Here is a 104,283-nt window from a genome sequence, read left to right as displayed (position 1 = left end):
TTGTTGAACGAGAGGAACTGTTTTTGTGAGGACAGAGACAGGAGAATCCCCCACCTCAAGCTCTTGTAGAGGTAGGTAGGGGTAGTTCAATAGTAGTTAGATTCCATAGTTAACAAGCAATGAATCAAAAAGTTCTGCTTTCATAAATCTAGAAAGCAGAACTAAAGCTTTCGTATTATTGATATTCGCTAAAAAGAAGAGAAGCTACTTACTCTTGTTATAATCAGATCTTGTTAAACCATAAACAACAGTATCTTCATACACTCCCCAATACAAACAACTTTGTTTAAATGTTCCCTCAAGTTTCAATCCTAATTTTTGCATGACTTTAGAAGAGGCTGGGTTTTTAGTAAAAGCATCGGCGTAAATACGATTTAGCTGTAATTCTTCAAATGCATATGTAACGATGACCTGACCGGCTTCTGTACAGTATCCTTTACCCCAATATGATTTACCCAGCCAGTATCCTAGTTCTCCTTTATTGTGTTTTTTGTTAATAAAAAGGTAAATACAACCGATGAGCATATTTTGCTCATTAACCATTGCAAAGTGAAAACTGTCCCCCTTATCCATAGCTGTATGAGTAGAGGTAATCCACTCTTCTGCCCAGCCATTTGGATAAGGGTGAGGAATAATTGTAGTAGTTTTCGCAACCTCTTTATCGCCTGCTAATTCTTGAACTCTCGGAGCATCATCTAATTCAAATGGGCGTATTGTTAATCTTTTAGATAAGAACATTGGATATTGCATTTCTTCTCATCCTTTCTAACTATACAAGTCTTTACTAAGTCTATAATACATAATTTTAAAATAAAACCTTATTAAAAAGTTGAATCTTCTGTTTAATTAATGAGTCAGATGTATAATATAGTTATGCTACAAGGAAGTGAAATTTTCATGTTTGGAAAAGGGGAGTTCTATATGCGTATTCTAGTACTAGGAGCTGGAGGAGTCGGAGGGTATTTTGGAGGCCGTTTAGTAGAAAAAGGGGAAGACGTTACTTTTCTCGTTCGTAGTGGACGAAAACAACAGCTTGAGAAAAATGGTCTTGTTATTCGTAGCATAAATGGAGATTTCTCCTTTATACCACAATTAATCACAAAAACTGAATCCGCAGATCCATTCGATTTAATTTTATTTTCAACAAAAACTTATCATTTAGAAGAAGCAATAAACGATTTGAAGCCATTTGTTGGTGAGAACACAATTATTATACCACTACTAGATGGTATAGCCCATCTATCTGTATTACAACGGGTATTTGGTGAGGATAAAGTTATTGGAGGTTTGTGTTTTATTGAAACAACATTAAACGGTGAGGGAGATGTTGTTCAAACTAGCTCTGCTGACCGACTTGTATTTAGGGAAATTAAACATCTACATGCAGAGCGAATATATGGGATTGCCGATGCATTAAAGGGTACAAAAGCAAGTTTTGTTTTGAGTAATCATATCGTGCAAGATATGTGGCATAAATATTTATTTATTACTGTTATGTCAGGTGTGACTACGCTAATGCGCGCACCAATAGGACCAATCCGTGAAAGTGATGGGGGACGGGACTTGATTCGGAATTTATTTGAAGAAGCAGCACAGATTATGAAAGCAACTGGAGCCCCAATTCAGGATAATATTGTTGACGAACATATGAAGACGATCGATAAGATTTCATATGATATGAAATCTTCTATGCAGCGGGATATGGAGAAAGATTCACCTATCGAGGGGGAGTACTTACAAGGATATTTGTTAAAATTAGCAAAACAATTTCATATAGATGCGCCATTGTTAAAAATTGTTTATCAAAATTTAAAAGTTTATGAAGAGATGCTGTAAGCGAACATTCCAACAGTCTATAGAGAGATTCGTAGACCTGCTGGTGTGACGGGTTTTCGAGGAGACATTTCCAAGTGAGTTACTGTAAATGAGATATAATTGGCTTGTTGTCTCTTGAAACAAGCTACAGCATAAGGAGAGGTGATTGCATTGATTAAATTTGTCCAAGTTATGTTCGGTAAACCTTGCAAAAAAGGTGATACGTTCCAAATTAAATTTGCACGTTTTGTTTATTGGAGTGCAATTGTAGGCTACTTTTTTGCGGTGATTCTTTTTGGGATCGCTTCACTTTTTAATAAAATATTCATTCCATCCCTTGTAGGCTCTTTGTTGTTTCCGTTTATATTTAGATTGGTTTATTATGTGAATTTAAAAATGAATGGTCTCGAAAAAGAAGGTGGATATAAAAAAGTACAAATCAGGTAATTGTATACGAACATTCAATATTTTATCCCGCTATTCGCCGATAGTAAGACTCTCACCTTAAAGTTCAACGAAAGGTTGGTTTATAAAAGCGGCTGTGTCACAAGACTCTGCTGATAAATGGCGTGCTGAGGTAACACCAGTAACAGGAAAACGCTTAATAGAAGCGCAACGTATTACAGATGGATATATCCATTTATGGTTTGATACGTACGTGAATCAATAAGAATTGAACTACCCCCACCTTCACTTTGTTTAGAGGAGGGAGTCTTCTCGGTTAAAATGATAAACTTACACATGACACAACTTAATAGAAAGAGAGGAGCTCTTACCAGAAAGGCCCTCTCTTTCTATTAAGTTCATTCGATCAATCTGTGTATTACAATCATGTTTGGTATACCAATTGTCTGTGCAACAAGGATGTCTTTATTAAGATACGGCAACGATTCTAGGAATAATCCACCATATCTAAAAATTTTCCCATTTATGTTTCGAATTTGCTGGTATTTTTACACTATCATCAGCTTCTAATAGATATTGTTCTTCATTTTTTAAAATTAAATTATCCATAATATTTAAAAGTAAAAAATTTCTTCTTCTAAACTATAGAAAAGAAACTTTTTACTTTTGAGATGTTTTTATTTTTAAATTTCTGGTGATACGGTGGTACCTAAAAAGATAAATAAGAATATTAGTTTTCGAGAGTAGATATAGGAAGATTTACATTGATTGTCGTTCCTTTACCTACCTCACTTTCAATAAGTATCTTTCCTTGGTGCTTTTCGATCATTTTATAACAGATCATTAATCCTAAACCGATACCATCTTCTTTAATACTATAAAATGGCTCTCCTAGGTAAGGTATACGATCTTTTTCAATTCCACATCCGTAATCAGTAAATCGAATGTTTACCTGGTTTTTATCAGGTATATATTCGATTTGAATCAAGACTTCCCCTCCCATTGCTGTCGCTTCAATCGCATTTTTTAAGATATTTATAAAAACTTGCTTTAATTGATTTCCTTCACAAAGGATGAATGAAGTATCAGATGTAAACTCAGTTGTAATTTGTATGTTGTTCATCATTGCTTGAGGCTGAAGTATCATTACAACTTGTTTCATTAATACATTAAGATCATTTGTTTTAATTTCTAACGCCTGAGGCTTTGCTAGTGCCATAAATTCATTTGTAATACTTTCTATTCGCTCAATCTCTGATAACACGATATCTATATAATGTTCATTTTTCTTATTTTCCGATGATTTTAGTAAATGCATGAATCCTTTCATTGCTGTTAAAGGATTGTTAATTTCATGGGCAATTGCAGTGGCTAATTGACCAACTACAGCAAGTTTCTCTGATTTTCGTAATAATTCCTCTGTTTTTAACCGCTCAGTGATATCTCGAGAGATACTCAAGAAAACGTTTTTGCCATTCAAGTTAAAAACACGGACACCAAACTCAGTTGTTATTGTTTTTCCTGTTGGAAAAACAAATTCATCTTGCAAAGTGAAAGAAGTTTGCCCTTCTCTAATTTTTTTTATTACTCTTTTGACCATTGGAGAATCTGGCGGAACGGTACTAGGAAATGGCATTGAGAGAAGCTTCTCTCTACTATATCCAAATCTTTTACACCCAACAGGATTTACCTCTATAAATCCTGTTGGAAATTGATCCTCATTCAGCTCTACTACATATACTGCGTCAGTTGCTTGTTCGATTAGTGCACGGTATTTCATTTCACTGTCTTTTAATTGTTGATGTAATCGATGGAGTTCTCTTTCTGCTTGTTTCCTTTCAGAAATGTCTCTACAAATTCCTGATAAAGCAATTACATTGCCCCTTAAATCTAGAATGGGTGAAACCGTCAAGCTTACATCAATTAGAGTTTTATCTTTTCTTTGTCTAACTGTTTCTAACCTAGTAATAACAGGGTCTTGTATATTGGTATTTTTAATATTTTTTATAAATTCTAAAGTTTCATTCATTAAAAAATCAGGTATGCAAGGTAATTTTTTTCCCAAGATTTCTTTTTCTGACCATCCAAATATCTTTTCATAAGCTTTATTGGCTTGTATCATATGTCCATCTAAATCAAATATAGTGATAGCATCTACGTTATGATTAATAAATGATTCCAGCCGATCTTTCGTCACCTTTAGTTCATCTTCCGCATTTTTTCTTTTCGTTATATCAACAGTAGAACCAACTACCTCAATAACTGTTCCTTCTCGTTTAACAGGCCTAAGAGAGAAAAGTATAATAGTCTCATCATTGGGCCATGGCAGTTCGAAACTGACTTCTTCACCATCCCATGCCTGTTGATAATATTTTAGTAGTCGAGGAAGTAAATGAAATGAAATAATGGAAGAATCTATGGTAAGTAAACTTCTTCCTACCACTTGTTCTGAGTGAAACCCATGTTGATAAAATAACTGCCCATCACACATAGTATGAATAAAATTTCCATTTACTTTTTTAAATTTAAAAATACCTCCTTGCAATTCATGTACGGTATCCCTTAATTCTTGCTTGGATTCTAGTAATGTTTCATTCGCTTTAGTTAAATTTTGTGTTAAACAATATAATTTTTGATAGGACTCCATAAGAAAAATACAGATCAATAGTCCAGAAGATATAAATAATGTACCTTGAATGTCAAAAAGTATAAGAGGTATAGAAGGAAAAAAGAATCCGAATACCAAATGGATCATAGCTATATAAACAGCTAGATAGAGAAAGACTCTCTTAAAGGGATGAAGCTTCTTGAGATAAGTTTCAAAAATAGTATATATAGTAGCTATTCCTAAAGAAACAATCAAAGATGGTCCCCAATTACCACCAAGATAGAAAATGCGCATAATTATAATAAATGTTATTGTAATCCAACCGGCCGTACGACCAAAATAAATGTACGAAATTATAAGAGGAGCCATTCGGAGATCATAAAACAATCCCATGTGCTTAAAATTAAAGACCATCAGAATAGCAGCTATGATACCGGCAACTACTCCTCCGTATAGCCGGTTTAATTTAGAATTAATATTCAAAATCAACACTCGAATGAATATAGCTGAGCTAACTAGGAAAGCAAAAATAGATAGATTAATGAAGAATCCTTTGAAAATCATGTAATATTCCTCCTCCCATTGAATATATTCGACAAAAAGTAAGGAAATCCTACAAATAAAACGGGTTTTAGATTTAATATTTCGAACAATAAGAGTATTAATAGGGGAACTGATAGAAGTAATCGATGGGTCTAGATATATGTATACTGTAGTTGAAAAAAGGTGAAGTCTATTCATTAATAGATAGCGTATATATAAATAATTTGATTGTGGTGCAAAAACTTCAAAAGCTAATTTTATATGATGCATTATATTCATTCACGAAGTAATACCCTATATAATCATCACAATTTTTCTATTTCTAAAAATTTAAGCCATTGTTTAAAAGTTTTTGTTTACTTTTTCTAAATAAGGGAGTATGATAATCGACAGTTTCGAATTTCTAAATCGCTGAAACCTGATGGTACGGGGGAACCGTTTTTATGGATTGATACATAATCCAAGGGGTGAATCCTTGCAAAAGAGGTAGGGCTACTCACAGGCCCGAATCCGACAGCTAACCTCGTAAGCGTTATATGAGAAGGAAGGTGGAGCTTGTGCGACAAAAAAATTAATGTCTACAAGTCTATTTGTTATGACTTGTAGACATTTTTTGTTTTCTGAAAAATAGCGTATTAATTTGACTAAAAGAGAAATGTACGTACAAAGTTATTGGAGAGTGGACAGCAGTGGTTTCAACTATAAAGAGGTTTTTAATTGGAAGACCCTTAAAATCAACCGAATTAGGAGAGCAAAAGCTTAATAAAACGAAAGCGTTAGCGATTCTATCTTCTGACGCATTATCATCGGTTGCCTATGGTCCGGAGCAAATATTGATTGCTCTATCTACAGTGGGGGCGTTAGCATTTTGGTATTCTATTCCAATCGCAATAGGAGTCTTAGTTTTGCTAACAGCTCTAATTTTGTCTTATAGACAAATTATTTTTGCCTATCCTCATGGCGGGGGAGCATATGTAGTATCAAAAGAAAATTTAGGTGTTAATCCAGGATTAATAGCCGGAGGTTCCTTATTAGTAGACTACATTTTAACGGTGGCAGTAAGTGTATCTGCAGGTACAGATGCTATTACATCTGCTTTTCCTAGCTTACATGCTCATAATGTAATTATTGCTATTATCTTTGTATTATTTATTACAATTTTGAACTTAAGAGGAGTAACGGAATCAGCTTCTATTTTAGCTTATCCCGTTTATTTATTTGTTTTAGCGTTATTTATATTAATCGGTGTAGGTATATACAACATTGTAACAGGTGAAGTCTCACCTAATTTGCATACACCAATTGGTACACCAGTAGCAGGGATTAGTTTGTTTTTACTTTTAAAAGCATTTGCATCAGGTAGTTCTGCTTTGACAGGTGTTGAAGCCATTTCCAATGCGATTCCAAACTTTAAAGATCCGGCTCCTAAAAATGCTGCTAAAACGTTACTTGCGATGGGCTCCTTACTTGCAGTGTTATTTTCAGGAATCGTATATTTAGCTTACTATTATGGTATTACTCCAAGTGAAGAGGTAACAGTTGTTTCACAAATTGCCGAAGAAACATTTGGACGGAACTTCATGTATTTCTTTATTCAAGGAACAACAGCGTTGATATTAATACTTGCTGCTAATACTGGTTATTCTGCTTTTCCTTTACTAGCAGTTAATCTTGCAAAAGATAAGTTTATACCTAGAATGTTTACAGTTAGAGGAGACCGATTAGGGTATTCAAATGGAATTATCATACTTGGAATTGCTTCAATTCTTTTAATTATTGCTTTCCAAGGGCAAACGGAACATCTCATTCCACTTTATGCAGTAGGCGTGTTTATTCCATTTACGTTGTCCCAGTCTGGAATGGTAGTAAAATGGATTCGTGAAAAGCCTCAAGGATGGATTTTAAAATTAACGATTAATTTAACGGGTGCTATTATTAGTTTTATAGTTATGAGCATGTTCTTTTTAACTAAGTTTTCACAAGTTTGGACAGTCTTAATTTTCTTACCTGTCATTATTATTGTTTTTCATCGAATTAGAAAGCATTATGAAGCGGTAGGTGATCAATTAAGTCTTAAAACTTGTGAACCAATTGTGCCGATTGAAGGGAATGTCATAATTGTTCCTGTTGCTGGGATGACTCATGTAGTAGAGAATTCATTAAATTATGCTAAATCCCTTTCACCAGATCAGGTCATAGCTGTTTACGTTTCTTTTGAAAGAGAAGATGAGAAGAAGTTTGAAGAAAAATGGAAGAAATGGCAGCCTGAGGTTAGACTGGTGACACTATACTCTCATTACAGAAGTATTATTCAGCCGCTAACCAAATTTATTGATACAGTTCAATATAAAGCGAGCGAATCAAATTATCGGGTTACTGTAGTAATACCGCAATTTATTCCTAAGAAAGGCTGGCACAATATTCTTCATAACCAGTCTAGCTTATTGATTCGTGCATTCTTGCTTTATAAGAGAAATGTAGTTATTACAACTGTACCGTATCATTTGAAAAAATAAAGATTATAGAACAAGCAATTTCTAAGGTAGCTTTACTTATGTAGAGCTACCTTTTTATACAAATAGGTTTTATATCTTATCTTTGTGTATCCAATCCTTATGTTAAATTTGGTATTTCGAAACTTTTTACCACTCCAAAAGTTATTCTTTCTAACCTTGTTAAAATTCCTATCCATTTACTTTCACCAATTCTTTGAACGACCCTGGTTTTTAAAATGATTATCTACATTTTATGAATATATTTACTACTATTAAGGCAATAAAGATATATAGTTTTTGATTTTTTCTTTAAGAATATTATTACAAAAGTGCATGTTCCACATCCACATTCGTCATTAAGTAGAAGGGGGGAGTTTATATCTGTTTCTCCATACCAATCTATCTTTTTAAGAAGTTGTTAAAATAGAGTGAATGATAAGACGGAAAAGGATCTGATTTACAGAAGAGCAAGGAGAGGATATATTCGTGCACAAATAATTTTAAGGATACGCTAGGAAATTTCTAATTTATCAAGAAAAATTAAATTTAGAATAAATGATATAAAGAAGCTTCTTGGGGGGAGGAATGTTAAATTTCAATACATATTTTATAGTAGGGAGTAGATTTTAGTGGGAATTGAACAATACGGTGGTCACTATACTTTCAATTAGGAAGGGAAAAACATGAAATTTTTGTCTCGTTTTGTCCGGCATTTCCGCCGCTTGCAGTGGAAACTGACTTTATTTTATGTATTAACAACCATTGGTGTTCTATTAACCCTTGAAGTGGTAGGCTTTCTTATTTCACTTAGTCTAGTGAAATATAATGCGGACCAAATGTTTGAACAACAGATAAGCATACAGGCCCAAAATATATCTTCTAATTTTAATGGACCATTGATTAATCAAAATCAACTGAAGAAGGCATTAGAAGATTGGCCCATAGAAGTAGGGACTGAATTCGATGGATTTTCTGTGGTGACTGATCCAAATGGGAAATTACTTGCAAGTGCTGGAGAGAATGTGCCTCAGTTTATTGATTTTAAAACAGAGTTCCCTGCGAAAGTTTATCGAAATATATATACAGCTCTGTCACTGAAACCATCCGAAGCACGTAAGTTAAAAACATATAGCTATCATAAAGGTGGGGTTTTATATATTGTTGCTCCGTTATCTAATGAGAAAGATGTTCTTGGGGTATTAGTAGTTAAAGCAGAAAACATACATTTTTCTTTGTTCGATTTTTGGAAGGCTACTTTTCAGTTTTTTGGATTTCTTTATTGGTGCAGCAATTGTTGGTATTACTTTTGGAATTATCACCTCTCGAAGTCTCGTTCGTCGTATTCAAAAGATATTAAACTCTACAGATCAATGGAGTCAAGGAGATTTCACAACATTTGTACATGATCCTTCAAAGGATGAATTAGGGCAGTTGGCATATAAGTTGAATCAAATGGCGAAACAATTACGTACCTTACTTAGAGTGCGGCAAGATTTAGCGACACTTGAGGAACGCAATCGATTAGCTCGTGAGCTACATGATAGTATTAAGCAGCAACTGTTTGCTATATCCATCTGGTTGAATACTAGTAAATCTCTTATTGGAAAAGATGATGATACCGCTAAAGACCATTTGTTAAAGACAGAAAACTTGTTACATCAAACGCAGCGGGAGTTAAGTGCATTAATTCGGGAATTATGTCCTGTCGCACTTGAGGGCAAGAATTTGGCACATGCATTAAAAGACTATGCGGGGATGTGGCAAGAACAAACGGGTATCATGGTTAATTTGGAGACAAGTGGACAGCAACAAGTATCCCCCATTATTGAAGAAACATTTTTTCGCATCACACAGGAGGCACTGAATAATGTTGCACGCCACAGTCAAGCAAATATGGTAATGATTCATCTAGAGTGCGAAGAAGTTGTAACTCTTTCTATTCATGATAATGGTTGTGGGTTTGATATGAAAAGGGGAGCTCGACAAGGAGTAGGTTTGTCCTCTATGCGTGAACGGATTCATGCGTTAAAAGGGAATATCGATATCCAAAGCGGGATAGAGAAAGGTGTGAAAATTACCGTTCAATGTAAACAAGCAGACATTCGGGAAGATAACAATCCGAATGCCAATGGTTATTTAGAAGAGGTGACAGAAAATGGAGAAGGAAGATCCGATTTCGATTTTAATTGTTGATGATCATGCAATTGTAAGACAAGGATTGAATACTCTGTTCACAATTCAACCTGACTTTCACGTGGTTGGAGAAGCAGAGAATGGTGAGAATGCTACGGACCTAGCTGCTGAGCTTGTGCCAGATATCGTACTCATGGATTTAGTGATGCCGGGTATCAATGGTGTAGAGGCGATACGAATGATTAAACAAGTTAGTCCTCGTTCTCAAGTGATTGTGTTGACTTCTTATCATGAGGACGAGTACATTTTTCCAGCGTTACGTGCAGGGGCAATATCATATGTGCTTAAAGACATTGAGCCTAATCAATTGGTTGAAACGGTAAGGAGAGGCGTACAAGGCGAATCCATTATGCATCCACGGGTGGCTGCACGGGTTGTTAATGAGATTCGCGCTACGAAACAGGCATCTCCCGATCCATTTTCCGAGCTAAGTGAACGAGAATTGGAAGTATTACGATTGATTGCTAGGGGGCTCACGAATGCTGAAATTGCTGAAAGTCTTTTCATTAGTGAAAAGACAGTGAAAGGCCATGTTAGTAACATTTTAAGTAAGCTTCATATGCTTGATCGTACGAAAGCTGCTGTTTTTGCATGGGAACAAGGGTTTATGCGTCCGAATCAGGAAAGCGATTATTAATTTATATCTAGAAAGTTCTCAACCTAATTCCTTTACATGGAATTGGGTTTTTGTTTTCTAGCGACATTTACAAGAAGTGGGCCTAAAGCCTTAATCATGTAAACTCCTGTTTATAAACGGATCTTTAGACCTGTTTATAAACAGGTCCGTGGATTCGTTTCAAATTGTTTCTCCTATTATAGTATGAACTTACTCATCACTATCCACTAAGGAGTTGGAGACTATGGTTTTTAAATTAAATCATATACGACAGTCGACTGAGAATAACTCAGAATACACATTGAAAGATAGGAAGAGGAATCAAAATAAACTGCTGTCAGATTGGCATAGATGGGTTGCTTATATAGCTGCAATCTGGTCTTTCTTGTATGGGATTTTGGGGCTTTATTGGGCTTTAGGAGGCGCAGGATTTCCTTTTGGTGAAAATGATTCAAGAGGGGTTATGATGGGATCATTTTTAGCAAACATACAATCAGATGTGGGAGGAGTGACAATCGCTTGCATTGGAGGGATTGGAGCAATCGCTGCATTGGCTACAATCCGAATGTGGGGGGAAATGATTCCACGTGCAGTCCTGCTCATTTTCGCATGGATAATGTGTATGACTCTAGTGTTTGTGATTCCTGATGTCCGGGTATTACAGAATTTCGCTTATTCATTCATGCTACACTTTCAACTCATTGATTGGTCTGTAATAAATCAACTTCTATGTATGGTAGGAGGATTTTTGTGGGGAGCCACAGCCTTGGCTTATCAGCGGCGGAGCCGGGAAGCATGTGTGAATTGCGGGCGCCAAAAGGAGACTCAGGATAACTCAATTGCCGGAAACAGTTTTGGGAAATATGCAACCTACATTGCTATCGTTATGGCACTTCCTTATGGCATTGTCCGCTTAGCGTGGGCTGCAGAGATTCCATTGGGAGTGAGTGATGCAGCAGCAACATTAATTAGCAATCAATCATTTACGGAACGTTTGATAGAGGTCGTACTTGGGGGATTACCAATATGCGGTGCTATTCTTACATTGGGACTTATCCAAAAATGGGGAGAAAATTTTCCTCGTTGGTGCCTTTATTTGGCTGGAAGACGTGTTCCTATTTGGTTCGCGGTGATACCAGCGACATGTGCATCTGTTCTTATCACTCTTGCGGGATTAAAAATAAGTCCGATTATCATTTTGAAAATATTGGATGGTTCCATCAATGCTGGAAATTGGGGAGAATTAGGGCCTTCACTATTTTGGCTTCCATGGGGAATAGCATTAGGAGTGGCAACTCTTGCTTATTATCAAAGAAGGAAAGGCCAGTGTGGATTTTGCGGAAAGTTTTAGCATTTGAACTTTCTAATAGAAGGGGTGGTTTTCGAGATGTTAAAGATAAAGAAAACAAGTGAAACCGGAATTCATATTGTTGAGCGGTTATCGCTATGGCCAAAATGGATTGGGTATGTTGCAGGTGCGTGGTCGTTTATGTATTTCATATTAGGTTTGTATTGGGCGTTGGGAGGAAAAGGTTTTCCACTTGGGATAGGGGATCCACATTCTGAGTACTCAATGCTAGCTGGTTTGAGGCCTGAGATCGGTGCACCTATGATGGTTGGATTTGGATTAATGGGAGTCATTGTAGCTGTCCTGATGATTCTTGGCTGGGGCAAGGGACTTTTCCGAATGATGTTGCTCACGTTTGTGTATATGTTAGTAGCAATTCTATTATTTGCAGTTATCGATTACCGTATTTTGGCGACTGCGGCGTATGGAATTGTCTTTCTGGTTGGAGCGCCATTTGATTTTCCATCTGAAGCTAATTTTTTTGAACACATGATGTATGGGACGGTTATAAATCAATATATTAGTATGCTTGGATCCTTTCTATGGATTGCTACTGCTTTAGCCTACCAACGCCAAACACGAAATGCTTGTCCGTATTGTGGCCGAAATAGTAATCCTTCTAAATGGACATCACAATCCTCAGCAGCATCTTGGGGGAAATGGTGCACTTACATTGCTATTATAATTCCCATCTGTTATTCCATAACAAGATGGTGTTGGGCGATAGGCATTCCACTAGGAACGACTAAAGAATTACTTGATTCTTTTGAACGTGATTCACCTGGAATTTGGTTAATGGGTGCGTCTTTGGCAACCGTAGCGCTTGGAGGGGCAATTCTTACGCTAGGGCTTATTCAGCGATGGGGAGAAAATTTTCCGCGTTGGTTTCCATTTGTTGCTGGTAAGCGTGTACCTCTTTCATTAGCGATTATCCCGGCTTCACTGGTTTCCATTATGGTTACTTCAGCTGGTTTGATGTACATCCGAGGTTTTATTAATAAAGGGGGCCTAGATCATAGGGGATGGGCATTGGAAGGTCCAGAGTTATTATGGCCAATTTGGGGAGTGGCTCTGTTTGGCGCTACGATAGCTTACTATTATCGGAGGCGTAATAAATGTAGACACTGTGGTAGTTTGTAGTGTACTTTGCTAATCAAAAAATAGAAATAGAATAGGATTTCTCAGTAAACTTTACCATTTAATTGGTGCTAGTGAGCGCTCGCTTTTAGATAATGAATATAGGATATAGATGGGACTTACTACCTATGAATAAAAGAGCAGAAAGGGAATGTTTTTATCAGGAGGATGATTAATTCATTTTCTTTTTTATAAAAAGAGAAAATGAATTGTTTTCTGTAAGGGAGAAAAAGTTTTAAAGTAAGGAAATCTGCTTTGTGAAAAGAGTGTATGCATAATTGCATACACTCATAATAGTTATATCGAAATAATAATTGCTATGGCGATTCTTTTAGAGATAAAGGTGCTTTTCAATGAAAAATACTCCTATTAATATTTTATAAAGTTAATGTTACTTTATATTGAAATAAAGACAAAAAGCCTATGGAATAGCGGAAGAAAAAATACACCTTTACGATAAAAAATAGCTGTGTTTAAATGAGGCTACAGTATAAAACTTGAATTTAAACACAGTTATTTGTTTCATAACCTTATTAATGAATTGTGAAAAATGAATAATATTTTTGTGTAACATATGCAATCTTCTTTCTTAGTTTTATAGGGAATTGGAAGAAGATTCATGGTAGGAAATTCATTCAGTAAATAAAAGGTATGATGAATAGCTTATATGATTTAGTTTAAGTCCAAGTGGTGCTATATTTTAAATCTAATGAATCGAAAGAGGTGGATATAGTAAAATATGATTTTATTTTCTTATTAAGATAGTAGTTCTAATTTGAATCAAAAAAGTAAGGGATGAAATCGCTAATAAGGAAATATAAAAACTAATAGAGTTCATACATATTCGAAAAAGATTGAATATGTATGGAAACGTTTCCTATATTTGTCTATTACAAAGAAATAAACAGTATTAAATCTATATAAAAAAATATAATTAGTTACTAATATATTAGGAGGAGTTAAAGTGAAAAAGACTTTACTTACAGGGCTATTGGTTACGGCAGTATCTACAAGTTGCTTAACACCTATAAGTGCTTTCGCAGAAAGTAATCAATCAGAATTTAAACAAACAAGTGTTCAAAATATTACGGCTAGAAATACATTGTCAAATTCGATAAGAACTTTAGGGGCAAACACTCCTTTAATACAAGCTTACGGATTAGTTATTTTACAACAGCCAGATATTAAAGTAAGTGCTATGAGTAGTTTGACAGATTTTCAAAAGATCGCAAAAACGAATGTCCGTGAATGGGTAGATGAGTATAATCCGAAGTTAATGGATCTAAATCAAGAAATGATGAGATATAGTACAAGATTTAATAGCTATTATAGTAAATTATATGATTTAGCTGGAAAAGTGAATGAAGATGAACAAGCAAAAAATGATTTTGTAAGCGCTTTCGGTAGACTCCATAGTCAATCACAAACAATTCAAGATGACATGGAACAAACTTTACTTGAGTTAAATCGTTTTAAAGCTTTATTGGATAAAGATAATGCAAGTCTATCTCAAAAGGCTGACACAGCAATTCAATCATTAAAGGGCTCAAATGGAGATATTGTACAAATAAGAGCGGATATTAAAAGAATTCAAGAAGAGATTCAAGCGGAACTTACAAAGATTTTAAATCGACCAAATGAAATTATTAAAGGCTCAATTAATATTGGGAAACAAGTTTTTACAATTACGAATCAAACAGCTCAGACAAAAACAGTAGATTTTGTATCGATTGGATCTCTTAGCGATGAAATCGTAAATGCTGCAGATAGTCAAACAAGAGAAGCTGCGAATAGAATTCAGCAGAAGCAAAAAGAATTACTACCACTTATTCAAAAGTTATCACAATCTGAAATTCAAGTAACTGAAATTACATTTATTGAAGATCAGGTAAAAAGTTTTACGGAGCTAATTAATAGACAAATTACAACTTTGGAGTATTTGGTGAATGATTGGAAGTCAGTGAATGAAACTATGCTTCAAATGAAAGAGAATCTTGCAACAGGTGTTTCTATTGATAGTAGTACACTCCAAAAACAATTTAGTCAACTTAAAAGATTAAATGATGAGATGGCTAAACAAACGAAGCAATTTGAAGATTACGTGACAAATGTAATGGTACATTAAATTTCTTGCAGACAATACATCATAATAATTAATGATATAGGGAGAGAAGAAAAATGACAAAAAAACCTTATAAAGTAATGGCTCTATCGGCAATCATGGCAGTAGTTGCAGCAGGTAATATCCTACCAGCACATACTTATGCAGCGGAAAGCACAACAAAACCAATTCCGATTCATGCTAGTGTATCAGATGCATCGGACAAGTACTCTGAATATTCATTAGGGCCAGACGGTCTAAGAGATGCGATGGCAAGAACAGGTTCAAATGCTTTAGTAATGGACCTATATGCTTTAACAATTATCAAACAAGCTAATGTTAATTTTAATGGTATAACGACAGTTGATGATTCTTTAAAAACAAAAGTCGTTCATCATCAAGATGTTGCTAGAGGAAATGCAAATCATTGGTTGGATACAATTAAACCGCAATTGATTTCCACGAACCAAAATATTATTAATTATAATACGAAATTCCAAAACTATTATGATACGTTAGTAACAGCGGTAGATAATAAAGACAAAGCAACACTAACAAAAGGACTTACAAGATTATCTGCTAGTATTACAGAGAACAAAGAAAAAGTAGATAAGTTAGTGGCAGACCTAAAACAATTCCGAAATAAAATGACAACAGATACGCAAAACTTTAAAGGTGATGCAAATCAATTAACGTCTATTTTAGCAAGTCAAGATGCTGGAATTCCACTTATGCAAAACCAAATCACAACGTATAATGAGGCGATTGGTAAATATAACGCAATTATTATTGGATCGTCAGTTGCAACAGCTTTAGGACCAATCGCGATTATAGGTGGTGCAGTTGTAATTGCTACTGGTGCAGGGACTCCATTAGGAATTGGACTTATTGCAGGTGGAGCAGCAGCGATAGGAGGGGGAACTGCTGGAATTGTTTTAGCGAAGAAAGAACTTGATAATGCACAGGCAGAAATCCAAAAGATAACAGGACAAATTTCGCAAGCTCAATTACAGGTAGCTGGCTTAACAAATATTAAAACTCAAACTGAATATTTAACAAATACAATCGATGTAGCCATTACTGCACTGCAAAATATTTCAAATCAATGGTATACAATGGGATCAAAATATAACTCTTTACTTCAAAACGTTGAATCTATTAGCCCTAACGATCTTGTTTTCATCAAAGAGGATCTAAATATTGCTAAAGATAGCTGGAAAAATATTAAAGATTATGCTGAAAAGATTTATGCTGAGGATATTAAAGTAGTGGATACAAAAGCGTAATAAATCACTAATGCTTTATATGGAGATACTTGATAATTTTTTCGGACATATAAAGTATGGGATGCAGGTCTCCTGTTCAATTTTGAGCAGGAGATTTTTAATCTCATTATTCGTGAACAGAGAGACACAGAGAATGGTTGAGATAAAGAGAATCTCAGCTGATAGAAGTTGTACTTTATACAAAGTAGGTGGAGATATGAATAAGAGGCTTTATAAGAAAATCATGTTGTCAATGATGGTTCTTGGGGTTACGACAAGTAATATTGTACCACTGCATCCACTTGCAGCAGAACAAAAGGGGCAAATACATTCATTACAAGAAAGTAATAAAAACTATTCTCTTGGTCCTGCAGGATTCCAGGATGTAATGGCACAAACAACATCTAGTGTATTTGCAATGGATGCATATGCGAAAACAATTCGTGATCAACAAGAAACAGATTTGAGTAAAATAAGTGCAGTAAATAGTAGTCTACGAGAAAATATGATCAAGCACCAAAAAGAGGCCAAGTTGAATGCGACATACTGGTTAGATGAAATGAAACCTCAAATTTTGAAGACGGATCAAAATATTGTGGAATTTAATGATACATTCCAAGCATATTACAACAATCTATTAGCAGCTATGGACCAAAAAGACAGTGGAAAATTGAAATCTGATTTAGAAAAATTGTACAATGTTATTTTGAACAACCAGAGTGAAGTGGATAAGCTGTTAGGAAATCTAAAAACGTTTCGAAATAGAATGGCAGAAGATACAAAAAGTTTTAAGGATGATTCCAATCAATTAACCTCAATTTTAGCAAGTACGAATGCTGGAATTCCACTTTTACAACAGCAAATCAATACTTACAATGATTCAATTAAAAAAAGTAATGATATGGTTATTGCGGGAGCAGCACTTTGTGTGGCGTTAATCACTTGTCTCGCTGGTGGGCCGATGATTGCTGTCGCTAAGAAAGATATTGCAAATGCAGAACGAGAAATCGAAAACTTAAAGGCTAGAATTTCTGGGGCACAGGCGGAAGTAGCTATTTTGACTGATGTTAAAAATAAGACAATCAATATGACGGAAACAATTGATGCAGCCATTACTTCTCTTCAAAATATATCGAATCAGTGGTATACAATTGGAGCGAAGTATAATAATTTGTTGCAAAATGTAAAAGGCATCAGTCCTGAGGAGTTTACTTTTATCAAAGAAGATCTGAATACAGCTAGAGATAGTTGGCAGGATGTCAAGAATTATACAGAAAAATTACATGAAGGTGTAGTAGAATAAAGTAAGACTCTAATCAGTGGGGCGGCCTCCGCTGATTTTTTTGTTTTGGTTGAAGTTTGAAACGAGGATAAATAGAGGTTTAAGGAACTTCATATGTGTTAATTCAAGGGACCGAAAAAAGAAACTTATTGATAGAAATTTTTTTCGCCCAATAAATAAATTTGATTGAAGTTACTCTGAAAATGTTGGCTATCAATTTAGATGGTCGAATTTCCTAGAATAAAGCGGTATAATGCTTGTAAATGATAGAAAAATGTAGGAAAGGATATATAAATAGCTACTATGGATAAAGATAAACAACAATTAAGTGTTGAAGTTGCAAGATTATACTACCAATCTGATTATAGCCAACAAGAAATTGCTAATAAACTGAATATTTCCAGACCGACCATCTCAAGGCTTTTAAAATATGCGAAAGAAAAAGGATTTGTTCAAATTAACATAGCAGATCCATTTGCTGATTTAGATAATGTAGGAAATCTACTTAGAGAAAAATATAATTTATTAGAAGCGCACGTCGTATTTTCTCCGGTACCAGAGTATGCGACTATTACGGAATATATTAGTAAATATGCTGCTGAGTATATGGAGAAGACTGTTACAAATGGTGATATCGTTGGTGTGAGCTGGGGAACCACTATGTATGAAATCGCAAGAAAAATTGTGCCGCAACATGTAAAAGGGGTAGAGGTTGTTCAATTAAAAGGGGGTATTAGTCACTCAAGTGTTAATACCTATGCGAATGAAACAATCGCTTTATTTGCAGATGCATTTCAAACGATACCACGAAATCTACCGCTTCCAGTTATATTTGATAACGCAGTTACAAAGGAATTAGTGGAACAGGATAGACATATTCACCATATTATTGAAATGGGAAAACAAGCAAATATTGCAATTTTTACGGTTGGAACTGTTAGAGACGAAGCTCTATTATTTCGATTAGGCTATTTAGATAAAGAAGAGATGAGTTTATTGAAAGAACAAGCTGTTGGTGATATTTGTTCACGTTTCTTTGATGGAGCTGGTAATATTTGCAGTGAGGAAATTAATCAGCGTACAATTGGTATTGATTTAGAGGAGTTGCGCTTAAAAAAACGCTCTGTTCTTGTTGCTGGAGGTTCTAGAAAAGTAAAAGCAATAGATGGTGCGTTAAGCGGAGGATATGCAAATGTGCTGATTATAGATCAGCATACGGCGAAAGAGCTTTTAAATTATTAAAAAGGTTAAAAAAGAAGGTTTCTCAAAAGTATAAATTTGAGAAACCTTCTTTTAGTATGTGGCTGTGCAATATATGAGTTTTTCAGTAAAAAATTCATGATGAAATAATGGTTTGTATAAGAGATTTGTGAAAGGAATTTTTTAATCCCGTAAAAGTCGGATTGGTGAGGGCTGATAATCAGTGAGGGGTGAAGCCCCTTCACTGATTAAAGTTTCACTTTATAAATGAATAAATACTGTGTTTTATGAGGGAGCTGTTAATAGGGTATCCCCTTTTTTGTGTCAATTTTAAAAACTTAGTTCGCTATCTCAAAAAAATATTGAACATAATTTCAAAAGTGTGTTTACATTTGTTCAAAGTAGAGTTAGAATGAAGTTGTTAAAAGATATGAGGAGTGAAGAAAATGAACATTGCAAAGTTAATTGATCATACAGTTTTGAAACCGGATACTAAAAAAGAAGACGTTATGAAAGTTTTAGAAGAAGCAAAAAAATACAATTTCGCTTCGGTTTGTATTAATCCTACATGGGTGAAATTAGCAGCCGAAGAATTAGCAGGACATGATGTAGATGTTTGTACAGTTATTGGTTTCCCTTTAGGTGCGAATACAACTGAAACAAAAGTATTTGAAACAAAAGATGTAATTGCAAAAGGTGCAACTGAAGTTGACATGGTAATAAACGTTGGCGCTTTAAAAGATGGCGATAATGAATTCGTTGAAAAAGATATTTACGAAGTTGTACAAGCTGCAAAAGGAAAAGCACTTGTAAAAGTTATTATTGAAACATGCTTATTAACAGATGAAGAAAAAGTACGTGCTTGTGAATTATCTGTAAAAGCTGGAGCTGACTTTGTAAAAACTTCAACTGGATTCTCAACTGGTGGAGCGACTGCTGAAGATATCGCATTAATGCGTAAAACTGTTGGAGAAAATGTTGGTGTGAAAGCATCTGGTGGTGTTCGTACAAGAGAAGATGCAGAGAAAATGATTGAAGCTGGAGCTTCTAGAATCGGAGCAAGCGCTAGTGTTGCAATCGTATTAGATGACAAAAATGGTGCTTCAGATAACTACTAATTCATAAAACGTTGTAAGTAATAGATACACAAACTGCAAGGAGCATGGTGTATCTATTACTTTAACACTTGATAAATATGTAAGCGGATACGGAAAAGGAGGGGGGATTTTATGAAATATGTAATCGGTATCATAGGCTTGATCATTGTGTTAGGCATTGCATGGCTTGCTAGTAATAATAGAAGAAAAGTGAAATATCGTCCTATTATAACGATGATTGTACTTCAGTTTATTTTAGGTTTCTTACTATTAAATACAAGCATCGGGAACGTGTTAATTGCTGGGATTGCAGATGGTTTTGGACAATTGTTAAAGTATGCTGGTGATGGTGTTAATTTTGTATTTGGTGGTTTAGCAAATCAAAAAGAATTTTCATTCTTTTTAGGGGTATTAATGCCAATTGTTTTCATATCAGCTTTAATTGGTATCCTGCAACACATTAAGGTATTACCATTTATTGTGAAATATATTGGTTTAGCTTTAAGTAAAATAAATGGAATGGGGAAACTTGAATCGTATAATGCTGTAGCTTCAGCGATTCTAGGACAATCAGAAGTATTTATTTCGGTTAAGAAACAGTTAGGTTTATTATCGGAAAGAAGATTATATACATTATGTGCATCTGCAATGTCAACGGTTTCTATGTCTATAGTTGGATCATACATGGTGTTATTAAAGCCTCAATACGTTGTAACCGCTTTAGTGCTTAACTTGTTTGGTGGTTTTATTATCGCTTCTATCATTAACCCTTACGAGGTTACTGAAGAAGAAGATATGTTAGAAGTACAAGAGGAAGAGAAAAAGACCTTTTTCGAAGTATTAGGGGAGTATATAATTGATGGCTTTAAAGTTGCTATTACAGTAGCGGCTATGTTAATTGGATTTGTTGCTTTAATTGCGTTCATTAATGCAATTTTTAAAGGGGTAATTGGTATCTCATTCCAAGAAATCCTTGGCTATGTATTTGCGCCATTTGCTTTTATTATAGGTGTCCCTTGGCATGAAGCTGTTAACGCAGGTAACATCATGGCAACGAAACTTGTATCAAATGAATTTGTAGCTATGACAAATTTAGCACAAGGGAACTTTAATTTTTCAGGCAGAACAACAGCAATCATATCAGTGTTCCTTGTTTCATTCGCAAACTTCTCTTCAATCGGAATTATCGCCGGTGCTGTTAAAAGTTTGAATGAAAAACAAGGGAATGTAGTAGCAAGATTTGGTTTGAAATTACTCTTTGGTGCAACTTTAGTAAGCTTTTTATCAGCAACAATAGTTGGTTTAATATATTAAGAATTTAAGAGCTAGACGAATAAAAAATAAAAAGGATTGGTGATTCAGATGAGAATGGTAGATATTATCGCGAAAAAACGTGATGGTAAAGAATTAACAACAGAGGAGATTCAATTCTTTATCAAAGGGTATACAGATGGATCAATACCTGATTACCAAGTAAGTGCACTGGCAATGGCTATCTTTTTCAAAGACATGTCTGACCGTGAACGTGCCGATTTAACGATGGCTATGGTGCATTCTGGAGAAACAATTGATTTATCTGAGATTGAAGGAGTTAAAGTAGATAAACATTCAACTGGTGGTGTTGGTGATACAACAACATTAGTGTTAGGACCATTAGTAGCTGCTTTGGATGTACCAGTTGCAAAAATGTCTGGTCGAGGTTTAGGTCATACGGGTGGTACAATTGATAAATTAGAAGCAGTAGAAGGCTTCCATGTTGAAATTACGAAAGAGCAATTCATCGAATTAGTGAACCGTGACAAGGTTGCAATTATTGGACAAACAGGAAATTTAACGCCTGCCGATAAAAAAATATATGCACTACGTGATGTTACTGGAACAGTGAATTCAATTCCGTTAATCGCAAGTTCGATTATGAGTAAAAAGATTGCGGCTGGTGCTGATGCGATTGTTCTTGATGTTAAGACAGGTGCTGGTGCATTCATGAAAACCGAAGAGGATGCGAAAGAATTAGCACACGCAATGGTACGAATCGGAAATAATGTTGGACGTCAAACAATGGCTGTTATTTCAGACATGTCACAACCTCTTGGCTTTGCAATTGGTAATGCTCTTGAAGTACAAGAAGCGATTGATACATTAAAAGGGGAAGGTCCAGAAGATTTAACGGAATTAGTACTTGTATTAGGTAGTCAAATGGTTGTACTTGGGAAAAAAGCGAATACGTTAGAAGAAGCACGTGAAATGCTAAAAGAAGTTATGAAAAATGGAAAAGCAATTGAGAAGTTCAAGGAGTTCTTGAGTAATCAAGGTGGAGATAGCTCAATTGTAGATCATCCAGAAAAGTTACCACAAGCTAAATATGTAATTGATGTACCTGCTAAAACTTCAGGTGTAGTCTCTAACATTGTGGCAGATGAAATAGGCATTGCTGCCATGCTTCTAGGGGCAGGGCGTGCAACAAAAGAAGATGAAATAGATTTAGCTGTTGGCTTAATGCTACGTAAAAAAGTTGGTGAAGCTGTAAAAGAAGGGGAACCACTTGTTACGATTTACGCGAATCGTGAAAACGTGGAAGATGTAAAAGCTAAAATTTATGAAAACATTTCTGTATCAGAAAAGGCTGAAACTCCTAACTTAATTCATACAATTATAACTGATTAATGGTTCATAGGATTAATTTACTCTGAGGAGGAAATAACATGGATAAAAAAAGATACATTGAAGAAGCAACGAAGATGTTAGAAAAAGCTTATATTCCATATTCTAAATTTCCTGTTGGTGCAGCGTTGGTTACGAAAGAAGGTAAGATCTATACAGGTTGTAATATAGAAAATGCTTCTTACGGTCTATGTAATTGTGCTGAAAGAACGGCTATATTTAAAGCAGTATCAGAAGGGGAACGTGATTTTAGTTATTTAGTAATTACAGGTAAAACAGATGGGCCTATTTCACCATGCGGAGCTTGTAGACAAGTCATTGCAGAGTTTTGCGATCCTAAAATGCCAGTGTTATTAACAAATCTAAAAGGCGATGAAAAAGAAGTAACGGTTGAACAATTGTTACCGGGTGCATTTTCGATTGAGGATTTAATCTAATTTCAAATGAATATAAGAAAGAAGCTGTCCTAAAATTTATATGTTGGGAGAGCTTCTTTTTTTGTGTGAAGAATATGTTTTTATTTATATAACCATTGAAATTCTGTTCATGAAAGACATTTTTCTATTTGAATGGGAATTTGCTGGGGATGGATCGACCGTTTTGCAGGATTACTCTTTCTGTCTGCTTCTTATCTATTTCAAACTCGTAAACTGTCCACAAGGTTAGGTGAAGTTCTCTCTAATGGTATTGTGCATCTATAAAGAGTTCCGTACTAAATGAGGGTGGCTACGAATAAGGTTGGTAGAAGAGTAGAAGGAAGGGAGGGCTAAAATGAAACCGTATCACATTATTGGAAAAAGTATTAAACGAAAAGAAGGTGCGGATAAAGTAACGGGTAGAGCAAAATATGTGGATGACGAGATTGAGATAGGTACTTTATACGCAAAACTCTTAACAAGTGTGTATGCGCATGCTTTTATTGAAAGTATTGATATAAGGAGAGCTGAGGAAATCCCTGGTGTTCATGCTGTAATAACAGGCGCAGATTATCCTATTCTGGTCGGTTCCAGTATTGTAGATCGTCCCCCGTTAGCCTACGAAAAAGTTCGGTATTTTGGTGAGCCTATTGCACTTGTCGTAGCGGATAGCGAAGCGATTGCTAAACACGCAACAGCACAAATACGTGTTACATATAAGAAACTGCCTGTAGTTCACGCCCCGCTGCAAGCCTATTTAGAAAGGGATATACTCGTACATGAAAATATAGAACAATATGAATTGGAAGAAGAAGTATATCCAGAAGCGCATACAAACATTGCAAATAGAACGAAAATTCGTAAGGGAGATATTCGAGAAGGGTTTGTAAATAGTGAAGTTGTTGTAGAGGAAACGTTTTCTTTTCGGCAATCTGATCATACTGCAATGGAAACTCGATGTGCGAAAGTAGAAATTAAGCCAAATGGAGAGGTTATTATTCATTCTACTTCGCAAGCCCCTTTTGAAATTAAAAGATTGCTTAGTAAGACGTTTCAAATTGATGAGGAAAAAATAATTGTACATGTGCCTTTAGTTGGAGGGGCGTATGGTGGAAAAACAACGGTACAACTTGAGTATTTAGTGTATCTTGCTTCTAAAGCAGTGGGTGGGAGGCGTGTTACCCTGCGGAATAGTAGAGAAGAAGATTTTGTAACATCGCCTGTTCATATTGGTTTACAAGCAAAAGTAAAGCTTGGATGTACAAAGAATGGGAAATTGCAAGCTGCAGAGATTTTATATTTATTTGATGGCGGTGCATATGCTGATCGGGCAGTGACCATGAGTAAAGCGGCCGGATTAGACTGTACAGGTCCATACTCAATTCAGCATGTATCGTGTGATTCGCTTTGTATGTATACGAATCATCCATATGCGACATCGTTTCGTGGATATAGTCATGCCGAGTATACATTTGTAATTGAAAGAATGATAGATATATTGGCAAAGAAAGTAAATATATGTCCGCTTGAGTTTCGTATGAAAAATACAATTGAACGAGGAGATACAACACCAACACAAGTATTAGTCACAAAAAGTAATACGGGGGATATTCAGGCGTGTTTACAAAAGTTAAAATCGCTTATTAGTTGGGAAGAAGGGAATCGTATTATTTTACCAAATGGGAGGATACGGGTAAAAGGAATTAGTTGCTTTTGGAAAAATTCGACTACACCAAATAATGCTGGAGCGGGTGCGACTATAACCTTTAATGGTGATGGGAGTGTAAATGTCAATTGTGGTGCAGTGGAAATTGGACAAGGAACGAAAACAACTTTAACACAAATGGTTGCAGAAAAAATGAATATGAATGTTAAAGATGTATCTATTATGATGGAAGTCAATACACAAATAGCGCCAAAACATTGGAAAACAGCTGCCAGTCGAACGACACATCTCGTTGGAAATGCAGTTGTAAAAGCGACGGAAGATGTAATGAAGCAGTTACTAGATACGGCGGCTAATGTACTTGGAATACCAGCAGGTGAATTAACAATTGCAAACAAGACTGTATATGTAAAAACAAATCCAGATATTTACGTACCATTTTCAAAAATTGTTTTTGGATATGTTGATTCGAGTGGGAATGTAGCAGGGGCGCAAATAATCGGAAGAGGTACATATATCTTTGAAGGAATAACAAAGATTGATTATGAAACAGGAAAAGGGCAACAAGGACCAGAGTGGGGAGTGGGAGCACAGGCAATAGAGGTTGAATTTGATCCACAATTATATACGTATAAATTAATTAAAGCAGTAACGGTTGCAGATGCTGGAAGGATTTTGAATAGAAAAGGAGCAGAAACACAAATTATAGGGGCTATGAGTATGGGATTAAGTTTTGCGACGAGAGAAACATTTCACTATGACTTGTATGGGAGAGTTCTTAATAATCAGTTTCGTTCTTATAAAGTGATGCATTATGGGCAACACCCAAAATACATTGCTGAATTTGTAGAAGTACCGCATGATCAAGCTGCATTTGGGTCTAGAGGGCTTGGTGAGCATGGAATTATCGGTATGCCAGCTGCTTTAGCGAATGCGTTATCTATTGCGGCTAGTATTTCACTTCGTCAATTACCTATTAATCCTGAATTGATTTGGAAAGTAAAACAAGCGGAGGAGAATGGTGTATATGATACCATTTGACTTTGAATATTATCGTCCAAATTGTATCGAAGAAGCAATCCGATTATTTCATCAGCTGGATAAAGAGGGAAAAAGGCCTATTTATTATGGAGGAGGCACTGAAATTATTACAATGGGGCGTTTGCAACAAATAATTGCGAAAGCGGTCATTGATTTGAAAGATATTCCCGAAGGTAATATTTGTGCATGGAATAACCAAAAGCTTATTCTTGGAGCTACATTAACATTAACACAAGTTCAAGAGGAAAAAGTATTCCCCCTTCTTGGAGAGACTGCCGGAAGAGCTGCAGATCACACAGCAAGAAATAAAATTACGCTTGGTGGCAATATTGCAGGGAAAATTATATATAGAGAAGCAGTACTCCCTTTTTTACTAGCTGATAGTACATTTGTTATTGCAGGAAAAGAAGGTGTAAAGTATATCAAGGCACAGCAAGCGTTTATTGAGAAGTTACAATTGCAAAAAGGTGAGTTTCTCATACAAATTATCACCGATCAAAAATATATAGAATCTCCCTATTACAGTGTAAAAAAAAGGCAATTAGAGAAAATTGATTACCCACTTGTAACAGTTGCTGCGTTAAAAAGTGATGAAAACATTCGAATTGCATTTAGTGGATTGTGTGCCTTTCCATTTCGGTCGCTCGCAATGGAGGCAGTGTTAAACGATTGGGATATTCCAGTAAGGAAGAGAATTGAGCGCGCCCTTCTTTATATTTCCACACCTATATTAGATGATATACGAGGTTCGCGTGCTTATCGTATGTTTGTTTTGCAACATGTGCTTTATGATGTGCTGATGAAGCTGGAAGGGGTGAAATAATGGGAAAGGGGCAATTTATTCTTCATGTGAATGGGGAAGGTAGAGAAGTGATTGTCAGAATGGCAGATACGCTATTATATACATTACGACATCAACTCGATCTAACAGGAGCTAAGCCGGGATGTGAAAACGGTGATTGCGGTGCTTGTACAGTTCTTGTTGAAGGAATACCCATTAAGTCTTGTATTATGTTAGCTGTGGAAGCGATTGGTAAGCGGATTACAACGATTGAAGGCTTACGGGAAACGCGTATTCAGCAAGCTTTTGAAGATAAATGGGCTTTTCAGTGTGGGTATTGTACGCCTGGGTTTATTATAAATTGTCATGCGCTCGTTACACAAAAAATGGATGTGGATGATTCAGTTATTGAAGAATGGTTAAGTTCTAATATTTGCCGGTGCACAAGTTATCAAGAGATTGAAGAAGCTGTGAAATCTGTCTTACAAAAACAACGGGAGCATCAATGATGACTTCTGTTCATACTGTACTAGAAGCACTACTATCTTGTGAACAACGATGTGCTTTAGCGACGATTATTCATGTAGAAGGATCTGCATATTGTAAAGAAGGAACAATCATGCTTTTTGGTGAAGATGGAACGAAAGTCGGAATGTTAAGTGCAGGTTGTTTAGAAGAAGAGGTTTCTGTTTATGCAGCTGAAGTAATAGAGAATCAAACTTGGTCTATCCATCAGTTTAATACAAAAGCAGAAGATGATTTATCTTGGGGAATGGGATGCAACGGCATCATTCGTATATTAGTTGAGCATATAGATGAGGAGTACAAAGCTTTTTTGCAAACACTATATGAATATCTTAAGAAGGGTATTTCAGTTCGAATGATAAAGAACCTTTCTTCATTACAGACTTTGTTTGTAAGTGAGAATGGTGACATGTTTGGGAATGAAGAAGCTTTATTTTCAACTCATTCCTTACATGGTTTATACGGTAAATGGTTTTATCAACACTTTGCACCAAAGCCACGACTCTTTATTTTTGGAGCGGGGGAGGATGCGAAACCTCTTGTTCGGTTTGCAAAAGAAGTAAACTTTTTTGTAACAGTTTGTGATTGGCGTGAATCGTTATGTAATTCTTTACATTTTCCGAGTGCAGATGTTTGTATGAATGGGTTTCCGAAAGAGATTGTACCACGACTTCTATTAAGAGAAGAAGATTTTGTTGTGATTATGACTCACCATTTTCAACGCGATCAGCAATTGGTTGAACTGTTATTGAAACAATGTGTTCGCTATATTGGTATTTTAGGTCCACGTCACCGCACTGCTCGTCTATTAGAAGGAAAGGCGATACCAAAAAATGTTCATTCTCCGGTAGGGCTTGCAATTGGTGGAAAAGGGCCAACTGAAATAGCGATTAGTATCATAGCTGAAATCATCCAAGAATTAAGGGGGAAGTAAAATAAAGATTGCAGGGATATATTTAGCTGCTGGAAACAGTCGAAGGATGGGGCCAGGAATAAATAAATTATACTTACCATTACAGGGGAAACCACTTGGAAACATAGCGTTACAAGCGGCATTTTCTTCAAGGCTCTCTCATATTATTGTTGTTACAAATGACCCCACGTGGATATTAAAGAGGATGTGCCGTGAAAATGTGTATATTCTTTCTTGTCCAAACGCTGATAAGGGACAGTCATATTCTCTTCAGTGTGGTGTTAAAATGGCGAAAAAAATAAATGTAGATGCAGTGGTTGTTCTTTTGGCGGATCAACCATTCGTTACAGCTGAATTTATTAATAAGATAATGGATTGCTATGAGCAAAATAAAAACATTCATTTTGTAGCAGCGAGTTATAGGGGAGTAAGGCAACCTCCTGTTTTATTTACAAAGAAAGTGTTTCCGTTTTTTAAAGCGTTGAAAGGGGATGAAGGAGCACGTGCAATTTTTATGAAGCCTACGATAAATGGAATTTCATTGTTGTCTCAAAATGACAAAATATTTTTTGATATCGATACATGGGAAAAATATCAACAGGTGAAACAAAAATATGCGGATTGATATGGTGTTTGAATTACAATGTAGTAGACATAGAACTATGTCAAAAAGAGCCGGAATTTCTCAATATAGAAATTTGGCTCTTTTTACGTTGATATTATTTTGTAAAATTGGTCGTTTGAATCGATTTTGGATCTCAATTTGTAAGGTTCATACGATTTTGTGCATGCTGTAAAGCAAGTGGAGTAACGTTCTCCCCGTTAGGATCTACAATCGTTGTATTTAATAAAATGGAATCTAAACTTCCGCGAAATTCTGTCATATAGTGTTGTCTTAACATTTGTTGTTCCTGTTTTTCAGTTTTTTTTAGTCCGGAAGCTTTTTCTTTTTTTGCTAATTCATTAATGCGAAATAATATATTTTTCATGTTGTTCACCTCTTTTAACTATAAATTAGTAACTCACTAATTTATAATGAGTTTGATATTTCTTTTTGATTATGTCAATAGTTGTAAATGAAAAAGACACTCCTTTTTTAAAAAAGGTGTCTAACTAGATTACATTAGGTTTATCCATCATTTTTATAAATGATTTCTATTAAAATAATTCATTTTATTTATTTGCATTCTAAATATATAATAGCGATTAGGTGAGTGCACAGGAACAGCTATTTAATTGTCCTTCTTTTCGGAATGCTATTTGTGCATAAACCGTTCGATTTAATAAGTCGTTTAGATAGTTAATCAATGATTTTTTAGGGAATCGCTCAAGCTCGCAGAATAGAAAATATATGAGATTGTTACTAAAACCAACTAATTTCATGAGAATGATTATTTTTATTGGTGTCTCGGTGAACAATGGACTGCATTTCTGCGTAAGAGAAAACTATGTAACCTACATATTAACTTTTTCATTATTATGAAGATATGGTTATAACAAGAAAAACATCTGGAAATTATATTTTAGCTTTATATAAAACAAAAGAATGATCGTACAACAGGAGGAGTAAGTATGGAGCTGCGCCATTTGAAAACTTTTATTATTGTAGCGGAAAGCGGTGGCTTTACACGGGCTGGAGAACAACTTGGGTATACGCAATCGACAATTACTAATCATATTCGATCATTAGAAGAAGAGATTGGAAATCCATTATTTGATCGTCTTGGAAAAAAGGTAATTTTAACTGATGTAGGGGAGCATATGCTTTCTTATGCGCATAAAATATTGGAATTATCAAATGAAGCATTGGAATCATCTCAAATGAACGGGAAATTTTCAGGGACAATACGCATTGGAGCGAATGAGTCTTTAATGATTTATCGATTACCTGCTGTTTTATATGAATTTAAAAGGAAGTATCCGCAAGTACATATCATTTTACAACCATCAGAGAGTCAAGAATTGCACAATGAGCTAAAATCAGGAAAATTTGATTTCGCTTTATTTACACATCCGGAGCAACTAGGTACAGACATTGTTACTCATTCTCTTGTTCAAGAGAAGATTGTGCTTATTGCTCCGCCCAAACATCCACTAACAAAAAAGGTGAGCGTTAGTCCTGCTGATTTAGAAGGAGAAATGTTGTTGCTTACAGAGCCAGGGAGTTACCGAGATTTGTTAGAAAGACGGATTAAAGAAGATGGTATTAATTGTTCTCATATTCATTTTTGGAGTATTGAAGCGATTAAGCAAACCGTTATGTGTGGGCTAGGGATATCTTATTTACCGTTTATAACGGTAAAGGAAGAAATCGAGCAAGGCAAGCTAAGTGTACTACCATGGACGTATAGTGAAGATTTCGTTACAACGGAATTGGCATATCATAAAAGCAAATGGTTAACTCCTGCAATGAAGAAATTAATTGAAATGATAGAAAAGCATGCAGAGAAATGGAAAGAATTCGCTTGATTCTCTGATCTGAAAGTAGGCTGGAAACTATATATTGGGGGAAAAGTAATGAATGAAAGAGTAATAAATGAAAGAGTGAAAGAAGTAGCGCTTGTCGTAATAGGATCATTATTGTTTGCGATTGGGATTAACTTTTTTGCTATTCCAAATCGGTTATCTGAAGGTGGAGTTATTGGGCTTACAGTTATTACATATTATTTGTTTGAATGGTCACCAGGTACTGTAAACCTTTTAATAAATGCAGTATTACTTGCAATTGGGTATAAGTTTTTTGATAGAAAGACAATGGTGTATACAATACTTGGTATTGTCTCTTCATCTTTCTTTTTATATATCACAGAAGATATAGCGACTCCGGTAAATCATGATACATTGTTAGCAGCTCTATTTGCGGGTGTTTTCGTTGGTGTTGGTTTAGGATTTATGTTCCGTGCAGGTGGTACATCAGGTGGATCTGCAATCATAGCACAATTAGCAAACCAATATTTAGGTTGGAGTGTTGGAAAAGGTGTATTAATTATTGATATCGTCGTTATTGCAGGTTCAGTATTTATTATTGGGCAGGAAAAAGCGATGTATACGCTGGTAGCGGTATTTATCGGTGCAAAGGTTATTGATTTTATTGTAGAAGGATTGAATACAAAGACTGCTGTAACAATTATTTCAAACTATCCAGACATGATCAGAGAATCCATTATGAAGAGTATGACACGAGGTGTAACAGTACTAGATGGGAAAGGTGGTTACACAGGAAATAACAAAGAAGTATTATATGTTGTCATCAATAAACAAGAGCTCATTCAATTAAAGAAAGTCGTGAGCCAAAAAGATGAAAATGCATTCGTTGTCATTCACGATGTACGTGATGTATTAGGTGGTGGTTTTAAAGCGAGTTAAAAAAGCTGGTCTTCAAATTTTGAGGACCAGCTTTTTGTTTAAGGAGGTAAAAAAATAATCATTAGTTTATAGTTTTAAGAAACAACGTCATAACAAATACGATAAAAAAAACGAAACACTATAATATATAAGGGTTTCGTTTTTATTTTGAGTATCGTTTGAATGCAGCATAATCTATGCTGTTGTATTCATTGGTTCAATGTCAAAAGAAATTTCTTTAGCTGCTTCTAAAGCTATTCTTTTAGCTTCTTGTTTAGAAAATGATGCTGCTAAAACGTAGCCGCACCGACCCCCCATTGATTTAGGAGGTTTTAGGATACTTCCCTTTTTAGGTTTTATATATACTTCTTCTACACCAGGATATTTAGAGCTACGCTTTTTTCCTGTAACTCGAATTAATTTCCCTCTATAAGCGACTGTTAAGTAGTGCGTATACACATATTTATAATGTTTTTTATTCAGTGAAGGTTTATTTCCTAACATTAACTGAATCGTTTCCTGTACTAAGTTGATTCCATGACCAACTTCAATCATACGATTCATAGCTCCGCCTGATATCCTTGGGTTTATCTCAATTAACTTCCAAATACCATTTACTCTGCGGAGCTCCAGATGACAAGCACCATTTTTTATATCAAAAGCATGTACAACAGAATGAATAGCGTTAAGAAGACTATAATGTAGTTTAGTGTCTAATTGTCCTAACAAAGAATAACCAGTGACGATAAAACGTTCAAAAAATGTAATTTCTTGTTCAATCACTGCAATAATATGAACCTTTTTATTGTGAACTAAAACTTCAACTAAGTACTGAGGTCCATCTACATATTCTTCAAGTAGAATTTCTTCATTAGGTCGTTTTTTTAAAAGGGTTTGCATAGATGAAATTAATTGATCTCTATCCTTTGCCAACAATACATCTTTTGATCCTGCTGATTCAGGGGATTTAACGACAAGAGGAAATTTCATCTCTACAGTTTTAAGAAAAGATGATAAGGATTCTGTTGGTTTGTAAATTAAATAATTGAGTGAAATCGGTAAATTCTTAAGCACGTTACGGGTCAATATTTTATTTTCCATATGATAAATTGCGTCAGTAGATATCATACTTTTACAGAACTTCTCAGACAAACATGCAGCGACATAAACAAAATAATCAATAAAACTAAAAATTCCTTTTATATTTTTCCCTGTTTTTTTTAGATTGTGGATTACTGTAATTAAATTATCATAATCATTTATATCGGTAAATATCATCTGATGTACATCCGGAAATTCACTTCGTTCTTCAAGAAATCTTTTTTGGTCTGTTAACAAAACCGTAAAGAAATTAAGTTTCTCTGCTGCTTTAATTGCTTCCCTACTCGATCCAGATTTATTTGTTTCAATAAAAACAATAGTATTCATAATCTTACCCCACCCTATCTTTACTTGTTTTTATAAAATAAGCTCTGTTATCTATATAAATAGAATATAAAAATGGGACAAAGGTTGTTCTTAATCTTTTGGAAATTGGTTAAATGTGGAAAGGATATGAATATATATAAGTTGAATTTGATCTGTATGTTGAAAAAGAACTTTAGAAAGAGGGGAAGGGAACCAATATGACTATAATTGGTATGCTTCATCATCGAGAAGATCCAAGAAACGTAAGGAGAGCATATGCTTGTGCCGCTGTAGCAAAAGCTGAAGGTGTCAACTTCTTTTACTTTACCCCAGGGAAAGTAAAAATAGAAAATCAAACGATTTTAGGAAAAATCTATGAAAACGGCGAGTGGATTGAAAAAGAATTTTCTTTTCCCGATGTCATTTATAATGCAAGCGCTCCTGTTAGTGATAAAACTGAGAAAATCTTTGATTATCTATACGATAGGATTCCATTCACAAGTCATTCAATTGGAGATAAATTAAGTGTATATAACAGAATTAAAAAAGCAAAAGAGTTTGAACAATATCTTATTCCTTTTTATGAATTAACTAATGCTAGGAAGTTTTTTGACATGATTAAGCGCTATAAAAAAGTTATTATCAAACCGATGTCTGGGCATCAAGGTGGGGGCATCGTTTTTATTGAAAAATATGGGGTAGAGCATTACAAAATGAATGAGGCAGGGCAAGTCTCATCTATTAATGAAAAACAATTGTTAGACTTTATATCTCATAAAATACAAGAACAAGATTACCTAGTTCAACAATTTATTTCATGTCAAATGAAAACTGGTCATGTTTATGATTTCAGGCTGCATGTTCAAAGAAACGGAGAAGGAAAATGGGTCATTACTTCAATTTTTCCAAGGATACGTCCATTGGGAAGCATTGTATCAAATATGGGTAGTGGTGGTTATAGCACGTATCTAGAAATTTTTTTAAAAACAGAGTTTGATGACAACTGGTACAATATTCAAAGGTATTTGGAGCGGTTTGCAGTAAGCTTTGTTAACCATTTTGATTCTTTATATGACAGTGTATCATTTGATGAATTAGGAATTGATGTTGGGATTGATGAGGACCAAAAATTGTGGTTGTTTGAAGTAAATTGGAGACCAGGTGCACCTAATATATTTAATCTTGAATTAGATGTAGTTAGAAATACGATTCACTATGCTAGATATTTAGCCAATAAATACAAACAAAATAGAGGATAAAAACAAGGGAAACGATAGGCAGATGCTTTTAAAAAAATCAATATTAGTGAAGAGATGATTGAGAATGTACTACATGGAAATCTATACAGTGGGATTGCAACGTATCCCAATCGTTTATTTGCTACTGGCTTTTTTGATAATATGGTATTGAACAGTATTGGAGTCCCTATTCAAAACAATGATCAACGATATACACTATTTTTTTGTTAATAACTGTATAAAATTTCTGATTAATTGTTAAAAGGTTAGGAACTTCAAGCACTATGGTAACTATTAATTGTCTTTATTATTATAAGATCAATGCAATTTTGATCATTTTTTATTTTTTTGTTTTTAAGGAAAAATATATATAAATAGGGGGCATGCAAAAACAAATTTTAGTGTAGAGTTGAAATAAAGTTAATATGCTTAAAATAAAGCCCCGGTGTTTGTAAAAAAGTTGCATGGTTTCATCCCTTTAGGTTCGAATATCTAAAGGGATGTTCTTATATCTAAGGGAAAAGGAACGGGTTCTCCGCAAAAGATGGTTTATTTGCATGGTTTTTCTTTGGATCTCCCGCACCCTATATGAATTCCATATCTTTATTAAATCTATGGTTTATATAGTCTCCTATTGTGAAGGTGTGAAGGTTAAGCGTATAATATTATAGGTCTAAAAAATATAAGATAAATTGTGAATGATAAAAATGATAGATATTTTTCATCACTTATAAAACAGAGATAAAATGAAAGTAGCATTGGAATTTAGATAGGGAGTTATAAAATGAAATTAATCATAGCCGAGAAACCAGATCAAGGTTTGGCCCTTGTTTCTCAATTTAAATATCGCCGAAAAGACGGCTATTTAGAAGTAGAAGCAAATGAGTTATTTCCAAATGGAGCTTACTGTACATGGGCAATTGGTCATTTGACGCAGTTATGTAATCCGGAACATTATCACGCTGAGTGGAAAAAGTGGTCACTCGATACATTACCAATGATTCCGGAACGTTTTCAATTTGAAGTTACAAAATCAAAGTATAAGCAATTTAATGTTGTGAAACAGCTGTTACATAATCCGCAAGTGACGGGAATTATTCATGCAGGCGATGCGGGGCGTGAAGGGGAATTAATTGTACGAAATATTATCAATCTTTGTAACGTGCAAAAACCGATGAAACGTCTATGGATCTCCTCCTTAACGAAGCAAGCGATTTATCAAGGATTTAAAAATTTACTTGATGAAGCAGATACAATCAATACGTACTATGAAGCATACACACGATCATGTGCCGACTGGGTGGTTGGGATGAATGCATCGCGTGTCTTTAGTATTTTGCTAAAGAAAAAAGGAATGAATGATGTGTTTTCGGCTGGTCGTGTACAAACGCCGACATTAGCTTTAATTGTGAAACGTGAAAAAGAAATAGAAAACTTTAAATCAGAGCCGTTTTGGGAAGTGTTTGCAACTTTTAATATAGAAGGAAAGAAATATGAAGGGAAATGGGAGAAAGATAATGAGTCCCGTTTAAAAGACCCTGATATGGCAAATAAAATTGCAGCATTTTGCCAAAATAAACCGGCTGAAGTAAAAGAAATGAAAACGGAGCGGAAGGAGTTTCAACCACCGTTTTTATTTAACTTATCATCACTGCAAGCAACAGCGAATAAAGCATTTAAGTTTTCACCAAAAAAGACTCTTGATATTACACAAGCATTGTATCAAAAAGGTATTGTGTCTTACCCACGTTCGGATTCTAACTATGTAACACAAGGAGAAGCAGCAACGTTCCCTGACATCTTACAAAAATTAAGCCAGTTTGAAGAATATAAAGAGTTATTACCAGCGCCGATTGAGTCCATTATGAATAATAAGCGATATGTGAATGAGAAAAAGGTTACAGATCACTATGCAATTATTCCAACAGAACAAGCGACAAATCCAAATAAACTATCTGGCGATGAAAAGAAAATTTACGATATGATTGTAAGGCGTCTTATTGCGGCTCATTATGAAGTTGCGATCTTTGACTATACAACAATTACAACACTTGTTGATAGCCGTGCTGAATTTATTTCAAAAGGGAAACAGCAAATTCAAGAAGGGTGGCGCAAAGTTATTTTCCAAGATGATAAAGAAGATGAAACCATTCTTCCAATCGTAGCAGAAGGCGAGCAAGGGAAAGTTGTAACGGTGAAAGTGAAAGAAGGAAAAACACAGCCACCAAAGCGTTATACAGAAGGGCAGCTTATTACGCTAATGAAGACAGCTGGGAAATATTTAGAAAATGAAGAGCTAGAGAAAGTATTAAAAAAGACAGAAGGGTTAGGGACAGAGGCAACCCGTGCAGGCATCATTACAATGCTGAAAGATCGTAAGTATATTGATGTGAAGAAAAATCAAGTGTATGCAACAGATAAAGGAAAAGTATTAATTACCGCAATTGGTGATAAAATTTTAGCTTCTCCAGAAATGACTGCGAAGTGGGAGCAGCGTCTTGCTGAAATTGGGGAAGGCATAGCTTCTCCAGCAACCTTTATGGAACAAACGAAAAAGCTATCAGCGAAAATTATTGAAGATGCGATTGAAATGTCTGAGAAGTGGGACTTTACTGGATTACATGTTGAATCGATTGAACGTAAAGAATCGAAGTTTACAACAGGTAAAAAAGTAGGGAAATGTAAAAAATGTGATGGTGATATAATCGATAAATCAACTTTTTATGGGTGCTCGAACTATAATACAACACAATGTGATTTCACGATTTCAAAAAAAATATTAGGGAAAACAATATCGCAAAAGAATATGACTAAGTTATTAAAAGGTGAACAAACAGATTTAATTAAAGGTTTTAAGAAGAATGATAAAACTTTTGATGCGAAATTAGAGTGGAAAGAGAATAAAATCAATTTTGTGTTTGAGAAGTGAGAGTTGTCAGCTAATAAAAAAGTTCTTTACTAGGTAAAAAGGTTCTGTAGCAAGATGGAGTGCTTTTTTTCGTATATCTTGCGTCAAGACAATATAAGCCATTCAGAATAAGAATAACTATACAAAGGTTTTATTTGGGGAATTAATGTTCACGAATTAAAAAGGTATTTAACAAATAATAAAGCCATTTAAAAAATAATAAAATAGCATTGCACGTTGATTCTAATATAAAACAACGTGTGATATGAAGTATAACTTTGCATAAAATGCAGATGTATGCTTTCTTTTTGTTGTACAAAGATATGTTTCATCAAAGTTTGCTAATTCAAATTATGATTATAAAAAAGCTGGAGGATTTTTTATAAGAAATCCTTTAGCTTAATAAATAACCGTGTATTTAAAATTAAGTTACATTTATTTTTTTATGTGAGCTAATACTTATTATTAAGTGAACTTTTATTGCGAGAATAACAAAAATAAATAATTAGTCCTACAGCTATCAAAGAACTGAGTTTGACTCATCTGTAATATCTTGTTCCTCTGGTACTTTGGGAAAGCAAACAAAGCACGGTGAAGGCTGGATACAGGAACACTTATCCCTATGTTGAAACGGATGGAGACTGCAAAGTTAATTCACCGAAAGCTCAGTAGCATGCGTTGAATTATGCTTGTCAATGCATGGCTTCGTGATTAAACGAATATATCCAAACAAGTCAGAGCATTGAGTGCCGTGACTTTTTTATCATTTTTATATTGTGTATTTTTGGATTAAACGCTATAATTATAGTGTTAAAGATGGAATCGTGATATGACCTGTTATGAATCTATCATTTTACTTATGAATAAATGGATTGGTATTTTAGCAAGATGTGCTAATAAACTACTCCACCATGATGATAGCGTACCTATTAATTCGGTGCGTATATTTTCGTGGTGGAGTTTTTTTTATTCTCAAAAAGGGGGAAAGACCATGAATGACAGCATGGTTCATATTACAATTGACGGCAAAGAATATAGTGCTAAGCCCGGTTCAACTATATTAGGCATCATTAATGAGAACGGGATTGAACATCCACAAATCTGTTATGTGCCTGAAGTGGATCCTATTCAAACATGTGATACTTGTATTGTAGAAGTTGATGGAAAACTTGTGCGATCCTGCTCGGCAGTAGCAACGGACGGTATGAATATTGAGTTGTCCTCTATTAGTGCAAAGGCAGCACAAACGGAGGCGATGGATCGCTTATTAGAAAACCATTTACTTTATTGTACGGTCTGTGACAACAATAACGGGAACTGCAAATTGCATAATACGGCAGAATTAATGGAAATTGAGCATCAAAAATATCCTTACGAGCCAAAAGTAGATGCAAGTGAGGTTGATATGTCTCATCCATTTTATCGCTATGATCCTAATCAGTGTATTGCGTGCGGTCAATGTGTAGAGGTGTGTCAAAACTTACAAGTAAATGAAACGTTATCTATTGATTGGGAAGCGGAACGTCCTCGTGTTATTTGGGACGATGGAGTGGATATTAACGATTCTTCATGTGTTAGCTGCGGTCAATGTGTAACTATTTGCCCTTGTAATGCTTTGATGGAAAAATCGATGCTTGGTGAAGCTGGATTTATGACTGGGCTGAAGCCGGACATACTTGAGCCTATGGTTGATCTTATAAAAGAAGTGGAACCTGGATACAGTGGTATTTTCGCTATATCAGAAGTAGAAGCTGCGATGCGTGAAACTCGTACGAAGAAAACGAAAACAGTATGTACGTTTTGTGGTGTAGGGTGCTCATTCGAAGTGTGGACGAAGGGACGTAAAATTCTTAAAGTCCAACCAACTTCTGAAGCGCCGGTTAATGCAATTTCTACTTGCGTAAAAGGAAAATTTGGTTGGGATTTTGTAAATTCTGAAGAACGACTCACTAAGCCTTTAATTCGTAAAAATGGAACATTTGTTGAATCAACTTGGGAAGAAGCACTTGAATTAGTGGCAAATAAATTAGGATCTATTAAACAAGAGTACGGCAGTGGTTCTGTAGGTTTTATTTCTTCTTCTAAAATTACGAATGAAGACAACTATGTTATTCAAAAATTAGCTCGACAAGTATTCGAAACGAACAACATTGATAACTGCTCTCGTTATTGTCAATCACCAGCAACAGATGGGTTATTCCGTACGATTGGTATGGGCGGAGATGCCGGAACGATTAAAGATATTGCACAATCAGGTCTTGTTATTATCGTTGGTTCAAATCCAACAGAAGGCCACCCAGTTTTAGCTACTCGTGTGAAACGTGCGCATAAACTTCACGGTCAAAAACTAATCGTTGCAGATCTTCGTAAAACCGAAATGGCAGAGCGTTCAGATATCTTTATTAGTCCAAAGCAAGGAACAGATCAAGTATGGTTAATGGCTGTTACGAAATATATGATTGATCAAGGTTGGCATGATCAACAGTTCATCGACGAGAATGTAAACTTCTTTGAAGACTTCAAAGATAGTCTTGCAGAATATACGCTTGAATATGCAGAAGAGATTACAGGCATTTCAAAAGAAACTCTCGTTAGAATGGCAGAAATGATTCGTGACGCAGATGGTACTTGTATTCTTTGGGGAATGGGTGTAACGCAAAATACGGGTGGTTCAGATACTTCCGCTGCGATTTCAAATTTACTTCTTGCAACAGGAAATTATCGTCGCCCAGGTGCTGGTGCATATCCGCTACGAGGTCATAACAACGTACAAGGTGCTTGTGATATGGGAACTCTCCCAGGCTGGCTTCCAGGATATCAGCACGTTACTGACGATGTAGAACGTGCGAAATTTGAAATAGCTTACGGGGTAAAAATTGATAACAAACCAGGTCTTAATAACATTGAAATGCTTCACGCAATTGAAGAAGAGAAAATGAAAGCAATGTATCTAGTTGGGGAGGATATGGCCCTTGTAGACTCTAACGCAAATCATGTACATGAAGTTTTATCAAGTCTTGAATTCTTTGTCGTTCAAGATGTTTTCCTTTCTAAAACTGCTCAATACGCCGATGTAGTGTTACCAGCAGCACCATCTCTTGAAAAAGAAGGTACTTTCACAAATACAGAGCGTCGTGTACAAAGATTATATCAAGTTCTTCCAACGCTAGGTGATGCGAAACCAGATTGGTGGATCGTACAAGCGATTGCAAATAAATTAGGCGCAAATTGGAACTATAGTCATCCAAGTGAAATCTTTGCTGAAATGGCAAGTTTATCGCCACTTTTCGCACAAGCAAACTATGAAGTACTTGAAGGCTGGAATAGTTTCCATTGGGGAAGCTTTGAAGGAACGAATACGCCGCTTCTTTTCCAAGATGGATTTAACTTCCCAGACAAAAAAGCTCGTTTTGCGCTAGCTGATTGGGTACGTCCTGCTGAATTCCCAGCGGAATATGATCTTCACATTAATAATGGTCGTATGCTTGAACATTTCCATGAAGGTAATATGACAAATAAATCAACTGGTATTCAAACGAAAGTGCCTGGTGTATTCGTTGAAGTTTCTCCAGAACTTGCAAAAGAACGTGGAGTTAAAACTGGTTCGTTAGTGCGCCTTGTTTCTCCTTTTGGAGCACTTAAATTACGTGCACTTGTAACGGATCGCGTAAAAGAAAATGAGCTTTATTTACCGATGAACTCAACTGATAAAGAATCGGCGATTAATTTCTTAACTGGTCCGGCGGTCGATCAACGTACGAATACACCTGCATATAAACAAACGAAGGTTCGTATGGAAGTGTTACAAGTAGAAGGTGAAAATCCGATGCCAAAAGCGAATCCACGTAACAAAAAGCGTCATCCTCAAAATGGGATTGAGGTAAATCGTAAGTGGGCTCGTCCAGGATACGTACATTTAACGGATAACTAGGGAGGAGAAAAGAATATGGCAGCACCTATTAAGGCGATCCAGAAGCAGGGGCTAACTGAGGAAGAACAAAAGCAACAAAAGCTAGAAGATTTAAAAGAACTTCTAGCTAATAATGAAGAAGCTTTAAATCAAATGTTTAATATTGTAGGTGAACTGAATGATATTGGGATGCTGGAAGCTGCAAATTCTATGCTTAAAGCGAAAGAACCAATTGCAAAAATTGTTTTAGGACAAGTCACTCGTGAACCAGTTACAAATTTAATTAATAATATGATGGGCGCTGCAGGAGCTTTAACAGAGCTTAATCCGGAACTTACTAAAAAGCTTGTAGGTAGTGTATTAACAGGCATGGATGAAGGTAATCAGCATCTGCAAAGTAATAAAAAAGTAGGAATACTGGACCTTATGAAGGTACTTAAGGATCCAGATATTAACCGTGCTATCGGATTCGGTCTTCATTTCTTAAAAGGTATGGGTAAAGGGTTAAAAGACGAATAGGTAAGCAACAATAATATTATTTCATATGTTGTATGCATGTTTGAAATAATTCCAAAAGATGAGCCTTTTCGTTTAATTATTTGAGTGAATAATTTAGACGAAAAGGTCATTTTGTTAAAATATTTATGATGAAGTAGTATTTGAAAAGTATTATTAATGAATCGGGGAGGAATGCAAGTATGTCAAAAATGGTGCATGAATTTAATGATATGATACGAAAACTTCGAAAAGATTTGTTCGGAAAAGGGCCGGAACGAATTCATACTGTATTTGCTGAGAATATGGCTATTGCCACACTTTATGGAAATTTGACACCTACTGAGAAATTCATTTCGGGAACTATGGATGGTGCGGAAATGGTTCATATGGCTCGAACGAAAATGATTCAGGAGGTTTATGCTGTCAATTCTCGTGAACATTTGGAGGAACTTGTTGGGGCAAAATTAGTTCATCTGTTTTCGGATATGAAAGTGGAAGAAGATATTGCAGTTTCAGTCTTTGTCTTTGATAAAAATATAACGTGAGAGAAGGATACTGATCGTGAAATCGATACAGGTGGAACGGGAAATTTTTCGTTATGAACAAGGGGAATTTAAACAAATAGAGGACAGTATTGTAACAGAGTTTCCAGTGACGGTTAAAATTAACGGACAGGAATTTGTTACAATGGTTAGTACTCCAGAGTATATTGAAGATATGGTAATAGGCTTTTTAGCCTCTGAAGGTATAATCCGAAAGTATGAAGATATTGATGAAATATGGGTACAGGAGAAAGAAGGATATGTACATGTAAAAACGACAAAAATCAATCCTTATTATCGTGACATCCAAAATAAACGTTATATTACTTCATGCTGTGGAATGAGTAGGCAAGGATTTGTTTTCGCAAACGATGCGCTGACTGCGAAGAAGATGAATGATATTCGCGTAAAGATCACTACTCAGGATTGTTTTCGATTAATGAATGATATGCAGCAATCTGCGGCTACTTTTCAACATACAGGCGGCGTTCATAATGCAGCTTTATGCGATGTGAATGGGATTATTTTAAGCCGAATGGATATAGGAAGACATAATGCTTTAGATAAAATGTACGGCTATTGTTTAAAAAATAACATTTCTATTGGTGATAAAATTATTGTTTTTAGTGGCCGTATATCTTCTGAAATTCTATTAAAAGTTGCGAAAATTGGCTGTGAAATAATATTGTCAAAATCCGCTCCAACTGAGTTAGCATTGCAGCTAGCAGAAGAATTGGGGATTACTACAATAGGTTTCATTCGGAATCAATCTTTAAATGTATATACTCATCCAGAGCGGGTTGTAAATATTAAATAAAACTTGTACGGAATTATAAAATATGTAGAAGCGAGGCAATAAACATGAAATCCGTCACATTAGACAAATTGCACCGTCCTTTAAAGGATTTACGTATTTCTGTTACCGATCGCTGTAATTTTCGCTGTCGATATTGTATGCCAGAGGAGATATTTGGTCGTGATTATTCTTTTTTGTCTAATGATAAAATTTTATCTTTTGATGAAATTGAAAGGGTAGCGCGTATTTTTGTTTCTTTAGGTGTAAGAAAGTTGCGTATTACTGGGGGAGAGCCTTTACTTCAGAAAAACCTTCCTGAACTAATCGAGCGACTTAACAAGATTGATGGAGTAGAGGATATTGGTTTAACTACAAATGGATCACTACTTAAGAAGTTTGCTCCGGATTTATATAAGGCGGGTTTATCGCGTGTGACAGTTAGTTTAGATTCTTTAGATGAAGAGCGTTTCTCTTATTTAAATGGGAATAGAAGTAAAGTAAAAACGGTTCTTGCAGGAATACAGGCTGCAGCGGAAGTCGGGATGAAAATTAAAATGAACATGGTTGTTCAAAAAGGAAAAAATGAACAAGACATCGTTCAGATGGCGCAATACTTTAAAGAGAATAAGCATATTCTTCGGTTTATTGAATATATGGATGTCGGAAATTTTAACGGCTGGGAATTAGGCGAGGTAGTCTCTAAACAAGAAATATTAGAGATGATTCATAAAGTTATGCCGCTTGAACGAATTGAAGCGAACTATCCTGGTGAAGTTGCTACTCGCTATCGTTATATCGGTAGCGATGAGGAAATAGGAATTATTTCATCTGTAACAGATTCTTTTTGTTCATCATGTACAAGAGCTCGTATTTCTGCAGAAGGAAAATTATATACTTGTTTGTTTGCTTCTAAAGGAAATGATCTTAGAGAATTACTTCGCTCTGGATATACCGATGAGGAGATTACTGATGTTATTCGTGACATTTGGAATAATCGTTCAGATCGCTATTCAGATGAACGGCTAAGTAATACAAATAAAAAAGCATTGCCGAAAATTGAAATGTCGCATATTGGTGGTTGAGAAATCACTATGAAAGAAGGCTGTTCGTAGCTTCTTTTTGTTAAAGTAAGTAGTGGAAAGTGTGCAAGTTTTGCAGATTTTCTATTTTATAGTAAAAGTGATGATTGATATCTCTGTAAGAGAAATGCAGGGAGATTAAGCAGCATTCAAAAATCCTTATTATGTTAAGGGTTTTTGAAGCTGCTTTTTTAATTGGAAAAATGGAGGAATTGGTTATGTCATTTCATAAACCGGAACAAATCGCTGAGCTTGTGATTGAATCCGGTGTTCAAAAGGTAAGGCAATCGCTATCCGCAATGCTTATTCTTGGGTTTTTAGGAGGAGCATTCATTTCGTTAGGATTTTTGCTTAATATTCGCGTTCTAGGTAATGTACCTCAGCAATGGGGAAGTTTAGTAAATTTTATAGGAGGAGCGGTTTTTCCTATAGGTCTTATGCTCGTAGTCTTAGCAGGAGGAGAATTAATTACGGGAAACATGATGTCACTGTCCATGGCACTTTATGCACGGAAAATTTCATTGAAAAATGTGTTGAATAACTGGGTTTGGATAACTTTAACTAACTTTGTTGGTGCACTTTTCGTAGCTTATTGTTTCGGCCACCTTGGCGGGCTAACAGAGGGGGCGTATTTAAATAAAACGATCGCGATAGCTCAAGATAAGTTACATGAATCGTTTGGGAGAACGTTAATTTTAGCAATTGGTTGTAACTGGCTCGTTTGCCTTGCGATTTGGTTAGCTTATGGAACGAACGATTTGATTGGAAAGATTGTTGGAATTTGGATTCCGATTATGGCCTTTGTAGTAATTGGATTTCAGCAAGTAGTAGCAAATATGTTTGTTATTTCAGCAGTTATTTTTGCTGGTCATCTTACGTGGATGGATCTTGCTAAAAACTTTGTTCCTGTCTTTATCGGAAATGTAATTGGTGGAGCTGGATTTGTTGGGTTTGCTTATTTTTCTTGTTATCAGAAACAAAGTGCTACAGAGAAAGATGTATTGAGAAAATGATCGAATATGAAGCATGTTTTTTTAATTAAATGATGAGTATGTACATGAAAGGAAGGCTATCTAATGATAGAGCGGTATTCACGTCAACAGTTGTTCACTCCTATTGGAAGTAAAGGACAAGAGAAGATTAGAAATAAGCATGTGTTGATTGTGGGGGCAGGTGCATTAGGAAGTGCAAGTGCAGAAGCGTTTGTTCGTGCAGGTATTGGAAAGTTAACGATTATTGATCGTGATTACGTAGAATGGAGTAATTTACAGCGACAACAGCTTTATGTTGAACAAGATGCGATAGAAAAATTACCAAAAGCAATTGCAGCTCAAAATCGGTTGAAACAAATCAATTCAGAGGTACAGATTAATGCTTTCGTGATGGATGCAAGAATAGAAAATATGGAAGCTTTGTTAGGCGATGTCGATATAATCATTGATGCAACAGATAATTTTGATATTCGGTTTGTGATAAATGACCTATCACAAAAATATGATATTCCGTGGATTTATGGTTCTTGTGTCGGGGGGTATGGCATGAGCTATACGATTATTCCAAAGAAAACACCGTGCTTACATTGTGTACTTAAAAGTGTTCCAGTTACAGGAGCGACGTGTGACACAGTTGGAATTATTAGTCCTGCTGTCCAAATAGTGGCAGCGTATCAAGTGGCAGAAGCAGTCAAAATTTTAGTGGAAGATTTCGCAGCAATTAGAAAAACCTTTTTAATGTTTGATATATGGAGTAATCAACACCATTCCATCAAACTAGAAAAAATAAAAACAGACAATTGTCCTTCGTGCGGAACGCATAGGATTTATCCTTATTTATCTTATGAAAATCAAACGAAGACAGTTGTTTTATGCGGAAGAAATACGATTCAAATTAGACCGATGCATAATAGTTGTTACAACTTTGACCAGTTAGAAAAACAACTAAAAAAACACGGGAAAGTAGATCGAAACCCGTATTTGCTATCTTGCCAACTAGAAGATTATCGGATGGTCATTTTTCAAGATGGTCGTGTATTTATTCATGGAACGAATGAAATTCAAAAAGCGAAACAAATATACTATCGGTTATTAGGTTAATAGAAAGGGCTGGTAATGATGGAAAGAAGAGTGCCGATTACAGTTGAAGAGGCCGTCCGTAAAGTGATGGAATATGCCAATTGTGGTTTGAAAGAACTAGTACCACTGGAATTAGCATACGGACGTACATTAGCAGAAGATTTAGTAGCGGATCATGATGTTCCGTCCTTCAATCGCTCGCCATATGATGGATTTGCTATTAGGGCAGAAGATACTGCCTGGGCAAGTTATGAGAATCCAATTTTGTTCGAAGTAATTGGCGAAATTGGGGCAGGTTCCATATTTCCTCAAGAGGTAGGTCAATTTCAAGCAGTTCGAATTATGACGGGGGCACAAATTCCAAAAGGATGTAACGCAGTTGTGATGCTAGAACTGACTCGTCAATATGAGGATGTCGGTAAAGCCTATGTGGAAGTGAAACGCTCATTCAAAAAAGGAGACAACATTTCCTTTCGAGGTGAAGATACACGTAAAGGGAAGATTCTTGCGAAGAGAGGGTCTTACATTAATCCAGGTATTTCAGCTCTCCTTGCTACATTCGGTTACAGCGAAGTGCCAGTTGCAAAAAAGCCTGTAGTTGGAGTATTGGCGACTGGGAGTGAGCTTCTTGATGTAAATGAATTACTACAACCTGGGAAAATTCGAAATAGTAATACGTACATGATATTGTTCCAAATTCGAAGAGCAGGGGGAAGAGTGAAATACTTTGGTAAGTTTAGTGACGATTTTGATACGTGCCACGCAGCCGTAAAAGAAGCGTTAAGTCAAGTGGATATGTTAATCACAACCGGTGGTGTTTCGGTAGGGGATTATGATTATTTGCCAGCTATATACGAAAAATTAGGGGCATCGGTTCTTTTTAACAAAGTTGCAATGCGACCAGGTAGCGTCACGACCGTAGCACAATTAAATAAAAAACTATTATTTGGGTTATCAGGTAATCCTTCTGCTTGTTATGTAGGCTTTGAGTTATTCGTAAGACCTAGCATTCGTACCTATATGTTTAGTGAAAAGCCACATTTAAAAAAAGAAAAAGCATTACTAGGAGAAGATTTTTTAAAACCTAATCCATTTACAAGATTTGTACGAGCAAAGCTCAAATATAACGAAGGACAAGTAATCGCCTATCCATCAGGGTTTGATAAGTCTAGTGCGGTTTCTTCATTAGCTGAATCAAACGCTTTTATCGTACTCCCAGGCGGTACAAGAGGATATAAGAAAGGGATGTTCGTAGATGTTCTCTTATTAGAAGATAATCAAGGCAGTGAATGGCCTTGGATCAATATTATTCCATCCTATAAAGTGAAACTTTAATCAGTGGGGGATGGCCCCCCACTGATTATTAGTTGAACCAATCAGGCTTTTACGGGCAGTTGATCTTCCACCTAACCTTTTTGTTTTCGCTGAGTTTTGAGGTGGAGTCTTACTGCACGCAAATAGCGGGATAAATAATAGAGCTTTAAAACAAGAGGAGGATTATGTTGATGGGACAAGTATTATTTGAAATTGTAGATACTCCTATTTTAGTCGAAGAAGTAACGAATAAGGTAGCAAGAAGAGAAGCGGGTGCTATTACAACCTTTATTGGAACAGTAAGAGAATTGACAAAGGGAAAAAGAACTTTGCATTTAGAGTATGAAGCGTATAAACCAATGGCAATAAAAATGCTTACTCAAATTGGTGAAGAAATTAAGAAGAATTGGCCGGGTGCAAAGATAGCAATTACACATCGAGTGGGACGACTAGAAATAATGGATATTGCAGTTGTAATTGCAGTGTCGTCGCCGCATCGTAAAGTTGCCTATGAAGCGAATGAATACGCAATTGAACGCATAAAACAAATCGTCCCAATTTGGAAAAAAGAATTTTGGGAAGATGGAACAAAGTGGATTGGAGATCAGCTCGAAAATACGCCGTACCCGGAAGGGGAACCAAAGAAGGAAGAGTGAGAAGATGATTACAATTTTATTGTTCGCAAATTTGCGAGAGGAAGTCGGCTCAGACCAATTAGTAATAATAGAAAAACAAAAGATTAGTGTTCATCAATTAAAAGAATGGCTTAAAGATAGTTATTATTTACAATCGTTGGATAGAGTCATGGTGGCTATCAATGAAGAATTTGTAACTGACGAACATATTGTAAAATCCGGAGATAACGTTGCGTTTATCCCACCTGTAAGTGGAGGATAATGTTGTTTGTACTAAAAATTATCAAATAAAAATGAAAAGGACTGAGATTTATGTTTACTCATGAACAAATTATGAAAGTTCTAAGCCATGTTCAGGATCCAGAGTTGCACAAAAGTATTGTGGAATTAAACATGGTAAGAAATATTCAAATTGATGGCACACATATTTACCTTGAAGTTATTTTGACGATTCAAGGTTGTCCATTAAAGGCAAAAATTCAACAAGATATTGAAGACTCTCTTCGGAACATTGGAGCCTCTAAGGTTTCTTTGACTTTCGGCTCCATGACACCGGAAGAACGAGCTGCATTAACAGAAACTTTAAAGAAAAATTCTAGAACGGAAACCGGCATGCCTAGTATATTGCGACCAGATTCAGGTGTACGTTTTATTGCTGTGACAAGTGGAAAAGGTGGAGTTGGAAAATCAACTGTGACGATTAACCTTGCTACTGCTTTAGCCCGTATGGGGAAAAAGGTTGGGATTTTAGATGCAGATATATATGGATTCAGTATCCCTGCTATGATGGAAGCTAATCAAAAGCCAACAATGATAGATCAGACAGCGATTCCCGTCGTTAGCCACGACGTTAAAATTATGTCAATGGGATTTTTTACAGAGGGTAATAACCCAGTTATGTGGCGAGGGCCAATGTTAAACAAATGGATTCAAAATTTCATTGCCAATACTCATTGGGGAGAATTAGATTATCTTCTTCTTGATTTGCCTCCTGGTACAGGAGATGTCGCGATTGATGTGGCTGCGATGATTCCTCATGCGAAGGAAATTATAGTTACTACTCCTCATAGTGTAGCTTCGTTTGTTGCTTCCAGAGTAGGGATAATGGCAAAGCATACAAAACACGATATTTTAGGTATCGTTGAGAATATGGCATATTATGAGGAACAAGATGGTTCAAGGAATTATCTCTTTGGGAAGGGTGGCGGCGAAATGTTAGCAGAACAACTGCAAACAGAAGTGATGGCACAAATACCTTTTGCAAAGCCTGAAGAAAATAAAGGTTCGTCCGTATATGACGAAGATTCGCTTGTTGGAGAGATGTTTACATCTTTAGCTCAAGATCTTATCTACAAATGGAAATTAAATATCAACATAGTAAAAGAACGGAACTTTTAAAAGAGAGGGATATAAGGAGGGATTTTAATAGAATGTGTAATATAGATCATTCTTTTGAAGATGTAATCAATAAACTTGAAACGCAGCAATGTTTTTTATCCGAATTTTTGGTTAAAGACTTACATGAATTTCTAAAAAGCAATCATTCACAGAAAATATTAAATGAAATATTTCACCTTTTAAAAAAGTACGACCTAGCAGCTAAAGAAGAACGGGAGAAAAGAAATGAAAAATTAATGTTACTTATAAGTTAATTAATAGAATTTACAGCAGTATTTAACTTGTGTTTTCTTTAGTTAGCTTTTCGGAAAGGGTGAATCTTAAGGATATCAAAAAGTAAAAGATAAAAAAATTCTTTACTAAATGAGTTATTATAAAATGCATGAAAAAAGCATGACAGCGAAATGTCATGCTTTTCTTGTTAGGCAACAAATGAGGGTAGAAGAAACGTGGCAAAGTCAAATTTGAATATATACTATCCTCATTTCAAAACTTCACATCATTAAGGATGCGAGGTTTTTTCGTTTGAAATATTTCACTCAGAGGGAATTATAAATGAGAATAGACGCAATGATTTAAAAGAAAATAATGGATAAATTGTTTGTCTCAATTCCTATCAAACTAATACTAAAAACCTTATCGAATTAAAATAAGGAACTTTGTTCTGGTACAAAAAACAGTTAGGTTTTTAAAGTTTCAAAATTTATATTGAAACTTGTAAGTTTTAGAAGTATCATATACATATTCAAACATTTGAAGATGTATATGATGGTTTTTCAAATTAAAGATAAATAACGGAGGCGTTTGAATGGGAAATGAAATGCAACAATTTAAAGCTGATTTTTTTAAAGCCTTATCACATCCTTTGCGAATAGGTATTCTTGAATTATTATCAGAGGGCGAAAAAAGCGTAAATGAAATGCAAACGATTCTTAATAAAGAAGGTTCAGCTGTTTCTCAACAACTTAGTGTACTACGCTCAAAGAACATTGTTGTTGGTACGAAAGATGGAAAACGAGTTTTATATTCCTTGCGAGATCCTATGATTGTGGATTTACTGGTAGTTGCTAAGAAAATTTTTAACAACCATTTAATCGATACAATTTCAATGTTAGAAGAGTTGGATGAAACAGAACGTGAAGTGATGAGTAAGGAGGATTAGATTGAGTATTGAAGTTAAGAAAGAGGATATTATTCAATACGGAATGGAACTATTTCGCTCAATAGGAGCTCATCACGTTTGTAAAGTTTGTATTGAAAGTGGGAATTCTTGTTGTTTTTTATGCGAACATTTGCAAGAAGGAGTAGGATGTCAAAAGAGAAATACAGCTTGCACAGCTTGGCTATGTGGGATGCAATGTTTTTTATTTGATCAAATCGGAATATTGGACGAGTGGAATCGTTTCTGGAATGAAGTTCCAGGACAAATGTTTCGTAGAGATATTACCCCAGATATAGTAAAGGTTACATCGTTTATAAGTATGAAAAAATTAAATAATAGAGATGGATTACTTTTAGCAGAAAGGTTAAAATCCTACATGCAAGAAGGTGGAGACATAGGGAAATTAGAACGACATTTAAGCAAAACGTATAGCCAATACTAGGCTGATATTTTCTTGTAACGAGATAAAGAACTCTTGTACAAAAGTATGAAACATACATTTAGGATTCAAATTTATCACAAGAAAATATTCTTTCAGAAGAAAAGAAGCAAGATTTATTAAAAATAGAAAAGAAGGTTTTGTAATGAAAGGGTTATTTACAGGAAGGTTTGAAGGATATTCATTAGGACATTTTCAAAAGGATCTTCTTTCTGGAATGATTGTCGGAGTTGTCGCGATTCCACTTGCTATGTCTTTTGCTATAGCTTCTGGCGTTAAGCCGGAGTATGGAATTTATACAACATGTATTGCCGGGATATTCGTTTCGTTATTTGGTGGTTCAAAGTATCAAATTGGAGGGCCTACAGGTGCTTTTGTTCCAATTCTTTTAGGGATTGTAATTACCTATGGGTATGAAAATTTACTACTGGCCGGTTTATTAGCCGGAATTATCTTATGCCTTATGGGAATTTTTAAACTGGGATCTTTAATTAAATTTATCCCGCGCCCTGTAACAATTGGTTTTACATCAGGTATTGCTGTTAGTATCTTTACGGGACAAATTGCTAGTTTTTTAGGTCTAACAGGTATAAAAAAGCATGAGGCATTTATAGCAAATCTAAATGAAATCTTTATCCATATTGATACCATCAATTTTTATAGTATTATAACTGCTTTGATTTGCCTTTTTGTTATATTGATAACACCAAAGATTTTTCCAAAAGTACCTGGTTCATTAGTAGGTGTTGTTATTTCAACTATAATTGCTGCTGTATTTTTCTCAGGGCATATACCTACTATTGGCACAGCGTATGGTACGATTCCAAATACACTTCCTCATTTTGCTATACCAGAAGTTACATTAGAGCGGGTACAACAGTTAATTGGTCCAGCATTTGTTATTGCAATGCTGGGTGGTATTGAATCCCTTTTATCTGCTGTCGTAGCAGATGGTATGACAAATAGTAAACACAACAGTAATAAAGAACTGTTTGGTCAGGGTATTGCTAATATTGTTACACCGTTATTTGGAGGAATTCCTGCAACTGGAGCGATTGCCCGCACAGCAACCAATATCAAAAGTGGAGCCGTATCTCCGATGTCAGGTGTGATTCATGGGGGATTTGTGTTATTTACGCTTCTATTGTTAGCTCCATATGCTTCGCATATTCCTCTTGCTAGTATGGCTCCCATTTTAATGGTAGTAGCTTGGAATATGAGTGAGCAAAAACACTTTGTTCACATACTGAAAATGAAGACAGGGGATTCCCTTGTATTACTTGTAACTTTTTTACTCACTGTATTTACTAGTTTGACAACTGCTGTGGAAATCGGTCTTATTTTAGCTATTATTTTGTTTACAAAACGTATGAGCAATATGCTCGTTATATCTAAAGTGCTTCCTGATCACACAAAAAAGAACGAAAAATTGCTACCACATGTGGTAAGTAAAGCTCATGATTGTCCGCAAATTAGTATTTATACAATAGAAGGTCCGTTATTTTTTGGTGCTGCTCAGACGTTTGAACAAAACATTTTAGCAACCATTCATTATAAACCTAAAGTTTTAATTTTACGTATGGGAAAAGTTCCTTTTATTGATACAACAGGAGAATCATACTTTAGGAATATTGTCCAGCATTTTAAAAAACAAGGTGGCGTACTTCTCATTTCGGGAGTTCAATCAGAGTTAAAAACAACTCTAGACAAGAATGGATTATACGCTGAGATTGGAGAAGAAAACTTTTTTGATCATACAGGAGAAGCGATTAACTACGCTCTAGAGCATTTAAATACGAAAAAATGTATAGGGTGTAAGCATTTCGCTTTTCGTGAATGTACCGGGCTTTCTCAGCAATCCCAGGAAGGGAATACAATAAATAATAAAGCTAATGCACTAGATTTTTAAGAAGAAATGTATTATAAATCATGGATATAAAGGAGAATAAATAATGTCTGAATTTCAAGATCAAGTATTAAACATTTTAGAAGAAGTATGTGAAAATGATATCGTAAAAGATAACCCAGATGTGCAATTATTTGAAGAAGGGATTTTAGATTCTTTTGGTACGGTATCTTTATTAGTAGAATTTCAAGAACGTTTAAACATTGAAGTGTCTATCTCTGATTTTGATCGCGATGAATGGGCGACACCAAACATGATTATTAAGAAATTGAAAGAAATTCGATAAAAATAGAAGTTTGAGAAATGGATAAGAAACAGTTTAACTTCGTAATTGTTTTTCTTATGAAGTCGTAAAAAGGAAATTGAAAATAATTCATATATATTAGAATGATAACAAGTGGAGGAAATAAAATATGTCTAATTTACCAAATTGTCCTAAATGTAATTCGGAATACACTTATGAAGATGGGAATCTTTTCGTATGCCCAGAATGTGCTCATGAGTGGACTTTAGAATCAGAAACTGAAAATAGTGAAGATACAAAGGTAATCAAAGATGCAAATGGAAATGTACTAAACGATGGTGATTCTGTAACAGTCATCAAAGATCTTAAAGTAAAAGGAACTTCATCAGTTATAAAAATCGGTACAAAAGTAAAGAGTATCCGCTTAGTTGATGGAGATCATGATATTGATTGTAAAATTGATGGTTTTGGAGCAATGAAATTAAAATCTGAATTTGTTAAAAAGATATAAATGTTGCTTTGTAATAAAAGATAAAAAATCTTTACTACTTGGAAAACATGTTGATTTCGCTATTTATTAGTAAAGAACTGTTTATATAACGATAGAGGGAAGGTGTTGTGATGATACGCAACACCTTCTTAAATATTGATGCGGAATTATATAATAACAGGAAAATTGAGTCTCTATTAATATTTGTATATCTAAAAAAAAAGAAAAGTTCGAAAATAGTATTGCAATATATTATCCTTGGGACTATAATAAATGAAAAGAATACCTAACTTTTAAGTTAAATATTCAGAATCTTCAATTAGTTAAATTTGGAAATGAGATACGTTATTTTTAATGGAGGTTTTATGATGACGAACAAAGTACCATTTTCGTTCATAGTAGTTATTGGATTAATGTTGTTTGCTCTCTTTTTTGGGGCAGGAAATTTAATTTTCCCTGCGATGCTTGGACAATCAGCGGGAACGAATGTTTGGTCAGCGAATGCAGGATTTTTAGTGACTGGAGTTGGACTACCGTTACTTGGTGTATTAGCATTTGGAATTTCAGGTAAAGAGGATTTACAATCGCTGGCAAGTCGTGTTCATCCTGTTTTCGGAGTTGTGTTTACAACAGTTTTGTATTTAGCAATTGGTCCTTTGTTTGCTATACCGAGAACGGGTAATGTTTCCTTTGAAATTGGTGTTAAACCTTTTGTACCAGAAAGTTTAGGTTCTATGCCTTTAATCATTTTTACAATTATATTCTTTAGCATTACATGTTTTTTTTCGCTCAATCCTGCGAAAATTGTCGATATTGTTGGGAAAATCTTGACGCCAATCAAATTAACGTTCATTGGAATTTTAGTAATTGTTGCTTTTATTCACCCAATAGGGGATATGCAAGCACCTGTTGAAAATTATACATCTCACGCATTCTTTAAAGGTTTTCAAGAAGGATACTTAACAATGGACACGCTTGCATCTTTCGTATTTGGCATTATTATCATTAATGCTATTAAAGAAAAAGGTGCGAAGACGAAAAAACAAATTATGGTTGTTTGTGCAAAAGCAACAATTATTGCAGCAACGACATTAGCGATTATTTATACAGCGCTTTCTTATATGGGAGCTTCAAGCGTAGCGAAGCTTGGACATTTAGATAATGGAGGAGCAGTGTTAGCGAAGGTTTCAAATTACTACTTTGGTTCATATGGCGGAATACTGTTAGGATTAATGATTACAGTAGCTTGTTTAACGACTAGTGTAGGGCTTGTCTCAGCATGTTCTTCATTTTTCCATAAATTATTTCCAAAGGTATCTTACAAAAAAATCGCGATTATGTTATCTGTGTTTAGTGCAATTGTTGCGAATGTAGGATTAACACAATTAATTGCTATTTCTGTTCCTGTATTAACAGCTATATATCCATTAGCAATTGTATTAATCTTCTTAACGTTTTTACATCCATTATTTAAAGGGAGATCAGAAGTTTATCAAGCAAGCTTACTTGTAACATTTATTATAAGTTTATTTGATGGACTTGGTGTAGCTGGAGTAAATATTCAAGTAGTTAATCAGCTGTTCACTCAAATTCTTCCGATGCATGAAGTAGGGCTCGGATGGATTTTCCCAGCTATTATTGGTGGACTTATTGGATATGGGATTAGTTATTTACGAATGAAAAGTGAAATTCATTCTAACGTAGCGAGAGCAAATAAGTAGTTATATGTACCAAAAAAAGTTATAGAATTCGTTTCTATAACTTTTTTATTATTATAGGAGATGAATAGCGAGAGTTTTTATAATAATTTAGATGTATAATAAATATAGAGATCTGGATCATTCATAGATGGCAATTTGATTAGATGTCTTTTATAAAAGAAGTAAAATGAAGCTAGGAGAAACGAAATGAATAAAAAAATTGATCATATTGGTATTGCTGTTCGTGATATAGATAGTAGTATACGTTTTTATGAAAAAGTCTTATCAGGAACATTAATAGATCGTTACATAAGTGAAGCGATAGGTGTTGAGAGTGAAGTGGCTATTCTTGAAGTGAACGGAGATAGAATTGAGTTACTTGCGCCGACGAATAATACAACTTCGCCAATTGCTAGGTTTATAAAGCAAAAAGGAAAAGGTGTACATCACATTGCTTATCGTGTAGATAATTTGAATCAAGCTTTAGAAGAATTAAAACAACAAGGAATTCGAACGTTGGAGCATACACTCCGTATAAACAAGCATGGTAGAAGATTAATTTACCTCAATCCAGCAGATACAGAGGGGACAATTATCGAATATTGTGATTACCCAGAGGAACAATAATTTGTATATGAAGTGTGATAAAAGGTGTCGCGGCAGCAAGTTTAGAAGCCTGGACAATCGCGACAACACTTACTGCAGTAACGCATCGATTAGATAGAGTAGGTTGTATAATATTGATTAAAAAACAAAAAGGTGTTACGCATTGGCGTAATACCTTTTTTGTGAGGAATTACGCTGTATGAAAGTGGATTTCACACTTTCTTCACAAATGATTCACTGTTTCTTTTCGTTTTTAAAAACTTATATTTATATATTATATGTTATAATCGTAACTAACTTTCTAAAGATAAGTGATGTTTGTATAAATAGTAGCTTTATAAGTGTAAGTTAAAGGTGGTGTGTGAACAGTTCATAATGAGAATTTATATTTTATTATTTGATATTTAATGAGGTTAATTTCTAAAAAAAGAGAGTAAAAATAGTGGTACTTTATTAACTTCCAAGTGAAATATAGTGATGCAAAAGAAAGAAGTGAAATGAATGTGAGTGTAGTAAGAAAACTAGGAATCTGGATGGTCATGGTATGTGTGTTACTGATACTGGCACCGAGCGCGGCTTCCGCTCATGCTTATATTGTTAAATCAAATCCTGCAGAAAATGAAACATTAGAAAAAGCACCTTCCGTTGTAAGGATTGAATTTGATGAAATGCTTCAATCCTCACACTTTAATACAGTATTCGTAAGGGATGCTTCAGGGAAACGAGTAGATTTAAAAAATGCTCATATTGATAAAAAGAATCCCAAATTATTAGAAGCTGGAGTGGAACAAAATATACCAAATGGTACGTATTCCATTCAGTGGAAAGCTATTTCTGCTGATGGGCATCCCATTCAAGGGGTCATTCCGTTCCGTATTGGAACAGAGGGAAAGGAAATGAGTGATATACAAGCCGAAGAAATTGGTTATGTCCCGCAGTTGGATATGTTGATAGAAAGAGGGATTTTATATACAAGTTTTTCTCTCTATATAGGTGTTCTATTTTTTAATCTTATTATATATAAGGGAAATTCGAGTAAAGTGCAATCAAGAGGTAATAAACTAATTTGGATTTCGTTGTTTGGCATATTCATTAGTTTACTATTTAGCCTCCCTTTACAAGCAAAGATAAATGCTGATGTTACGTGGATAGATGCATTCCAGCCTTCATTACTAAAAGAAACATTGCAACTATCTGTTTTTGGATATATATGGACGGCTCAGATGGTACTCGTAATAACACTGATTGCTGTTACATATGTTGCTTTAAAACGAGAAAAGCCTTCATCGTTAAAAGTATGGACAATTCCGATCTTATTTTTTATTGGGTTACTTATTATGAAAGCAATGAATAGTCATGCATATGGTCTAAAGTATAAAGAAATTGCTGTAACTATGGATTTTTTACATTTACTTGCAGCTTCATTATGGGTTGGAGGACTATCGGCAATTGTTCTTCTTTTACCTAAAGACCATGAGAATGGGAAATGGACGGTGTATTGGGATGCCATTAAACGTTTTTCACTATGGGCAATATGTGCGGTCATTCTTCTTTTTATAACCGGTCTTTTTAATACGACATTCTTTATTCCAACGATTCATTCATTATTTGATACAAGTTATGGATTAGCATTGTTAATGAAATTTATTTTATTTATTGGTATGGGGATATTGGGACTTATTCATTATGTGAAGGGAAGGATGAGAGGGCAGAAAAGATTGGGGACTACGGTGAAAGTCGAGTTTGGTATAGGGATAGCTCTTTTTATAATAGTAGCTTTTTTAACAAATATACAAACGCCACCAATGCCGCCAACTGGGCCTTTTATAGGGAGCCAAAAACTTGATAATGGATATGAGCTTACTTTACATGTAAGCCCAAATAAGGTAGGGATGAATTCGTTTCATATTGATTTAAAGGATACAAATGGACAGCCTGTTACTAATATGGAGCAAATCGTATTGACAACGAAATCTTTAGACATGGATATGGGAAAAGGCACGTTTAGAGTTTCTTCAGTTTCATCAGGGTCGTATCAAGCAGAAGGAATGTATATTAATATGACAGGGAAATGGAACATACATGTTCATGGGTTAACAAAAGAACTTGATAGCTTTGATACAGATTTTCAATTTATGGTAGGTGGTCGGTAAAGCGAAGCTTACGAACCGCTACTTATAGATAATCAAAAAGGAGTCATAGGGAAATGAAACGTATAAAAAAATTAGGAACAACAATGATGGCAATAGTAATTGCAATGGGACTTTTCTCGTTACCTGTTAGTGCACATGTAACGGTGAAACCGGCTAATTCTGGAGTGGGTTCTTGGGAAACGTATACAATAAAGGTACCTGTTGAGAAGGATATAGCAACAACCAAAATTACCCTTAAAATCCCAGAGGGAGTTGAGTTCCAGCAGTATGAACCTGTACCAGGATGGAAAGTCAATGAACAAAAAGATACATCTGGGAAGGTTAAATCTGTTATATGGGAAGCGACTGGGGAAGGTATTTTACCGGGGCAATTTCAGCAATTTACTTTTGTTGCGAAAAATCCAGATAAAGAGCAAAAAGTGGCTTGGGATGCATATCAACAGTATAAGGATGGAGATATTGCAGAATGGACAGGTGATGAGAAAGCAGATAAACCGCACTCACTTACTAACATTACAAAAGGTACAGCACTAACAGGGGAACATGGAGAATTAAAAGCACCTGATGCGAAAGAGAAAGAAAGTACAAGCCTACAAACAATCGCGATTATTTTATCCATTCTTTCTATTATCGTTTCAATAGGTGCATGTATATTTGTATCCCGTCGTAAAAAGTAATTGTCTAGATAGTGCCCAATGGAATCCTTTTTCGGTCATATGAAAGATGAATTAGACTACAAGTGTTGTCAAACGTTCCAATCTCTTCAACTGGTAATCGAGAAATATATGCAAGATTATAATTATGATCGTTATCAATGGACACTCAAAAAGATGGTTCCGGTACAATACCGGAACCATTTTTTAAGTGCCTAATTTTTAAAGGTCTTTTTATTAAACTGCCCATTTTATAGGGTACAGTTCATAGGCTCTTTCTTTTTTATCCCGCATTAACGGACAGTAACACTCCCCCCTCAAAATTCAGCGAAAGCAAAGAAGTTAGGTGGGAGATGAACTGTCCGTAAAAGCCCGATTGGTGAGGGCTAATAATCAGTGGGGGATGGAGAAAACCCCCACTGATTAAAGTTTCACTTTATATTTAATTAACATTTTTTGGGTTCGATAGACTGTTTCATGATGAGCGATTTCGGTTTTATATTTACAAAGCAAATGCTTACGACAATAAATAGAAGGCCAACAAATAAGCTAATTGTAATCGCCTCATGTAGGAAAATAGAACTTATAATAATTGCGATAAGTGGAATAAGAAATGTATAGGCACCAACTGTACTTGCTTCTCCAGCTCCGACAAGTGTAAAGTAAGCGAGCCAGCCCATTGCAATAACAAAGATTGAGATGAATAGTAGTACGATTACAAATGGTATGCTCCAAGCGATGCTGGACCAGCTTTCAAATTTTGAACCGAAGCCAATTAAGCAAAATCCACCGATAATAAGTTGAAGTGTCACCATCCAAATTGCGTTTACACGGTTTCCAGTTTTTTTGATAAACACTGTACCAAGCGCCCATCCAATTGCACATCCTAAAGCAAGTAAGATGCCGATGACAGAAATATGTCCAGTTAAGCTACTAGAGCTAATAATGGCAACCCCCGCAAATCCAAGAATAAGACCAAAAATTTTCAAGCCATACATTGTTTCTTCCAGCCAAATCCAAGAGAAAATTCCAAGTAAGACAGGCTGAAGAAATACAATAGCGGAAAAGAGTCCAGCGGGCATATACTGAAGCCCTACAGTTTGTAGTCCGTAAAATAAAATAATGTTGAGTAGAGCTGAAATAAAGTATAAATGCCAAGTTTCTTTTAGATGTAACTGTTTGTATTTTGGCAATGCAAAAATAAGTAGAATGAATCCTCCAATTATTGTTCTAATTCCTGCAAACAATACGGGCGGTGTATAATGCAGAGCGAATTTAGATAAAGGCCAATTAATCCCCCACATAAGAACGAGAAATGAAAGGATTATGACCGTTTTTGTTCGTGAAAGCTGTGTCACGATAATACCTCCTTGTTGTATATCATTTCACTATGATATGATATTGAACACGATAAATAAAATGAATCTTTTTTATAAGGAGTATAAGTAATTTGTTATGACCATTACACAACTTCAAGTTTTTATAAAAGTAGTTGAACTAGGAAGTTTTACGAAGGCAGCTCGAGTTTTAAATATGACACAACCAGCTGTGAGCCATGCTATTTCTAGTGTTGAATCGGAACTCGGTGTAACGCTTATTATACGCGATAAAAGGAAAGGTCTAATTCTGACTGATGTAGGAAATCGGATTCTTGTTCATTTTCGAGAAATTTTAAATGGCGTTGAGAAAGTAGAACAAGAGGTTGCGATGGAGAAAGGGCATGAAGTCGGGACGATTCGAATCGGAAGCTTTCCAAGTGCATCAGCATATTTCTTGCCTAGAATGATTAATATCTTTCGTGAAAAATATCCGAATTTAGAGCTAGTTCTCCATGAAGGAACACTGAAAGAAGTAGAAGAGTGGCTATTATCACGTGTAATTGATGTCGGAATTGTTATTTTGCCCAATAAAGAAATGGAGATTGTACCGTTAACGAGGGGGAAAATGGTTGTTGTCCTGCATAATGATCATCCTCTTTGTGAGAAAGAAGCTATTACAATAAATGATTTAGAGGGTGAACCAATTATTTTATTTAAGGGAGGATACGAACCACCAATTATTGATATGTTTAAACAAGCAGGTGTACCACTTAGAGTTGAGTATGCGGTGTCTACCGTTACAACATCTTTAAATATGATTCAAGAGGGGTTAGGTTTAGCGATATTAGCTGAATTATCTTTAACGAATTTACCTCCAAATGTCAAAACGAAAGAATTAGCACCTCAAGTATGGAGGGAAATTGCTTTAGCTGTTCCTTCATTAAGGGAATCTTCACTAGCTGTTCAACTATTTATTGAAGAGTTCCAAGGGCTATTCGCAGAATGATAAAGAGCGTCTCATATATGATAATGAGATGCTTATTTGTTTTTAACTATAATAATGTCCAAAAAAATCTATAAAAAGGATTGACTTATTTTTTAGTTGTAACTATAATGATTACATCGAGGTGGTGATCATGATGAAAATTAGTAGCCGCTTTTCTATAGCTGTTCATATTTTATCTATTTTGAAAAACAATTCATCTTCTATTTGTACTTCAGAATTTATCGCTGAGAGTGTAAATACAAATCCGGTTGTAATTCGAAAAATAATGTCTGACTTAAAACGGGCTGAGTTTGTTTATGTAAATCGAGGGCCAGGTGGGGCTGAACTATTAAAGGATTTAAATGAGATTACATTATTAGATGTGTATCATGCAGTAAATGTAGTTGAGGCAGATAAGTTATTTCATATTCATGAACAACCCAATCCAGATTGTCCAATTGGAGCAAATATTCAAGCTGTATTAGAAGTGGTTTTGGTTCAAGCGCAATCTGCAATGGAAGAAGTTTTAAAAAATATCACGATGGAGAATTTGTTTGAATCGTTACAAGAGAAAATAAATGCTTGAAATAAGGATTGAAACATGCAAAGTTCTATAAAAAAGAGAGTGCATATTTTTTTTATATAAATGTAACTACTTTGGTTACAACTAATGACAATTAATGAAGGTAAGGTGTAATTATATGACTGTAAAAATGAAAGTGTACTCTGATTTTATTTGTCCATTTTGTTTTTTGGCAAAGGGCCCATTGGATGAAGTAGCTAAGGAAAAAGATGTAGAAATTGAATGGATGCCATTCGAATTACGTCCAAGTCCATATGCAAAAATTGATCCATGGCAAGAACCAGATAAATTAAGTTCTTGGGATTCGTTTATTCTTCCTACTGCGAAAAAGTTAGGAGTTGAGATGAGTTTACCACGTGTTTCACCTCATCCATATACACACTTTGCGTTTGAAGGATATCAATTTGCGAAGGAACATGGTTTGGAAAATGCTTTTCATCATCGAGTGTTTACAGCATTTTTCCAGGAAGAACAAAATATTGAAGAGATAGATGTACTAACAAAGTTAGCAGGTGAAGTAGGGCTTTCTGAAGCTGAATTTAAAGAAGCTTTAATAACTCATAAATATAAAGAGAAACATCAAAAAGCAATCCAACACGCATACGATGAAGCAAATATTATGGCTGTTCCAACGGTAATGATTGGAGATGAAGTAATTCAAGGTCTTGCTAGTAAGGAAATGCTAGAAAGAGTAATTGATAAAGAAATACAAAAGGGAAAAACAAATTCATTTGATGGAATGCAATGTACAACTGATGGATATTGCTAATACTTGTCTTCAATTGAAGAATCAAATCTATTTGTTTAAATAAATTATACAACTTATATACTTGGAGGAATTAACATGTCAGTAACTAGAACAAATTTAAAAGATGCAATCGTGAACCGTCGTTCAATCCGTAAAGTAACAAAAAATGCTACGATTACAAAAGAAAGAATCCAAGATGTTTTAAAAACAGCTTTACACGCACCATCATCTTTCAACATGCAAAGTGGTCGTATGGTTGTATTAATGGATGCAGAGCATGAAAAGTTCTGGGATATTGTAAAAGAAACACTTAGAGCGCGTGTGCCAGCAGAAAATTTTGAAGCAACTGTTGAAAGACTAAAAGGTTTCCATGATGGAGTGGGGACAGTATTATTCTTTGAAAATCAAGCAACTGTAAAACAAATGCAAGAAAATGCACCTTTATATAAAGAGCAGTTCCCATATTGGTCTCACCAAGGGAGTGCAATGTTACAATATGCTGTTTGGATGTCATTATCTGCAGAGGGAATCGGAGCATCATTACAACACTACAATCCAATTGTAGATGCTGAAGTGAAAGAAACATGGGATATTCCAGCAGAATGGAGCTTAGTAGCACAAATGCCATTTGGTGAGCCAAATGAACAACCAGGAGAAAGAACGTTCTTACCTACTGAAGATGTAGTGAAATTTTATTAAAATGTACGACTGAAAGTATAAATATATATAGCAGAAAAAGAAGCTGTTTTGACAAATAGCTTCTTTTTTTATGTAAATGATTTTAAGGATTAATTGAAAAATATAAATAAAGTTGTTTAATCTTTTATGGGAAATTTGGTTTTAAAACCGAAGGCATTCTAAAAAATGACAAATTCCGTTCTGCCGACCAATACTATAACACCGTTGATGTGGGAGGATTTCATGTGTGATGTCTTGTGCACAGTCTGTATTTTACTGCGCAATAAAAGAATGAAACAACTTTATTATAAATTAAACGACTTTATTTGTAATTAAAAACCTTTTTCCCGCATTAGCGGGCAGTAAGACCCCCACCTCAAAATTTGGCAAAAGCAAAGAAGTTAGGTGGGGATGAACTGCCCGTAAAAGCCCGATTGGTTCAAATAATAATCAGTGGGGGATGAAGAAAAACCCCACTGATTAAAGTTTCACTTTATTGTTCAGGTACACTAATACTTAATTTGTTATGGTATGAGTATGAACTCTTCGTTTAGGGAAGAAATATAATAAATAATATTTGCTCGATTCAATGAAAGTTTATAAAAGGATGTGTAATTATGAATAAAGAGAAGAAATATACAGTTGTAGGCACAGATATTGATGAAGTGAAACGTTTAAATAAAAATTCTGGGTTAACGTATAATCAAGTAAAGGAGTTACTAGCAAAGCGGATGAAGCGGAAATAAGGAAATAAAATAGTAGTCATGAATCATACGTTTATCTCGCTATTTGCGGGCAGTAATCCCCCCTCAAAATTCAGTGCAAGAAAAGAAGTTAGGTGGCAGATGAAGCCCCCGCTGATGGAAGTTTCTAGTTATGGCTTATTTGTTTCTGTATTTTGAATAAAAACTCTTAAAATATCAGAAAATGATAGAATTATTTTGAATAGGTTATGTATATCAGTAGTTATCCAAAAAATGAAAAAGACTAAGATTGTGTGTTGTGATGTATATACTAATATAGTGTTACTCTTTGATATGGAATAAGAAAATAAGACAATTAAAAAGAAAAAGAGGACACTTTCAAATTAGTGAGAAAGATTGTCTTTAGAAGTTCATAAAATGTCTTAATATAGTAACAAATAAACGGTTAGTACTTTCATGAATATATGGAATTTCCATCCGTCGAAGGGGGAGAGTGAGACTTAATGATTCAAATGAAAAATTTCTTTCAAAGTAGAGGGTTTCAGAGGCTTCTTATATTAGTCATTTTAGCCCTTATATTATACGGGCTAAAAAGTATGATTAATTTAATATTGATTACCTTTATCCTTACGTTTCTAATGGATCGCTTTCAAAGATTTATTTCTGAAAAACTTAATCGTTTTGTACGGATAAATAGGAAAGTGATTATCGCCTTTTTATACATTGTTTTAGTTACGTTTATTGTTGCTACGTTATATAAATATTTGCCTGTATTAACGATACAAATTTCACAATTGATTTACCAGTTCAAATTGTTTTTTAAAAATCCCCCTGATAATGAAATGATAAGATATGTGTTTTCTGCAATTAATCAGATGGAAGTATCAAAATATATTGAACAAGGTGTGGATGTTATTTATCAATCTTTGGCGAATATTGGAAAGATAAGTTTACAAATTTTACTTTCCCTTATTTTAAGTTTATTTTTCTTATTAGAAAAAGAGCGTATCATTGTTTTTACTTCAAAATTTGAGGATAGTAAACTTAGTATTTTTTATGAGGAAATTGCATACTTTGGTCAGAAATTTGCGCGTTCATTTGGAAAAGTCATTGAGGCACAGTTTTTAATTGCCGTTGTAAACTGTATTCTTTCTGTCATTGCACTAGTATTTTTAGGTTTCCCGCAGCTACTTGTATTAGCGGTTATGATATTCTTGCTTGGTTTAATTCCTGTTGCAGGTGTTATTATTTCACTATTTCCACTTTGTATCATTGCGTATAATATTGGTGGAATTGCATATGTCGTATACATATTAATTTTTATTGCAGTTATTCATGCAATTGAAAGTTACTTCTTAAATCCGAAATTTATGTCCGCAAAAACGAATTTACCCATTTTTTATACGTTTATGGTTCTTATCTTTTCAGAGCATTTTTTAGGAATATGGGGACTCATTATTGGAATTCCAATCTTTATCTTTTTACTTGATGTGCTTGAAGTGTACGATGGAGAGAAATCGGACCTAAATACGGAATGAATTTTTAAGCTATGCAAAAAGCAATCCAAGTATTTTGGATTGCTTTTTTTGCAAGGTCATAATTAGCATGTATTTTACAGTATAGGAGCCATTGTTTCTTTTAGTACTTGAACAGAGTGATCGAACTTTAATTCTTCATCTTCACTTAATTCAACTTCTAAAATTTCACGAACACCTTGACGATTCAAGACTGCAGGAACACCGATATAAACATCTTTTTGTCCATATTGACCTTCAAGATATGCAGATACAGTTAATACGCTATTTTCATCATTTAAGATTGCTTTTGTTACACGTAAAAGGGACATACCGATTCCGTAGTATGTTGCACCTTTTCGTTCAATGATGTGATAAGCAGCATCGCGAACATTTATAAAGATTTTATCTAAATCTTGTTGATTAAGGTCATTATCTTTTTCAAGAATCGTTTGTAGTTTTTGAATTCCGATTGATACGTGGCTCCAAACTGGAAGTTCTGTATCACCATGTTCACCGATGATGTAAGCATGAATATTGTGAGAGTCAATATTGAAATATTCTCCTAACATATAGCGGAAACGGGCAGAATCTAGAGTTGTACCAGAACCAATTACACGTTCTTTTGGTAATCCAGATTCTTTCCAAGTTACGTAAGTTAAAATATCTACAGGGTTTGTAGCAATTAAGAAGATACCATCAAATCCGCTATCCATAATACTACGAACAATTTGTTTAAAGATTTTAGCATTTTTTTCAACTAAATCTAAACGTGTTTCACCTGGTTTTTGTGGTAAACCAGCAGTAATTACAACAAGATCTGCATCTTTACAATCTTCATAGCTGCCTTTCCAAACTCTTGTTGGTGCTGGAGCAAAGGGAACTGCATGACTTAAATCCATTGCTTCTCCTTCTGCTTTTGCCTCGTTTACATCAACGAGAACAAATTCTTCTGCAACCCCTTGGTTAATCATGCAGTAAGCATAACTACATCCTACTGCACCAGTTCCTACTAATACAACACGGTTAATACCTTTTTTCATATGATAATTCCTCGCTATTTCAGTAATTTTGATATGTAAGAAAGAACATGTCTTACTTCTATAGATTCTAACCTAGTTTATTACATTTCATAAAAGATATTCAAGTATTTCAAAATACATTCGTTTATATAGTTGTGAATCATAGGGAATGAAACATAAGTATCCTCTCTTGAATGTAATCTTTATTAAGAGAAGAAAATTAGGATGCTGAATCCATTAACAATAGAACAGATAATTTATATTATTCATACTATACTTATGAAGACAGAGCATCCGAAATATATATAGGAATACAAAACAACCGGAGTGTTTTGTTTACAAATTGCAGTTATTTTAATAAAATAATAAATATAAATCGTAATAATTACGCTTTAAAGTATATTAAAAGCATAGAAATGGATGGTCGGTCATATGAGTAAAGTAGAAATTCATATATTAGGTGGGTTTTTAGGAAGTGGGAAATCCACATTGCTACAAAATTTACTACTAGCAGAAAAGAAGAAAAATCGAAAAGTTGCTGTTTTAATGAATGAAATAGGAGAATACTCGGTAGATACAGATATTATAGGGAAAGAGAATATTTTAAGAGAACTTTTAAAAGGTTGTATTTGTTGCACCTTAAAAGATGAACTTGAGATTCAGTTACATTCTTTATATCAACAAGAGAGACCAGATGTAATTTATATAGAAACAACAGGAGTTGCTCACCCAATTGAAGTATTAGATGCATGCCTGTCACCTATTTTAGCTCCTTATCTTGACGTGAAATCCATCGTTGTTGTATTAGATGCAATGAGATGGTTAAATCGTGATACACTAAGTAAAAATATTCAACAACTTTTAAATGAACAAATCAAATACGGAAGTCATATCCTCATTAATAAATCAGATTTATTAAAAGATGAGGAGAAGAAAAAAGTTTTAGAAGAAGTAGCAGCAATTAATAAACATGCGAAATTGTATGAAACACAGTATTGTAATATATCTTTAGAGGATATAGAAGTTGTGGAACTTACAGAAAATGAAGAACATGAAACATTACATATGAAGCAGCATTTACATATACAAACGATGACATATCAATTTACAAAATCAATCGATCAAGATCAATTATATGAATGGCTTTCCAATTTATCGCAGGAAATTTATCGTGTAAAAGGATTTGTAAAATTTCATGGAGATAAATATCCGCACTTATTACAATACTCATTTGGTGTACCAATTTTATTGGAACAGGACTTTGGGTTTCCCACAAACTTGGTGATTATTGGTGAGAGTTTAGATAAGAAACAATTGGCAGAAGGATTAGGTGGTTTAGAGAGTAACTCGATTTCATAATTTTTGTTGATATAGAAAAGCAGCGTAGAATTATAGATTCTACGCTGCTTTTGCATGTATAAAAATGATAGTGATTGGAAAGTTAATATTATTTAAAGGAAGCGTAACCTTCATATGCTATAACAACTCTACTATTAATTAAACTTGCTTCTTCCAATGAAATAAGATAAACAGTATCTGCGATCTGCTCAGGTTGAGTTAATTTATTTCCTGTTACTTTTGTTTTCATTACATCAATTAACCCTGAATCGTTATAGCCTTGAATGATGGGTGTATCGACAATGACACCCGATTGCTACTGCAACCACGCCAATACCGTACCGAGCCAATTCTAAAGAAGCTAAGAGCTTTGTGAATAGATTCATACATGAAATGTAAATCGCACTGCATACTTTGGGTTTTTGAAGTGGATTATATTAGAATTAACTAGGGAGTAATCTTTCTGTGTTGTTCATAATTGACATTATTAGGGTGAATATGAGTTTTTTAAGTATAGGTTAAGAAGGTTGAAAGTAATATGCTTTGATCCAAGGAGAATAAGATGAATAAGAAATATAGTTTTAAAAGAACTATTATGATTCCAGCTTCAATAGCCGTTGGTTTAAATAATTTACTAAATTTAAGGAATAAGAATACTACAAATAAGAAGCGTTTTGTGGATTTTCATATACTATTTGATAAGAAAAAAACAATTGAAAACTTCCGTAATCTTTCTGAAGTATACCCAGCCCAAAAGGTGAAACGTAAAGGACATATTTCTCGATTTGATTATGATTTGAAGGATATGAATGTTACGTACAGCTATAATGGGAAACAATCAACTCTTGATGAGTTTCTTAAAAACACGACGGCGACAGGCTTTTTCATTATGAAAGATCATAAAGTTGTAAATGAGCGATACTTTCATGGAAATACGTGCAAATCTCTTAATACTTCATGGTCTGTAGCAAAATCTTTTTTATCTGCTTTAGTAGGTATAGCGATTGATGAAGGGGATATTAAATCAGTAAAGGATCCAATCATTGCTTATTTGCCAGAGTTAAAGGACTCCGGATATAAAAATGTTTCTATTAAGGAATGTCTACAGATGTGCTCTGGTATTTATTTCAATGAAGATTATCATAATTTGTCATCAGATTTTTATATGCTGATGCAAGCGTCATTGACTGCAAGTAAGAGTGTAAATGAGTATATAAATCAATTTAAGTATAAAGAATTTTCTGGGAAATTTTCTTATAAAAGTATAGATGCGCAAGTGTTAGGCATGTTGATTGCAAAAGCAACTGGACGGAACTTAGCACAATATTTGCAAGAGAAAATATGGGAACCGCTTGGAATGGAGTCCCATGCATTTTGGAATATAGGTAGTGATGGGAGCATGGTATCTTATTCTTTCTTGAATGCTACGTTGAGAGATTTTGCTAGATTTGGATTACTCTACTTACATAATGGAAATTGGAAGGGGAAACAGATTATTTCTCAAGAGTGGATTCGAGAATCAACCATACCTGAAAGATATAATCTACTGAAAGATAATCAATCTCATTTCACTGATAATTATCAGTATCAATGGTGGACTCCTGGACCAGATTATATAGTTGGAGAATTTCTTGCTATAGGAATTTGGGGGCAGAATATTTATATAAACCAACCAGAAAACCTTGTTATTGTGAGAACAAGTGCTGATCCTAGTTTTGAAAAACATCACTACGAAATGTATGCTGTTTATCGTGCAATAGTAGACTTTTTACGTAAAGAGTCTTAAGAGTAGTGCGATTGGGGGAAAAGATTAACTCATTTTGGAAGTTAGTCTTTTTTGTAGGGCTAATATATTAGAGGAAGAGAACAGTTATTTTAATGTATTTGTTCAAGGGATGATATGTATAATGCGAATAATTGTATGAATATTTACAAATGTATTGGAAGGGATTTGGAAATGTCTGGCGAATGTAGAGGTACTTCGAGAAATTTCTATTGACAACATAGTTCACATTGTTAAAAACAAGAAGTCATGATTACGGATGGTTACTTTGGCGTATTTGATTCTATAAGAAAGTAAAGTATGGGGAGGATCACAATGTCAGCAAAAAAACGTAAGTGGCTAAAAATGGTGTTTACGGGATGTATTCTTGGTTCATTATTAGTAACAGCAGGATGTTCAGGGAAAAAAGCAAGTACAGATGATGAGAAGACGATTAAGGTAGGTGTTCTTGCTTCGTTAACAGGACCGCTTGAATCATATGGGAAACAAACGGTAAACGGGTTTGAACTAGGGCTAGATTACGCAACAGGCGGAACAGGGAAAGTGGATGGGAAGAAGATTAAGTTTGTTGTAGAAGATACGGAAACAAAAGCGGATGTAGCAGTTAAAAAAGCTACGAAACTATTAGAGGAAGACAAGGTTGATTTTCTTGTTGGATCTTCGAGTTCAAGTGATACATTAGCAGTGTTACCACTAGCGGAAGAATATGAAAAAATAATGGTTGTTGAACCTGCAGTTGCAGATAGTATTACGGGGAAGAACTGGAATAAATATATTTTTAGAACAGGCAGAAATTCATCTCAAGATGCAATTGCTGGTGCTGCATCCATCGCTAAGAAAGATGTAAAGATTGCAACACTTGCTCCAGATAACGCCTTTGGTCATGAAGGAATTGCTGCATTTAAAGCGGGAGCGAAGAAGCTAGGGGCGAATATTGTAAATGAACAATATGCTGATACGAATTCTACTGATTTTACTGCAAATATTCAAAACATCATTAGTTCAAAACCAGATTATTTATTTGTTGTTTGGGCTGGTGCGAATTCACCATGGAAGCAATTAAAAGATATGAATGTAGAAGCGCAAGGGATTAAGATTTCAACGGGGGCACCGGATATACCAGCATTAAAGACGATGGATGCATTAGTGGGCATGCAAGGATTTTCAGTATATTATCATACACTTCCGAAAAATAAAGTGAACGAGTGGCTAGTGGAAGAACATAAGAAACGTTTCAATGGAACAGTTCCAGATTTGTTTACAGCTGGAGGAATGTCAGCAGCAATTTCCATCGTTGAAGGATTAAAGAAAACAAAAGGCGATACAGATGTTGATACGCTTATTAAGAAAATGGAAGGAATGGAATTTGAAACACCAAAAGGAAAAATGAAATTTAGAGAGAAAGACCACCAAGCTTTGCAAGCGCTTTATTCTGTAACGCTACAAAAACAAGAGGGTGTTGATTATCCAGTACCTGTTCTAGAGCGAGAATTAACAATGAAAGAAACAGAGCCACCAATTCAAAATAAATAGATTGAATATTGGGTAATAAAAAGATGTAAAGAGAGGAGGTTATCTCTCTTTACATCAACTTCTCTTTTTCACCCTGAAAATATGAATTCTTTGAGGAGGGTATAGAGTGAAGAACTTGTTAGAGACTAGAAATCTTTGTGTCTCATTTGGAGAACATCATGTCATTAAAGACGTAAATTTGATGATACCAAAAGGAAAACTTATTTCTATTATTGGACCCAACGGAGCAGGGAAGACAACTCTATTTAACTTGTTAAGTGGACAGATTTCTCCAACAAAAGGTGAGATTTATTTTAAAGAACGTGACATTACAAAGTTATCGATTCCAGAGCGAACCCGCCTTGGTATGGGACGCTCTTTCCAGCTTACAAATATTTTTCCGGAATTAACAGTGATTGAAAATGTACGCTTAAGTGTACAGTCGTTTGTTCAAGATTATTATAGTTTTTTTCCAAACTTCTCACGATTCAGGCAGCAGATGGGAGAGGCGAGACGTCTTTTGAAGACAGTATTGCTTCACGAAAAAGAAGAAGTGCCAGCGAAAGATTTAGCACATGGGGAAAAGAGAAAATTAGAACTGGCCATGCTGCTAGCGCTCAGAACAGATGTATTGCTACTTGATGAACCAACAGCGGGTATCTCTGTTGAGGAAGTCCCAGCTATTCTTCAAGTGATAGAGAATATAAAGAAAAATCGTGAGAATACAATTGTACTTATTGAACACAAAATGGATATGGTTCTACATGTATCAGATCATTTAATTGTACTATTTCATGGCGAGTTATTGGCCGAAGGGTTACCAGAAGAGATTATGAAGGATGAACGTGTACAAACGGCATACTTAGGGGGATTATACGGTGACACTATTAAAAGTGGATAATATAGAAACGTATTTGGATCAGTTTCATATTTTGCAAGGCGTTTCTTTTATGGTTGAGAAAGGAACAATCACCGTATTGTTCGGAAGAAATGGGGCTGGAAAAACAACGACTTTACGTTCAATTATGGGGTTTAATCGGATTTCTAATGGAGAAATTTATTATTGTGATGAGAAAGTAAATGGTTTATCTACTCATCTGATTTCGCGAAAAGGAATGGGCTATGTGCCAGAAAATCAAGGGATCTTTCATGATTTAACGGTAGAAGAAACATTTGCTCTCGCTGGAGTAAAGAAAGGGATAGAATATGCAGAAAAGGTAGAATGGATGCTCGATTTATTTCCAGATTTAAAACAATATTGGAATAAAAAAAGTGGGCTGTTGAGCGGAGGACAAAAGCAAATGCTGGCGATTTCAAGAGCGTTCATTAATAGTGATGGATTGCTATTAATTGATGAGCCAAGTAAAGGATTAGCGCCGATTATGATTGAAAAGTTAATGTCGGCTATTTTGAAAATGAAAGAGAAAACGACTGTTTTGCTTGTAGAACAAAACTTTATGATGGCAAGCCAGATAGGTGATTATTTTTACATTATGGACAATGGAAAAATCGTGCATAACGGTCCAATGAATGAACTGAAAGAAGATAAGGAAACATGTCATAAGTATCTGGGGATTTCTTAACATTGATACGGAGGAGGTATGGAACGTGGATGTGTTAGTTAACTTATTTGTAAATGGCGTTTCGACAGGTATGCTTATTTTCTTATTAGCATCGGGACTTTCACTTATTTTTGGTTTAATGAGTGTACTCAATTTTGCCCATGGTGGATTGTTTGCCTGGGGAGCTTTTACAGGGGTTTGGTTATTCAATATGACTGGTAGCTATGTACTTGCATTAATAGGTGCGATTTTGATGGGAATGTTTCTTGGTTTCGTTTTAGAAAGATTCCTTATTCGTCCTGTTTATGGAAATCATGTTCGACAACTTCTCGTTACACTTGGTGGAATGCTTGTACTTAGTGAATGTATAAAAGTATTTTGGGGACCGAATCCAATTAGTGCTAAATTACCAACATGGTTACAAGGAAGCTTGACATTTGATGGAATTATATTAATAAAGTATCGATTGTTTGTTATTATTGTTGGGGTACTTATTTATATTGGCCTGATGTTGTTACTACGTAAAACAAAAATTGGTCTTATGATTCGTGCGGGTGTAATAGATAAGGAGATGGTTCAAGCTCTTGGTATTAACATAAAGGCGATATTTTCATTTGTCTTTTTATTAGGGGCTGGAATGGCCGCGTTAGGGGGATTTCTCCTTGCTCCATATTCAGGAGTTATTTTCGCTGAAATGGGTATGCAGTATGCAATTTTAGCTTTTATTGTTGTCATTATCGGAGGATTGGGAAGCGTGCAAGGTTCAGCGATTGCGTCTTTAATTGTTGGATTGGCTGGAGCGTTTACGGCTTATTATTTACCTGATTTATCACTCGCAATAAATATGTTAATGTTGTTGTTTTTCTTGGTAGTCAAGCCAACGGGGCTCGTTGGTGAAAAGGGGTGAAAAGGTGAATAATACATTTAATCGGGCCGGGATATATTTTGGGCTAGTTGTATTGATTTGTTTAAGTGTATTCCCTTTCGTAAATGATTCACGGAGCTTACTCATTTTGTTTACACAAGTTTTCATCTTTGCTATATTTGCAATGAGTTTTGATATTCTTCTTGGATATACAGGAATTGTTTCATTCGGTCATTGTATGTTTTTTGGAATAGGTGCTTATTGTGTTGCACTCTTACTAGATCGACAAGAGGTTTCTATAGCAAGCTTTTTAATCGGTATTGGGATAGCTGTTGTACTATCAACGATAATCAGTTATATAATCGGTATGCTTTCTTTACGATTAAAAAGTCATTTTTATGCAATGTTAACACTTGCGATTTCCCAACTATTCTTTGTACTTGCTGAAAAATGGCGGTCTTTCACACATGGAGGAGATGGCTTTACATTCCGTGTACCTGATATGTTTCGTGACCGTTTCACATTTTACTATATTACACTCATATGTCTAGTCGTCATCTTTCTATTGCTTCGCTTATTTACACAATCTTCTATTGGAAAAGTGTTAAAGGCAATTTCGCAAAATGAGCAACGTGTAGAAGCACTTGGATATAAAATTCTCCACTATAAAATTATTGCGAGCATAGTTGCGGGAGTAGTAGCAGCGCTTAGCGGTGGTTTATTTGTTATCACATTACGCTTTGTAAATACAACTGTTTTTTCAATTGAAATGACTTTAAATGCTCTGTTAATGACAATGATTGGGGGAGTTGGCACATTAGTTGGAGCAATCGCTGGCGCAGGGATTATTGAATTTTTAAAGTATTATTTATCAGAACTTGCAGCGCAGTATCCAATCTTTGAGAGATGGACGATCTTTCTTGGGTTACTATATATTATTGTGTTATTAGGTTTCCCAACAGGGTTAACTGGTACGGTTAAAAGAATAAGAAGTATAACAAAAAAGAAGGGGGCAGAGAAAAGTAAGGAAGTTGAGCATAGTACATGAAACTCCGCCCTTGAGATTTAGAGAGAAATGTGGAAGATAGGTGAAAGTTAGCCATCAGCGGTGGAACCTTCCGTTGATGAAGATATCACCTTATGAGATGGATAAAGGAATGTGAAATCGTATGTGATAAAAGTACAAATTCTTGATGTGTCAAGGTTTGTGCTTTTTATTTTGGAGATTTTTAGATGAGTGATTAGTATGACTATGGGAAATGGGCGTTTTATCGAATGAAGAGTATCGTACTATTTGTAAATGGGTTTAGAACTCAGCAGGTAAAGGCAATACTGAGCCATATTAGGAATGTATGTGAAAGGATGATTGTATGTTTGAGGAAGAAGGCATAGTTTTAATTATGGAACCTGTGGATGAAAGAGATCTTAGGAAATTCATTTTGACTATACCTCAGTCAGTTTATAAGAAAAAAGAAATTTCCTTACAATATGGAGCGGCTATAGGGGAAGGATACACAAATATTATTGAGGAAATTATCGGTGTACATATAGAGTCGGAACTTGTAACAGTTATAGGATATGTAGGGAAGTAAACGTTAGTATAAAGGAATCGGCATACTTAATTGTATCTTAAGTATGTCTTTTTTCGGATGTATACAAATTTGAAATAGGCACTGCGACAAGTAAAGAAATGAAGGAGTTTTTGAAAAACTATGTACTAACGGTAGGTAGCATGAAAGAGTGTGATGTAGTAGAAGGTACGATTTCTGAATCGTTAACAGGTTATACCGTATTACTAATAGATGGAATGGGAGAAATACTACTATTAGAAACACAATTATGGAAATCAAGGAGTGTTAACAGCTAGAGAAAAATCAACAAATGAGCTTGTTGTATATGAAATTCGTTCCATGAAAACCCCCGTATGTTTTTCAAAATTGATTATGAAAAGGAAATTGAAAAGTCCAGCTAGAATATATAAGTTGAGGTAATGAAAATGGAAATGAAGTAGCTAGTATTCTAGAATGACAGTATAACGAAAGGGATAAGTGTTTATAAATATAGTAGAAGAAACAATAGGTTAGTATTCAGCTAGGAGGTAAAAAATGAAGTTGAAAAAGACGATATTACTTGTGTTTTTAATTACAATCGGTTTAATGGGCTGTTCTATGATTGAAGAGGGTAAGAATTCAATTGATTATGCTCAAAAGGCGACAGACTATGTTAATAAAGTGAGTGCGTTTGCAAATGAAGCGCCGGGGTTAGTAGAAAAAGCAATCAATGATAGTGCTGCTCGAAAAGAATTAGAGACTAAGCTCGGAGATATTCAAAAGGATATCCCAGCTTTTAATGAATTGACACCCCCGGATGTAGCGAAGGACATCCATCAGCAAATTGTTGGATATAACGAAAAATTAAATGCATTAATTGATACAACTATGAAAAAGATAGAAGAAGGGAAAATAGATGTAGAACAATTTAAAAACTCAGAGCTTATGAAGACAGTGCAACAAGTTCAAGATTTAAAAGATAAAGTTCAAAATTTAGGGCAGTAGAGAGGATATGAAAAAAGTCCGTTATTTATAACGGACTTTTTTAACGCGAGAATATTATAATAAGGCGTGTACTTGTTATTGGATAGAAAAAACGACGATCCCAATTATAATAATAATGTTACCAATGACTTTTCTTTTTGTTATTTTCTCTCCTAAGAAATACCAACCGAATACTAAAATAATGACATAGCTAAGAGATTCTAATACAGGAGCCTGTTTTAATGGAACACCTTTTAGTGCAATAACGTTTAGCCCAGCATTAATTACAAATAAAGAATAGCCGATAATAACATAAGGGTTGACATATTCTCTTAATTTGGAATCATATTCTTGTAGAGTTGCTTTTTTGAGTAAAATTTGTGAGTAATTTGCTAAAATAATACCGAAAATATATAACAATATATAATTATTCATCTTTCGTCACCACCACAATTCCAATCATAATGATAGCTGCACCGAGTAAATTGTTCCATTTTATCGTCTCACCTAAAAAGATAACGGACCATAACATGGACCATAATATGATGATCCCTCGGTGGGAATATGCTTTAGAAATTTCAAAATGTTTAATTACCTGTTGCCAAAGAATAGCATAGCCAAATAAAATTACAACAAGTCCAAAATAGGCGATGAAAAACGAAATGGATGAAACAGGGAATTTAGCTGCCCATTTCATATAAAGCAGGATGATAGAATATAGCAAGAAAGCTACATGTAAAAATACATAATTCTTCATAGTCGGTTTCATATATTCACTCTCTTTTAGATGTAAATACATTAATTTGAAAAGAATGCATTTCATCTATGTTTTCTTATTACATGGAATGTGGTTTGAAATGGTTTTTTGTTTTATAATGTGTATACTTTGTCTATCTCTTCACATTCCAAGGTATATAATACCATGAGTGATGTTGTAAAACAATATAAGGAAACGAGTGGCTTTTTAATATAGAAGTCACTCGTTTCCTTATATTCATTATGTAATTTCTATTTCATTATTAAAGTAAAGATATTCATAGAATCGTTAAACTTCATATTTGTTTTTTCCATTGCTCAATGATTCTTACTCTTTTATTGGTTGCATCCATCTCCACTTGTACACCAATTGGCATCGTCATCATCGGATGGGTATGGCAACAATCAAAGTCTGCTAGAAATGGAATGTTACGATTTTGGAGTACTTCTAATAATATTTCATAAGGTTTCCGATGTGTACCACAATCATCAAATTGCTCATGCTTTCCAAGAATGATTCCTGAAACTTTATCAAATACACCGTTAATTTTAAGTAATGAAAAACTTCTTTCAATGGTAGCTGCATCTTTGGAGCTATCTTCAATAAAGAGAATATCTCCTTCTTTAATACCAGGCATAAATGGGCTACCCCATATACCTTGTATTGTATTTAAGTTGCCACCAATTAGTCTTCCAGTTGTTTTTCCGCCATTTACACAAATCCACTCGTTTTTTCTTAGTTCTTTGTCCTTTGTTTTTTCTTCCCAGTTTATAAAGTCATCTGTCCAAAATAAAGGTTGCTTTACCTTGTAAGGAATTTCTTGTTCTTCCATTAAAGCTTCTGCAAAGTATGTATAAGTGGAATCCACAAAAGGCTCAAATTCACCAAAAGAAGGAACAAGTGCTGGTCCATAAAATGTAGTAATGCCTGTTTGTGCATAGATTCCAAGTAGTAAAGCTGTAGTGTCTGAATACCCAATCATAATTTTTGGATTTTCTTTCAATGCTTTGTAATCAATATAAGGTAAAAGAGAATTTGAATTCATCCCGCCAATTGTTGACATGATGCATGTAACATTCAGATTTCTAATTAATGCATTTAGTTCTTCAGCACGTTCTTGAATGCTTCCTGAACGATAAAAATCCTGCTTACCTGTAAGGTTACCTTCCAATATATGGAGCCCTTTATCTTGTAAATATTTTTTAGCTCGATTAAATCTTTTGGGAGATGTATATGTTACAGGTGAAGAAGGAGAGTAAATGCCAATAGTATCTCCTTTTTTTAAGGGATTAAGTAGTATCATTGTATCAAACCTTTCTTGTTTCGATTAGGAATTTAAGTAGTTTCAGGATTTAATATTTGAAAATTTATATTATTAATTTTTTGGTAGTATAACATATTCTTAACAAATAATCTTGAAAAAATAGTTATCGTAGATTATTTACTGTTTGACCTTGACGGTTTAAAGACATTGTTGTTATGGTTAAATTTGAAATTATAATAGGTAGAGTAAAAGGAGTTTTATTGATGAAAAGGTTAGGATGGGGAAGCGTAACAATACTCTGTGCTATTATTTTAGGTTCATGTTGGTTCTTTTTCCAAGGGAGTATTCTAGAGAAGAATGGTATTAATGTTTCCAAAGCAAAAGAAAAAATGACAATAGATGGTCCGCCCCTACAAGTAGCAGAGTTACCAAAAACAGGATTAACTGAAAAGATGATCCCACAAAAATATGTACCAGTAGTTGAAGCGAAAGCAGCAATGATCATTGATGCAAGTAATGGGCAAGTCATGTATAAAAACAATGAAGAAGAGCTACTTGCCCCGGCGAGTATGTCAAAGATGATGACAGCATATATTCTTTTAGAAAACATACATAAAGGAAAGGTCCATTGGGAAGATCAAGTGACAATAAGTGCGAAATCGGCACAAGCAGAAGGTGCGAGAATTCCGGTACAAACGGGGGATGTATTAACGGTTAAAGACCTATACCATGCGTTAATGATCCAATCGGCCAACAATTCTGCAGTTGCTTTAGCGGAACATATAGCAAAAACTGAGCAAGATTTTGCCCATCTTATGAATCAAACAGCGAAACAACTGGAGTTATCAGAAGCAACCAAGTTTGTAAATGCTTCTGGATTGCAAGAGCCTGATGGAAGTGAAACGAAGATGACTGTAGCTGATGTAGCGAAGTTAGCGTATCACCTTGTAACAGATTACCCGGAGATATTAGATGTTACACATTTACGTCAAAGTCAGTTAGCATTTAAAAGCACGATGGTTACGAGTACGAATGAAATGTTGAATCCGGCCAACCAAGGACTTTACTTAGAAGGAATGGATGGACTGAAAACAGGCTTCACTGATAGTGCGGGTTATTGCTTTACTGGGACTGCCAAACAAGGTGATAAGCGACTTGTAACAGTTGTTATGGGTACGAAGAGCCAAATGAAACGTTTTACAGAAACGCATAAACTAATGTCCTATGGTTTCGAGAGTGTTAAGTAGGTGAAGGATCTATTATGAAAGAAGACGGCTTGTTTAAAACTCGGATTGAGTGGAAAATAAGCTGTTTTTTTATTTTAAGGGAATATAAAAGGTATCAAAAACAAAAACTAAAAAGTATGAGTGCTATTGTTTGAAAATGTTTTTCTATGTAGATATAATAAAGTTATAAACTTATTATTAATAAGTTTGGGACGGGATATACCATAATACAGATTAGTAAGCCTCAAAATAAAAATTGGAGGGAATTAGTATGGCAAAAGATTTTTATTCAGCAATTGAAGACAGAAGATCAATTTATGCAATTAGTAAAGAGCAAGTTGTTTCTGATGAGAAAATTCAAGAAGTAGTGAATCATGCCGTAAAGTATACACCTTCATCTTTTAATTCTCAGAGTGCAAGGGTTGTTGTGTTATTAGAAGAACAACATGATAAACTATGGGATATTACGAAAGAAACATTACGAAAAATTGTACCAGAAAATAATTTTGCACCAACCGAAGAAAAAATGAACGCATTTAAAAGTGGCTATGGAACAGTTTTATATTTTGAAGACAGAAAAGTAATAGAAGATCTTCAAGAAAAGTTTGCATTATATAAAGACAATTTCCCGACTTGGTCCCAGCAATCATCAGGAATGCTACAGTTTGTGATTTGGACAGCATTAGAAATTGAAGGGTTTGGTGCAACGCTGCAACATTATAACCCATTAATTGATGAAGAAGTAAGAAAAGAATGGGATATTCCAGAGACTTGGAAGCTGATCGCTCAAATGCCATTTGGTAAGCCAGTTGCGCCAGTAGGTGAAAAAGAATTTCAGCCGTTAGAAACTCGTGTGAAATTTCATAAATAAAATGGGAAAAGGATTGCCTATATAGGTAATCCTTTTTTGTTTTGTACGAGACCAATAAAAGATTTTTAAAATCTTGTGACTTCTAGTCATTAGAAGTTCAATGTAAGGTATCATTATGGGCATGGAATGACAGATAGCGAAATCCATCATGTGACGCAGTGGTTTCAAAATAAATGAAACAGACAAACAGGGAATGCGGTTATTAGCAATTCCCTGTTTGTGCGATAAATTATTAAAAAATAATTATAATTTATAAGGATTCTTATGATTTAAAGTATTACTTTGATTTTCAATAGTAACTTTTAATTCGGATTTTTTTGTTTCAATGGTTGGGATTTTTCTGAACGTTACCAAGGATAGCGTACGAACCAATGCATAGTGAAAATCGATATAATGCTTCGAACCATTATCAATAATTTGTTCCATGGATAATACTCCTCCTCCTAATTATTTGAACTATATTGGTTATTTTAACAATATAAGCATAAAGATTCCAAATAATCAGGTCTTCAATCAAAAAAGCCTAAATAATCTAAAATATTTTTGCTGATAAGGAGTAACGTTACAATGATAAATAAAATTCGTACGTAAGATACTCCTTTTTTTATAGCGAAATTTGAGCCTACGAAAGCCCCGAAAATCATTGCAACTCCCATTGGAAGTCCATATGCAAAATTAACAACATCTAAATAAAGAAAAATGATAAGTGCAGCGATGTTACTACCAAAATTTAAAACTTTGGCATTTCCAGCTGATTGCACAAAATCAAATCCAATGATCAAAAATGTAAATAACAAAAATGATCCTGTTCCTGCCCCGAAAAATCCATCATAAAATCCAATGATAAAAATAACAGAAGAGAAGATAACTCTTTTTTTTACACTCATTCCATTATAACTTGCATCTTTTCCCCACTCTTTTTTCATAATCGTATAAATCGCAACGGCAATTAATAGAACAAGTACTAATGGTTTTAATATTTCAGATGAAATGTGTTTGACTACAAAGGCGCCAAGTATAGCCCCGATAAAAGTTAAAGGGAATAGCTTAGAGACCAATTTGAAATTCACATTTCCAGATCGAATAAATGAAATGGTACTCATAAGTGATCCCATTGAGCTTGCCAGTTTATTAGTTGCAATAGCTGTTGAAGGTGGGAGGCCGGTGAATAATAAAGCTGGTATAGAAATTAATCCACCGCCACCTACAACAGAATCGATAAAGACAGCTAAAAAACCTGAAGCAATTAAAAAAAACATTGTATAAAGATTGATGTCCTCCATATGTATTTCCCCCATCCTAGAATAGTCACTACTAAGATAGTATCTGTTTAATTGCTTTGTGTAAATGAAAATTTGATAATGCCTCTTTAATATTTACTCCAACCACTTTTGTGTTTACTATTAAAGTAATAATTACTGTCAATGTTGCGGCAAGTACAAAATATGCGGGAGGCTTACAATGGAAGATTTACTACAAAAAATTCAAATGCTTGGCTTAAATCAATATGAAACAAAAGCCTATATTTCATTAGTTCAACAAGGAGCTTCTAGTGCTTATCAAGTTAGCAAAAATTCTGGAGTCCCTCGTGCACGTATATATGAAATATTGAATACCCTTGAACAAAAAGGCATTGTAATGAAGGAAGAAATAAATGAAGCAGTACAATATTCTCCTTTACCTGTAGATGTGTTTTTAGAGGCAGTAAGAGAGAAATGGGAAGAGACATACACGTATGTAGAAAAAGAATTAAAAGTATTTGAAAAAAAAGAACCTGAGGTGGATCCGAGAGTAACCACTTTGAAAGGTGAAGAAAATATACTAGCTTTCTGCAGAATATTAATTCGAAGGGCAAAAAAAAAGATTATTTTGTCAATTTGGGATACTATGTATAAAAAACTATTAGTAGACTTAAAAGAAAAAGAAAGAGAATGTAGTTTAAAGGGTATTGTCTTTGAAGTTGACGATCCGTTGCAAGGATTAGAAATTCATAGAAAAACAAGTTACGTTAATAATATTGGAAGTCATAAATGGTTTATCTTATCAATTGATGGAAAAGAAATGGTATATGGTCACTCGATAGAACAAAAAGGAAATGCTTTTTATACAGATGATCCTGTTCATATATATTTACTAGAAAATTATATATGGCATGATATATTAGTAAATCGTTTAGTAAGGGATAGCGATCAAAACATGGATTCTTGGATTGCTCCAGAACGAGAAAAGTTCTTTTTCATATAAATATAATTTTTTAGGATACTATATAGTTGATAAATGGCGGAATTTTTGTAATGATAAGAAGGTGACTCATGAAAAGAACTATTTTGTAAGACCAGTAGAAAAACCAATTGTTTACTTAGATATCATGATTTTATTAGTGGAGTAAGTAAAGAATGGATACTACTAGAAGCTTTGATTCGTTTTGTAATAGAAAAAATTAAATGTTTTATTACGAAAACGCTGTATATGAAGCTGGAATTCACATGAAGTTCACATGAAGTTCACATTGGTAATTTAAAATAGTTGACGTGTGAAAAAGAAAGCCCTTGTATAAAAATGGAATTTAACATGAAACCATTTCCAATGTTTTGGTAGGATATTAAAATCATTTTTTTAAGAGGGTAGTAGGGAAAGGGAGTTAATACAACTTATGAAAAAAGTACTAGCAGGTTTAGCGGCAGCTTCTGTAGCCGGCGCAGTAGTTCCTGGAATGGATGCTGCTCACGCACAAGTTTCAACAGACGCGCTAAAAGAAATCGATGGACAAACACAAAAACAAACACAAACAGTTGATCCGAAAGTAACTGAAACACAAACAGTAGAGAAAAAATCTGACATTAAATACACAGTAACAGCTGATGTATTGAATGTACGTACAGGTCCTGGTACAGGAAATGATATTATTTCTAAAGTACAAGAAGGACAAGTTCTACAAGTAACTGGTGAAGAAAATGGTTGGTTTAAAGTAAATGTAAACGGTAAAACTGGCTATGTAAGCAGTGATTTTGTAACAACTGGTGAGAAAACAGGAACTGCTGTTCAACAAGGAACAGGTAACTATACGGTAAACGTTTCTTCACTTAATGTACGTACAGGTCCTAGTGCTTCTCATACAGTTGTAGGTACTGTAGGCAAAGGACAAACTGTACAAGTTGTCGGTGAAGTACAAGACTGGTTTAAAATTAACCACAACGGCGGAACTGGCTATGTAAGTAAAGACTTTGTAACAAAAGGCGGTACAACTACAAATGTAAGTACGGAAACAGAAAAGCCAAACAACAATGAAATGACAATCCGAAAAGACGGCTCATATGTTGTTGATACAGGAGCTTTACGTGTACGTACAGGCCCGGCTACATATAATGCTGTAATTGGTGGCGTAGTACAAGGCCAAACATTACAAGTTATTGGTGGAGAAAACGGTTGGTATAAAATTAACCACCAAGGAAGAACTGGCTATGTAAGTGCAGACCATGTTAAGTTTGTAAAAGGTGGTACAGCAAATGTAACTACGCCTTCTCGTCCAGCTACTGGCGGTGAGCAAGGAAATACACAAACAGAAAAACCACAAACAGAAAAACCGACAACACCATCTGCTAATGGCTCATCAATTGTGTCTATTGCACAATCGCTAAATGGTTCACCATATGTATATGGTGGTACAACACCATCTGGTTTTGACTGCAGTGGCTACGTTTACTACGTATTAAATAAAGCAGGTCATTCTGGTGGACGTCAAACTGTTGCTGGCTACTGGAGCAGCAAGACGCATACTAGTAATCCACAACCAGGTGATTTAGTATACTTTAAAGATACTACTGGTGCTGGTGCAGGTATGACTCATATGGGTATTTACTTAGGAAATGGTCAGTTCATCAGTGCAGAAACTGAAAAAACTGGTGTAAGAATTAGCTCGGTAAATAACTCTTACTGGAGTAAGCATCTAGCAGGTTACACAAAAGCATAATAAGAACCGTATTCTTACATATTATAAGAAAAAGCTTTCTAGGAAACTAGAAAGCTTTTTCTGTTTTAGATGTCTTTATGCGTCCAGTAAAAATTTGGAATATAAATCATGGAAGTAGCTAGGACGGAATAAGTTTGCTGCATGGCCGGCTAGTGGGATTTCTTTATATAAAACGTTTGGAAGAATGGATTTTAAATCAAATAAACAGGATTTATAGAGATGATCGTGTTCACCCATTACCCATAGAATAGGTTGTGATAGTTCTCGTAGTCGAGATTTTAAATCGAATTCTAGACGGTGTTTGAGCGATTCGACAATAATCGATGAATGCAATTGTAATCCAAACCGATAATAAATGTTTTTTGAAATAACCGCAAAAGGACTTGCTTTTAGTATACCACTTGGGAAAATTGTACTCGCATATTGATAAAGCCAAGTGGAATATTCATTTTCACGGTTGTCCCAAAACTTTCGAAAGACGTTATATAAAAGGGAGGGATTATTGTAATGACCTCCAATATGACAAAGACTTAATACTTTCTCTGGATATTTGTGAGCGAATATAGTGGCAATGTAACAGCCATAGCTTAGGGCACAAATATGAGCTTGCTGAATACCTTCTTTCTCATACAGGTCTGATAATTGCTGTACTAATCGATCTAAAGAAAAGTCTATTGCTTGCCCTTTGTCTTCACCATGACCTAGTAAATCATACGTTATAATATTGTAAGAAGGAGAAAATCGTTTATATTCTTTTTTGAAGGCACGACGATTTCCGACTAATCCATGAATGAATATAATGGTCTTCTTTTCAGAATTCTTTTTTGCTTGCACGGTATACCCCTTTCGGTGAATGAAGATTAGTGAGATGCGTATGCTATGAAAATATATATTTTTATAGTTATATATGGGTAATCATTCTAAATTCTTTTTGCGTAGACTATAGAATGGTAATTTTTTATTTTTTATTAAGTACCAGGTAATAATATCAGATGATTATATCTGTTGTAAAGATAAGATTAGATGTGTTTTATTACCAAATCAGTAGATTAATCGTTTGACTGTTTACATTCATATCGTATTCTAATTTTAGAAATAACCGTTTGGTTTGAAAGAAGGCAAGGTTCAAGCTTTAATTACGCCAGTTATGTCATTTGTTTTAATGGCGTTACTTGTCATTATTGTAGGATATGGTGGAATGCGAGTTTCTAGTGGAGCATTAACAATTGGAGAACTTGTGACATTTATTTTATATTTAATGCAAATTGTTATGCCAATGAGTCAACTTTCTATGTTCTTTACACAATTCCAAAAGGCAATTGGCGCAACGGAACGCATTAATACAATTTTAGAATATGAAGTGGAACATCATATAGAAGGTAAAAATGTGGATTTTGAATATAAAGAGGAAGAGAAAGTACTACAAAATATTCAATTTACGATTGAATCAAGAAAAGTGACTGCAATTGTAGGTCCAAGTGGTAGTGGGAAAACGACATTGTTTTCTTTATTAGAACGTTTTTATAAAGCTGATTCATCACGAAATCGTGCACATGGAGGTAGTGGTTTAGGATTGGCAATTGTGAAGAAAGTGATTGATCTTCATAAGGGAGAGACCCGGATAGAGAGTGTAGTTGGAAAGGGAACGGAATTTATCGTTTTGATTCCTGGGAGTAAACATAGCACTTGAAAATAGAGAAGTGGGGGCAGAGGAAACTGTCTTTTACTTCTCTATTTGTTTAGTAAGAAATAAAAAAATTTTATAGGTTACCTAGAAGTAACCTACGCACATCAAAGTGCATAATTGCATTTAGGATGATATACATATAGAATTCATGGTATGAAAAAGCAACTTAGAATGATTGAGGAGTGTTATATTTGGCAGAATTATTACAAGGAAAAAATGCATTAATTACAGGAGCAGGAAGAGGAATTGGCCGTGCTGTGGCAATTGCTTTAGCAAAAGAAGGTGTGAACGTTGGTCTTTTAGCACGCTCAGAAGAAAACTTAAAAGCAGTTGCGAAGGAAGTAGAAGCAGAAGGTGTAAAAGCTGTTATTGCTACTGCTGATGTATCTTCATATGAAGAAGTTACTACTGCTATTGAAACATTAAAAAAAGGATTAGGTTCTATTGATATTTTAATTAATAATGCGGGTATTTCTAAGTTTGGCAAATTCTTAGAATTAGATGTTGCTGATTGGGAAAAAATCATCCAAGTAAACTTAATGGGTGTATATTACGCAACTCGCGCAGCGCTACCAAGCATGATTGAACAACAGTCTGGTGACATTATTAATATTTCATCAACAGCAGGACAAAAAGGTGCACCAGTAACAAGTGCATACAGTGCTTCTAAATTTGGTGTTCTTGGTTTAACAGAATCGTTAGCAATGGAAGTACGTAAACACAACATTCGTGTAACAGCTTTAACACCAAGTACTGTTGCAACTGATATGGCGGTAGAATTAGGATTAACAGATGGTAACCCTGAGAAAGTCATGCAAGCAGAAGATATCGCTGAGTTTATCGTAGCGCAGCTGAAATTAAATAAACGTACATTTATTAAATCTGCAGGACTTTGGTCTACTAATCCGTAAGAAGTTGTATATGAATAAAAAAGATTTGTTTTAAAGCCAAATCCTTTTTATTTATTTCTTTTTAATTCTGAATTTTACGAATTGTAATGAGGGATGAAAGTTATTGAAGGATTATCCTATACAATTCGAAGGGAATTTACGTGAATAATATTGATAAATGGAAAGCTGTTGATCATTTTATTACGGATTTACTTATACCAACTGATTCTATTCTTGAAGAGGTACTTCTGTATAATTACAACAAAGTCGTGGATTATACAAGAAGGTTGTAGAATATACAACATAGTTATGGACTTTACAACAAAGTTGTAAATTGAAGAATACAATTGATAAATTATATAGATAAAAAGCATGGCTATTTTTAAGTCATGCTTTTATCTTGTTAATGAGTTACTTGCAATGTATACTACCTGTAATTAATCAGAAAGAGATTTGGTTCGTACTGCTTTATAATTTGGTGATGATTTTGAAGTTCTTCTCAGTCAAGCTAGGGATGTTGAATCAATGTTGTATCAGAAACAACCAACATACCCAATTATTTCGAAAATGAATAAAGATAGTGAAAATGCTACTATTGAGTTAAGAAAATTTAAAAAGACAGGACTGGAACTTATTCAAACATATCAAATTAAAAATGTAATTAATCCGCTATTAGCTGATCATGTGACAAGGGAAGCGGAGCACTTTCTCTTTATGATTCATGTTTTGGAACAACGATTAAAACAAAAACAAATCGAAAGATTTTTGAGTCTACATAGTTGTAAAGAAGGAGTGTCCATAATAAAAATCTGTATAAACATAGGATATGAATTTTTAAAATTTTATTTTAAAGCTAATGTACCATTTTCTTGTAATGCAACACCAAACCAGACTTACTAATATCCTTTTTATTAGACTATATGTGGGAAAATTATTACTTAAAGAAAGAAACATTTGATTACTAAACTAAACAGCTATCGGTATATCGATAGCTGTTTAGTTTAGTAATAGATATTGTTATAGTGTAGACATTATGCACTTGGCATAGGAGTTGGAGTTGGTTTTGCATATCCTTCTTTATATTGGTTGTCAATGTATTGACGAATTTCAAGTGTAGACATTCCATTTTTCTTTAGTGAGACAGATTGCAGAGCAATGTCTAAACAATTGGCACATGTTGTCGCATGAGAGTCCCAGACGATTTCACCACTTTCTTTCACTTCACGAACAAAGCAATTTTTGTTGCTCTTATGACCAACGCTTTCTCCACATCCACAATAACAAGGAATCCATTCTAATAATTCATGATCTTCTCCTGCCATTTGATAAATTTTTTGCATCTGTTCAGGCTTCGTAGATAGGAATGAAGGGAGAGTATCAGCTCCCTTTGTTGTTTCTGTAATATCAGTTACGGTATGGTCATCTCCCATGGTATGTTCCTGAGTACTTTTTTGTGTTTCTTTTGGTTCAGAGGAAGATTTTTTCTCTTCATTTGAACTGCATCCTGCTAAAGCAATTAGAATAGACAAGCAGATTAATAGTAGGATAGAAAAAAGTGGTCTTTTCATATTTGTTCGCTCCTTAATTTTTATTTTGTAAATTAACGAATGGTTTTAATATCCTGAATAATTTCTTTATATGGTGTGTTTGTAAGAGCTGAGTAGCTCTTTACGACAATTCCATTCTTATCTACAAGATAAAGTTTTGTCCCATGAATGACTTGTGTTGTGCTTGCTGGTTTATCTACAAATGCTTGGAAGCTATTTTTAGCAAAAGAGGTGATTTCTTCTTGTGTATAATTGGTTAGAAAGTGCCATTTGGAAACATCGGTATCATAGCGTTCCATAAATTCTTTTAGTTTTTCTGGTTTGTCCACAGTAGGGTCTACACTGAATGAAACAAATTCTACATCATTGATTCCTTCTTCTTTCAACATGTTTTTAAGTTTTGTCATATTGGCTGTCATAGGTGGACAAACGGTTTCACAACTTGTGAAAATAAAGTCTGCGACCCATACTTTCCCTTTTAGGTCCGATAGCCCAAAAGGTTTTCCGTTTTGATCGGTATACGAAAACTTCTCTACTTTCCAGTCCAATGAGTCCTTCAATTTTGGTTCACCACATGCACTTAAAAATACAATCATGCTGACAATCATCAGTAATCTTATAGTACGAACTTTTTTCATATGTATCCCCTTTCATTTCTTTATTATGTATAAGGAGGCTATGTGATAGCCTCCTAACAGATTACTTGTTTTGTAATAAGCGCATACTATTTAAGATAACAAGAAGTGCGGCCCCTGTATCGCTAAGTACAGCAATCCAAAGTGTGAGCCAACCTGGGAAGATAAAAGCAAGTGCAATAAATTTAATAATCAATGAGAACCAGATGTTCTGTTTGATTATGTGTAGTGCTTTACGGCTTAGTTTCATTGTATAAGGAAGCTTTTCAAGGTTATCTGCCATAAGTACAATATCTGCTGTTTCCATTGCTGTATCAGTTCCAGCACCACCCATGGCAATCCCAAGGTTCGCTGTAGCAAGAGCAGGAGCATCATTGATGCCATCTCCAATCATAGCCACAGTTTTCCCTTCAGATTGGAGATGTTTTACAGAGCGAACTTTATCTTCTGGAAGTAAATTAGCAAAGTAACGATCCACTTTTGCTTTCTGGGCAATGTGATTAGCTGTTCCTTCATTGTCTCCCGTTAACATAACAGTTTCTCGAATGCCTGTTCGTTTTAATTCTTGGATTGTTTGATAAGTTGTCGAGCGGATGGAATCAGCTACAGAAATCATTCCAAGAATCGTATGATTTGTTCCGATAAGTACTACCGTTTGACCAATTCGTTGCATTTCTTGAATCGGTTCTTTCCAAACTTGAAGAGAGGTACCTAAATCATCAAATAGAGCAGCATTTCCAGCATAATAGGTTTCTCTATTGATATTTACTTGCGCACCTTTTCCTACAATTGCACGGAATTCCTTTCCTTCTTGAACGGAAATTTGTTGTTCCTTTGCGTATGTTGTGATTGCTCTTGCGATTGGGTGATTAGAATATTCCTCAATCGTTGTCGCAATTGATAATAATTCATTTTCAGGGCAATCTAGGCTTCTTACATGCATTACCTGTGGTTTCCCTTCAGTCAATGTTCCTGTTTTATCAAATGCGATAGCATTTAATGAGCCTGCTATTTCTAAAGCTGTACCACCTTTGATGAGGACACCGTTTCTCGCAGCATTTCCAATAGCAGATACAATTGCGACAGGGGTAGAGATGACTAAAGCACAAGGGCATGCAACAACAAGAAGTTCTAGTCCTCTATAAATCCAATCCATCCATGTACCCATGCCAAGGAGAGGAGGGAGTATCATTACGCTAATCGCTAATAGAAAGACGATTGGTGTATAGATTTTTGCGAAACGATCAACAAATGCTTCTGTAGGTGCTTTCTTTTCTTGTGCTTCCTCGACAAGGTGAATAATTCGTGACAGTGTAGTATCCTCAACGAGTTTTGTTACCGTAATCTCAAGAGAGCCTTCTTCATTAATCGTTCCTGCATACACGGAATCACCAATTTGTTTATCAATAGGGATGGATTCACCAGTAATAGGTGCTTGGTTTACAGTAGAATTTCCTCCTATAACGGTCCCATCCAATGGGATTTTTTCACCTGGTTTCACTACAATTGTTGTGCCTACTGTAATATCTTCTACGGATGTTTTGACAAGTTCCGTTTCAACTTTTACCCATGCTTCAGAGGGAGCTAAATCAATCAATCCACGAATTGATTCGCGCGTACGTTCAATAGATTTATTTTGTAGTGTTGCTCCTAATGCGAATAGCCAAACAACCGTTGCACCTTCTAACCATTGTCCAATTAGAGCAGCACCAATAGCAGCAGATATCATGAGAACATTCATATCTAGTGCCTTACTTCTTAAGGCATAAAAAGCACTTTTTGCAGGTTTATATCCTCCAATTAGGGTACTAGCTGCATAAAGAAGTGTAATGAGAAGGGGGGATGTATTTGCAAAACCACTGAAAAATCCTAAAGCTAAAAATAGTCCTGAGAGAATCAAAGTTGTATCTTTAGATTTTGAATTTGGTGTCGCTCCCCTACGACTTCCTGCTAAGGATGCCTCAAACCCTGCGTTAGAAATTTCTTTTATAATGTCATCTGTACTTCGGTCATGACGAATATGCATTTTTCCAGTAGCAAAGTTTACGTGGACTTCTTGAACGCCTGAAACATTTTGTAGATGTTTTTCGATTGTTAAAGCACACGCACCACAATCCATCCCTCCGACCAGATATGTTTGTACGCCATCACCTGTTACTTTCGGTGTATCACGAGGTAGTGTGTCTTCACATGAACTATCACTACAACAAGAAGAAGCTTTTGGTGTCACTTCTTCTTTTGGTGTGGCAAATGAAGAGCAGCATAAAGATACCTTTTCTGGTTTGGGCCCACAACAAGAATCAGAAGAGTCATTTTCTGTTTTCGCAGTATCGGTGCTATTACTACAACAGGAAGCCTTTTTAACAGTGAGTACAATTGGACTCTGATTTTGAGAAGAGCAACATGATGATATTTCCTTTGTTACTTCTTTTTTGATGGGAGTTAGTGAAGAATCACTATACGAAGAAGTTTGACAACAACTCGTTTGTTTCTCTTTCTTATCAGTCATGACAACTCGCGCCCTTTTGAGATAAGCATGCATCGTTTTTATCACATGATGCTACCTCGTTCTGCACTTCATGAAATACAACATCAAACATTGTAAGTAATTGTTTGATTTGTGTATTTCGTAAAGAATAGTAGACATACTTTCCTTCTTGTCTTCCCAGGATAATACCGCATCCTTTTAAACAGTTTAGGTGTTGAGATATATTCGACTGATTTCCTTTGATAATCTCTACAATTTCAGAAACCGTTTTTTCCCCATCCATCATACATTGAAGAATCTGAAGTCTTGTTTTATCAGCAAAGCCACGAATAAACTTGGCTTTTATATCTAAATCATTTATATTGCACAATTGTATTCACTCCAATCGTATTAGTCATTACTAATATGTTTATTCTTCATTCATATTAGCATTGACTAATATGTGTGTCAAAATATTTTTAAAAAGTCTGAAAAATATATATTTGCTCTATTTTTAACTATGAAGATTTAAGGATAAACTGGATAAAAATCCCTTGACGTGCAAAAAGGGAATACTATAATGAATGAAAATATATGAACATATGAACGATTGTTCATATAAAAAACTTGAAAAGTAAGTAATAGAGGTGGACTCATGTTAGATGTTATTATAATTGGTGCTGGGCAAGCTGGTTTAAGCATGGGTTACTACTTGAAGAAAGAAGGCTATTATTTTGTAATATTTGAGGGAGAAAAAAGAATTGGAGATTCGTGGAGAAACAGGTATGACTCTTTGGTTCTATTTACACCTAAGTCATATAGTTCACTGCCAGGGATGAAGTTAGAGGGAGATAAAAATGCGTTTCCTACAAAAGATGAAATTGCAGATTATCTTGAAATGTATGCTGTTCGTTTTTCGTTACCAGTATAGTTGGAAACGACTGTACATAAAGTACAAAAAATAGAAAGTACATTTGAAGTATCTACCGATAGGGGAGTATTTCTTTCTAAACATGTCATTATCGCATATGGTTCCTTTCAGAAACCATATATTCCTTCAATTTCTCAAAACCTCTCACAAGGGGTGTTTCAGATTTATTCTTCTCAATATCAATTACCAAAGAAAATTCCAGATGGCCCTGTCCTTGTAATAGGAGGAGGAAACTTTGGTACGCTAATTGCGACTGAACTTGCAGAAAGTCAAGATGTAACGATTGCTATTAGCTATCCATTTAAATTTTTACCACTCAAAATCATGAACAAAAGCATCTTTCATTGGTTAGAAAAGATTGGTCTCTTATATGCAGGAACTAATACAAAGCGCGGATTATGGTTTCGAAAACAAAGTGATCTATTTTTGGTTTTGACTTAAAAAATTAATTCGCGGAGGAAATATTGAGGTCAAACCAAGGATTATATTATATTGGATTGCCGTGGCAACATCAAAGGGGCTTAGCACTTATTTGCGGAGTAGGGAAAGGTGCTAAGTTCTTACATTTAGTTATAAAAGAAAAGAATGGAGAATGGGTTGGTTTTCCTGCTGTGCATTCACATACTTCTTTATTTCTTTTATACTTAAATCGAATCATATAAGATATATCGAAAATAGGATGAGTAAAAATGAGTGACTATGAAAATAAAGCATTGTTAAAAATTCTAGGGCCTTTGGAGCTTGAAGTAATGAAAGTTATTTGGATTAGAAAAGAAGCAACAGTTCAAAATGTGTTAACAGAATTAAATAAGCAAAATGATTATGCTTATACAACTATTATGACAGTAATGAATCGATTGGATAAAAAAGGGGTTCTTACGCGTAGTAAGTTGGGAAAGGGATATGTATATAAACCACAGTACACCCCTAATGAACTCATCCAACAAAATTCTTCTGAACAAGTGGAACATCTTCTCCATCATTACGGAGATATAGCTATTACGCAATTTGTGGATGCTGTTGGACATAACCCTGATCAACTTCATAAGTTAAAGGAACTTATTCAAAAATTAGAGCAGGTTGAAAAATAATGTATCGATTATTTCCAACTTTAAATATATACGTTTTATGGTTAGTTGATGTTACGACTGTGTTTATAAGTTCTTGTTTTGTTTTACATTATCAAACAATGCCAGGTTGTATGGGGATGGGCAGTATATTGGACTGTTGCAACATTCAATTGAATCATTGGCTTACCTTTATACCGATTATTGTAGGAGTTCTTTTTATATGTTTAGCTGGGACCTTTTTGTTTTTGTTTAAAAAGACGAAAAAATTTATTGCTGAGTTAGCTTTATATCAAATAGATTGTTATGAATCAATTGTAATCGAAGCTTTTCAACGAAAACATTCTGTAAAAGTTCAAATAGTAGAAGTTGCATATCCATTAGCATTTACACATGGATTTATTCGCCCTCATATTTTGGTTAGTACTGGTTTAATTGACTTATTGCAAACCTATGAATTAGAAGCTGTATTAGAACATGAGTATTATCATTATCAAAACAGAGATCCATTTAAATTATCAATAGGGTACAGTTTGGCACGTGTTTTTTCATTTTTACCAATCTCTCAAAAGTTTTATACACGCTATCTGATGGAAAAAGAAATCAACGCAGATACTTTTGCTATCCGAGAGGTAGGAATGAAGCCTGTTGCATCAGCACTATATAAGTTAATGACAAATGTACCTCTTTCTTCATTTGCAATGGCTCATTTTCAAAATCATTCTTTTCAGGATACTAATACTAGAATTGAGGTTCTTCTGACAGGGAAATATAAGCGGCCATCTATTGCATTAGTAGATTGGATGGAATCTAGTATTCACATTCTCTTAATTGTTTTACTTATAGCATGTGTGTCATTTTTGTGACAAATTCTCTTTTCTATAACAATTATCTACTACGAAATCGTAGTAGATGGTGGTTTTATCATCTGGATTATAAGATGTTGGGAGAGGAAAATAATGAAAAAGCTTATTTTAGGCGCTTCATTTATTTCATTAATGGCATTTGGCGGAACGGCTTTGGCTGCTAGTCCAACGCCACACAAAACAACGAATCAAGAAGATTGTATGACAATGAGTATGAAGGACTGTATGACAATGATGAAAGATTGTATGTCTAAAGATGACTGTAATACAATGGGCATGGAAGACTGCATGGAAATGATGAAGAATATGCAAAAATAAATGTCTATATACGGACTGTAACGATACCATCCATGATATAGACTGTGAGTAAGACGCATACTAGATAAAAGTAAAGCATAAATAAGAGCTGGTAAAGGAATAACCAGCTCTTATTTATGCTTGTTCCTATAGAACGGGAATAGTTAGATACAATTATGCATGTAGAGACAAACAGTGCCATCGTGTGAATTATTTCCTATTACAAATGGTTATAACAATAGTATGACACTATAAACACATAAAGAAGGGAAAAATTCGTATGAAAAGCTTTCGTATTATTAGTTTTTTTGTTCTTATTAGCGTAATTCTTCTATTAACAGCATGTGGATCTAAACTAAGAGACCAGTTAAACTGGAAATTAGATAATTTTTCATATACTGATCAGAACGGAAAAACATTTGGACGGGATGATTTAAAGGGGAAGGTTTGGGTAGCAGATTTTATTTTTACAAGTTGTAAAACAGTATGCCCACCTTTAATAGCTAACATGGAAAGGCTTCAAAGAATGTTAAAAGATGAAGGAGTTCAAAATGTTGAGTTTGTATCATTTAGCGTAGATCCAACTGTAGATACTCCTTCGAAACTCAAAGGATTTATGAGCCGTTATGATATGGATGAATCCAAGTGGCATTTTCTTACTGGTTATTCGCAAGAAGAGGTTACCGAGTTTGCTAAGAAAAACTTTCAAACACTTGTAGATAAACCACAAGATTCTGATCAAGTCACTCATGGAACAAGCTTTTATCTTGTAGATCAGACTGGAACTGTTGTAAAAAAGTATTCAGGTCTCTCAAACCCTCCTTATAAAGACATAGTCAGAGATATAAAGAGAATTCAATAAAAGTACTTTAGTAATTATTGATAATAAAAAACATATAAAGCGAAAAAGAGCTGGTGGTATGCCAGCTCTTTTTTTTTTAAGTAATGTCGCACACATTTGTTCACACATCATGGCACAGTCTTGAAGAGATTTCATAGTTTTACATGCATTTGTACGGTATCTACTCTATATTCCATCCATATACCCCGTTATTTAGATAGTCATTAATTAAGGTATGTTTACCGTAGTATAGTTATGCCTTTGTGTAAGGAACTAATAAAGATGAACCATAATTCGATACAAGAGCCATCTTCTGAGTACATGGGTTTTTCAACAATCTTTTTAATCAACTGTAAAGATGAATTGTTTTCAGTTGATTATATAAGCAGTTAGTTATATACTTATTTCGAAGTAGAGGAAATTAAAATAAATCCTTTTAACGAATATTACGTTTAATTTTCGCTCAATATATAAGTATATGCTTATTTAACTATAAAAGGGTAGGTGTGGTATGGAAAAAACAGTTATAGAATTAACAAGAGCATCGCAGTTATTAAAACTATTAGGAGACAAAACAAGACTAACAATTGTATCTATTCTCAAACAACGTGAGTGTTGTGTCTGTGAACTTCTTGAAGTATTTGATATGAGTCAACCTTCTATCAGTCAGCATCTTCGAAAGTTAAAGGATTTAGGCTTAGTGCAAGAAGAGCGTAGAGGTCAATGGATTTATTATTCTTTAAATCAGGCAAGTGATTTATATACGCTTTTAGAAGATATTTTAGGCCATGTACCAGATCAAATAGAGAAAATCAAACAAATTGAGAAGAGCAATCCTACACTCCGGTGTGGTTGTTAATAAATAGTTAGAAAGGGAAGTGAGAAGGATGAGCAACACGGGGAAAAAACGTCTATCTTTCCTAGATCGATATCTAACCCTTTGGATTTTTCTTGCGATGGCAGTAGGGATTGGAGTTGGATATCTATTCCCTGGGTTCGTTGATGGAATGAATAGTCTACAGGTAGGAACAACTTCTATCCCACTTGCGATTGGCTTAATTTTAATGATGTACCCGCCGCTTGCTAAAGTACGCTACGAAGAGATGGGGCGCGTTTTTAAAGATGTAAAAGTATTAGTATTATCACTCGTGCAAAACTGGATTATTGGTCCGGTTTTAATGTTTACTTTAGCAATTATATTTTTACAAGATAAACCAGAATATATGGTTGGATTAATCATGATTGGTCTAGCACGTTGTATCGCGATGGTGATTGTATGGAATGACCTTGCGAAAGGTGATACAGAATATGCAGCAGGGTTAGTTGCTTTTAACTCTGTATTCCAAATGTTATTTTTCTCAGTATACGCGTATGTGTTTGTAACAGTCATTCCAGAATGGTTAGGAATTGAAGGAGCTGTTGTAGATATTACAATGGCAGAGGTTGCAAAATCAGTCTTTATTTATTTAGGAATTCCTTTCATCGCAGGAATGTTAACACGTTTTATCTTTGTAAAAACAAAAGGGCGAGAATGGTATGAAAAAGTATTCATACCAAAGATTAGCCCCATTACATTAGTCGCATTATTATTTACAATCATTGTGATGTTCTCATTAAAAGGAGAAGTGATTGTTAGCGTACCATTTGATGTTGTACGTATTGCGATTCCATTACTTATTTATTTTGTAGTGATGTTCTTTGTTTCTTTCTTTATGGGCAAAAAAATCGGTGCAAGTTATGGGGTATCAACAACATTAGCATTTACAGCTGGAAGTAACAACTTTGAATTAGCAATCGCTGTAGCTGTAGGGGTATTTGGAATCCAGTCTGGTGCAGCGTTTGCAGCAGTTATCGGTCCTTTAGTAGAGGTTCCAGTTATGATAGCTCTTGTAAATGTAGCACTGTGGTTCCAACGTAAATACTTTCAAACACAACCAAAATAATTATTGATATAAAGGTGGAATTAACATGGAAAACAAGAAAACAATTTACTTCTTATGCACAGGAAACTCTTGTCGTAGCCAAATGGCAGAAGCTTGGGGTGAAAAATATTTAGGTGACAAATGGAATGTACTTTCTGCTGGTATTGAGGCGCACGGAGTAAATCCGAATGCAATTAAAGCAATGAAAGAAGTAGACATTGATATTACGGACCAAACATCTGATATCATTGACCGTGACATTTTAGATAAAGCAGATCTTGTTGTAACACTTTGTGGTCATGCAAATGATGTATGTCCAACAACACCACCCCATGTAAAACGAGTTCACTGGGGATTTGATGATCCAGCTGGTCAAGATTGGTCTGTATTCCAAAAAGTTCGTGATGAGATTGGCGAACGTATTAAAAAATTCGCTGAAACAGGAGAATAATTGAAAACAAAATAAGCCGAGAATTCTTTTTCGGCTTATTTTGTAAAGAAGGGGAGAAATCAGAGATGAAAAAAATTGAAATTTTTGATCCTGCTATGTGTTGTTCTACGGGGGTTTGTGGACCAAGTGTTGATCCAGAATTAATTCGTATTTCAGTAGCTGTTAATAATTTGAAGAATAAAGGAATTGATGTGACACGCTATAATCTTGCGAGTGAGCCGGATGCTTTTGCAAATAACAATGTTATTAGTCAATTATTAATGGATAAAGGACCAGACGTGTTGCCTGTAACTTTGGTAGATGGAAAAGTAGTAAAAGAAAAAGGTCATCTTACAAATGAAGAACTTGTACAGTTAACGGATATAACGGAAAAAGAGTTGAGTCAAAAGCCAGTCGTACGTTTAAAGATAAACGTGAAAAAATAGAGAAAGAAGTGAAAGGCAATGACAAACTTATACAATCCAAACACAATAACATTCACACCATTTTTATTCTTTACTGGTAAAGGCGGAGTAGGAAAAACATCTACTGCATGTGCAACAGCAATTACTTTAGCTGATATGGGGAAACGCGTTTTGTTAATTAGTACTGACCCAGCTTCTAATTTACAAGATGTGTTTGAAATCGAACTAACCAACAAGCCGAAAGTAATTCTTAATGTTCCGAACTTACAAGTAGCTAACCTGGATCCAGAAACAGCGGCTTATGAATATAAGGAACGTGTTGTTGGCCCATATCGCGGGAAATTACCTGACACAGTAATTGCGACGATGGAAGAACAATTATCTGGGGCTTGTACTGTAGAAATTGCAGCATTTGATGAGTTCTCTACGTTACTTACAAATAAAGAGTTAACATCGAAATTCGATCACATTATCTTCGATACAGCACCAACAGGTCATACGTTACGTCTTCTTCAGCTCCCAACGGCATGGAGTGGTTTCCTAGAAGAAAGTACACATGGAGCTTCTTGTTTAGGACCATTAGCAGGTCTTGGAGATAAAAAAGAGTTATATAGTCAAACAGTTCAAGCATTATCTAATCCGAAACAAACAACATTATTGCTTGTTACACGTCCTGATAGTTCTCCGTTACAAGAAGCGCAACGAGCAGCTAAAGAATTAAAAGAAATTGGTGTAAGCAACCAATATCTACTTGTAAATGGCATCTTGAAAGACTATGTGCAAGATGATGGTGTTTCAAAAGCATTGTTTACGAGACAATTACGTGCGTTAGAAAACATGGCAGAAGAATTAAAAGGTCTTCCGATTTATGAAATTCCATTAGTACCGTTTAATGTTACTGGCATAGAGAATATGAGAAATTTGGTGCGACCAATAGAGAATCTTTCAATTTTAGATGAAGAACAACAAGAGGTTGCTGTACCTTCTCTTCAAAATTTGATTGCGGATCTTTCTGAGACTGGAAAAAGAGTTATTTTTACAATGGGAAAAGGTGGAGTAGGAAAAACAACTGTAGCCTCTGCAATTGCAGTTGGTCTTGCTGAAAAAGGCCATCATGTACATTTAACTACAACTGATCCAGCAGCCCACATTGATTATGTCATGCATGGAGAACAAGGGAATATTACGATTAGTCGAATTGATCCGAAGGTAGAAGTAGAAAATTATCGTAAGGAAGTCATTGAGAAAGCAAAAGAAACGGTAGATGAAGAAGGTTTAGCTTATTTAGAAGAAGATTTACGTTCCCCTTGTACAGAGGAAATTGCAGTCTTCCGTGCTTTAGCCGACATTGTTGAGAAAGCAAATGATGAAATTGTGGTAATTGATACAGCGCCAACAGGTCATACATTATTGTTACTGGATGCGGCACAAACGTATCATAAGGAAATTGTACGCTCTTCCGGTGAAGTACCACAGTCTGTGAAAAACTTATTACCTCGTCTTCGCAATCCAGAGGAAACAAGTGTTGTCATCGTAACATTAGCGGAGGCTACGCCAGTACATGAAGCAAGTCGTCTACAAGGAGACTTAAAACGTGCAGATATTAATCCAAAATGGTGGGTTATCAATCAAAGTTTTTATGCAACACATACAAGTGATCCAGTGTTAAGAGGAAGGGCGCAGTCTGAAGTACAGTGGATTCAAGCGGTTCAAAAGGAATCACAAAATAACTGTGTTATCATCCCGTGGCAATCGGAAGATATTGTGGGATATGAGAAGCTTAAATCTTTAGTAAAATAAAAAATTTGAATAGTTATTGTGAAGGGGAGAAATGAAAATGAATATTACAGATAAAGCAAAAGAGTTTATTGAAAGTGCTATGAAAGAAAACGGTGTTTCAACACTACGTTTTACATTTGAGGGTGCTGGATGCTGTGGACCAAGCTACGGTATTAATTTAGGAGAAGCGCAAGAAAATGATGTAACAGAAACAGTAAATGGTATTGAAGTTGCCATGGATCCAAAGGTCGTTGAAATTGTAAATACATTGACACTAGACTATGTAGAAGATCAACAAGGTGCAGGTCTTGTGATAAGTGGCGGATCGAATTGCTGCTGAACCGCGTGTTACTGCTACTGTGATCCAAACTGTAGGGAGTAAGGGGTATGATGGATTTGTAATTGCGCTTGTAACAGAAGAATGAGGTCTAGATGCCAATTATAGATCTACTAGACTAGGAGGGGGAAACAAAAAATGTTTGATATGTTATAACATGGATGGAAAACAGGGAACTCTTCTCGTGCTCCTCCAAAATGAATGCAGTACAATACACTAATAAAATTTGGAGGTTATAAAAATATGAGAAGTGAAAAAGAAATGATGGGTTTAATATTAAATGCAGCAAGAGAAGATGAGCGTATTCGCGCAGTGATTATGAATGGTTCTCGTGTGAATCCGAATGTGAAGAGAGATTGTTTTCAAGATTACGATATTGTATATGTTGTGAAAGATATACAGTCATTCACATCTGATCACAGTTGGATAAATAGATTTGGAAAAATAATGATTGTACAAATGCCAGAAGAAAGCACTTTAGTTCCACCCGAAGAGGATGGAAGCTTTCCTTATTTGATGCAGTTTATAGACGGGAATCGAATCGATTTGACTTTAGTTTCAGTAGAATTAATAGATGAAATTCTTGGTGGAGATAGTTTGAGTGTACTTCTTTTTGATAAAGATGGTGCTATTGAGCCATTTCCACCAGCAAATGATTCGGATTACTGTATAAAAAGGCCAACAGCAAAAGAATTTGCAGATTGCTGTAATGAGTTTTGGTGGTGTAGTACAAATGTAGCAAAAGGGTTGTGGAGAGAAGAACTTCCTTATGTAAAAGGAATGCTTGAAGGTCCTGTTCGAAATATGCTGATGCAAATGCTAGAATGGCATATTGGGATAAAAACAAATTTTACAGTAAACGCCGGAAAGTTTGGGAAGTATTTTGAACAATATCTTGAGGATGATTTGTGGAAACAATATATAGAGACATTTTCAAATGCAGATTATGACAATATTTGGAAGTCGTTCTTTGTAATGGGGGATTTATTTAGGGAAACTGCAATCGGAATTGCTAGCTATTTTAGTTTTGAATATCCACAAGGAGACGATGCTAGAGTAACAAGCTATCTAAAACATGTGAGATCTTTACCAAAAGATAGTCAAACAATTTATTAAGTGTATGATAGATAGAAATAAGACCGTTCCAAAATGGGACGGTCTTATTTCTGTTCAGGAACATGAATCATCCTGACAAAATAAGAATGAACTGCATATAAAATTTTAGGGAGGTTTTATTAATTATGTATTATTTTTATCCATCAGAGATACTAACTCCTTTTCAAGGGGTTTCAGAACGTAATACGCCTTTATATAATATGTATTCTTATTTGCCATACTCGAATGTATTTTATTATCAAAACTATTTGAGTGTAACGCCTGATTTGCTAAATGCTGGTTTGAAGAATGAGGTTCAAGGTGCAGAAGAAGATAGAGGCTCGTGGACACCTTTTTCTTGGGTTGAAAAATATGCTTATGCATTTTCTGGTCCATATAATAAAGCGGAAGTTGCCCTTACATTTGATGATGGACCAGACTTTGTATTTACTCCGCAAATACTAGATAAGTTAAAAAATTATGGTGTGAAAGCTACTTTTTTTCTTCTTGGTGAAAATGCAGAAAGATATCCTGATGTAGTAAAACGAATTGCAAATGAGGGTCATACTGTTGGGAATCATACGTATAACCACCCAAATTTAGTTAAAGTAAGTGATGAAGAATATCGTAATCAAATTGTAAGAACGGAAGAGATATTGCGGAAGTTGATAGGGTATGCACCAAAGTTTATACGTCCGCCTTATGGTGAAATACGTGAAAAACAATTAGAGTGGGCGACAGAACAGAATTTTATGATCGTACAATGGAGTGTAGATACAGTTGATTGGAAAGGAGTAAGTGCAGAGCAGGTTACAAATACTGTGTTAGGGAATGCGTTTCCAGGAAGTGTTATACTCCAGCATTCTACACCGGGAGGACATTTGCAAGGATCTGTGGATGCGCTAGATCGAATCATTCCTGAACTGAAAGTGAAAGGGTCACGTTTCGTGACGCTTCCTAACATGTTTCATACGTCGAAACAGAGAAAGTAAATGACCGATAAGGTGGACCTATAAATATAAAATACTGTATTCAGCTTGTACATCATTTAAACAAGAGTGGTGTATTTTTGTTTTTGGAAAATATAGGTTTTCGGTTGGTTTTTGTTGTATAATAAAACTATAAACTGACAAATAAGTTTGAAAATATGTGTGTGGATATGGAGGGAATAAGATGACATATGCGCTTGCAAATATAGGAGTGAGCTTGTTAATCGGTATTATATTTATACTATCCGCACTCATATTGCAAAAAAATCCACCAACAGATATTAACGCAGTATACGGATATCGAACAAAGCGATCAATGAAAAATAAAGATTTGTGGGATGTTGGAAATCAATATAGCGCTGAAGTTATGAAACAAAATGGACTTTTAATGATTTTAATAGGAAGTTTAATCGGATTGCTATTTTGGTACCCACATACAATGATTGCTATTTTAATCCTTATGATAGTATTAATCATTCGTTTGTTTATACGGGTGGAGAAGAAATTAAAGGTACTGGAGAAACAATAAACTTTACTTGTGAAATTTTCAAGCTTTTCTATTAAGGAAGTACAAATAGTTTTGACCCCTGCACTATTTAAGTGGGGGTCAATTAAATTTTAGAAGTTATTGATTTTTAGCATATCTCGTCCTTTTTCTACGACAAATTCATAATATTCAAGCTCATATGGATAAATATCTTCAAATGTTATTGTAATAGATTTAGCGCTTTTGTTTAAAACTGGAATGCCTGTTGTAGATGAGATTTCTCCTTTTAAAAGCTGTAAAAAAGAAGTCGCATTTACTTTCATTACATCTTCAACTTCATCACCTGGAGCAAATGGAAGTGGTTTTGTAACAGCATGAAAATACATATGACACATTTCACGGTCAATGAAATGCGGGATTTCATGGTTGATTTTAAAAATGCCTTTGTACTCTAAATCAGTAGCTTGAAAGGAAAGTCCTAATTCCTCTTTTACTTCACGAAGACCCCCTATTCGTACATCTTCATCATGCATAATATGTCCCGCTGATGTAATATCCCATTTTCCTGGGAAATCTTTTTTGTTTTTAGCACGTAATTGGAAGTGTAGAAAGATGTCTTCATTATCTTTTTCTACAAACCAACAATGGAATGTTTCGTGCCAATCACCGTCACGATGTACATCATCACGTAGTTTTTTTCCAATTTTGTTTCCTTCTGTATCAAATATCGTTAACCATTCTGCCATTGATATTCCCCTTTCTGCACAGTTTATTATACAATGAATGTATGTAATTTTGGGAAAATAACGATAATTAAGTAGGGAGTGTATATGGAATGGGACTAGGCGAGAAAAAAATAAATTCGCTCATTTCAACAGAAGAAGAATTACGTCTTATTTTAGGATATCCAAGTGAACGCGCGGTGAAAAAAGTGATCCCATCACTCGATTATCATTGTCGTGAATTTCTATCTAAGTCTCCTTTTCTAGTAATATCTACTTCAGATGAATTTGGTCATTGTGATGCATCACCAAGAGGGGATGCACCTGGATTTGTATATGTTTTAAATGAAAATCAAATTGTAATTCCAGAAAGACCGGGGAATCGGAGAGTGGATTCTATCCTTAATATTTTATCTAACTCACGGGTGGGACTTATCTTTTTTATTCCAGGGCTTGGAGAATCATTACGGATAAATGGGCGTGCAACTATCACAAAAGACGAAGAGATTTTAGAGAAAATGCAAGTAAGGGGTCGCAATCCACTTCTCGGAATCGTTGTAAAAATAGAGGAGTGTTTCATCCATTGTGCAAAAGCATTTATACGTTCTGAATTATGGAATCCAGATTCTTGGTTAGAAAAAGAAGCATTACCATCAGCAGCAAAAATGCTTGCTGATCATGCCAAAGTAAATGCAAATGAAGAAGAAGTCGCACGTTCTTTAGAAGAAAGTTATACAAAAAGATTATATTGAAAATATTGCATAGTACATTGATTGATAAAATATATAAATATAATTAATGATTTAGGAATCTAAAGAGCATTCATTCTATTGGTAATCAGTATTTAAAATCAAAAGCATAATTGTTTTACTTGATATTTTTATCCCGCATTAACGGGCAGTAAGACCCCCACCTCAAAATTTGGAAAAGCAAAGAAGTTAGAAGGGGGATGAGCTGCCCGTAAAAGCCCGATTGGTGAGGGCTAATAATCAGTGGGGGATGAAGAAAACCCCCACTGATTAAAGTTTCAC

101 protein-coding genes, 5 pseudogenes and 1 riboswitch are annotated in these 104,283 nt (G+C 34.9%); of the genes and pseudogenes, 88 read left to right on the top strand and 18 right to left on the bottom strand.

Annotated features, from left to right (window positions below; translation table 11 throughout):
- Window positions 1–204: 204 nt before the first annotated feature.
- Window positions 205–750, bottom strand: a complete 546-nt coding sequence (locus tag JDS96_RS11370) for a GNAT family N-acetyltransferase (protein ID WP_199666816.1) — start codon at window positions 748–750, stop codon at window positions 205–207.
- Window positions 751–921: 171 nt separating this feature from the next.
- Here JDS96_RS11370 and JDS96_RS11365 point away from each other — a divergent pair, with 171 nt between their 5' ends.
- The 3 genes and pseudogenes from JDS96_RS11365 to JDS96_RS11355 all read left to right on the top strand — a co-directional run.
- Entirely contained in the window at window positions 922–1,836 is a 915-nt protein-coding gene (locus tag JDS96_RS11365; protein ID WP_199666815.1) for a ketopantoate reductase family protein, read from the top strand.
- A 150-nt stretch (window positions 1,837–1,986) separates the two neighbouring features.
- A complete protein-coding gene (locus JDS96_RS11360; protein WP_018765378.1) occupies window positions 1,987–2,262 on the top strand; it encodes a hypothetical protein in 276 nt (91 codons plus the stop codon).
- A 64-nt stretch (window positions 2,263–2,326) separates the two neighbouring features.
- Window positions 2,327–2,485 (top strand): annotated as a pseudogene (locus JDS96_RS11355) (phospholipase); the annotation flags it as partial.
- A 465-nt stretch (window positions 2,486–2,950) separates the two neighbouring features.
- Here the strand turns inward: JDS96_RS11355 and JDS96_RS11350 are convergent.
- Window positions 2,951–5,392: a PAS domain S-box protein gene (locus JDS96_RS11350; RefSeq protein WP_018781408.1), complete on the bottom strand. Its 2,442-nt coding sequence runs from the start codon at window positions 5,390–5,392 to the stop codon at window positions 2,951–2,953.
- 378 nt (window positions 5,393–5,770) lie between these two features.
- A riboswitch (cyclic di-AMP (ydaO/yuaA leader) is annotated at window positions 5,771–5,919 on the top strand.
- 141 nt (window positions 5,920–6,060) lie between these two features.
- Between JDS96_RS11350 and JDS96_RS11345 the strand changes: the two genes are divergently transcribed.
- The 19 genes from JDS96_RS11345 to JDS96_RS11260 all read left to right on the top strand — a co-directional run bounded on the left by JDS96_RS11345 (window position 6,061) and on the right by JDS96_RS11260 (window position 28,733).
- Complete coding sequence (locus JDS96_RS11345; RefSeq protein ID WP_199666813.1) at window positions 6,061–7,887, top strand: APC family permease; 1,827 nt, start codon at window positions 6,061–6,063, stop codon at window positions 7,885–7,887.
- A gap of 662 nt (window positions 7,888–8,549) precedes the next feature.
- A complete protein-coding gene (locus JDS96_RS33015; RefSeq protein WP_307838174.1) occupies window positions 8,550–9,272 on the top strand; it encodes a hypothetical protein in 723 nt (240 codons plus the stop codon).
- The gene (locus tag JDS96_RS32005) at window positions 9,157–10,059 is read left to right on the top strand and encodes a sensor histidine kinase (protein ID WP_307838175.1); all 903 of its coding nucleotides are present in this window, start codon (window positions 9,157–9,159) and stop codon (window positions 10,057–10,059) included. Before JDS96_RS33015 ends, JDS96_RS32005 begins: the two co-directional genes overlap by 116 nt.
- On the top strand, window positions 10,022–10,696 hold the full coding sequence (locus tag JDS96_RS11335; protein ID WP_040119411.1) for a response regulator: 675 nt from the start codon (window positions 10,022–10,024) through the stop codon (window positions 10,694–10,696). The genes JDS96_RS32005 and JDS96_RS11335 overlap by 38 nt, the downstream gene beginning before the upstream one ends.
- Before the next feature lie 223 nt (window positions 10,697–10,919).
- Window positions 10,920–12,026, top strand: a complete 1,107-nt coding sequence (locus JDS96_RS11330; protein WP_199666812.1) for a hypothetical protein — start codon at window positions 10,920–10,922, stop codon at window positions 12,024–12,026.
- Window positions 12,027–12,062: 36 nt separating this feature from the next.
- Window positions 12,063–13,163, top strand: a complete 1,101-nt coding sequence (locus tag JDS96_RS11325; protein WP_097787397.1) for a hypothetical protein — start codon at window positions 12,063–12,065, stop codon at window positions 13,161–13,163.
- A gap of 961 nt (window positions 13,164–14,124) precedes the next feature.
- Entirely contained in the window at window positions 14,125–15,285 is a 1,161-nt protein-coding gene (gene nheA / locus JDS96_RS11320) for a non-hemolytic enterotoxin subunit A (RefSeq protein ID WP_003196831.1), read from the top strand.
- 53 nt (window positions 15,286–15,338) lie between these two features.
- Window positions 15,339–16,547: a non-hemolytic enterotoxin subunit B gene (gene nheB, locus JDS96_RS11315; protein ID WP_006094514.1), complete on the top strand. Its 1,209-nt coding sequence runs from the start codon at window positions 15,339–15,341 to the stop codon at window positions 16,545–16,547.
- 196 nt (window positions 16,548–16,743) lie between these two features.
- Window positions 16,744–17,829, top strand: a complete 1,086-nt coding sequence (gene nheC, locus JDS96_RS11310; RefSeq protein ID WP_033797946.1) for a non-hemolytic enterotoxin subunit C — start codon at window positions 16,744–16,746, stop codon at window positions 17,827–17,829.
- A 282-nt stretch (window positions 17,830–18,111) separates the two neighbouring features.
- On the top strand, window positions 18,112–19,050 hold the full coding sequence (locus JDS96_RS11305) for a sugar-binding transcriptional regulator (protein ID WP_199666811.1): 939 nt from the start codon (window positions 18,112–18,114) through the stop codon (window positions 19,048–19,050).
- Between the two features lie 404 nt (window positions 19,051–19,454).
- Entirely contained in the window at window positions 19,455–20,126 is a 672-nt protein-coding gene (deoC, locus tag JDS96_RS11300; RefSeq protein WP_018765387.1) for a deoxyribose-phosphate aldolase, read from the top strand.
- 111 nt (window positions 20,127–20,237) lie between these two features.
- Complete coding sequence (locus tag JDS96_RS11295) at window positions 20,238–21,419, top strand: NupC/NupG family nucleoside CNT transporter (RefSeq protein WP_003196842.1); 1,182 nt, start codon at window positions 20,238–20,240, stop codon at window positions 21,417–21,419.
- Window positions 21,420–21,467: 48 nt separating this feature from the next.
- The gene (locus tag JDS96_RS11290) at window positions 21,468–22,769 is read left to right on the top strand and encodes a pyrimidine-nucleoside phosphorylase (RefSeq protein WP_006094518.1); all 1,302 of its coding nucleotides are present in this window, start codon (window positions 21,468–21,470) and stop codon (window positions 22,767–22,769) included.
- A gap of 38 nt (window positions 22,770–22,807) precedes the next feature.
- Window positions 22,808–23,203: a cytidine deaminase gene (locus JDS96_RS11285; protein WP_003206815.1), complete on the top strand. Its 396-nt coding sequence runs from the start codon at window positions 22,808–22,810 to the stop codon at window positions 23,201–23,203.
- Window positions 23,204–23,537: 334 nt separating this feature from the next.
- Complete coding sequence (locus JDS96_RS11280) at window positions 23,538–25,889, top strand: xanthine dehydrogenase family protein molybdopterin-binding subunit (RefSeq protein WP_199666810.1); 2,352 nt, start codon at window positions 23,538–23,540, stop codon at window positions 25,887–25,889.
- Window positions 25,876–26,712, top strand: a complete 837-nt coding sequence (locus tag JDS96_RS11275; protein WP_199666809.1) for an FAD binding domain-containing protein — start codon at window positions 25,876–25,878, stop codon at window positions 26,710–26,712. Before JDS96_RS11280 ends, JDS96_RS11275 begins: the two co-directional genes overlap by 14 nt.
- Window positions 26,712–27,179 (top strand): (2Fe-2S)-binding protein, encoded by a 468-nt coding sequence (locus tag JDS96_RS11270; protein ID WP_199666808.1) that lies wholly within the window; start codon window positions 26,712–26,714, stop codon window positions 27,177–27,179. The genes JDS96_RS11275 and JDS96_RS11270 overlap by 1 nt, the downstream gene beginning before the upstream one ends.
- Entirely contained in the window at window positions 27,179–28,129 is a 951-nt protein-coding gene (locus JDS96_RS11265; RefSeq protein ID WP_199666807.1) for an XdhC family protein, read from the top strand. Before JDS96_RS11270 ends, JDS96_RS11265 begins: the two co-directional genes overlap by 1 nt.
- Window position 28,130: 1 nt before the next feature.
- Window positions 28,131–28,733, top strand: coding sequence for a nucleotidyltransferase family protein (locus tag JDS96_RS11260; protein WP_078211539.1), 603 nt, complete (start codon window positions 28,131–28,133; stop codon window positions 28,731–28,733).
- A 133-nt stretch (window positions 28,734–28,866) separates the two neighbouring features.
- Here the strand turns inward: JDS96_RS11260 and JDS96_RS11255 are convergent, their stop codons facing one another.
- Window positions 28,867–29,097 (bottom strand): DUF896 domain-containing protein, encoded by a 231-nt coding sequence (locus JDS96_RS11255; protein WP_018765396.1) that lies wholly within the window; start codon window positions 29,095–29,097, stop codon window positions 28,867–28,869.
- Window positions 29,098–29,680: 583 nt separating this feature from the next.
- Here JDS96_RS11255 and JDS96_RS11250 point away from each other — a divergent pair.
- Both JDS96_RS11250 and JDS96_RS11245 read left to right on the top strand, forming a co-directional pair.
- Window positions 29,681–30,577: a LysR family transcriptional regulator gene (locus JDS96_RS11250; protein ID WP_003196862.1), complete on the top strand. Its 897-nt coding sequence runs from the start codon at window positions 29,681–29,683 to the stop codon at window positions 30,575–30,577.
- A gap of 48 nt (window positions 30,578–30,625) precedes the next feature.
- Window positions 30,626–31,474: a YitT family protein gene (locus JDS96_RS11245; RefSeq protein ID WP_003196864.1), complete on the top strand. Its 849-nt coding sequence runs from the start codon at window positions 30,626–30,628 to the stop codon at window positions 31,472–31,474.
- A 174-nt stretch (window positions 31,475–31,648) separates the two neighbouring features.
- On the opposite strand, the gene JDS96_RS11240 is transcribed toward JDS96_RS11245, so the two are convergent.
- Entirely contained in the window at window positions 31,649–32,881 is a 1,233-nt protein-coding gene (locus JDS96_RS11240) for an ATP-grasp domain-containing protein (protein WP_199666806.1), read from the bottom strand.
- 197 nt (window positions 32,882–33,078) lie between these two features.
- Between JDS96_RS11240 and JDS96_RS11235 the strand changes: the two genes are divergently transcribed.
- From JDS96_RS11235 to JDS96_RS11115, 25 genes and pseudogenes are all read left to right on the top strand, one after another.
- Window positions 33,079–34,119 (top strand): YheC/YheD family endospore coat-associated protein, encoded by a 1,041-nt coding sequence (locus tag JDS96_RS11235; protein ID WP_199666805.1) that lies wholly within the window; start codon window positions 33,079–33,081, stop codon window positions 34,117–34,119.
- 763 nt (window positions 34,120–34,882) lie between these two features.
- Window positions 34,883–37,027 carry a DNA topoisomerase III gene (gene topB, locus JDS96_RS11230; RefSeq protein WP_098803418.1) on the top strand — a complete coding sequence of 715 codons (2,145 nt, stop codon included), beginning with the start codon at window positions 34,883–34,885 and terminating at the stop codon, window positions 37,025–37,027.
- Between the two features lie 970 nt (window positions 37,028–37,997).
- Window positions 37,998–40,937, top strand: coding sequence for a formate dehydrogenase subunit alpha (gene fdhF, locus JDS96_RS11225; protein WP_003206898.1), 2,940 nt, complete (start codon window positions 37,998–38,000; stop codon window positions 40,935–40,937).
- 15 nt (window positions 40,938–40,952) lie between these two features.
- Window positions 40,953–41,435, top strand: coding sequence for a helical membrane plugin domain-containing protein (locus JDS96_RS11220; protein WP_003196878.1), 483 nt, complete (start codon window positions 40,953–40,955; stop codon window positions 41,433–41,435).
- 179 nt (window positions 41,436–41,614) lie between these two features.
- Window positions 41,615–41,959, top strand: coding sequence for a Na-translocating system protein MpsC family protein (locus JDS96_RS11215; RefSeq protein WP_000041501.1), 345 nt, complete (start codon window positions 41,615–41,617; stop codon window positions 41,957–41,959).
- Window positions 41,960–41,975: 16 nt separating this feature from the next.
- The gene (gene fdhD, locus JDS96_RS11210) at window positions 41,976–42,773 is read left to right on the top strand and encodes a formate dehydrogenase accessory sulfurtransferase FdhD (RefSeq protein ID WP_199666804.1); all 798 of its coding nucleotides are present in this window, start codon (window positions 41,976–41,978) and stop codon (window positions 42,771–42,773) included.
- Between the two features lie 44 nt (window positions 42,774–42,817).
- The gene (gene moaA, locus JDS96_RS11205; protein WP_199666803.1) at window positions 42,818–43,834 is read left to right on the top strand and encodes a GTP 3',8-cyclase MoaA; all 1,017 of its coding nucleotides are present in this window, start codon (window positions 42,818–42,820) and stop codon (window positions 43,832–43,834) included.
- A gap of 215 nt (window positions 43,835–44,049) precedes the next feature.
- A complete protein-coding gene (locus JDS96_RS11200) occupies window positions 44,050–44,844 on the top strand; it encodes a formate channel (RefSeq protein ID WP_029427105.1) in 795 nt (264 codons plus the stop codon).
- Between the two features lie 63 nt (window positions 44,845–44,907).
- A complete protein-coding gene (locus tag JDS96_RS11195; RefSeq protein ID WP_199666802.1) occupies window positions 44,908–45,924 on the top strand; it encodes a molybdopterin-synthase adenylyltransferase MoeB in 1,017 nt (338 codons plus the stop codon).
- An 18-nt stretch (window positions 45,925–45,942) separates the two neighbouring features.
- On the top strand, window positions 45,943–47,238 hold the full coding sequence (locus JDS96_RS11190) for a molybdopterin molybdotransferase MoeA (RefSeq protein WP_199666801.1): 1,296 nt from the start codon (window positions 45,943–45,945) through the stop codon (window positions 47,236–47,238).
- 170 nt (window positions 47,239–47,408) lie between these two features.
- A complete protein-coding gene (locus JDS96_RS11185; protein ID WP_199666800.1) occupies window positions 47,409–47,873 on the top strand; it encodes a molybdenum cofactor biosynthesis protein MoaE in 465 nt (154 codons plus the stop codon).
- Between the two features lie 4 nt (window positions 47,874–47,877).
- On the top strand, window positions 47,878–48,114 hold the full coding sequence (gene moaD / locus JDS96_RS11180) for a molybdopterin converting factor subunit 1 (RefSeq protein ID WP_097794110.1): 237 nt from the start codon (window positions 47,878–47,880) through the stop codon (window positions 48,112–48,114).
- Window positions 48,115–48,164: 50 nt separating this feature from the next.
- Window positions 48,165–49,250, top strand: coding sequence for a P-loop NTPase (locus JDS96_RS11175; RefSeq protein ID WP_199666799.1), 1,086 nt, complete (start codon window positions 48,165–48,167; stop codon window positions 49,248–49,250).
- Window positions 49,251–49,282: 32 nt separating this feature from the next.
- Window positions 49,283–49,504, top strand: a complete 222-nt coding sequence (locus JDS96_RS11170; RefSeq protein WP_003196897.1) for a hypothetical protein — start codon at window positions 49,283–49,285, stop codon at window positions 49,502–49,504.
- Window positions 49,505–50,058: 554 nt separating this feature from the next.
- Window positions 50,059–50,412 carry an ArsR/SmtB family transcription factor gene (locus JDS96_RS11165; protein WP_003196899.1) on the top strand — a complete coding sequence of 118 codons (354 nt, stop codon included), beginning with the start codon at window positions 50,059–50,061 and terminating at the stop codon, window positions 50,410–50,412.
- A 1-nt stretch (window position 50,413) separates the two neighbouring features.
- A complete protein-coding gene (locus JDS96_RS11160; protein ID WP_199666798.1) occupies window positions 50,414–50,854 on the top strand; it encodes a DNA mismatch repair protein in 441 nt (146 codons plus the stop codon).
- A gap of 142 nt (window positions 50,855–50,996) precedes the next feature.
- A complete protein-coding gene (locus JDS96_RS11155) occupies window positions 50,997–52,760 on the top strand; it encodes a SulP family inorganic anion transporter (RefSeq protein WP_199666797.1) in 1,764 nt (587 codons plus the stop codon).
- 43 nt (window positions 52,761–52,803) lie between these two features.
- Window positions 52,804–53,043 carry a D-alanine--poly(phosphoribitol) ligase subunit DltC gene (gene dltC / locus JDS96_RS11150; RefSeq protein WP_003196905.1) on the top strand — a complete coding sequence of 80 codons (240 nt, stop codon included), beginning with the start codon at window positions 52,804–52,806 and terminating at the stop codon, window positions 53,041–53,043.
- Window positions 53,044–53,170: 127 nt separating this feature from the next.
- Complete coding sequence (locus JDS96_RS11145) at window positions 53,171–53,512, top strand: zinc ribbon domain-containing protein YjdM (RefSeq protein ID WP_003196906.1); 342 nt, start codon at window positions 53,171–53,173, stop codon at window positions 53,510–53,512.
- A gap of 347 nt (window positions 53,513–53,859) precedes the next feature.
- Entirely contained in the window at window positions 53,860–55,212 is a 1,353-nt protein-coding gene (gene brnQ, locus JDS96_RS11140; protein ID WP_199666796.1) for a branched-chain amino acid transport system II carrier protein, read from the top strand.
- A 186-nt stretch (window positions 55,213–55,398) separates the two neighbouring features.
- Entirely contained in the window at window positions 55,399–55,818 is a 420-nt protein-coding gene (locus JDS96_RS11135) for a VOC family protein (RefSeq protein ID WP_199666795.1), read from the top strand.
- Window positions 55,819–55,832: 14 nt separating this feature from the next.
- Window positions 55,833–56,000 carry a hypothetical protein gene (locus JDS96_RS11130; RefSeq protein ID WP_003196912.1) on the top strand — a complete coding sequence of 56 codons (168 nt, stop codon included), beginning with the start codon at window positions 55,833–55,835 and terminating at the stop codon, window positions 55,998–56,000.
- A 294-nt stretch (window positions 56,001–56,294) separates the two neighbouring features.
- On the top strand, window positions 56,295–57,950 hold the full coding sequence (locus JDS96_RS11125; protein ID WP_199666794.1) for a copper resistance CopC/CopD family protein: 1,656 nt from the start codon (window positions 56,295–56,297) through the stop codon (window positions 57,948–57,950).
- Between the two features lie 53 nt (window positions 57,951–58,003).
- The gene (locus tag JDS96_RS11120) at window positions 58,004–58,627 is read left to right on the top strand and encodes a YcnI family copper-binding membrane protein (RefSeq protein WP_199666793.1); all 624 of its coding nucleotides are present in this window, start codon (window positions 58,004–58,006) and stop codon (window positions 58,625–58,627) included.
- Between the two features lie 15 nt (window positions 58,628–58,642).
- Window positions 58,643–58,822: pseudogene (locus JDS96_RS11115) on the top strand (integrase core domain-containing protein); the annotation flags it as partial.
- A gap of 227 nt (window positions 58,823–59,049) precedes the next feature.
- Here JDS96_RS11115 and JDS96_RS11110 read toward each other — a convergent pair.
- Window positions 59,050–59,961, bottom strand: a complete 912-nt coding sequence (locus tag JDS96_RS11110; RefSeq protein WP_199666791.1) for a DMT family transporter — start codon at window positions 59,959–59,961, stop codon at window positions 59,050–59,052.
- Between the two features lie 97 nt (window positions 59,962–60,058).
- Between JDS96_RS11110 and JDS96_RS11105 the strand changes: the two genes are divergently transcribed.
- The 6 genes from JDS96_RS11105 to JDS96_RS11085 all read left to right on the top strand — a co-directional run bounded on the left by JDS96_RS11105 (window position 60,059) and on the right by JDS96_RS11085 (window position 65,158).
- The gene (locus JDS96_RS11105; protein ID WP_003196930.1) at window positions 60,059–60,928 is read left to right on the top strand and encodes a LysR family transcriptional regulator; all 870 of its coding nucleotides are present in this window, start codon (window positions 60,059–60,061) and stop codon (window positions 60,926–60,928) included.
- A 133-nt stretch (window positions 60,929–61,061) separates the two neighbouring features.
- Window positions 61,062–61,493 carry an Rrf2 family transcriptional regulator gene (locus JDS96_RS11100; RefSeq protein WP_018765415.1) on the top strand — a complete coding sequence of 144 codons (432 nt, stop codon included), beginning with the start codon at window positions 61,062–61,064 and terminating at the stop codon, window positions 61,491–61,493.
- 115 nt (window positions 61,494–61,608) lie between these two features.
- Complete coding sequence (locus JDS96_RS11095) at window positions 61,609–62,259, top strand: DsbA family oxidoreductase (RefSeq protein ID WP_199666790.1); 651 nt, start codon at window positions 61,609–61,611, stop codon at window positions 62,257–62,259.
- Between the two features lie 75 nt (window positions 62,260–62,334).
- Window positions 62,335–62,937: a nitroreductase family protein gene (locus JDS96_RS11090; protein ID WP_003196936.1), complete on the top strand. Its 603-nt coding sequence runs from the start codon at window positions 62,335–62,337 to the stop codon at window positions 62,935–62,937.
- A gap of 596 nt (window positions 62,938–63,533) precedes the next feature.
- Window positions 63,534–63,662: a hypothetical protein gene (locus JDS96_RS32790; RefSeq protein ID WP_003196938.1), complete on the top strand. Its 129-nt coding sequence runs from the start codon at window positions 63,534–63,536 to the stop codon at window positions 63,660–63,662.
- Window positions 63,663–64,123: 461 nt separating this feature from the next.
- The gene (locus JDS96_RS11085) at window positions 64,124–65,158 is read left to right on the top strand and encodes an AI-2E family transporter (RefSeq protein ID WP_003196941.1); all 1,035 of its coding nucleotides are present in this window, start codon (window positions 64,124–64,126) and stop codon (window positions 65,156–65,158) included.
- Between the two features lie 74 nt (window positions 65,159–65,232).
- Here JDS96_RS11085 and JDS96_RS11080 read toward each other — a convergent pair whose 3' ends face one another.
- Window positions 65,233–66,177, bottom strand: coding sequence for an L-lactate dehydrogenase (locus JDS96_RS11080; RefSeq protein ID WP_003196943.1), 945 nt, complete (start codon window positions 66,175–66,177; stop codon window positions 65,233–65,235).
- Between the two features lie 411 nt (window positions 66,178–66,588).
- On the opposite strand from JDS96_RS11080, the gene JDS96_RS11075 reads away from it, so the two are divergent.
- The gene (locus tag JDS96_RS11075; protein WP_033798357.1) at window positions 66,589–67,515 is read left to right on the top strand and encodes a CobW family GTP-binding protein; all 927 of its coding nucleotides are present in this window, start codon (window positions 66,589–66,591) and stop codon (window positions 67,513–67,515) included.
- An 88-nt stretch (window positions 67,516–67,603) separates the two neighbouring features.
- Here JDS96_RS11075 and JDS96_RS11070 read toward each other — a convergent pair whose 3' ends face one another.
- A complete protein-coding gene (locus JDS96_RS11070) occupies window positions 67,604–67,744 on the bottom strand; it encodes a hypothetical protein (RefSeq protein WP_003196947.1) in 141 nt (46 codons plus the stop codon).
- Between the two features lie 312 nt (window positions 67,745–68,056).
- Between JDS96_RS11070 and JDS96_RS11065 the strand changes: the two genes are divergently transcribed.
- From JDS96_RS11065 to JDS96_RS11025, 9 genes are all read left to right on the top strand, one after another.
- Window positions 68,057–69,280, top strand: coding sequence for a serine hydrolase domain-containing protein (locus JDS96_RS11065; protein ID WP_199666789.1), 1,224 nt, complete (start codon window positions 68,057–68,059; stop codon window positions 69,278–69,280).
- Between the two features lie 312 nt (window positions 69,281–69,592).
- Window positions 69,593–70,810 carry a substrate-binding domain-containing protein gene (locus tag JDS96_RS11060; protein ID WP_199666788.1) on the top strand — a complete coding sequence of 406 codons (1,218 nt, stop codon included), beginning with the start codon at window positions 69,593–69,595 and terminating at the stop codon, window positions 70,808–70,810.
- Between the two features lie 106 nt (window positions 70,811–70,916).
- On the top strand, window positions 70,917–71,690 hold the full coding sequence (locus JDS96_RS11055; protein WP_199666787.1) for an ABC transporter ATP-binding protein: 774 nt from the start codon (window positions 70,917–70,919) through the stop codon (window positions 71,688–71,690).
- The gene (locus tag JDS96_RS11050; RefSeq protein WP_018781373.1) at window positions 71,668–72,372 is read left to right on the top strand and encodes a branched-chain amino acid ABC transporter ATP-binding protein; all 705 of its coding nucleotides are present in this window, start codon (window positions 71,668–71,670) and stop codon (window positions 72,370–72,372) included. The genes JDS96_RS11055 and JDS96_RS11050 overlap by 23 nt, the downstream gene beginning before the upstream one ends.
- A gap of 25 nt (window positions 72,373–72,397) precedes the next feature.
- On the top strand, window positions 72,398–73,258 hold the full coding sequence (locus tag JDS96_RS11045) for a branched-chain amino acid ABC transporter permease (protein ID WP_003196956.1): 861 nt from the start codon (window positions 72,398–72,400) through the stop codon (window positions 73,256–73,258).
- Window positions 73,259–73,262: 4 nt separating this feature from the next.
- The gene (locus JDS96_RS11040) at window positions 73,263–74,264 is read left to right on the top strand and encodes a branched-chain amino acid ABC transporter permease (protein ID WP_199666786.1); all 1,002 of its coding nucleotides are present in this window, start codon (window positions 73,263–73,265) and stop codon (window positions 74,262–74,264) included.
- Window positions 74,265–74,586: 322 nt separating this feature from the next.
- On the top strand, window positions 74,587–74,808 hold the full coding sequence (locus tag JDS96_RS11035; protein WP_003196960.1) for a hypothetical protein: 222 nt from the start codon (window positions 74,587–74,589) through the stop codon (window positions 74,806–74,808).
- 110 nt (window positions 74,809–74,918) lie between these two features.
- Window positions 74,919–75,083 (top strand): spore germination protein, encoded by a 165-nt coding sequence (locus JDS96_RS11030; protein ID WP_018781372.1) that lies wholly within the window; start codon window positions 74,919–74,921, stop codon window positions 75,081–75,083.
- 238 nt (window positions 75,084–75,321) lie between these two features.
- Window positions 75,322–75,771, top strand: a complete 450-nt coding sequence (locus JDS96_RS11025) for a DUF6376 family protein (protein ID WP_003206858.1) — start codon at window positions 75,322–75,324, stop codon at window positions 75,769–75,771.
- 75 nt (window positions 75,772–75,846) lie between these two features.
- Here the strand turns inward: JDS96_RS11025 and JDS96_RS11020 are convergent, their stop codons facing one another.
- The 3 genes from JDS96_RS11020 to JDS96_RS11010 form a co-directional block, all read right to left on the bottom strand.
- Complete coding sequence (locus JDS96_RS11020; RefSeq protein WP_018765425.1) at window positions 75,847–76,185, bottom strand: EamA family transporter; 339 nt, start codon at window positions 76,183–76,185, stop codon at window positions 75,847–75,849.
- Window positions 76,178–76,519: an EamA family transporter gene (locus JDS96_RS11015; protein ID WP_018765426.1), complete on the bottom strand. Its 342-nt coding sequence runs from the start codon at window positions 76,517–76,519 to the stop codon at window positions 76,178–76,180. The genes JDS96_RS11020 and JDS96_RS11015 overlap by 8 nt, the downstream gene beginning before the upstream one ends.
- A 283-nt stretch (window positions 76,520–76,802) precedes the next feature.
- Window positions 76,803–77,810 (bottom strand): S66 family peptidase, encoded by a 1,008-nt coding sequence (locus JDS96_RS11010; protein WP_199666785.1) that lies wholly within the window; start codon window positions 77,808–77,810, stop codon window positions 76,803–76,805.
- Between the two features lie 224 nt (window positions 77,811–78,034).
- Here JDS96_RS11010 and JDS96_RS11005 point away from each other — a divergent pair, with 224 nt between their 5' ends.
- Together JDS96_RS11005 and JDS96_RS11000 are read left to right on the top strand one after the other, a co-directional pair.
- Entirely contained in the window at window positions 78,035–79,018 is a 984-nt protein-coding gene (locus tag JDS96_RS11005; RefSeq protein WP_098610275.1) for a D-alanyl-D-alanine carboxypeptidase family protein, read from the top strand.
- Window positions 79,019–79,268: 250 nt separating this feature from the next.
- Window positions 79,269–79,868 (top strand): nitroreductase family protein, encoded by a 600-nt coding sequence (locus JDS96_RS11000; protein ID WP_199666784.1) that lies wholly within the window; start codon window positions 79,269–79,271, stop codon window positions 79,866–79,868.
- Window positions 79,869–80,111: 243 nt separating this feature from the next.
- Here the strand turns inward: JDS96_RS11000 and JDS96_RS10995 are convergent, their stop codons facing one another.
- Window positions 80,112–80,294, bottom strand: a complete 183-nt coding sequence (locus JDS96_RS10995) for a hypothetical protein (RefSeq protein ID WP_199666783.1) — start codon at window positions 80,292–80,294, stop codon at window positions 80,112–80,114.
- An 83-nt stretch (window positions 80,295–80,377) separates the two neighbouring features.
- Window positions 80,378–81,151, bottom strand: a complete 774-nt coding sequence (locus JDS96_RS10990) for a sulfite exporter TauE/SafE family protein (protein WP_199666782.1) — start codon at window positions 81,149–81,151, stop codon at window positions 80,378–80,380.
- A gap of 178 nt (window positions 81,152–81,329) precedes the next feature.
- Between JDS96_RS10990 and JDS96_RS10985 the strand changes: the two genes are divergently transcribed.
- Complete coding sequence (locus tag JDS96_RS10985) at window positions 81,330–82,112, top strand: TrmB family transcriptional regulator (RefSeq protein ID WP_097786821.1); 783 nt, start codon at window positions 81,330–81,332, stop codon at window positions 82,110–82,112.
- Between the two features lie 409 nt (window positions 82,113–82,521).
- Window positions 82,522–83,838: an enterotoxin EntFM gene (gene entFM, locus JDS96_RS10980; RefSeq protein ID WP_006094561.1), complete on the top strand. Its 1,317-nt coding sequence runs from the start codon at window positions 82,522–82,524 to the stop codon at window positions 83,836–83,838.
- A 75-nt stretch (window positions 83,839–83,913) separates the two neighbouring features.
- Here entFM and JDS96_RS10975 read toward each other — a convergent pair whose 3' ends face one another.
- Complete coding sequence (locus tag JDS96_RS10975; RefSeq protein WP_003196982.1) at window positions 83,914–84,672, bottom strand: alpha/beta fold hydrolase; 759 nt, start codon at window positions 84,670–84,672, stop codon at window positions 83,914–83,916.
- 274 nt (window positions 84,673–84,946) lie between these two features.
- Here JDS96_RS10975 and JDS96_RS10970 point away from each other — a divergent pair, with 274 nt between their 5' ends.
- The 3 genes and pseudogenes from JDS96_RS10970 to JDS96_RS31995 form a co-directional block, all read left to right on the top strand.
- Window positions 84,947–85,528, top strand: a complete 582-nt coding sequence (locus JDS96_RS10970) for an ATP-binding protein (RefSeq protein ID WP_003196984.1) — start codon at window positions 84,947–84,949, stop codon at window positions 85,526–85,528.
- Between the two features lie 188 nt (window positions 85,529–85,716).
- Window positions 85,717–86,436: a 3-ketoacyl-ACP reductase gene (locus tag JDS96_RS10965; protein ID WP_016114516.1), complete on the top strand. Its 720-nt coding sequence runs from the start codon at window positions 85,717–85,719 to the stop codon at window positions 86,434–86,436.
- Between the two features lie 420 nt (window positions 86,437–86,856).
- A pseudogene (locus JDS96_RS31995) lies at window positions 86,857–87,177 on the top strand (DUF2935 domain-containing protein); the annotation flags it as partial.
- Window positions 87,178–87,446: 269 nt separating this feature from the next.
- On the opposite strand, the gene JDS96_RS10955 reads toward JDS96_RS31995, so the two are convergent.
- From JDS96_RS10955 to JDS96_RS10940, 4 genes are all read right to left on the bottom strand, one after another.
- On the bottom strand, window positions 87,447–87,983 hold the full coding sequence (locus JDS96_RS10955) for a PCYCGC motif-containing (lipo)protein (RefSeq protein WP_016114518.1): 537 nt from the start codon (window positions 87,981–87,983) through the stop codon (window positions 87,447–87,449).
- A 32-nt stretch (window positions 87,984–88,015) separates the two neighbouring features.
- Window positions 88,016–88,600 carry an SCO family protein gene (locus JDS96_RS10950; RefSeq protein WP_016114519.1) on the bottom strand — a complete coding sequence of 195 codons (585 nt, stop codon included), beginning with the start codon at window positions 88,598–88,600 and terminating at the stop codon, window positions 88,016–88,018.
- Window positions 88,601–88,661: 61 nt separating this feature from the next.
- Window positions 88,662–91,106 carry a heavy metal translocating P-type ATPase gene (locus JDS96_RS10945; RefSeq protein ID WP_199666781.1) on the bottom strand — a complete coding sequence of 815 codons (2,445 nt, stop codon included), beginning with the start codon at window positions 91,104–91,106 and terminating at the stop codon, window positions 88,662–88,664.
- The gene (locus tag JDS96_RS10940; protein ID WP_016114521.1) at window positions 91,099–91,455 is read right to left on the bottom strand and encodes an ArsR/SmtB family transcription factor; all 357 of its coding nucleotides are present in this window, start codon (window positions 91,453–91,455) and stop codon (window positions 91,099–91,101) included. Before JDS96_RS10940 ends, JDS96_RS10945 begins: the two co-directional genes overlap by 8 nt.
- A gap of 264 nt (window positions 91,456–91,719) precedes the next feature.
- Between JDS96_RS10940 and JDS96_RS10935 the strand changes: the two are divergent.
- The 15 genes and pseudogenes from JDS96_RS10935 (at window position 91,720) to JDS96_RS10860 (ending at window position 102,572) form a co-directional block, all read left to right on the top strand.
- A pseudogene (locus JDS96_RS10935) lies at window positions 91,720–92,657 on the top strand (flavin-containing monooxygenase).
- 27 nt (window positions 92,658–92,684) lie between these two features.
- On the top strand, window positions 92,685–93,086 hold the full coding sequence (locus JDS96_RS10925) for a BlaI/MecI/CopY family transcriptional regulator (protein WP_016114525.1): 402 nt from the start codon (window positions 92,685–92,687) through the stop codon (window positions 93,084–93,086).
- On the top strand, window positions 93,086–93,928 hold the full coding sequence (locus JDS96_RS10920; RefSeq protein WP_199666780.1) for a M56 family metallopeptidase: 843 nt from the start codon (window positions 93,086–93,088) through the stop codon (window positions 93,926–93,928). Before JDS96_RS10925 ends, JDS96_RS10920 begins: the two co-directional genes overlap by 1 nt.
- 93 nt (window positions 93,929–94,021) lie before the next feature.
- Window positions 94,022–94,246 (top strand): hypothetical protein, encoded by a 225-nt coding sequence (locus JDS96_RS10915; protein WP_016114527.1) that lies wholly within the window; start codon window positions 94,022–94,024, stop codon window positions 94,244–94,246.
- Between the two features lie 259 nt (window positions 94,247–94,505).
- Window positions 94,506–95,087, top strand: a complete 582-nt coding sequence (locus tag JDS96_RS10910; protein ID WP_199666779.1) for an SCO family protein — start codon at window positions 94,506–94,508, stop codon at window positions 95,085–95,087.
- Between the two features lie 490 nt (window positions 95,088–95,577).
- A complete protein-coding gene (locus JDS96_RS10905) occupies window positions 95,578–95,925 on the top strand; it encodes an ArsR/SmtB family transcription factor (protein ID WP_016114529.1) in 348 nt (115 codons plus the stop codon).
- A 28-nt stretch (window positions 95,926–95,953) separates the two neighbouring features.
- The gene (gene arsB / locus JDS96_RS10900) at window positions 95,954–97,009 is read left to right on the top strand and encodes an ACR3 family arsenite efflux transporter (protein ID WP_016114530.1); all 1,056 of its coding nucleotides are present in this window, start codon (window positions 95,954–95,956) and stop codon (window positions 97,007–97,009) included.
- A gap of 25 nt (window positions 97,010–97,034) precedes the next feature.
- A complete protein-coding gene (arsC, locus tag JDS96_RS10895; RefSeq protein WP_016114531.1) occupies window positions 97,035–97,439 on the top strand; it encodes an arsenate reductase (thioredoxin) in 405 nt (134 codons plus the stop codon).
- 65 nt (window positions 97,440–97,504) lie between these two features.
- Window positions 97,505–97,864 (top strand): arsenite efflux transporter metallochaperone ArsD, encoded by a 360-nt coding sequence (arsD, locus tag JDS96_RS10890; RefSeq protein WP_199666778.1) that lies wholly within the window; start codon window positions 97,505–97,507, stop codon window positions 97,862–97,864.
- Window positions 97,865–97,882: 18 nt separating this feature from the next.
- Window positions 97,883–99,643, top strand: a complete 1,761-nt coding sequence (arsA, locus tag JDS96_RS10885; protein ID WP_098158714.1) for an arsenical pump-driving ATPase — start codon at window positions 97,883–97,885, stop codon at window positions 99,641–99,643.
- Between the two features lie 37 nt (window positions 99,644–99,680).
- Complete coding sequence (locus JDS96_RS10880; protein WP_016114534.1) at window positions 99,681–99,962, top strand: HesB/IscA family protein; 282 nt, start codon at window positions 99,681–99,683, stop codon at window positions 99,960–99,962.
- Window positions 99,952–100,047 (top strand): annotated as a pseudogene (locus JDS96_RS10875) (methyltransferase); the annotation flags it as partial. The gene JDS96_RS10880 and the pseudogene JDS96_RS10875, both read left to right, overlap by 11 nt.
- A 155-nt stretch (window positions 100,048–100,202) precedes the next feature.
- Window positions 100,203–101,075, top strand: coding sequence for an aminoglycoside 6-adenylyltransferase (locus JDS96_RS10870; protein WP_199666777.1), 873 nt, complete (start codon window positions 100,203–100,205; stop codon window positions 101,073–101,075).
- A 125-nt stretch (window positions 101,076–101,200) separates the two neighbouring features.
- Window positions 101,201–102,046, top strand: a complete 846-nt coding sequence (locus JDS96_RS10865; RefSeq protein WP_003196991.1) for a peptidoglycan-N-acetylglucosamine deacetylase — start codon at window positions 101,201–101,203, stop codon at window positions 102,044–102,046.
- Between the two features lie 181 nt (window positions 102,047–102,227).
- Entirely contained in the window at window positions 102,228–102,572 is a 345-nt protein-coding gene (locus JDS96_RS10860) for an SdpI family protein (RefSeq protein ID WP_033796066.1), read from the top strand.
- A gap of 89 nt (window positions 102,573–102,661) precedes the next feature.
- Here JDS96_RS10860 and JDS96_RS10855 read toward each other — a convergent pair whose 3' ends face one another.
- On the bottom strand, window positions 102,662–103,276 hold the full coding sequence (locus JDS96_RS10855; RefSeq protein WP_003196996.1) for an NUDIX hydrolase: 615 nt from the start codon (window positions 103,274–103,276) through the stop codon (window positions 102,662–102,664).
- 89 nt (window positions 103,277–103,365) lie between these two features.
- On the opposite strand from JDS96_RS10855, the gene JDS96_RS10850 reads away from it, so the two are divergent.
- Window positions 103,366–104,004 (top strand): pyridoxamine 5'-phosphate oxidase family protein, encoded by a 639-nt coding sequence (locus JDS96_RS10850; protein ID WP_003196998.1) that lies wholly within the window; start codon window positions 103,366–103,368, stop codon window positions 104,002–104,004.
- Window positions 104,005–104,283: the final 279 nt, after the last annotated feature.

The sequence above is a fragment of the Bacillus cereus group sp. N21 genome, assembly GCF_016483395.1.
Lineage (GTDB): Bacteria > Bacillota > Bacilli > Bacillales > Bacillaceae_G > Bacillus_A > Bacillus_A pseudomycoides.
Note: the sequence above shows the minus strand (reverse complement) of the source record. Positions and strands in the feature narration are given on the sequence as shown.

Coding starts and splice junctions, on each gene's coding strand:
- JDS96_RS11370 (WP_199666816.1), bottom strand. CDS start 750: ATGCAATATCCAATGTTCTTATCTAAAAGATTAACAATACGCCCATTT.
- JDS96_RS11365 (WP_199666815.1), top strand. CDS start 922: ATGCGTATTCTAGTACTAGGAGCTGGAGGAGTCGGAGGGTATTTTGGA.
- JDS96_RS11350 (WP_018781408.1), bottom strand. CDS start 5,392: ATGATTTTCAAAGGATTCTTCATTAATCTATCTATTTTTGCTTTCCTA.
- JDS96_RS33015 (WP_307838174.1), top strand. CDS start 8,550: ATGAAATTTTTGTCTCGTTTTGTCCGGCATTTCCGCCGCTTGCAGTGG.
- JDS96_RS11335 (WP_040119411.1), top strand. CDS start 10,022: ATGGAGAAGGAAGATCCGATTTCGATTTTAATTGTTGATGATCATGCA.
- JDS96_RS11330 (WP_199666812.1), top strand. CDS start 10,920: ATGGTTTTTAAATTAAATCATATACGACAGTCGACTGAGAATAACTCA.
- JDS96_RS11325 (WP_097787397.1), top strand. CDS start 12,063: ATGTTAAAGATAAAGAAAACAAGTGAAACCGGAATTCATATTGTTGAG.
- nheB (WP_006094514.1), top strand. CDS start 15,339: ATGACAAAAAAACCTTATAAAGTAATGGCTCTATCGGCAATCATGGCA.
- nheC (WP_033797946.1), top strand. CDS start 16,744: ATGAATAAGAGGCTTTATAAGAAAATCATGTTGTCAATGATGGTTCTT.
- JDS96_RS11305 (WP_199666811.1), top strand. CDS start 18,112: ATGGATAAAGATAAACAACAATTAAGTGTTGAAGTTGCAAGATTATAC.
- deoC (WP_018765387.1), top strand. CDS start 19,455: ATGAACATTGCAAAGTTAATTGATCATACAGTTTTGAAACCGGATACT.
- JDS96_RS11295 (WP_003196842.1), top strand. CDS start 20,238: ATGAAATATGTAATCGGTATCATAGGCTTGATCATTGTGTTAGGCATT.
- JDS96_RS11290 (WP_006094518.1), top strand. CDS start 21,468: ATGAGAATGGTAGATATTATCGCGAAAAAACGTGATGGTAAAGAATTA.
- JDS96_RS11285 (WP_003206815.1), top strand. CDS start 22,808: ATGGATAAAAAAAGATACATTGAAGAAGCAACGAAGATGTTAGAAAAA.
- JDS96_RS11280 (WP_199666810.1), top strand. CDS start 23,538: ATGAAACCGTATCACATTATTGGAAAAAGTATTAAACGAAAAGAAGGT.
- JDS96_RS11275 (WP_199666809.1), top strand. CDS start 25,876: ATGATACCATTTGACTTTGAATATTATCGTCCAAATTGTATCGAAGAA.
- JDS96_RS11270 (WP_199666808.1), top strand. CDS start 26,712: ATGGGAAAGGGGCAATTTATTCTTCATGTGAATGGGGAAGGTAGAGAA.
- JDS96_RS11265 (WP_199666807.1), top strand. CDS start 27,179: ATGACTTCTGTTCATACTGTACTAGAAGCACTACTATCTTGTGAACAA.
- JDS96_RS11255 (WP_018765396.1), bottom strand. CDS start 29,097: ATGAAAAATATATTATTTCGCATTAATGAATTAGCAAAAAAAGAAAAA.
- JDS96_RS11250 (WP_003196862.1), top strand. CDS start 29,681: ATGGAGCTGCGCCATTTGAAAACTTTTATTATTGTAGCGGAAAGCGGT.
- JDS96_RS11245 (WP_003196864.1), top strand. CDS start 30,626: ATGAATGAAAGAGTAATAAATGAAAGAGTGAAAGAAGTAGCGCTTGTC.
- JDS96_RS11240 (WP_199666806.1), bottom strand. CDS start 32,881: ATGAATACTATTGTTTTTATTGAAACAAATAAATCTGGATCGAGTAGG.
- JDS96_RS11235 (WP_199666805.1), top strand. CDS start 33,079: ATGACTATAATTGGTATGCTTCATCATCGAGAAGATCCAAGAAACGTA.
- topB (WP_098803418.1), top strand. CDS start 34,883: ATGAAATTAATCATAGCCGAGAAACCAGATCAAGGTTTGGCCCTTGTT.
- fdhF (WP_003206898.1), top strand. CDS start 37,998: ATGAATGACAGCATGGTTCATATTACAATTGACGGCAAAGAATATAGT.
- JDS96_RS11220 (WP_003196878.1), top strand. CDS start 40,953: ATGGCAGCACCTATTAAGGCGATCCAGAAGCAGGGGCTAACTGAGGAA.
- JDS96_RS11215 (WP_000041501.1), top strand. CDS start 41,615: ATGTCAAAAATGGTGCATGAATTTAATGATATGATACGAAAACTTCGA.
- moaA (WP_199666803.1), top strand. CDS start 42,818: ATGAAATCCGTCACATTAGACAAATTGCACCGTCCTTTAAAGGATTTA.
- JDS96_RS11200 (WP_029427105.1), top strand. CDS start 44,050: ATGTCATTTCATAAACCGGAACAAATCGCTGAGCTTGTGATTGAATCC.
- JDS96_RS11195 (WP_199666802.1), top strand. CDS start 44,908: ATGATAGAGCGGTATTCACGTCAACAGTTGTTCACTCCTATTGGAAGT.
- JDS96_RS11190 (WP_199666801.1), top strand. CDS start 45,943: ATGGAAAGAAGAGTGCCGATTACAGTTGAAGAGGCCGTCCGTAAAGTG.
- JDS96_RS11185 (WP_199666800.1), top strand. CDS start 47,409: ATGGGACAAGTATTATTTGAAATTGTAGATACTCCTATTTTAGTCGAA.
- moaD (WP_097794110.1), top strand. CDS start 47,878: ATGATTACAATTTTATTGTTCGCAAATTTGCGAGAGGAAGTCGGCTCA.
- JDS96_RS11175 (WP_199666799.1), top strand. CDS start 48,165: ATGTTTACTCATGAACAAATTATGAAAGTTCTAAGCCATGTTCAGGAT.
- JDS96_RS11170 (WP_003196897.1), top strand. CDS start 49,283: ATGTGTAATATAGATCATTCTTTTGAAGATGTAATCAATAAACTTGAA.
- JDS96_RS11165 (WP_003196899.1), top strand. CDS start 50,059: ATGGGAAATGAAATGCAACAATTTAAAGCTGATTTTTTTAAAGCCTTA.
- JDS96_RS11155 (WP_199666797.1), top strand. CDS start 50,997: ATGAAAGGGTTATTTACAGGAAGGTTTGAAGGATATTCATTAGGACAT.
- dltC (WP_003196905.1), top strand. CDS start 52,804: ATGTCTGAATTTCAAGATCAAGTATTAAACATTTTAGAAGAAGTATGT.
- JDS96_RS11145 (WP_003196906.1), top strand. CDS start 53,171: ATGTCTAATTTACCAAATTGTCCTAAATGTAATTCGGAATACACTTAT.
- brnQ (WP_199666796.1), top strand. CDS start 53,860: ATGACGAACAAAGTACCATTTTCGTTCATAGTAGTTATTGGATTAATG.
- JDS96_RS11135 (WP_199666795.1), top strand. CDS start 55,399: ATGAATAAAAAAATTGATCATATTGGTATTGCTGTTCGTGATATAGAT.
- JDS96_RS11125 (WP_199666794.1), top strand. CDS start 56,295: ATGAATGTGAGTGTAGTAAGAAAACTAGGAATCTGGATGGTCATGGTA.
- JDS96_RS11120 (WP_199666793.1), top strand. CDS start 58,004: ATGAAACGTATAAAAAAATTAGGAACAACAATGATGGCAATAGTAATT.
- JDS96_RS11105 (WP_003196930.1), top strand. CDS start 60,059: ATGACCATTACACAACTTCAAGTTTTTATAAAAGTAGTTGAACTAGGA.
- JDS96_RS11100 (WP_018765415.1), top strand. CDS start 61,062: ATGAAAATTAGTAGCCGCTTTTCTATAGCTGTTCATATTTTATCTATT.
- JDS96_RS11095 (WP_199666790.1), top strand. CDS start 61,609: ATGACTGTAAAAATGAAAGTGTACTCTGATTTTATTTGTCCATTTTGT.
- JDS96_RS11090 (WP_003196936.1), top strand. CDS start 62,335: ATGTCAGTAACTAGAACAAATTTAAAAGATGCAATCGTGAACCGTCGT.
- JDS96_RS32790 (WP_003196938.1), top strand. CDS start 63,534: ATGAATAAAGAGAAGAAATATACAGTTGTAGGCACAGATATTGATGAA.
- JDS96_RS11085 (WP_003196941.1), top strand. CDS start 64,124: ATGATTCAAATGAAAAATTTCTTTCAAAGTAGAGGGTTTCAGAGGCTT.
- JDS96_RS11080 (WP_003196943.1), bottom strand. CDS start 66,177: ATGAAAAAAGGTATTAACCGTGTTGTATTAGTAGGAACTGGTGCAGTA.
- JDS96_RS11075 (WP_033798357.1), top strand. CDS start 66,589: ATGAGTAAAGTAGAAATTCATATATTAGGTGGGTTTTTAGGAAGTGGG.
- JDS96_RS11070 (WP_003196947.1), bottom strand. CDS start 67,744: ATGAAAACAAAAGTAACAGGAAATAAATTAACTCAACCTGAGCAGATC.
- JDS96_RS11065 (WP_199666789.1), top strand. CDS start 68,057: ATGAATAAGAAATATAGTTTTAAAAGAACTATTATGATTCCAGCTTCA.
- JDS96_RS11060 (WP_199666788.1), top strand. CDS start 69,593: ATGTCAGCAAAAAAACGTAAGTGGCTAAAAATGGTGTTTACGGGATGT.
- JDS96_RS11035 (WP_003196960.1), top strand. CDS start 74,587: ATGTTTGAGGAAGAAGGCATAGTTTTAATTATGGAACCTGTGGATGAA.
- JDS96_RS11025 (WP_003206858.1), top strand. CDS start 75,322: ATGAAGTTGAAAAAGACGATATTACTTGTGTTTTTAATTACAATCGGT.
- JDS96_RS11020 (WP_018765425.1), bottom strand. CDS start 76,185: ATGAATAATTATATATTGTTATATATTTTCGGTATTATTTTAGCAAAT.
- JDS96_RS11015 (WP_018765426.1), bottom strand. CDS start 76,519: ATGAAACCGACTATGAAGAATTATGTATTTTTACATGTAGCTTTCTTG.
- JDS96_RS11010 (WP_199666785.1), bottom strand. CDS start 77,810: ATGATACTACTTAATCCCTTAAAAAAAGGAGATACTATTGGCATTTAC.
- JDS96_RS11005 (WP_098610275.1), top strand. CDS start 78,035: ATGAAAAGGTTAGGATGGGGAAGCGTAACAATACTCTGTGCTATTATT.
- JDS96_RS11000 (WP_199666784.1), top strand. CDS start 79,269: ATGGCAAAAGATTTTTATTCAGCAATTGAAGACAGAAGATCAATTTAT.
- JDS96_RS10995 (WP_199666783.1), bottom strand. CDS start 80,294: ATGGAACAAATTATTGATAATGGTTCGAAGCATTATATCGATTTTCAC.
- JDS96_RS10990 (WP_199666782.1), bottom strand. CDS start 81,151: ATGGAGGACATCAATCTTTATACAATGTTTTTTTTAATTGCTTCAGGT.
- JDS96_RS10985 (WP_097786821.1), top strand. CDS start 81,330: ATGGAAGATTTACTACAAAAAATTCAAATGCTTGGCTTAAATCAATAT.
- entFM (WP_006094561.1), top strand. CDS start 82,522: ATGAAAAAAGTACTAGCAGGTTTAGCGGCAGCTTCTGTAGCCGGCGCA.
- JDS96_RS10955 (WP_016114518.1), bottom strand. CDS start 87,983: ATGAAAAGACCACTTTTTTCTATCCTACTATTAATCTGCTTGTCTATT.
- JDS96_RS10950 (WP_016114519.1), bottom strand. CDS start 88,600: ATGAAAAAAGTTCGTACTATAAGATTACTGATGATTGTCAGCATGATT.
- JDS96_RS10945 (WP_199666781.1), bottom strand. CDS start 91,106: ATGACTGATAAGAAAGAGAAACAAACGAGTTGTTGTCAAACTTCTTCG.
- JDS96_RS10925 (WP_016114525.1), top strand. CDS start 92,685: ATGAGTGACTATGAAAATAAAGCATTGTTAAAAATTCTAGGGCCTTTG.
- JDS96_RS10920 (WP_199666780.1), top strand. CDS start 93,086: ATGTATCGATTATTTCCAACTTTAAATATATACGTTTTATGGTTAGTT.
- JDS96_RS10915 (WP_016114527.1), top strand. CDS start 94,022: ATGAAAAAGCTTATTTTAGGCGCTTCATTTATTTCATTAATGGCATTT.
- JDS96_RS10910 (WP_199666779.1), top strand. CDS start 94,506: ATGAAAAGCTTTCGTATTATTAGTTTTTTTGTTCTTATTAGCGTAATT.
- JDS96_RS10905 (WP_016114529.1), top strand. CDS start 95,578: ATGGAAAAAACAGTTATAGAATTAACAAGAGCATCGCAGTTATTAAAA.
- arsB (WP_016114530.1), top strand. CDS start 95,954: ATGAGCAACACGGGGAAAAAACGTCTATCTTTCCTAGATCGATATCTA.
- arsC (WP_016114531.1), top strand. CDS start 97,035: ATGGAAAACAAGAAAACAATTTACTTCTTATGCACAGGAAACTCTTGT.
- arsD (WP_199666778.1), top strand. CDS start 97,505: ATGAAAAAAATTGAAATTTTTGATCCTGCTATGTGTTGTTCTACGGGG.
- arsA (WP_098158714.1), top strand. CDS start 97,883: ATGACAAACTTATACAATCCAAACACAATAACATTCACACCATTTTTA.
- JDS96_RS10880 (WP_016114534.1), top strand. CDS start 99,681: ATGAATATTACAGATAAAGCAAAAGAGTTTATTGAAAGTGCTATGAAA.
- JDS96_RS10870 (WP_199666777.1), top strand. CDS start 100,203: ATGAGAAGTGAAAAAGAAATGATGGGTTTAATATTAAATGCAGCAAGA.
- JDS96_RS10865 (WP_003196991.1), top strand. CDS start 101,201: ATGTATTATTTTTATCCATCAGAGATACTAACTCCTTTTCAAGGGGTT.
- JDS96_RS10860 (WP_033796066.1), top strand. CDS start 102,228: ATGACATATGCGCTTGCAAATATAGGAGTGAGCTTGTTAATCGGTATT.
- JDS96_RS10855 (WP_003196996.1), bottom strand. CDS start 103,276: ATGGCAGAATGGTTAACGATATTTGATACAGAAGGAAACAAAATTGGA.
- JDS96_RS10850 (WP_003196998.1), top strand. CDS start 103,366: ATGGGACTAGGCGAGAAAAAAATAAATTCGCTCATTTCAACAGAAGAA.